General features: G+C 51.3%; 93 protein-coding genes, 1 rRNA gene and 1 riboswitch. Of the genes, 46 read left to right on the forward strand and 48 right to left on the reverse strand.

The genetic code is table 11. The features are described 5' to 3' along the window. Positions 1–14: 14 nt before the first annotated feature. The 3 genes from WC5_RS16060 to btuB form a co-directional block, all read right to left on the reverse strand. A 16S ribosomal RNA gene (locus tag WC5_RS16060) occupies positions 15–1,556 on the reverse strand. A gap of 372 nt (positions 1,557–1,928) precedes the next feature. Next, positions 1,929–2,786 carry a glutamate racemase gene (murI, locus tag WC5_RS16055; RefSeq protein WP_016231501.1) on the reverse strand — a complete coding sequence of 286 codons (858 nt, stop codon included), beginning with the start codon at positions 2,784–2,786 and terminating at the stop codon, positions 1,929–1,931. Next, positions 2,731–4,575, reverse strand: coding sequence for a TonB-dependent vitamin B12 receptor BtuB (gene btuB / locus WC5_RS16050; protein WP_010349038.1), 1,845 nt, complete (start codon positions 4,573–4,575; stop codon positions 2,731–2,733). Before btuB ends, murI begins: the two co-directional genes overlap by 56 nt. A gap of 65 nt (positions 4,576–4,640) precedes the next feature. Next, positions 4,641–4,831, reverse strand: a riboswitch (cobalamin riboswitch). Positions 4,832–4,944: 113 nt separating this feature from the next. Here btuB and trmA point away from each other — a divergent pair. Beyond that, positions 4,945–6,045 (forward strand): tRNA (uridine(54)-C5)-methyltransferase TrmA, encoded by a 1,101-nt coding sequence (trmA, locus tag WC5_RS16045; protein ID WP_000187031.1) that lies wholly within the window; start codon positions 4,945–4,947, stop codon positions 6,043–6,045. Positions 6,046–6,084: 39 nt separating this feature from the next. Here trmA and WC5_RS16040 read toward each other — a convergent pair whose 3' ends face one another. The 4 genes from WC5_RS16040 to WC5_RS16025 form a co-directional block, all read right to left on the reverse strand. Further along, complete coding sequence (locus WC5_RS16040; protein ID WP_000806411.1) at positions 6,085–6,444, reverse strand: YijD family membrane protein; 360 nt, start codon at positions 6,442–6,444, stop codon at positions 6,085–6,087. After that, entirely contained in the window at positions 6,444–7,094 is a 651-nt protein-coding gene (fabR, locus tag WC5_RS16035) for an HTH-type transcriptional repressor FabR (protein ID WP_001309117.1), read from the reverse strand. Before fabR ends, WC5_RS16040 begins: the two co-directional genes overlap by 1 nt. Before the next feature lie 103 nt (positions 7,095–7,197). Beyond that, positions 7,198–8,514: a citrate-proton symporter gene (locus WC5_RS16030; RefSeq protein ID WP_000125447.1), complete on the reverse strand. Its 1,317-nt coding sequence runs from the start codon at positions 8,512–8,514 to the stop codon at positions 7,198–7,200. Positions 8,515–8,556: 42 nt separating this feature from the next. Continuing rightward, a complete protein-coding gene (locus WC5_RS16025; protein WP_000569589.1) occupies positions 8,557–9,723 on the reverse strand; it encodes a M20 aminoacylase family protein in 1,167 nt (388 codons plus the stop codon). Positions 9,724–10,052: 329 nt separating this feature from the next. Here WC5_RS16025 and sthA point away from each other — a divergent pair, with 329 nt between their 5' ends. Next, positions 10,053–11,453 carry a Si-specific NAD(P)(+) transhydrogenase gene (gene sthA / locus WC5_RS16020; protein WP_001120821.1) on the forward strand — a complete coding sequence of 467 codons (1,401 nt, stop codon included), beginning with the start codon at positions 10,053–10,055 and terminating at the stop codon, positions 11,451–11,453. Here the strand turns inward: sthA and oxyR are convergent. The 6 genes from oxyR to argC all read right to left on the reverse strand — a co-directional run bounded on the left by oxyR (position 11,436) and on the right by argC (position 18,874). Next, positions 11,436–12,353, reverse strand: a complete 918-nt coding sequence (oxyR, locus tag WC5_RS16015; protein WP_001025945.1) for a DNA-binding transcriptional regulator OxyR — start codon at positions 12,351–12,353, stop codon at positions 11,436–11,438. The two genes, sthA and oxyR, sit on opposite strands and share 18 nt — an antisense overlap. 251 nt (positions 12,354–12,604) lie before the next feature. Next, entirely contained in the window at positions 12,605–13,888 is a 1,284-nt protein-coding gene (locus tag WC5_RS16010) for an MFS transporter (RefSeq protein WP_000382175.1), read from the reverse strand. 66 nt (positions 13,889–13,954) lie between these two features. Beyond that, positions 13,955–15,169: a D-mannonate dehydratase ManD gene (manD, locus tag WC5_RS16005; RefSeq protein WP_000690942.1), complete on the reverse strand. Its 1,215-nt coding sequence runs from the start codon at positions 15,167–15,169 to the stop codon at positions 13,955–13,957. 482 nt (positions 15,170–15,651) lie between these two features. Further along, complete coding sequence (gene argH / locus WC5_RS16000) at positions 15,652–17,025, reverse strand: argininosuccinate lyase (RefSeq protein ID WP_001230104.1); 1,374 nt, start codon at positions 17,023–17,025, stop codon at positions 15,652–15,654. A 60-nt stretch (positions 17,026–17,085) separates the two neighbouring features. Next, on the reverse strand, positions 17,086–17,862 hold the full coding sequence (gene argB / locus WC5_RS15995; RefSeq protein ID WP_001362445.1) for an acetylglutamate kinase: 777 nt from the start codon (positions 17,860–17,862) through the stop codon (positions 17,086–17,088). A 7-nt stretch (positions 17,863–17,869) separates the two neighbouring features. Then, entirely contained in the window at positions 17,870–18,874 is a 1,005-nt protein-coding gene (gene argC, locus WC5_RS15990; RefSeq protein ID WP_000935381.1) for an N-acetyl-gamma-glutamyl-phosphate reductase, read from the reverse strand. Positions 18,875–19,027: 153 nt separating this feature from the next. Here argC and argE point away from each other — a divergent pair, with 153 nt between their 5' ends. The 4 genes from argE to WC5_RS15970 all read left to right on the forward strand — a co-directional run bounded on the left by argE (position 19,028) and on the right by WC5_RS15970 (position 26,161). After that, on the forward strand, positions 19,028–20,179 hold the full coding sequence (gene argE, locus WC5_RS15985) for an acetylornithine deacetylase (RefSeq protein ID WP_010349050.1): 1,152 nt from the start codon (positions 19,028–19,030) through the stop codon (positions 20,177–20,179). A 350-nt stretch (positions 20,180–20,529) separates the two neighbouring features. Further along, positions 20,530–23,181 carry a phosphoenolpyruvate carboxylase gene (ppc, locus tag WC5_RS15980; RefSeq protein WP_001005563.1) on the forward strand — a complete coding sequence of 884 codons (2,652 nt, stop codon included), beginning with the start codon at positions 20,530–20,532 and terminating at the stop codon, positions 23,179–23,181. Positions 23,182–23,361: 180 nt separating this feature from the next. Continuing rightward, on the forward strand, positions 23,362–25,095 hold the full coding sequence (locus WC5_RS15975; protein WP_000556330.1) for a phosphoethanolamine transferase CptA: 1,734 nt from the start codon (positions 23,362–23,364) through the stop codon (positions 25,093–25,095). A gap of 214 nt (positions 25,096–25,309) precedes the next feature. Continuing rightward, a complete protein-coding gene (locus WC5_RS15970; protein WP_000274606.1) occupies positions 25,310–26,161 on the forward strand; it encodes an AraC family transcriptional regulator in 852 nt (283 codons plus the stop codon). On the opposite strand, the gene WC5_RS15965 is transcribed toward WC5_RS15970, so the two are convergent. From WC5_RS15965 to WC5_RS15945, 5 genes are read right to left on the reverse strand one after another with little or no spacing between them, the layout of a single operon-like run. Continuing rightward, positions 26,148–26,489, reverse strand: a complete 342-nt coding sequence (locus WC5_RS15965; protein WP_000323855.1) for a PTS fructose-like transporter subunit IIB — start codon at positions 26,487–26,489, stop codon at positions 26,148–26,150. The genes WC5_RS15970 and WC5_RS15965 overlap by 14 nt on opposite strands. 1 nt (position 26,490) lies before the next feature. Further along, the gene (locus WC5_RS15960) at positions 26,491–27,369 is read right to left on the reverse strand and encodes a [formate-C-acetyltransferase]-activating enzyme (protein ID WP_000204110.1); all 879 of its coding nucleotides are present in this window, start codon (positions 27,367–27,369) and stop codon (positions 26,491–26,493) included. Further along, entirely contained in the window at positions 27,335–29,632 is a 2,298-nt protein-coding gene (locus WC5_RS15955; protein ID WP_000184790.1) for a formate C-acetyltransferase, read from the reverse strand. Before WC5_RS15955 ends, WC5_RS15960 begins: the two co-directional genes overlap by 35 nt. Positions 29,633–29,682: 50 nt before the next feature. After that, positions 29,683–30,003 (reverse strand): PTS fructose-like transporter subunit IIB, encoded by a 321-nt coding sequence (locus WC5_RS15950; RefSeq protein ID WP_000161265.1) that lies wholly within the window; start codon positions 30,001–30,003, stop codon positions 29,683–29,685. A 14-nt stretch (positions 30,004–30,017) separates the two neighbouring features. Further along, positions 30,018–31,097 (reverse strand): PTS fructose transporter subunit EIIC, encoded by a 1,080-nt coding sequence (locus WC5_RS15945; RefSeq protein ID WP_001004466.1) that lies wholly within the window; start codon positions 31,095–31,097, stop codon positions 30,018–30,020. A gap of 308 nt (positions 31,098–31,405) precedes the next feature. On the opposite strand from WC5_RS15945, the gene ptsP reads away from it, so the two are divergent. From ptsP to WC5_RS15925, 4 genes are all read left to right on the forward strand, one after another. Then, on the forward strand, positions 31,406–33,907 hold the full coding sequence (gene ptsP, locus WC5_RS15940) for a phosphoenolpyruvate--protein phosphotransferase (RefSeq protein ID WP_016231502.1): 2,502 nt from the start codon (positions 31,406–31,408) through the stop codon (positions 33,905–33,907). An 11-nt stretch (positions 33,908–33,918) separates the two neighbouring features. Continuing rightward, entirely contained in the window at positions 33,919–34,581 is a 663-nt protein-coding gene (gene fsa / locus WC5_RS15935; protein WP_000424831.1) for a fructose-6-phosphate aldolase, read from the forward strand. A gap of 10 nt (positions 34,582–34,591) precedes the next feature. After that, the gene (gene gldA, locus WC5_RS15930; RefSeq protein WP_000373988.1) at positions 34,592–35,695 is read left to right on the forward strand and encodes a bifunctional L-1,2-propanediol dehydrogenase/glycerol dehydrogenase; all 1,104 of its coding nucleotides are present in this window, start codon (positions 34,592–34,594) and stop codon (positions 35,693–35,695) included. A 274-nt stretch (positions 35,696–35,969) separates the two neighbouring features. Continuing rightward, positions 35,970–36,587 carry a DUF1287 domain-containing protein gene (locus tag WC5_RS15925; protein WP_000647903.1) on the forward strand — a complete coding sequence of 206 codons (618 nt, stop codon included), beginning with the start codon at positions 35,970–35,972 and terminating at the stop codon, positions 36,585–36,587. A 26-nt stretch (positions 36,588–36,613) separates the two neighbouring features. Here WC5_RS15925 and yijE read toward each other — a convergent pair whose 3' ends face one another. The 5 genes from yijE to metB all read right to left on the reverse strand — a co-directional run bounded on the left by yijE (position 36,614) and on the right by metB (position 44,917). Then, a complete protein-coding gene (gene yijE / locus WC5_RS15920; protein WP_001143321.1) occupies positions 36,614–37,519 on the reverse strand; it encodes a cystine transporter YijE in 906 nt (301 codons plus the stop codon). A gap of 96 nt (positions 37,520–37,615) precedes the next feature. Next, positions 37,616–39,796 (reverse strand): catalase/peroxidase HPI, encoded by a 2,181-nt coding sequence (gene katG / locus WC5_RS15915; RefSeq protein WP_010350185.1) that lies wholly within the window; start codon positions 39,794–39,796, stop codon positions 37,616–37,618. A gap of 327 nt (positions 39,797–40,123) precedes the next feature. Beyond that, positions 40,124–41,014, reverse strand: a complete 891-nt coding sequence (gene metF, locus WC5_RS15910) for a methylenetetrahydrofolate reductase (RefSeq protein WP_000007526.1) — start codon at positions 41,012–41,014, stop codon at positions 40,124–40,126. A gap of 307 nt (positions 41,015–41,321) precedes the next feature. Next, positions 41,322–43,754, reverse strand: coding sequence for a bifunctional aspartate kinase/homoserine dehydrogenase II (gene metL / locus WC5_RS15905; protein WP_000110772.1), 2,433 nt, complete (start codon positions 43,752–43,754; stop codon positions 41,322–41,324). 2 nt (positions 43,755–43,756) lie between these two features. After that, positions 43,757–44,917 carry a cystathionine gamma-synthase gene (gene metB, locus WC5_RS15900; protein WP_010350181.1) on the reverse strand — a complete coding sequence of 387 codons (1,161 nt, stop codon included), beginning with the start codon at positions 44,915–44,917 and terminating at the stop codon, positions 43,757–43,759. A 276-nt stretch (positions 44,918–45,193) separates the two neighbouring features. Here metB and metJ point away from each other — a divergent pair, with 276 nt between their 5' ends. Together metJ and WC5_RS15890 are read left to right on the forward strand one after the other, a co-directional pair. Further along, the gene (metJ, locus tag WC5_RS15895; protein WP_000852812.1) at positions 45,194–45,511 is read left to right on the forward strand and encodes a met regulon transcriptional regulator MetJ; all 318 of its coding nucleotides are present in this window, start codon (positions 45,194–45,196) and stop codon (positions 45,509–45,511) included. A 59-nt stretch (positions 45,512–45,570) separates the two neighbouring features. Next, positions 45,571–46,179 (forward strand): YiiX family permuted papain-like enzyme, encoded by a 609-nt coding sequence (locus WC5_RS15890; protein ID WP_000702313.1) that lies wholly within the window; start codon positions 45,571–45,573, stop codon positions 46,177–46,179. Positions 46,180–46,213: 34 nt separating this feature from the next. Here WC5_RS15890 and pgtP read toward each other — a convergent pair whose 3' ends face one another. Beyond that, positions 46,214–47,599: a phosphoglycerate transporter PgtP gene (gene pgtP / locus WC5_RS15885; RefSeq protein ID WP_000949935.1), complete on the reverse strand. Its 1,386-nt coding sequence runs from the start codon at positions 47,597–47,599 to the stop codon at positions 46,214–46,216. 371 nt (positions 47,600–47,970) lie between these two features. Here pgtP and WC5_RS15880 point away from each other — a divergent pair, with 371 nt between their 5' ends. The 4 genes from WC5_RS15880 to pgtA all read left to right on the forward strand — a co-directional run bounded on the left by WC5_RS15880 (position 47,971) and on the right by pgtA (position 52,860). Next, entirely contained in the window at positions 47,971–48,225 is a 255-nt protein-coding gene (locus WC5_RS15880; RefSeq protein ID WP_016231503.1) for a hypothetical protein, read from the forward strand. Positions 48,226–48,380: 155 nt separating this feature from the next. Further along, a complete protein-coding gene (locus WC5_RS15875) occupies positions 48,381–49,613 on the forward strand; it encodes an ABC transporter substrate-binding protein (RefSeq protein WP_000619302.1) in 1,233 nt (410 codons plus the stop codon). After that, positions 49,610–51,577 carry a sensor histidine kinase gene (locus tag WC5_RS15870; protein WP_016231504.1) on the forward strand — a complete coding sequence of 656 codons (1,968 nt, stop codon included), beginning with the start codon at positions 49,610–49,612 and terminating at the stop codon, positions 51,575–51,577. The genes WC5_RS15875 and WC5_RS15870 overlap by 4 nt, the downstream gene beginning before the upstream one ends. Positions 51,578–51,579: 2 nt before the next feature. Beyond that, positions 51,580–52,860, forward strand: coding sequence for a two-component system response regulator PgtA (pgtA, locus tag WC5_RS15865; protein ID WP_000132858.1), 1,281 nt, complete (start codon positions 51,580–51,582; stop codon positions 52,858–52,860). A gap of 70 nt (positions 52,861–52,930) precedes the next feature. Here pgtA and rpmE read toward each other — a convergent pair whose 3' ends face one another. Beyond that, a complete protein-coding gene (gene rpmE, locus WC5_RS15860) occupies positions 52,931–53,143 on the reverse strand; it encodes a 50S ribosomal protein L31 (protein WP_000710770.1) in 213 nt (70 codons plus the stop codon). A gap of 203 nt (positions 53,144–53,346) precedes the next feature. Between rpmE and priA the strand changes: the two genes are divergently transcribed. From priA to WC5_RS24740, 9 genes are all read left to right on the forward strand, one after another. Then, entirely contained in the window at positions 53,347–55,545 is a 2,199-nt protein-coding gene (gene priA, locus WC5_RS15855) for a primosomal protein N' (RefSeq protein ID WP_010349504.1), read from the forward strand. Positions 55,546–55,700: 155 nt separating this feature from the next. Next, positions 55,701–56,726, forward strand: coding sequence for a DNA-binding transcriptional regulator CytR (gene cytR / locus WC5_RS15850; protein WP_000644887.1), 1,026 nt, complete (start codon positions 55,701–55,703; stop codon positions 56,724–56,726). Positions 56,727–56,817: 91 nt separating this feature from the next. Then, a complete protein-coding gene (gene ftsN, locus WC5_RS15845; protein WP_000068842.1) occupies positions 56,818–57,777 on the forward strand; it encodes a cell division protein FtsN in 960 nt (319 codons plus the stop codon). Between the two features lie 92 nt (positions 57,778–57,869). Further along, entirely contained in the window at positions 57,870–58,400 is a 531-nt protein-coding gene (gene hslV / locus WC5_RS15840) for an ATP-dependent protease subunit HslV (protein WP_000208242.1), read from the forward strand. Positions 58,401–58,409: 9 nt separating this feature from the next. Then, positions 58,410–59,741, forward strand: coding sequence for an ATP-dependent protease ATPase subunit HslU (gene hslU / locus WC5_RS15835; protein WP_001293348.1), 1,332 nt, complete (start codon positions 58,410–58,412; stop codon positions 59,739–59,741). A 66-nt stretch (positions 59,742–59,807) separates the two neighbouring features. Next, positions 59,808–60,734, forward strand: coding sequence for a 1,4-dihydroxy-2-naphthoate polyprenyltransferase (gene menA / locus WC5_RS15830; protein ID WP_010349503.1), 927 nt, complete (start codon positions 59,808–59,810; stop codon positions 60,732–60,734). A gap of 92 nt (positions 60,735–60,826) precedes the next feature. Then, entirely contained in the window at positions 60,827–61,312 is a 486-nt protein-coding gene (gene rraA / locus WC5_RS15825; protein WP_000872908.1) for a ribonuclease E activity regulator RraA, read from the forward strand. Positions 61,313–61,371: 59 nt separating this feature from the next. Continuing rightward, on the forward strand, positions 61,372–62,046 hold the full coding sequence (locus WC5_RS15820; RefSeq protein ID WP_016231505.1) for a hypothetical protein: 675 nt from the start codon (positions 61,372–61,374) through the stop codon (positions 62,044–62,046). Positions 62,047–62,168: 122 nt separating this feature from the next. Next, complete coding sequence (locus tag WC5_RS24740; RefSeq protein WP_016231506.1) at positions 62,169–62,795, forward strand: hypothetical protein; 627 nt, start codon at positions 62,169–62,171, stop codon at positions 62,793–62,795. 38 nt (positions 62,796–62,833) lie between these two features. Here WC5_RS24740 and zapB read toward each other — a convergent pair whose 3' ends face one another. Further along, a complete protein-coding gene (gene zapB, locus WC5_RS15815; protein ID WP_001296623.1) occupies positions 62,834–63,079 on the reverse strand; it encodes a septal ring assembly protein ZapB in 246 nt (81 codons plus the stop codon). A 424-nt stretch (positions 63,080–63,503) separates the two neighbouring features. On the opposite strand from zapB, the gene glpF reads away from it, so the two are divergent. The 4 genes from glpF (at position 63,504) to fpr (ending at position 67,930) form a co-directional block, all read left to right on the forward strand. Then, the gene (gene glpF / locus WC5_RS15810) at positions 63,504–64,349 is read left to right on the forward strand and encodes a glycerol uptake facilitator protein GlpF (protein WP_000084275.1); all 846 of its coding nucleotides are present in this window, start codon (positions 63,504–63,506) and stop codon (positions 64,347–64,349) included. Between the two features lie 22 nt (positions 64,350–64,371). Next, positions 64,372–65,880: a glycerol kinase GlpK gene (glpK, locus tag WC5_RS15805; protein ID WP_000136801.1), complete on the forward strand. Its 1,509-nt coding sequence runs from the start codon at positions 64,372–64,374 to the stop codon at positions 65,878–65,880. 196 nt (positions 65,881–66,076) lie between these two features. Continuing rightward, positions 66,077–67,087 carry a class II fructose-bisphosphatase gene (gene glpX, locus WC5_RS15800; RefSeq protein ID WP_001250644.1) on the forward strand — a complete coding sequence of 337 codons (1,011 nt, stop codon included), beginning with the start codon at positions 66,077–66,079 and terminating at the stop codon, positions 67,085–67,087. Between the two features lie 96 nt (positions 67,088–67,183). Next, a complete protein-coding gene (fpr, locus tag WC5_RS15795; protein WP_000796312.1) occupies positions 67,184–67,930 on the forward strand; it encodes a ferredoxin--NADP(+) reductase in 747 nt (248 codons plus the stop codon). A 4-nt stretch (positions 67,931–67,934) separates the two neighbouring features. On the opposite strand, the gene uspD is transcribed toward fpr, so the two are convergent. The 3 genes from uspD to WC5_RS15780 form a co-directional block, all read right to left on the reverse strand. Then, on the reverse strand, positions 67,935–68,363 hold the full coding sequence (uspD, locus tag WC5_RS15790) for a universal stress protein UspD (RefSeq protein ID WP_000323549.1): 429 nt from the start codon (positions 68,361–68,363) through the stop codon (positions 67,935–67,937). An 11-nt stretch (positions 68,364–68,374) separates the two neighbouring features. Beyond that, on the reverse strand, positions 68,375–68,674 hold the full coding sequence (locus WC5_RS15785) for a DUF406 domain-containing protein (RefSeq protein WP_000655994.1): 300 nt from the start codon (positions 68,672–68,674) through the stop codon (positions 68,375–68,377). 211 nt (positions 68,675–68,885) lie between these two features. Continuing rightward, positions 68,886–69,326, reverse strand: a complete 441-nt coding sequence (locus tag WC5_RS15780; protein WP_000155270.1) for a DUF805 domain-containing protein — start codon at positions 69,324–69,326, stop codon at positions 68,886–68,888. Between the two features lie 100 nt (positions 69,327–69,426). Here WC5_RS15780 and WC5_RS15775 point away from each other — a divergent pair, with 100 nt between their 5' ends. After that, positions 69,427–70,026 (forward strand): YiiQ family protein, encoded by a 600-nt coding sequence (locus tag WC5_RS15775; RefSeq protein ID WP_000834908.1) that lies wholly within the window; start codon positions 69,427–69,429, stop codon positions 70,024–70,026. A gap of 107 nt (positions 70,027–70,133) precedes the next feature. Continuing rightward, entirely contained in the window at positions 70,134–70,901 is a 768-nt protein-coding gene (gene tpiA, locus WC5_RS15770) for a triose-phosphate isomerase (RefSeq protein ID WP_001216323.1), read from the forward strand. A gap of 55 nt (positions 70,902–70,956) precedes the next feature. On the opposite strand, the gene cdh is transcribed toward tpiA, so the two are convergent. The 5 genes from cdh to cpxP form a co-directional block, all read right to left on the reverse strand. Then, positions 70,957–71,706 carry a CDP-diacylglycerol diphosphatase gene (cdh, locus tag WC5_RS15765; RefSeq protein ID WP_010349502.1) on the reverse strand — a complete coding sequence of 250 codons (750 nt, stop codon included), beginning with the start codon at positions 71,704–71,706 and terminating at the stop codon, positions 70,957–70,959. A gap of 104 nt (positions 71,707–71,810) precedes the next feature. Further along, on the reverse strand, positions 71,811–72,800 hold the full coding sequence (gene sbp, locus WC5_RS15760) for a sulfate/thiosulfate ABC transporter substrate-binding protein Sbp (protein ID WP_001045693.1): 990 nt from the start codon (positions 72,798–72,800) through the stop codon (positions 71,811–71,813). A 312-nt stretch (positions 72,801–73,112) separates the two neighbouring features. Then, the gene (gene pfkA, locus WC5_RS15755; RefSeq protein ID WP_001355350.1) at positions 73,113–74,075 is read right to left on the reverse strand and encodes a 6-phosphofructokinase; all 963 of its coding nucleotides are present in this window, start codon (positions 74,073–74,075) and stop codon (positions 73,113–73,115) included. A gap of 180 nt (positions 74,076–74,255) precedes the next feature. Then, positions 74,256–75,158 (reverse strand): CDF family cation-efflux transporter FieF, encoded by a 903-nt coding sequence (gene fieF / locus WC5_RS15750; RefSeq protein WP_001076752.1) that lies wholly within the window; start codon positions 75,156–75,158, stop codon positions 74,256–74,258. 148 nt (positions 75,159–75,306) lie between these two features. Then, positions 75,307–75,807: a cell-envelope stress modulator CpxP gene (gene cpxP, locus WC5_RS15745; protein WP_016158830.1), complete on the reverse strand. Its 501-nt coding sequence runs from the start codon at positions 75,805–75,807 to the stop codon at positions 75,307–75,309. A 149-nt stretch (positions 75,808–75,956) separates the two neighbouring features. Here cpxP and cpxR point away from each other — a divergent pair, with 149 nt between their 5' ends. Both cpxR and cpxA read left to right on the forward strand, forming a co-directional pair. Then, positions 75,957–76,655 (forward strand): envelope stress response regulator transcription factor CpxR, encoded by a 699-nt coding sequence (gene cpxR / locus WC5_RS15740; protein WP_001033722.1) that lies wholly within the window; start codon positions 75,957–75,959, stop codon positions 76,653–76,655. Continuing rightward, positions 76,652–78,025, forward strand: a complete 1,374-nt coding sequence (gene cpxA / locus WC5_RS15735) for an envelope stress sensor histidine kinase CpxA (protein WP_000580416.1) — start codon at positions 76,652–76,654, stop codon at positions 78,023–78,025. The genes cpxR and cpxA overlap by 4 nt, the downstream gene beginning before the upstream one ends. A 101-nt stretch (positions 78,026–78,126) precedes the next feature. Here cpxA and yiiM read toward each other — a convergent pair whose 3' ends face one another. Beyond that, entirely contained in the window at positions 78,127–78,801 is a 675-nt protein-coding gene (gene yiiM / locus WC5_RS15730) for a 6-hydroxyaminopurine reductase (RefSeq protein ID WP_001270282.1), read from the reverse strand. Positions 78,802–78,953: 152 nt separating this feature from the next. On the opposite strand from yiiM, the gene WC5_RS15725 reads away from it, so the two are divergent. Then, entirely contained in the window at positions 78,954–79,844 is an 891-nt protein-coding gene (locus WC5_RS15725; protein WP_000139748.1) for a dihydrodipicolinate synthase family protein, read from the forward strand. A gap of 56 nt (positions 79,845–79,900) precedes the next feature. Here the strand turns inward: WC5_RS15725 and kdgT are convergent, their stop codons facing one another. Beyond that, on the reverse strand, positions 79,901–80,884 hold the full coding sequence (gene kdgT, locus WC5_RS15720) for a 2-keto-3-deoxygluconate transporter (RefSeq protein ID WP_024192191.1): 984 nt from the start codon (positions 80,882–80,884) through the stop codon (positions 79,901–79,903). A gap of 259 nt (positions 80,885–81,143) precedes the next feature. Beyond that, positions 81,144–81,764, reverse strand: a complete 621-nt coding sequence (sodA, locus tag WC5_RS15715; protein ID WP_010350891.1) for a superoxide dismutase [Mn] — start codon at positions 81,762–81,764, stop codon at positions 81,144–81,146. A 284-nt stretch (positions 81,765–82,048) separates the two neighbouring features. Between sodA and rhaT the strand changes: the two genes are divergently transcribed. Beyond that, positions 82,049–83,083, forward strand: a complete 1,035-nt coding sequence (gene rhaT / locus WC5_RS15710) for an L-rhamnose/proton symporter RhaT (protein WP_000063528.1) — start codon at positions 82,049–82,051, stop codon at positions 83,081–83,083. On the opposite strand, the gene rhaR is transcribed toward rhaT, so the two are convergent. Next, complete coding sequence (gene rhaR / locus WC5_RS15705) at positions 83,080–83,928, reverse strand: HTH-type transcriptional activator RhaR (RefSeq protein ID WP_000233565.1); 849 nt, start codon at positions 83,926–83,928, stop codon at positions 83,080–83,082. The two genes, rhaT and rhaR, sit on opposite strands and share 4 nt — an antisense overlap. A gap of 72 nt (positions 83,929–84,000) precedes the next feature. Beyond that, positions 84,001–84,837, reverse strand: a complete 837-nt coding sequence (rhaS, locus tag WC5_RS15700) for an HTH-type transcriptional activator RhaS (protein WP_000382765.1) — start codon at positions 84,835–84,837, stop codon at positions 84,001–84,003. A 287-nt stretch (positions 84,838–85,124) separates the two neighbouring features. On the opposite strand from rhaS, the gene rhaB reads away from it, so the two are divergent. The 5 genes from rhaB to rhaM all read left to right on the forward strand — a co-directional run bounded on the left by rhaB (position 85,125) and on the right by rhaM (position 90,446). After that, entirely contained in the window at positions 85,125–86,594 is a 1,470-nt protein-coding gene (rhaB, locus tag WC5_RS15695) for a rhamnulokinase (RefSeq protein ID WP_000144221.1), read from the forward strand. Beyond that, positions 86,591–87,850: an L-rhamnose isomerase gene (gene rhaA / locus WC5_RS15690; protein WP_010350883.1), complete on the forward strand. Its 1,260-nt coding sequence runs from the start codon at positions 86,591–86,593 to the stop codon at positions 87,848–87,850. The genes rhaB and rhaA overlap by 4 nt, the downstream gene beginning before the upstream one ends. 240 nt (positions 87,851–88,090) lie before the next feature. After that, positions 88,091–88,915: a rhamnulose-1-phosphate aldolase gene (rhaD, locus tag WC5_RS15685; protein WP_001179772.1), complete on the forward strand. Its 825-nt coding sequence runs from the start codon at positions 88,091–88,093 to the stop codon at positions 88,913–88,915. A gap of 71 nt (positions 88,916–88,986) precedes the next feature. Then, positions 88,987–90,135: a lactaldehyde reductase gene (gene fucO / locus WC5_RS15680; RefSeq protein ID WP_000009275.1), complete on the forward strand. Its 1,149-nt coding sequence runs from the start codon at positions 88,987–88,989 to the stop codon at positions 90,133–90,135. Then, entirely contained in the window at positions 90,132–90,446 is a 315-nt protein-coding gene (gene rhaM / locus WC5_RS15675; RefSeq protein WP_000619484.1) for an L-rhamnose mutarotase, read from the forward strand. Before fucO ends, rhaM begins: the two co-directional genes overlap by 4 nt. A gap of 41 nt (positions 90,447–90,487) precedes the next feature. On the opposite strand, the gene WC5_RS15670 is transcribed toward rhaM, so the two are convergent. From WC5_RS15670 to WC5_RS15635, 8 genes are all read right to left on the reverse strand, one after another. After that, the gene (locus WC5_RS15670; protein ID WP_000749924.1) at positions 90,488–91,882 is read right to left on the reverse strand and encodes a carbohydrate porin; all 1,395 of its coding nucleotides are present in this window, start codon (positions 91,880–91,882) and stop codon (positions 90,488–90,490) included. Between the two features lie 649 nt (positions 91,883–92,531). Beyond that, positions 92,532–94,070, reverse strand: coding sequence for an aldehyde dehydrogenase AldB (gene aldB, locus WC5_RS15665; RefSeq protein ID WP_000183976.1), 1,539 nt, complete (start codon positions 94,068–94,070; stop codon positions 92,532–92,534). A gap of 164 nt (positions 94,071–94,234) precedes the next feature. Then, complete coding sequence (gene yiaY / locus WC5_RS15660; protein WP_000741518.1) at positions 94,235–95,386, reverse strand: L-threonine dehydrogenase; 1,152 nt, start codon at positions 95,384–95,386, stop codon at positions 94,235–94,237. Positions 95,387–95,574: 188 nt separating this feature from the next. After that, entirely contained in the window at positions 95,575–97,419 is a 1,845-nt protein-coding gene (gene selB / locus WC5_RS15655) for a selenocysteine-specific translation elongation factor (protein WP_000582502.1), read from the reverse strand. Then, entirely contained in the window at positions 97,416–98,807 is a 1,392-nt protein-coding gene (gene selA / locus WC5_RS15650) for an L-seryl-tRNA(Sec) selenium transferase (protein ID WP_000206250.1), read from the reverse strand. The genes selB and selA overlap by 4 nt, the downstream gene beginning before the upstream one ends. A 97-nt stretch (positions 98,808–98,904) precedes the next feature. Beyond that, positions 98,905–99,513, reverse strand: a complete 609-nt coding sequence (locus tag WC5_RS15645; RefSeq protein WP_000779795.1) for a glutathione S-transferase — start codon at positions 99,511–99,513, stop codon at positions 98,905–98,907. A 70-nt stretch (positions 99,514–99,583) separates the two neighbouring features. Then, complete coding sequence (locus WC5_RS15640) at positions 99,584–100,720, reverse strand: HlyD family secretion protein (protein WP_000364948.1); 1,137 nt, start codon at positions 100,718–100,720, stop codon at positions 99,584–99,586. 2 nt (positions 100,721–100,722) lie between these two features. Continuing rightward, positions 100,723–101,085 (reverse strand): DUF3302 domain-containing protein, encoded by a 363-nt coding sequence (locus WC5_RS15635; RefSeq protein WP_000479617.1) that lies wholly within the window; start codon positions 101,083–101,085, stop codon positions 100,723–100,725. A 536-nt stretch (positions 101,086–101,621) separates the two neighbouring features. On the opposite strand from WC5_RS15635, the gene mtlA reads away from it, so the two are divergent. The 3 genes from mtlA to mtlR all read left to right on the forward strand — a co-directional run bounded on the left by mtlA (position 101,622) and on the right by mtlR (position 105,499). Then, complete coding sequence (mtlA, locus tag WC5_RS15630; RefSeq protein WP_000093246.1) at positions 101,622–103,535, forward strand: PTS mannitol transporter subunit IICBA; 1,914 nt, start codon at positions 101,622–101,624, stop codon at positions 103,533–103,535. 228 nt (positions 103,536–103,763) lie between these two features. Continuing rightward, positions 103,764–104,912, forward strand: a complete 1,149-nt coding sequence (mtlD, locus tag WC5_RS15625) for a mannitol-1-phosphate 5-dehydrogenase (protein WP_000645428.1) — start codon at positions 103,764–103,766, stop codon at positions 104,910–104,912. After that, positions 104,912–105,499, forward strand: coding sequence for a mannitol operon repressor MtlR (gene mtlR, locus WC5_RS15620; RefSeq protein ID WP_000247990.1), 588 nt, complete (start codon positions 104,912–104,914; stop codon positions 105,497–105,499). Before mtlD ends, mtlR begins: the two co-directional genes overlap by 1 nt. 10 nt (positions 105,500–105,509) lie before the next feature. On the opposite strand, the gene yibT is transcribed toward mtlR, so the two are convergent. After that, on the reverse strand, positions 105,510–105,719 hold the full coding sequence (gene yibT / locus WC5_RS15615; RefSeq protein ID WP_000517102.1) for a protein YibT: 210 nt from the start codon (positions 105,717–105,719) through the stop codon (positions 105,510–105,512). A 269-nt stretch (positions 105,720–105,988) separates the two neighbouring features. Between yibT and WC5_RS15610 the strand changes: the two genes are divergently transcribed. The 3 genes from WC5_RS15610 to WC5_RS15600 form a co-directional block, all read left to right on the forward strand. Then, complete coding sequence (locus WC5_RS15610) at positions 105,989–106,351, forward strand: YibL family ribosome-associated protein (protein ID WP_000665684.1); 363 nt, start codon at positions 105,989–105,991, stop codon at positions 106,349–106,351. A gap of 493 nt (positions 106,352–106,844) precedes the next feature. Then, the gene (locus WC5_RS15605) at positions 106,845–107,528 is read left to right on the forward strand and encodes a DUF3251 domain-containing protein (RefSeq protein ID WP_001102139.1); all 684 of its coding nucleotides are present in this window, start codon (positions 106,845–106,847) and stop codon (positions 107,526–107,528) included. Between the two features lie 43 nt (positions 107,529–107,571). Beyond that, a partial coding sequence (locus WC5_RS15600) for an ESPR-type extended signal peptide-containing protein (protein WP_016231508.1) occupies positions 107,572–109,214 on the forward strand: 1,643 nt, incomplete at its 3' end.

Consider the following 109,214-nt stretch of genomic DNA (forward strand, 5'->3'; position numbering starts at 1 on the left):
ACGCTTCTTTAAGGTAAGGAGGTGATCCAACCGCAGGTTCCCCTACGGTTACCTTGTTACGACTTCACCCCAGTCATGAATCACAAAGTGGTAAGCGCCCTCCCGAAGGTTAAGCTACCTACTTCTTTTGCAACCCACTCCCATGGTGTGACGGGCGGTGTGTACAAGGCCCGGGAACGTATTCACCGTGGCATTCTGATCCACGATTACTAGCGATTCCGACTTCATGGAGTCGAGTTGCAGACTCCAATCCGGACTACGACGCACTTTATGAGGTCCGCTTGCTCTCGCGAGGTCGCTTCTCTTTGTATGCGCCATTGTAGCACGTGTGTAGCCCTGGTCGTAAGGGCCATGATGACTTGACGTCATCCCCACCTTCCTCCAGTTTATCACTGGCAGTCTCCTTTGAGTTCCCGGCCGGACCGCTGGCAACAAAGGATAAGGGTTGCGCTCGTTGCGGGACTTAACCCAACATTTCACAACACGAGCTGACGACAGCCATGCAGCACCTGTCTCACAGTTCCCGAAGGCACATTCTCATCTCTGAAAACTTCTGTGGATGTCAAGACCAGGTAAGGTTCTTCGCGTTGCATCGAATTAAACCACATGCTCCACCGCTTGTGCGGGCCCCCGTCAATTCATTTGAGTTTTAACCTTGCGGCCGTACTCCCCAGGCGGTCGACTTAACGCGTTAGCTCCGGAAGCCACGCCTCAAGGGCACAACCTCCAAGTCGACATCGTTTACGGCGTGGACTACCAGGGTATCTAATCCTGTTTGCTCCCCACGCTTTCGCACCTGAGCGTCAGTCTTCGTCCAGGGGGCCGCCTTCGCCACCGGTATTCCTCCAGATCTCTACGCATTTCACCGCTACACCTGGAATTCTACCCCCCTCTACGAGACTCAAGCCTGCCAGTATCAGATGCAGTTCCCAGGTTGAGCCCGGGGATTTCACATCTGACTTAACAGACCGCCTGCGTGCGCTTTACGCCCAGTAATTCCGATTAACGCTTGCACCCTCCGTATTACCGCGGCTGCTGGCACGGAGTTAGCCGGTGCTTCTTCTGCGGGTAACGTCAATGAGCAAAGGTATTAACTTTACTCCCTTCCTCCCCGCTGAAAGTACTTTACAACCCGAAGGCCTTCTTCATACACGCGGCATGGCTGCATCAGGCTTGCGCCCATTGTGCAATATTCCCCACTGCTGCCTCCCGTAGGAGTCTGGACCGTGTCTCAGTTCCAGTGTGGCTGGTCATCCTCTCAGACCAGCTAGGGATCGTCGCCTAGGTGAGCCGTTACCCCACCTACTAGCTAATCCCATCTGGGCACATCCGATGGCAAGAGGCCCGAAGGTCCCCCTCTTTGGTCTTGCGACGTTATGCGGTATTAGCTACCGTTTCCAATAGTTATCCCCCTCCATCGGGCAGTTTCCCAGACATTACTCCCCCGTCCGCCACTCGTCAGCGAATCAGCAAGCTGATCCCTGTTACCGTTCGACTTGCATGTGTTAGGCCTGCCGCCAGCGTTCAATCTGAGCCATGATCAAACTCTTCAATTTAAAAGTTTGATGCTCAAAGAATTAAACTTCGTAATGAATTACGTGTTCACTCTTGAGACTTGGTATTCATTTATCGTCCGAGGACGTTAAGAATCCGTATCTTCGAGTGCCCACACAGATTGTCTGATAAATTGTTAAAGAGCAGTGCCGCTTCGCTTTTTCTCAGCGGCGCGGGGTGTGCATAATACGCTTTCCCGCTACAGAGTCAAGCATTTTTTTGCTTTTCTCTGCCGGAATTCTCAGGAGAATCCCGCTGACCCGGCGGCTTGTCTGCCGTTGTTCCGTGTCAGTGGTGGCGCATTATAGGGAGTTATTCCGGCCTGACAAGAGGAAATTTAAAATAAATTTCCAACCGCGCAAGTTTCAACCAAATCAGTCTAAAACTGCCAATTTTTCGAGCGTTTTGAAGCCATAACGCTGTAAAACGGGCAATAATTGTTCTGCTTCTGGCGTCATTGCCATACAAAAGGCAACATTCGCATCGGCAGATTTTGCTTCCGGGGCTTCATGTTCTAACAACCAGGCCGTTCGGCGCGCAATTGCTGCGCCAGAATCTACCAGCCGGGTTCCCTCTGGCAGCACCTGTAACAGTTCATCTTGTAATAGAGGGAAATGAGTACAACCCAGAACCACGGTATCTGGTGGCTCTTTCATTCTTAACCATGGGCGCAAGATACGCTTTAGCGCATCCAGAGAAATTTCTTCGCCATGCAGCTTCGCTTCAGCCAGTTCAACCATTTCTGCCGAGCCCAGCATCTCTATCTGGCATTCATTAGCGAAACGCGCAATCAGCTCATGGGTATAAGAACGTTTCACCGTACCGCGTGTTGCCAGCAATCCAACAATACCATTAGCGGTCAAACGCGCTGCGGGTTTAATCGCCGGCACGACGCCGACAACCGGGAAAGCGAACTTTTCGCGCAAAGCAGGAAGTGAAACGGTGCTGGCGGTGTTGCAGGCCACCACAGCCAGCGCAAGGGGATAACGCTCTTGCACCGCAGTGACAATTTCCACTACGCGCTCAACAATAAACTCTTCGCTTTTTTCGCCATATGGGAAAGCGACATTATCGAAAGCATAAATGTAATGGAGATCCGGTAAGAGACGCCGGATCTCGTCATAGACCGACAGCCCACCGACGCCGGAGTCAAACACCAGCACGGTGGGACGTGGTTCAGAAGGTGTAGCTGCCAGACAAGGTGTATTCCCGTCCTGCAGTTTGGTAGCCATAGACTGTCTCGTAATCTTTGTCGAACAAGTTGGCTATTTTACCACGAACAGTCAGATGAGAGGTGACCGGATACGCAACCGCAAGATCCCACAAGCTCACACCGCCCATTTTAACGGTTTGATAAGGATAAGATGAGTAATCCTTATCATAGCGAGTGCCTAAATACTGATAAGTAATACCCCAGTCGAAGTCATACAGTTGCCAGTCGAGCTGATATTTCACCTGCTGTTTAGCGCGACGTAGCAACGGCGTGTCGGTAATCGCGTTACGCGCATCGACATAATCATAACTCACCGTATGCGTCAGCGGTCCGGTATCAAAATTGGCGGTCGCCTCGACGCCCTTAATCCGCGCTTTCCCTTCGTTGTAGTATTTCAGGGTGTGATCATCATAATCGATCAAGTCACTAACATCGTTACGATATCCGGAAATACGCCAGTTCACTCCAGCAGTTAAGCCTTCAAACGCCCCTTCCCACTGTTTGCTTTTCTCAGGATTTAGATCCGGATTACCGTAGAAGCCGTAGAGTTGCCCAAGATTAGGTGCCTTGTACGACGTGCCATAAGAAGCGATAAAACGATAACCTTCGATGAATTCCCAACCGGCACTCGTTTGCCAGGTTCCATGACGACCAAACTGTGAGTTATCGTCGCTGCGTGCAGCACCTTCAAAGGTAAAATCGCCGACTTGTTGCAATCCGGTCAGATAGAGACCGGTGTTACGTTGATCATACCCATCCTCAACATAACCAGTACCTGGCGTCGTAGTCTGTTTCTGCCAGTCAACGCCCGCGCCAATATTACCGTGGCCAACGGTAACGTTATTTGCCCACTGGACGGTATATTGCTTCATTTCATCAAGCGTTGCGGACGAATCATAACGACCATAATGCGGATCGTAGTTGTAATCTTTGCTGTGGCTGTAACTGGTAATCAGTTGTGATTTAATCAGCTCGCCGTTATAGCGCAGCCCGGCATCCCAGCTTTGGCTATAGAGTTTGCGAGTATCGAGCAGCGGCGAGCCTGGAGAATAATACGCGTCATAATTAGTACGATTATCATAGCCATAGCCGCGCACAAAGCCGCTCCACACATCGGTAAAGTTATGCTCCAGCGTTCCATAAAGCGTTTTACTTAAGAAACCATCGTTATCTGGCTGCGCTTGCGTTCCGGTATTGCCATAGGCAACAACATCATAACCGTGGGTATGGGCATAATCACCTAATAGCGTTACCCGTGTCTTATCCCCCAACTGCTGTTGCGTAGAGACATCGTAGTTCTGATAACTATTGCTTCCCCATCCTGCTGAAATTTCCGTTCCGGGTTCATCGCGTGTCGTGATGATATTCACCACTCCGCCTATTGCATCGGAACCATAAACGGCGGATCGCGGCCCACGGATATATTCAACACGCTGGACAAGCGCAATAGGGAACTGGCTAAGGTCAGCAGAACCACTCACCCCTGCCAGATTCAGGCGTACACCATCAATTAACACCAACACATGACTGGCGTTAGTGCCGCGAATAAAAATAGATGAGAGCTGACCTGAACCGCCGTTTTGGGTGATATCCACGCCCGGGAGACGGCGCAGCACATCATTGACTGAGGTCGATTGCCAGCGGTCGATATCCTGACGCGTCACAACGGTAGTGGGAGCAAGCACAGTGCTGCGCGGCTGTTCAAAACGGTTAGCAGTAACGACGAGAGTATCCGGGCTGGTATCCTGTGCCCAAGCGGAAAAGGCTGTGACAGAACACGCCGTCAGCAGCGAAGCTTTTTTAATCATTGTAAAGCATCCACAATAGAAGAAGGATGCCGCAGGTTTCATCAATATTACGCGATGATGAGAACCAGATGCGACGTTAGCCGGCAGGTCTTCGGGCTTGGAGGGGTATCTGAAGATACAAAGAGATGATGACTTCCCACCGGATGGCAGTGTCCGCATTACGCAATCATCGCACCTTTCCTTACCGCTGCGCGTCAGCTCCAGATTCGCACTGGATTCCCTATTAACTCACAGGACCGGCGAGAGGATGCTACAGGTTGTAACAAGTTGCTGTCCAGACGTAGCTCACAAATAGGAATACATCAAGATCTGGACATCTGATGAGCAATCCCTACAATCGCCGCGTACATTTCATTTTCAGGATACATCATGACCCCCGAACACCTTCCAACAGAACAGTATGAAGCGCAGTTAGCCGAAAAAGTGGTACGTTTGCAAAGTATGATGGCGCCGTTTTCTGACCTGGTTCCGGAAGTGTTTCGCTCGCCGGTCAGCCATTACCGGATGCGTGCAGAGTTCCGCATCTGGCACGATGGCGATGACCTGTACCACATCATTTTCGATCAGCAAACCAAAAGCCGCATCCGCGTGGATAGCTTCCCCGCCGCCAGTGAGCTTATCAACCAGTTGATGACGGCAATGATTGCGGGTGTGCGCAATAATCCTGTTCTACGCCATAAGCTGTTCCAGATTGATTATCTCACCACGATGAGTAATCAGGCGGTGGTTTCCCTGCTGTACCATAAAAAGCTGGATGACGAATGGCGCCAGCAGGCAGAAGCCCTGCGCGATGCACTGCGAGCGCAGAACCTGAATGTGCATCTGATTGGTCGGGCAACGAAAACCAAAATCGAGCTGGATCAAGATTACATCGACGAACGTCTGCCGGTCGCAGGGAAAGAGATGATCTACCGTCAGGTGGAGAACAGTTTCACTCAGCCGAACGCGGCGATGAACATTCAGATGCTGGAATGGGCGCTGGACGTAACCAAAGGCTCAAAAGGCGATTTACTGGAACTGTACTGCGGCAACGGTAATTTTTCATTAGCTCTGGCGCGCAATTTTGATCGAGTATTAGCCACCGAAATCGCTAAGCCGTCGGTCGCTGCTGCGCAATACAACATTGCCGCTAACCATATTGATAACGTACAAATTATTCGTATGGCAGCGGAAGAATTTACCCAGGCAATGAATGGTGTGCGCGAATTTAACCGTTTACAGGGTATCGATTTAAAGAGTTATCAGTGCGAAACCATTTTTGTCGACCCGCCGCGCAGCGGTCTGGACAGTGAAACCGAGAAAATGGTGCAGACGTATCCGCGTATTTTGTACATTTCCTGCAACCCGGAAACGTTATGTAAGAATCTGGAAACATTAAGCCAGACGCACAAAGTTGAACGTCTGGCTCTGTTTGATCAGTTCCCCTACACGCACCATATGGAGTGCGGCGTGTTACTGACGGCGAAGTAAAACCCATGCCGGATGCGCCAGCATCCGGCATCTTACCGATTACTCAGCAACTTCCTGCTTACGGTTACGCATCTTCGCGCCAATCCAGAACACCATAATGACCGACAACACTGCCGGGAAGAAGTTAGAACCGATATCCGGATATTCCGCACGAACCACGGTGCTGTACAGCAGAACGCCGAGAATAAAACAGGCGGCAGCCAGCCCCGGCAAGCCTACTGGCATAGTACGATTAAGATAACGTTGATGCAGGCAGTAAACTGTCAGCACCAGGGAAATAATCGGGAATACAGAAAATGGCACAATGGAGCTAAACAGCGCCGCAAAAGTACCATTGATCGATAAGCCTGCAACCAGCGCCAGCAGCAGCGTACCTCTATCTTGATTTGCTTGTTTCATTACTCGTCCTTCACATTTCCCGGAATAATTGCGGTTTTTTCTTGTTCACGGCGATACCAGTAATAAGCCCCTTTCGAAATCATTCGCAGTTGCAGTACCAGTCGCTCTTCTAATTGCCGACGTTGTTCGACGCCGACGTCCAACGCCTCAGCACCCGCACTGAAGACAATCGTCACCATTGCTTCGGCTTGCGCTTCAGTAAACGCACGAGGCATATGGTTTTCGAGTTCCAGATAGTCCGCAAGTTCCGCAATGAAGTGCTGAATTTCACGCGCAACAGCGGCACGAAACGCAGCAGAAGTGCCGGAGCGTTCCCGCAATAATAACCGGAAGGCGTTAGGATTATTACCGATGAACTCCATAAATGTGGAGACCGAGGTGCGGATCACACTCCCGCCTTTGGCAATACGCTGACGCGCCTGGCGCATGAGTTGGCGCAGCATCAAACCGCTCTCATCAACCATGGTCAGACCAAGTTCGTCTACGTCGCGGAAATGCCGGTAAAAAGAGGTGGGAGCAATGCCCGCTTCTCGCGCCACTTCACGCAAACTCAGGCTGGCGAAGCTGCGTTCAGCACTTAATTGGCTAAATGCGGCTTCCACCAGCGAACGGCGGGTTTTTTCTTTTTGTTGCGCTCTTACGCCCATCACAATGTCTGAATCCTTGCCAAAAGTACTGCTGGCACTATACCAGAGAATGAACATACTGGATTGCTCCAGTGTTGTGAATGAACGGTAAGGCAATAAAACATATTTACTGAAGCTCTTTGGCTGGTTCTTTCACAAACAACAACGCCAGCATCGACAGCAACGTGCCTCCGCCCAGATACCACGCCGGAGCCGTCAGGCTATCCAGTAACACGATAGATTGCGTGGCGAAATATTGTGCAAAACCACCGAAAATTGCCACACCAATGCTATAAACCAGCGCGAAGCCCAATGCCCGAATCCGTTTCGGCAATAGTTCGGAAATCAACAACATTACCGGCACACCACCAAGCGTGGTAAAGCTGACCATCACGAAAACCACCGTCAGCAACATGCCAGGGCTTGGGTAATTCACCAACAGCCAGAACGAAGGCCAGCTACAGAGAAGCACCATCACACGGGAGATTAAAATCAGCTTTTTACGCCCGACCGAATCACACAGCATCCCCACCAGCAGCGCACCCACAAACGTAATAACGCCCGCCAGTAACATCGCTGCATGAGAATAATGTTGAGGCATCGCCAGATACTTCGCCGCCCAGGTGCCGTAATAAAAGAGGGAGATATAGGTTGCGACCGTGCTACCAATAGCGAGTAAAACGCCGTTAACGATAGTCGCCTTATGTTGCAGGAGCAGAGAGAACGCGCTTTCGCTGGTAGCAGCTTTTTTATTGCGCACTGGCTCAGGTACGTCATTTTCCAGGTTCAGACGCAACCAGCAACCGATAGGTGCTAATAACACGCCAATAAAAAACGGCACTCGCCAGCCCCACTCCGCCATTACGGTCTCTGAACCTGTGGCAAACGGCAACCATGCACTCAAACCTAAAGCGACGATACCACCAAAGGTCGTTGCCAGCCCCTGAGTCGCCAGCGACCAGCTACTGTAAAAGCCGCGACGATTTGCCGGCGCAGACTCAACCAGCAAAGACATTGAGGCGCCGACTTCACCACCTGCCGCAACGCCCTGGATCAGACGCGCCAGCACCAGCGTTGCCGTTCCCCAATAGCCCGCCGTCGCATATGTCGGCGCGATGCCGATCATCAACGTACCGAGGCTCATCAGGGCAATAGTGAACACCATCGCCGGTTTACGCCCGAAACGATCGGCCCAGGCGCCAACGATAATCCCACCGAGCGGGCGCATAAAAAAGCTCACGCCAAAAGTCGCAAATGCCAGTAACAGCGCGACGTTATGATCGGCACTGGGAGGAAAGAAAAGTGTACTGATATAGACCACAAAAAAGTTGTAAACGCCAAAATCAAAAAATTCGAGCGCATTGCCAAACGCCGAAGCAAAAATCACCCGCTTACCGCTGGGCTTTTTCTTTACGCCCACCGATTCATTTACGATCGCCGTCATTCCATGTTCCTTGCCAGAATGTGTTGTTGTGTGTTGTTTTATTTATTGCAACCAGGCTTCCACCAGCGCGCCCCAGTAGCTACTTGCCGGCACCAGACTTGCATCGTTGAAGTCGTATCCGGGGTTATGCACCATGCAGGAACCTTCCCCGACATCACCATTACCGAACAACAGGAAAGCGCCTTTTGGCTGGGCTTCCAGCATGAAAGAGAAGTCTTCACTGCCCATCAGAGGCTTGATGCCAAACTCCGCCCTGTCTTCACCAAACGTTTCGCAGGCCACCTGGCAGGCAAATCTCGCCATCGCCTCATCATTCACTAACACCGGAGTGCCGTTAACATGCATCACATCAGCCGTAGCGCCAAAGCTAACGGCCTGGGCTTGTGCCAGAGCAGGAATACGGGTCAGAAGAAGTTGCCGGGTTTCACGGCTAAGCGAGCGGACGCTGATTTTCATCTCAGCACTATCTGGAATGACGTTAGCAGCCTCACCCGCAACAATGCTGCCAACGGTAATGACTGCTGCTTCCAGCGGATCGACATTGCGCGACACAATACTTTGTAATGCGGTGGTGATATGTGCCGCGACCAGCACCGGGTCGATGGCTTTGTGGGGGATCGCACCGTGTCCACCACAACCACGAACCGTAATGTGGAACTGATCCATTGACGCCATCAGCGCCCCGGGCTGGAAGTAAAACTTGCCAACCGGCAGACCCGGCATGTTGTGCATACCGAAAATCACATCGCAGGGGAAACGGTCAAAAAGACCTTCTTTAACCATAATCTCACCGCCGTTGATCATCTCTTCGGCTGGCTGGAAGATGAGACGTAACGTGCCGTTAAAACGGCGGGTTTCGGTAAAATAACGCGCGGCCCCCAGCAGTATGGTGGTATGCCCGTCATGCCCGCAGGCGTGCATTAAACCAGGTTGTTTGCTGGACCAGGGCTTGCCGCTATTTTCATAAATCGGTAACGCATCCATATCCGCCCGCAAACCAATACTTTTCTCTCCGTCGCCCACTTTTAAGGTGGCAACCACGCCGGTCGTCGCCAGCCCTTGCTCTACCTCATAGCCCCACTGTCGCAGCTTTTCTGCTACCAACGCGCTGGTTTGAAACTCCTGTAACCCCAGCTCCGGGTTTTCATGGATCCGATGGCGAATCTCGCGCAGTTCTTCCTCAAACCCACGAATATAGTGTTCGATCATCTGCTATTCCCTTATTTATAGATAAACAGGCTAATTGACGGATTTTATTGATGGTATAAATACAAATGCGCCATCAATATAAAATATTTATATATTTGTTTTATAAGAAAATTTCACAAAGACAATAACAAAAAAGAACACTTCATCAAGATAAAACTGCCAGTCACAAGAAAAAGCGATTAATAGTGAATAAATAAAATAAGAAGGAGGAAGACAAAGCAAAGGCCGCTCACGATATAGCCAGATAAATGACGGGGATCAATTGGCTTACCCGCGATAAAATGTTACCATTCTGTTGCTTTTATGTATAAGAACAGGTAAGCCCTACCATGCCACATTCCTACGATTACGATGCCATAGTAATAGGTTCCGGCCCCGGCGGCGAAGGCGCTGCAATGGGTCTGGTTAAGCAAGGTGCGCGCGTCGCAGTTATCGAGCGTTATCAAAATGTTGGCGGCGGTTGCACCCACTGGGGCACCATCCCGTCGAAAGCTCTCCGTCACGCCGTCAGCCGCATTATAGAATTCAATCAAAACCCACTTTACAGCGACCATTCGCGACTGCTCCGCTCTTCTTTTGCCGATATCCTTAACCATGCCGATAACGTGATTAATCAACAAACACGTATGCGTCAGGGATTTTACGAACGTAATCACTGCGAAATATTGCAGGGGAACGCCCGCTTTGTTGACGAGCACACGCTGGCGCTGGATTGCCCGGACGGCACGGTCGAAACGCTGACCGCAGAAAAATTTGTTATTGCCTGCGGTTCTCGCCCATATCATCCAGCAGACGTTGATTTTACCCATCCGCGCATTTACGACAGCGACTCAATTCTTAGCATGCATCACGAACCGCGCCACGTGCTTATTTACGGTGCTGGAGTGATCGGCTGTGAATACGCATCGATCTTCCGTGGAATGGATGTGAAAGTGGATCTGATCAACACCCGCGATCGTTTGTTGGCTTTTCTTGATCAAGAGATGTCAGATTCTCTCTCGTACCACTTCTGGAACAGCGGTGTGGTCATTCGTCACAACGAAGAGTACGAGAAGATTGAAGGTTGCGACGACGGCGTAATCATGCACCTGAAGTCAGGCAAGAAACTGAAAGCAGACTGTCTGCTCTATGCCAACGGCCGCACCGGTAATACCGATTCGCTGGCACTGCATAATATTGGTCTGGAAACTGACAGTCGCGGACAGCTTAAGGTCAACAGCATGTATCAAACCGCGCAGCCGCATGTTTACGCGGTGGGCGACGTGATTGGTTATCCAAGCCTGGCTTCGGCGGCCTACGACCAGGGGCGCATCGCCGCACAGGCGCTGGTAAAAGGTGAAGCCACCGCGCATCTGATTGAAGATATCCCTACCGGCATCTACACCATCCCGGAAATCAGCTCAGTCGGTAAAACCGAACAGCAGCTGACCGCGATGAAAGTGCCGTATGAAGTGGGTCGCGCCCAGTTCAAACATCTGGCGCGAGCGCAAATCGTTGGTATGAACGTGGGTACGCTGAAAATCTTGTTCCATCGGGAAACAAAAGAGATTCTGGGGATCCATTGCTTTGGCGAGCGCGCTGCCGAAATTATTCATATCGGTCAGGCGATTATGGAACAGAAAGGTGGCGGCAACACCATTGAGTACTTCGTTAACACCACCTTTAACTACCCGACGATGGCGGAAGCCTATCGGGTAGCGGCACTAAACGGCTTAAACCGCCTGTTTTAACGCTTTATCGAAATGGCCATCCATTTTTGCGCGGATGGCCTCTGCCAGCTGTTCATAACGACTACGCAGCGGTGAGCCAGGACGATAAACCAGACCAATAGTGCGACGCGGTTCAGGTTTAATGCACGGCAGATAGACAATGCCGTCGCGTTTACGCTCCGGCGGCACTGCCAGCGCAGGCAGCAAGGTGATGCCGCTACCTGCCGCCACCATATTACGCAGCGTTTCCAGGCTGGTCGCACGGAAATGTGTATCTTCATCCGCCCCCGCTTCAAAGCAGAAGCCCATCGCCTGATCGCGCAGACAGTGACCATCTTCCAGCATCAGCAGTTTTTCCCCTGCCAGATCGGCCATTGGTACACATTCGCGGTTGGCCCACGGATGATCTTCGTAGATTGCCAGCAGCATTGGCTCATCAAACAACGGCACTTCAATGAATGCTTCGCTCTCTTTTACCAGCGCGAGGATCACGCAGTCGAGTTTGCCACTGTCCAGCTGCGTCAGTAACTGGTGGGTCTGCGCTTCATGCAGATACATTTCCAGCTTCGGGAAAGTCTGGTGCAGCATCGGGATAATATGCGGTAGCAGGTAAGGCCCGACCGTAGGAATCAAACCAATGTGCAGCGGCCCGGACATGGTCTCGCCCTGCTGGCTTGCCATCTCTTTAAGGACTTTCACCTCGCGCAGCACGGTACGCGCCTGATCCACCAGCAGCATTCCCGCCTGGGTGAATAACACTTTACGGCTGGTCCGCTCCAGCAACATCACACCCAGCTCATCTTCCAGCTTACGAATTTGCCCGCTAAGCGTCGGTTGGCTAACGTGGCAGGAATCTGCCGCTCGCCGAAAATGGCGGTGTTCGGCCAGTGCCACCAGGTACTCAAGATCACGAATATTCATTATCCATCCTCCATCGCCACGATAGTTCATGGCGATAGGTAGCATAGCAACGAACGATTATCCCTATCAAGCATTCTGACTGATAATTGCTCACAGAAACGGAGCGGCACCTCTTTAACCCTTGAAGTCACTGCCCGTTTCGAGAGTTTCTCAACTCGAATAACTAAAGCCAACGTGAACTTTTGCGGATCTCCAGGATCCGCTTTTTTTTATTTATTCCGACCCTCCAGCGGAGGGCCAGGCTGCCAGACTTACTCAATGCGATCTTTGACGATAAAGAAGTAACACAGCGCGCCGGTGAAGGTCACACAGGCTGCGATAACCAGCGCCAGATTAAATGAGTGCGTGGTATCCACCACCCAGCCGGTCACTATCGGGGCAAAGGAAGCAAAGACAAAACTACCAAAGTTTTGAATCCCTGCGATGGAAGCCACTTTTGTTTCTGACACCATTACCTGCACCAGTCCCCATGCGGATGTTCCCGCGAAATGCACACAGAACAGCGCCATTGAGATAAACGCCACCGCTTGTGCAGGCGAGGAAGATTGCACTACCAGCAACGTTCCTAATGCCGACATAATTAAACCGCAAACAATAGCCGTTTTACGCGTCTTCGCCAGGTCGTAGCCTTTTTTCGCCAGTCGATCGACAACAATACCGTTAACCCACATCCCGACCGCCGCCGCGAGGAAAGGAATCGCCGCTACCCAGCCCGTTTTCGCCAGACTGAAACCTTGCTCAGCCTGCAAATAGCCGGGTAACCACGCGATGTAGAGCCAACCGGTATAGTTAACGCCAGAGAAACCTAAAATCATCCCCCAGGTTGTCCGGTGCTTAAACAGCGCCAGCCACTCGCTAAATTGCAGCTGTGGACGCGGTTTAACCGGTGCGGAGAGATACGTCCGTTCTTCGTCGGTCAGGACAAACTGCGCCCGATTGCGATACCACGCGTACCAGCAGATCCCAACCAGAATTCCCGCTACGCCGATGATAACGAACATCGCCCGCCAGCCCCATGCCAGTTGCATCAATACAAGAGCAGGAGGCGCGATGGCCTGGCCGATAACGGTCGATGAGTTAAAAATCCCCAGCGCCGTGCCGCGTTCTTTTTGCGCATACCAGTCGGTAATAGATTTCACTCCCGCAGGCATAAACGGCGCTTCGCCAATACCCAATCCAATACGCATTAAAATAAAGTGGCTAAAAGAATTAACCATTCCTGTTAATGCCTGCATTAATGACCAGAATATTAAGCCTGCGCCCAAGACTATTCGTGGACCAAAGCGGTCTAGCAAAATACCGGAAGGAAGTTGTGAAAAACCATAAGACAGAGAAAATGCAGAAAGCAAAACGCCAAATTCTGTCGCCGATAATCCTAACTCGCCACGAATTGCTTCTCCTGCCACACTCAACGACGAACGGTCGAGAAAATTAACGATCCCCGCCATAAATAATAAAACCAACGTCACTGTCTGAATACGACGAATCCGTTGCGGTTTATTACCCGCAACACTGGTTGACACATCAACGTCCATTTTTAGCTCCTTGAGCGGAATTAATCGATTTGATGATTATTCAGAAAATAATTAAGCGAACCGTTATTACCAGTTCCACAATGTGCCATCTTCCAGTCGTGCGACGGGGAGATACGCCGGGTCATACGGATATTTCGCCGCCAGTTTCTCATCGAAAGAAATACCCAGCCCAGGCGCGTCGCCCGGGTGCATATACCCCTCCTCGAAGCGCCAGCTATGCGGGAAGACTTCAAGCATTTGTTCGGAATAGCCCATGTACTCCTGAACGCCGAAGTTTGGCACCCAGAGGTCAAAATGCAGCGCCGCCGCATGGCAAATGGGCGATAAATCAGAAGGACCGTGCGAACCGGTACGTACCTGATAAAGCGATGCGAAATCAGCAATCCGCCGCATTCCGGTAATGCCGCCTGCATGGGTAATCGTCGTGCGAATATAGTCAATTAACTGCTCTTCGATTAACTGCTTGCAGTCCCAGATACTGTTAAACACTTCACCGACCGCAATCGGCGTCACGGTATGCTGGCGAATCAAACGGAAACATTCCTGATTCTCGGCAGGCGTTGGATCTTCCATCCAGAACAGGCGGTAATCCTCAATGCTCTTTCCAAAACGCGCCGCTTCGATGGGGGTAAGGCGATGGTGCATGTCATGCAACAGATGTTCGTTAAAACCGAACTTATTGCGCACCGCCTCGAATAACTTCGGCGTGAAATCGAGATATTTTTCCGTCGACCACAACTGCTCTTCCGGCCACTGACCTTTGGTTGCCGGTTCGTACGCCAGCCCTTTGCCCTTCGCCAGGCCATAGGTGGTTTGCATCCCAGGCACACCGCACTGCACACGAATCGCCTTAAAGCCCATCTGCTGATGCTTCGCATAGTCCTCAAGGACTTCATCAATCGTGCGCCCGGTGGTATGGCAATAAACCATCACGCCCTCACGAGAAGCACCGCCAAGCAATTGATACAGCGGCATATTGGCTGCTTTCGCTTTGATATCCCACAACGCCATATCAATGGCAGAAATGGCCGACATCGTGACGGGGCCACGTCGCCAGTAAGCGCCTTTATAAAAGAATTGCCAGATATCTTCGATACGGCTGGCATCGCGGCCAATTAATTGTGGGCAAAGATGATCTTTCAGATAAGAAGCGACCGACAATTCGCGACCATTTAACGTGGCATCTCCCAGCCCACAAAGTCCGCTTTCAGTGGTTATTTTAAGCGTAACGAAATTACGCCCAGGGCAAGTAACAAAAACGTCCGCAGCAATAATTTTCATTATTGCAATCTCCTGTGTTGTAAATAGACGCTTCAAACTTAATTTTGCGCCTACTACCATACAAGAAAGAAAGGGTGATTATTCAACCGTGATCACATTAAAAATAAAAATTTCCGCCGAGGAGCAAAAATATCCTCAAATTTGACCTACACTATTAATCATCATCGTTAAAACAACGTGTTAAATAATCACATAATAAATACCATCAATCTTAAAAACAAACACAACAATAGAAATTAATTATATTCAATTAATTAAACTGTGTATCGTCTGGTATATTTAAAAATGATTTTTATAGGGAGAGTAAAGCAAGAATAAAAAGGCATGTAACAAATAATGGTTCTGGTTGGGCGTTAAATTTAAGGTCAACAGAATACTGCCTGATGCGACGCTGTCGCGTCTTATCATGCCTACAAAGTGCAACACTACGTAGACATGATAAACAAAGCGCATCAGGCAAACGCCCCATTCTCAGGGGAGCGTTACCCTAACCGAGCCTTTGCAAAAGCAATCGCCTGTGCCACCTGCTGCGGTGAAACACCGCCTTTTGCCGCACGCTTGTCGAGGCACGATTGCAGCGACAGAATCGGATAGACATCTTCACCAATCACCTGGCTGAATTTCTGCAACTCGGCGAGCGGCAGATCTTCCAGCGGTTTGCCCTGACGAATGGCTTCCACCACCGCCTCACCCACGATATGGTGCGCCTCGCGGAACGGCACGCCTTTCGCCACCAGGTAATCCGCCAGTTCAGTGGCGTTCGCGTAACCCTGCTGCGCCGCTTCCTGGCAACGCGGGCGTTTCACCTGAATACCGTCCAGCACCAGCGCCGCCATATGCAGGCAGTCCAGCCAGGTGTCGAGCGCGTCGAACAGACCTTCTTTGTCTTCCTGCATATCTTTGTTGTAAGCCAGCGGCAAACCTTTCAGCGTCATCATCATGCCGGTTAACGCGCCCTGCACCCGACCGCATTTACCGCGAATCAGCTCCAGCGCATCCGGATTTTTCTTCTGCGGCATTAATGATGAACCGGAAGTCACGCGGTCAGAAAGCTCCACAAATCCCGCTTCGCCGGTGTTAAAGAAAATCAGATCTTCGGCAAAACGCGACAGATGCACCATGCCGATGGCGGCAGCAGAAAGCAGCTCCAGCACATGATCACGGTCAGAAACGCTGTCCAGACTGTTACGTGTCGCCGAGGCAAAGCCCAGCCAGCCTGCTAACTGTTCACGATCGATTTCATAGGCCGTTCCCGCCAGTGCGCCACAGCCTAACGGGCTGACATCCAGACGCTTAAGCGCATCCTGCAAACGACTTTCATCACGCGCCAGCATCTCAACATAGGCCAGGCACCAGTGCGCGAAAGTTACCGGCTGGGCGCGTTGCAGGTGCGTGTAACCCGGCATTACCGCATCCTGATTGTTTTGCGCGGTTTCCACCAGCGCCGATTGCAGCTGCCGGTTAGCCGTCAGCAACTCGCCAACGGTATCTTTGCACCACAACTTCAGATCGGTTGCTACCTGATCATTACGGCTACGCCCGGTATGCAGTTTTTTGCCTAACTGACCCACTTTGTCGATCAGTTTACCTTCCACCCAGCTATGGATATCTTCGGCGTCGCTTTCAAGGATTTGTTGTGGCCTGGCGCGAACCTCTTCCAGCAGCACGTTCAGCGCCTCTTCCAGTTGCGCCTGCTCTTCTGCGGTCAACACGCCTACCGTTACCAGGGCTTTGGACCAGGCCACAGAGCCAACAATATCCTGCTCCGCCAGACGGTAATCAAAGCGCAGTGAGTCGTTGAATTGTTTGAACCGTTGATCTGCTGCCTGGGTAAAACGCCCGCCCCAAAGTGCCATAACTCTGTTTCCTTATTTTGAAATTCAATGCCGGAAAGCTACGCCTCCGGCTAACAAAACTTAAGCTAAAATCCGCGTACCCATCGGCATACCGTTAAACAGTGCCGGAAGCTGTTCCGCATGACGCCAGGAGGCGATATCTACCGGACGGCCGAGCGTGCGCGCAGCATCCAGCGCCGCGTTCACTTTCACTATCATGCCGTCAGTAATAATGCCTTGCTCAATCAATTGTTCTGCTTTCGCGGCGGTCATTTCGGCAATACGTTGCCCTTTGCCGTCGAGAATGCCGCTGACGTCGGAAAGCAAAATCAGATCCGCGCCCAGCGTTGCCGCCAGCGCCGTCGCCGCCTGGTCAGCATTGACGTTCATCAGTTGCCCTTCGTCCGTTACGCCAATGGAGCTAACCACCGGGAGATAACCGTTTTCCAGCAACGTATTGATAAGCTTAGGCGAACCTGGCTGCGCCAGTCCAACATGACCTAACTCTTCATCAAGCTGGGTCACTTTGACGCTGTCGCCGTCACCAAGAAACAAACCTACGGCAGCAATCTGATGTTTCTTCGCCCACGCCAGCAGGGTTTTATTTGCCGTTCCCGCCAGCGCCCCGGTGATAATGTCTATCTGATCCGCAGGCGTCACCCGCAGGCCGTTTTTCTTTTTCACCGGCAGATTCAGCCCTTTCATCAGCTCATCCACCACGCAGCCGCCGCCGTGGACAATCACCAGCGGACGCTGATGTGACTCACGATAATTCACCAGTGCGCTAAACAGACGTTCCAGCGCCTCTTCACTATCCAGCAATACGCCGCCCAGTTTTATAATTAATGGATTCATGATTGCACCCTTAAATAAGAGACTGCGTTTGGGCATAGCCAAAACGAATATTGGCGCACTGTACCGCTTGTGCCGCCGCACCTTTCAATAAATTGTCTTCGGTCGCCACAATAATCAGATGCTCGCCCTGAACGGCAAACCCGATATCGCAGAACGGCAGCCCGACGACGTTTTTTAGCGCCGGAACGCCTTTGTCATACAGACGCACCAGCGGTTGATGGGCATACGCCCGCTGTAACGCTTGCGCCACTTGCGCCTGGTGCACGCCAGGCTTCAGGCGGCAAGTAATGGTTTCGAGAATGCCGCGCGGGAAATTGCCCAGATGCGGGGTGAAGATAACGTCAGCACCGAGATGCGTGGCGATCTCCGGCTGGTGGCGATGGGTAAAGACACCATACGGTTGCAGGCTAACTTCACAAAAGCTATTTGAAATCGCTGCCTTACGTCCCGCTCCGCTCACACCGCTGGTGGCGTTAATCACCGGCCACTGACTGAGGTCGAGAAGATCGGCATCAATCAACGGTTTCAGCGCCAGTTGTGCCGCCGTCGGATAACAGCCCGGCACCGCAATCAAGTTCGCTTCTTTTAATTTATTGCCGCACCACTCCGCCAGACCATAAGCGGCCTGTTCCAGCAGTTCCGGGTATTGATGGGTAAAGCCGTAATATTTTTCATAGAAGGCGACGTCGTTAACACGAAACGCGCCGGAAAGGTCGAACACCACGCAGCCCGCTTCAAGAAATTGCGGTGCTAAATCGTGGCTGACTTCATGGGCGGTGGCGAGAAACACCACGTCCACCCCTGGGCTAAACTCGCTGATATCCGACATCGGCTGCAACGGCAGATCAACGATGCCTTTTAGCTGCGGATGCAAATCGGAGATTAACTTTCCCGCATCATTGCTTTGCGCTGAAACAGTCAAAGCGGTTATGTTCATATGCGGATGGCGATTTACATAGGTCACTAGCTCTGCGCCAGCGTAGCCGCTGGCACCCACAATCAGCGTATTCAACATCGGGGCTATTCACCTTCTTATGTCTGGTTGCCAGGTTAAACGTAAAACATTCACCTTACGGCTGGTGGGTTTTATTACGCTCAACGTTAGTGTATTTTTATTCACAATTACTGCATGAATATTGATACTATCATGACCAGAGGTGTGTCAACAATGAAAAACAAATTACCGCCATTTATCGAGATTTACCGTGCTCTGATTGCCACACCTTCAATAAGCGCCACGGAAGAGGCGCTCGATCAAAGCAATGCAGATTTAATCACTCTGCTGGCGGGCTGGTTTAAAGATTTGGGCTTCAATGTGGAAGTGCAGCCTGTGCCAGGAACTCGCAACAAATTTAATATGCTGGCCAGTTGCGGACAGGGTGTTGGCGGCTTGCTGCTGGCGGGTCATACCGATACGGTGCCGTTTGATGATGGTCGCTGGACGCGCGATCCGTTTACGCTGACAGAGCATGACGGCAAGCTTTACGGCTTAGGCACCGCCGACATGAAAGGCTTCTTTGCGTTTATCCTCGATGCGCTACGCGATGTCGACGTCACGAAGCTGGCAAAACCGCTCTACATTCTGGCGACTGCCGATGAAGAAACCAGTATGGCAGGTGCGCGTTATTTTGCCGAAACCACCGCCCTGCGCCCGGATTGCGCCATCATTGGCGAACCGACGTCGCTACAACCGGTACGCGCGCATAAAGGCCACATCTCTAACGCCATTCGCATTCTGGGTCAGTCGGGGCATTCCAGCGATCCGTCGCGCGGAGTTAACGCTATCGAACTAATGCACGACGCCATCGGTCATATTTTGCAATTGCGCGATAACCTGAAAGAACGTTATCACTACGAAGCGTTTACCGTGCCATATCCCACGCTCAACCTTGGGCATATTCACGGCGGCGACGCCTCTAACCGTATTTGCGCTTGCTGCGAGTTGCATATGGATATTCGTCCGTTGCCTGGCATGACGCTCAATGAACTTAATGGTTTACTCAACGACGCGCTGGCTCCGGTGAGCGAACGCTGGCCGGGTCGTCTGACGGTCGAAGAGCTGCATCCGCCGATCCCTGGTTACGAGTGCCCGCCGAATCATCAACTGGTTGAAGTGGTTGAGAAATTACTCGGTGCAAAGACCGAAGTGGTGAACTACTGTACCGAAGCACCGTTTATTCAGACGTTATGCCCGACGCTGGTGTTGGGTCCAGGCTCAATTAATCAGGCCCATCAGCCTGATGAATATCTGGAGACACGGTTTATCAAGCCCACCCGCAAACTGATCACCCAGGTCATTCACCATTTCTGCTGGCATTAAAACGTAGTCCGGATAAGGCGCTCGCGCCGCATCCGGCACTGTTACCAAACTCCAGTGCCACAATAATGTCGGATGCGATGCTTGCGCATCTTATCCGACCTACACCTTTGGTGTTATGTATGGTGATTTTTTAACATTCCCATAAGTTACGCTTATTTAAATCATCGTGAATTTAATGGCGTAAATTCCTGCTAGTTATTCGTTTGCTGAAGCGATTTCGCAGCATTTGACGTCACCGCTTTTACGTGGCTTTATAAAAGACGACGAAAAGCAAAGCCCGAGCATATTCGCGCCAATGCGACGTGAAGGATACCGGGCTTCAAACAATAAGATGGGGTGTCTGGGGTTATATGAACGAACAATATTCCGCATTGCGTAGTAATGTCAGTATGCTCGGCAAAGTGCTGGGAGAAACCATCAAGGATGCGTTAGGAGAACACATTCTTGAACGCGTAGAAACTATCCGTAAGTTGTCCAAATCTTCACGCGCTGGCAATGATGCTAACCGCCAGGAGTTGCTCACCACCTTACAAAATTTGTCGAACGACGAGCTGCTGCCCGTTGCGCGTGCGTTTAGTCAGTTCCTGAACCTGGCCAACACCGCCGAGCAATACCACAGCATTTCACCGAAAGGCGAGGCAGCCAGCAACCCGGAAGTGATCGCCCGCACCCTGCGTAAACTGAAAAACCAGCCGGAACTGAGCGAAGACACCATCAAAAAAGCGGTGGAATCACTGTCGCTGGAACTGGTTCTCACTGCGCACCCAACCGAAATTACCCGCCGTACACTGATCCACAAAATGGTGGAAGTGAACGCGTGCTTAAAACAGCTCGACAACAAAGATATCGCTGACTACGAACACAACCAACTGATGCGCCGCCTGCGCCAGTTGATCGCCCAGTCATGGCATACCGATGAAATCCGTAAGCTGCGCCCAAGCCCGATAGATGAAGCCAAATGGGGCTTTGCCGTAGTAGAAAACAGCCTGTGGCAAGGCGTACCAAATTACCTGCGCGAACTAAACGAACAACTGGAAGAGAATCTCGGCTACAAACTGCCCGTCGAATTTGTTCCGGTGCGTTTTACCTCGTGGATGGGCGGCGACCGCGACGGCAACCCGAACGTCACCGCAGACATTACCCGTCACGTACTTCTGCTCAGCCGCTGGAAAGCCACCGACCTGTTCCTGAAAGATATTCAGGTGCTGGTTTCTGAACTGTCGATGGTTGAAGCAACCCCTGAACTGCTGGCGCTGGTCGGCGAAGAAGGTGCCGCAGAACCGTATCGCTATCTGATGAAAAACCTGCGTTCCCGCCTGATGGCAACCCAGGCATGGCTGGAAGCGCGCCTGAAAGGTGAAGAACTACCGAAGCCGGAAGGTCTGCTGACGCAGAACGAAGAACTGTGGGAGCCGCTCTACGCTTGCTACCAGTCCCTGCAAGCGTGTGGTATGGGCATTATCGCCAACGGCGATCTGCTCGATACTCTGCGCCGCGTGAAATGTTTCGGTGTACCACTGGTGCGTATTGATATCCGTCAGGAGAGCACCCGTCATACTGAAGCACTGGGTGAATTGACCCGCTACCTCGGCATCGGCGACTACGAAAGCTGGTCAGAGGCCGACAAACAGGCGTTCCTGATCCGCGAACTGAACTCCAAACGTCCGCTTCTGCCACGCAACTGGCAACCGAGCGCCGAAACGCGCGAAGTGCTTGATACCTGTCAGGTGATTGCCGAAGCACCGCAAGGTTCAATTGCCGCCTACGTGATCTCAATGGCGAAAACGCCGTCTGACGTACTGGCTGTCCACCTGCTGTTGAAAGAAGCGGGTATCGGGTTTGCAATGCCGGTGGCTCCGTTGTTTGAAACTCTCGATGACCTGAACAACGCTAACGATGTCATGACCCAGTTGCTGAATATCGACTGGTATCGCGGCCTGATTCAGGGCAAACAGATGGTGATGATTGGCTATTCCGACTCGGCAAAAGATGCGGGCGTGATGGCGGCTTCCTGGGCGCAATATCAGGCACAGGATGCGTTAATCAAAACCTGCGAAAAAGCAGGTATTGAACTGACGCTGTTCCACGGTCGCGGTGGTTCTATTGGTCGCGGCGGCGCACCGGCTCATGCGGCGCTGCTATCGCAACCGCCAGGAAGCCTGAAAGGCGGCCTGCGCGTGACCGAACAGGGCGAGATGATCCGCTTTAAGTACGGTCTGCCGGAAATCACGGTCAGCAGCCTGTCGCTGTACACCGGGGCGATTCTGGAAGCCAACCTGCTGCCACCGCCAGAGCCGAAAGAGAGCTGGCGTCACATTATGGATGAACTGTCAGTCATCTCCTGCGATCTCTACCGTGGTTATGTGCGTGAAAACAAAGACTTTGTTCCATACTTCCGCTCCGCCACGCCAGAACAGGAACTGGGCAAACTGCCGTTGGGTTCACGTCCGGCAAAACGTCGCCCGACCGGCGGCGTCGAGTCACTGCGCGCCATTCCGTGGATCTTCGCCTGGACGCAAAACCGCCTGATGCTCCCAGCCTGGCTGGGCGCGGGTACTGCGCTGCAAAAAGTGGTCGAAGATGGCAAACAGAGCGAGCTGGAAGCCATGTGCCGCGACTGGCCGTTCTTCTCAACGCGTCTGGGAATGCTGGAAATGGTCTTCGCCAAAGCAGACCTGTGGCTGGCGGAATACTATGACCAACGCCTGGTCGACAAAGAGCTGTGGCCGTTAGGTAAAGAATTACGCAATCTGCAAGAAGAAGACATCAAAGTGGTGCTGGCAATTGCCAACGATTCCCATCTGATGGCCGATCTACCGTGGATTGCCGAGTCTATTCAGCTACGAAATATATACACTGACCCGCTGAACGTACTGCAGGCAGAGTTGCTGCACCGCTCCCGCCAGGCAGAAAAAGAAGGCCAGGAGCCGGATCCCCGTGTCGAACAAGCGTTGATGGTCACTATTGCCGGAATTGCAGCAGGTATGCGTAATACCGGCTAACCCCCATCCTCTATCAACCCTCGTGCAATAGCGCGAGGGTTTTCTGAAATACTTCTGTTCTAACACCTTCGTTTTCAATATATTTCTGTCTGCATTTCACCCAGATTCTGGATATCCCTTCAGATATCCTTAAGGTTTTGTCCTTACATTCGGCGCTATTATCCAAAACGGGTTCTTACTATGCATTCCACTGAAGTCCAGACTAACCCCCTTTTTAGCTGGAAAGCCCTGGGTTGGGCACTGCTCTACTTTTGGTTTTTCTCTACCCTGTTACAGGCCATTATTTACATCAGCGGCTACAGCGGCACCAACGGCATTCGCGACTCACTGCTGTTCAGTTCGCTGTGGTTGATCCCGGTATTCCTCTTTCCGAAGCGGATTAAAATTATTGCCGCAGTGATCGGCGTGGTGCTGTGGGCGGCCTCTCTGGCGGCGCTGTGCTACTACGTCATCTACGGTCAGGAGTTCTCGCAGAGCGTTCTGTTTGTGATGTTTGAAACCAACACCAACGAAGCCAGCGAGTATTTAAGCCAGTATTTCAGCCTGAAGATTGTGCTTATCGCGCTGGCCTATACGGCGGTGGCTGTTCTGCTGTGGACACGCCTGCGCCCGGTCTATATTCCGAAGCCGTGGCGTTATATCGTCTCTTTTGCCCTGCTTTACGGTTTGATTCTGCATCCGATCGCCATGAATACGTTTATCAAAAACAAGCCGTTTGAGAAAACGTTGGATAACCTGGCATCACGCATGGAACCTGCCGCACCGTGGCAATTTCTGACCGGTTATTATCAGTATCGCCAGCAACTTAACTCGCTGACGAAGCTGCTGAATGAAAATAATGCATTACCGCCACTGGCTAATTTCAAAGATGAATCGGGCAACGAACCACGCACCCTGGTACTGGTGATTGGCGAGTCAACCCAGCGTGGACGCATGAGTCTGTACGGTTATCCGCGTGAAACCACGCCGGAGCTGGATGCGCTGCATAAAACCGATCCGAATCTGACCGTATTTAATAACGTGGTTACGTCTCGTCCGTACACCATTGAAATCCTGCAACAGGCGCTGACTTTCGCCAACGAAAAGAACCCGGATCTGTATCTGACGCAGCCGTCGCTGATGAACATGATGAAACAGGCGGGTTATAAAACTTTCTGGATCACCAACCAGCAGACGATGACCGCCCGCAATACCATGCTGACGGTATTTTCGCGCCAGACCGACAAGCAGTACTACATGAACCAGCAACGTACGCAGAGTGCGCGTGAATACGACACTAACGTGCTGAAGCCGTTCCAGGAAGTGCTGAAGGACCCCGCGCCGAAGAAACTGATCATCGTTCATCTGCTGGGTACACATATCAAATACAAGTACCGTTACCCGGAAGATCAGGGCAAGTTTGATGGCAATACCGATCATGTCCCACCAGGATTAAGCGCAGAAGAGCTGGAGTCGTATAACGATTACGACAACGCTAACCTGTATAACGATCACGTGGTGGCAAGCCTGATTAAAGACTTTAAAGCGACCGATCCGAACGGTTTCCTGGTTTATTTCTCTGACCACGGTGAAGAGGTTTACGACACGCCGCCACACAAAACCCAGGGGCGTAACGAAGATAACCCGACGCGCCACATGTACACCATTCCGTTCCTGCTGTGGACGTCGGAAAAATGGCAGGCGACTCATCCGCGTGATTTCTCGCAGGATGTCAATCGTAAATACAGCCTGGCAGAACTGATCCACACCTGGTCGGATTTGGCGGGCTTATCTTACGACGGTTACGATCCAACCCGTTCGGTGGTGAACCCGCAGTTCAAAGAAACCACTCGCTGGATTGGCAACCCGTACAAGAAAAACGCGCTGATCGATTACGACACTCTGCCGTATGGCGATCAGGTGGGTAATCAGTAATTATCAGTCAGGTGCTATTTGCCGGATGCGACGCTTGACGCGTCTTATCCGGCCTACAGATTGCGGCGGTAGGTCAGATAAGGCGTTTACGCCGCATCCGGCAATACAACTGCCGCAATGTTTACATCGAACTCTCATCAGGCCACACTTTTCAGGTGGCCTTTTTTCATAATGCCAGTTACTGTTTTCCCGTCTACATACCTAAGGGAATAACATGTATCACGACGTCAGCTATCTGCTCTCCCGCCTGATAAACGGCCCGCTGTCGCTGCGCCAGATTTACTTTGCCTGCACCAACGGTCCGGCTCCCGATCTCGCATATCGGGTCGATTTTCCACGGCTGGAAATTGTGCTGGAAGGTGAGTTTGTTGATACCGGTGCTGGCGCAACGTTAGTTCCCGGCGATGTACTATACGTTCCCGCTGGCGGCTGGAACTTCCCGCAATGGCAAACACCCGCCACCACCTTCAGCGTGCTGTTTGGCAAACAGCAGCTCGGATTCAGCGTCGTGCAATGGGATGGAAAGCAATACCAAAATCTGGCAAAGCAGCACGTCGCCCGACGCGGCCCGCGCATTGGTTCATTCTTGTTGCAAACGCTCAATGAAATGCAAATGCAGCCACAGGAGCAGCAAACGGCAAGGCTTATCGTCGCGAGTCTGCTTAGCCACTGCCGCGACTTGCTCGGCAGCCAAATCCAGACCGCCTCACGCAGCCAGGCACTATTTGAAGCGATTCGTGATTATATCGATGAACGCTATGCCTCCGCGCTAACCCGTGAATCTGTCGCGCAGGCATTCTATATTTCGCCCAATTACCTCTCCCACCTGTTTCAAAAAACGGGTGCGACGGGCTTTAACGAATACCTGAATCATACACGGCTGGAACATGCAAAAACGTTGTTGAAAGGCTATGACCTGAAGGTAAAAGAAGTGGCGCACGCCTGCGGCTTCGTCGACAGCAACTACTTCTGCCGTCTGTTTCGTAAAAACACCGAACGCTCGCCGTCGGAGTATCGTCGGCAGTATCACAGTCAACTGACAGAAAAACCGACTACTCCAGAATAAGATGGGTTTGCTGCGGCGCAGAGAGCACTTTTCGTACCGCGCTCATTACCCGCTGCGGCTCTCGCAGGAACGCGTAGATACCGCACTGAACATAGCGACAATGCTCAAATCGCTCGGCACCGGCAAGCTCGATATCCGTAATCAACAGCGCGACATCTGCCCGACGGATATCCTCGTCCGCTAAACGATTCTCCGTTCCCAGCGCCCCCTGGGTTTCAATGCTGACGCCCCACTTCTCTTGCTGGCATAATTTTTCCAGCCGTTCTGCCGCCATATAAGTATGCGCCACGCCGCTGACGCAGGCGGTTACTGCCACCAGGTATGCCATTTTACCCCCCCACGGTAACCTCAAATCCGGCTCGTTCTGCCATTTCGCGCATCGTTGCCACATCGGCTGACGAGGGCGCAGAAACCTCTTTCATCGACCATGTTTTCCCCAGCAGGCGGTATTTCGGTTCGCCGTACTGATGAAATGGCAACAGATGGATCTGCCTGATATTCAGCGGGATCAGCACGTCCAGCGCCTGCTGCATATTCTCCCGGCTGAGCGTGAAACCGGGGATCAGCGGCAAACGCGGGATCACGTTGACCCCCTCACTCACCAGTAAACGCAGATTCTCCAGCACGCGTGGCAGGTTCATCTTCACCACATCCCACGCCTGAGTCGCGTCCATAATTTTTAAATCAAACAACACTTCATCGCACAATTTCGCCAGCGGTAACAGCTTGCTTGCTGGCGCGTCTCCGGCAGTTTCAATGGCGCATGACACACCCCACAGCCGCAGTCGCTGTAAAAAGCGGGTAGCAAACTCCGCCTGCATTAACACTTCGCCGCCAGAAAGCGTGACGCCGCCGCCGGACGTGCGAAAGAAAATGTCATCTTTCATCACTTCCCGTTCCAGAGCGTCAAGGCTGATATCGCGACCAATCCGTTCAAACGCCCCAGACGGGCATTCATCTGCATCACGCAAACATTTCGCACAGTGCAGACATTTCGCCTCTCTGCGTACCGTCTGGATTTTGCCGGAGATCGACTCCGGATTAGCACACCACGGACAAAGATGTGGACAGCCTTTAAAAAAGACCACCGTACGAATGCCCTCGCCGTCATTCAGTGAATAACGCTGAATGTTGAAAATGCGCGCCACATCATCGCGGCGCGTTTCCACAACGTTACAGCTGATGCGCTGTCCGGCGGATGATGTCATCCTGGATCTCCTTCGACAGTTCGACAAAGAAGGCGCTGTATCCGGCAACGCGCACCACCAGCCCGGCATAGTCCTGTGGGCGCTGTTGCGCTTCCCGCAACGTGTCGGCGTTCACCACGTTAAACTGAATATGCTGCAACTTAAGCTGGGTAAATGCCCGTAAGAAGTCGGCCAGTTTGCGTAATCCCGCTTCACCTTCCAGGGTCGCCGGAGTGAATTTCACGTTCAGCAATGTACCGTTAGAAAGCAGTGTGTTATCGAGCTTACTGACTGATTTCAGTACCGCCGTTGGCCCTTGTGCGTCCTGACCCAGCATGGGTGACAAGCCACCGTCTGCCAGTTGTTCCCCGGCAAAACGACCGTCTGGCGTCGCGCCAACCACCGATCCCAACGGGACATGAGCAGAAACGGTATACGACCCCGGCGTGAAGTAGCCACCGCGCGAGTTCTGGTATTTTTCCACTTCTTTGCAGTAATGGCGCAGCAGTTCGGCGCTGATGTTATCCACCTCGTCAATATCGTTGCCGTATTTCTCAAAGCGGTTAATTAAGCGAGCGCGGATTTTTTCGCCTTCGGGTGTTGCGAAGTTGGCTTTTAATACCGACAACAATTCGTCAAAACTTAAACGCTGTTGATCAAAAATCATCCCTTTCAACGCATGGAGAGAATCGCTCAGGTTAGCGATACCTATCCCCTGTACGCCGGAGAAGTTATAACGCGCGCCGCCATCGGTAATATCGCGGCCTTTTTCCAGACAATCGCTGATAAACGACGAAAGCAGCGGCACTGGCGCCCAGTCACGGTGACCGATATCGCAAATATTGCTGCCTTCAACCATCAGAGTGATGTAGTGGCTGATCTTGGCGCGGATCTGTTCCAGCAAACCTTCATAGCTCAGTGCGGCATTACCTTCATTTTCATGCAGGCAGATTTCCATCACTTTCAGCAGGTTAAACATTGCGATGTCATGCAAGCCGTAGGTTCTGCCAGGAATAGACAACTCTACGCAGCCCACGACGGAATAGTCGCGCGCATCTTCCAGCGAAACGCCTCGGTTGAGGAACGCTGGCACCACCACTTCATCATTGAAGATTTGTGGAATACCAGTGCCGAGGCGGATGGTTTCTGCGGTTTTCATCAGGAACGGTGTGTCGATCAAGGCGTTAGTGCGCACACCAAGGTTCGGTTGCGGTAATTGTACGCTTTGATAAGCATCGAGGCATAGGAACGAAAGCACGTTCACCGCGCTACGTCCGTTCTCGGTTAAACCGCCGAGCAGTGCGGTATAGCCGGTCGGGAAACCTGCGAAATAGCGCGCGCTGCTGGTGGAGCGTAACAGCACGATGTCGTTGCATTTCACCCATAAAGATTCGAGCAGTTCTTTCAGGAACGCCGGATCTTCGCCCTGGGTTAATGATGCCTGATAGAACGGCAACATATACTGGTCGAAGCGCCCCAACGATAGCGAACTGGCGTTGGATTCGTATTGCAGAATGATGTTCATGTACCAGAATAACTGGCACGCCTGCCAGAACGTCTGCGGCTTATTTTCGGCGTTATGGCGGGAGATCTCCGCAATAGTCAGTAACTCTTCGCGACGCTGGGCATCAATGCAGTTTGCCGCCATCGTTTCCGCCAGTTCGGCATAACGCAAAATGTGTTTTTGTGAAGCTTCCAGCAGTAACAGCGCGGCCTGATAAAAGTGATTATCCGGCTGTTGCTGGCAATGTTGCTGCATCTGCGCCACCAGTTCACCCAGCCCGTGATTCAGCAGGCGCGGGTAATCAATAATGATGTGCCCCTGGCCTTTATCCGTCTGGTTGATGCTGAAAATCTGCGTGCTGGTTGCGACTTTTACTTCATCCGTCATCTGCCCGTTGATGAAATCTTTCATCGAACGTTTTTCCCAGTACGGGAACAACTCTTCGCGGTAGATACGTTTATCTTCTTCGCTGATGGCGAAGCGATCCTGCGGTCGCGTCGGGAATTGATCCAGCTCTTTCAGCAGCCAGTAAGGGTCCATTTCCGGCGACATAATCCCGGCGCGCGGTTTTACGGTGCGGTTACCGGCAATCAGTTCTTCATCACGAATCGAAATTTCAACGTGTTCCAGGATATACGCTGTGGCTTTTGCCCGACGAATAATCACCGGTTCGCCTTCGGTTTGCTTATGGCTGGCGGTATAAAGCAGCGCACGCTCCAGCGAGATTTCACGGGTATTGGCAAACAGTGCAGTTTTAAGGCGAGAGATACGATTCGTCATGAGGAACTCCTGTAGGAAAGCGAACCCGCCCTTGCGGGCGGGATAAGAACTTAAGCGGTTTGCGCCAGGTGAGCTTCAATTTTGCTCATGATGGCATCAGCGCGTTTTACTGCATCGCTGATGTTGACGCGCACGATGGTCTTGCCAGCAAAACGCTCTTCAAACTTGATGCCGATATCTTTGGTCAGAATCACCATATCGGCGCTCGCCACGTCTTCAGCAGTCAGTTCATTTTCCAGACCGATCGAGCCCTGGGTTTCTACTTTCACTTCCCAGCCTTTCGCTTTCGCGGCACTTTCCAGCGCCTCTGCAGCCATATAGGTATGGGCAACACCTGAAGGACATGCGGTTACTGCAATAATTTTCGTCATGGCTCGTTCCTCAATTAATTAATTTCAAAATCCAGATCCAGGTCGTCTTCCTTCTCATCAGTCGAAGACCCATTTTTACGCGCCAGACTTTTCAGTACGTTCACGCAGACTGCCGTCACAACCGCCCCGACAGCCACTGCCGCGATATAACCCAACTTACCTTCAACCACCGGCAGCACAATCAGACCACCCCAGCCTGCATAGCACTGCGCGCCGACCATTGCTGCGGTCACCGTGCCACAAACTGAACCGACCATGATGGAAGGGATCACGCGTAACGGATCGGCAGCAGCGAAAGGAATCGCCCCTTCGGTGACGCCAACGCACCCCATCACCAGCGCCGCTTTGCCGGTTTCGCGCTCTTCAGCGGAGAAATTTTTACGACCAATCAGCGTCGCCAGCCCCATACCCAGCGGCGGGATACAAATACCCACAGCGGCAATGGCCACCACGGTATAAACCCCCTGAGCAACGCAAATCAGCATGAACGCATAGGCCACTTTGTTAACCGGACCGCCCATATCGAACGCCAGCATCAGTCCCATGATCACCGCCAGCATAACAATGCTGCCCTGCTGCATCCCCTGAAGCCACTGGGTCAGACTATTGGTCAATGCACCCACTGGCTCGCCCAGCCCCCACATCATGACGCCAGCGGTAATCAGTGTGCCGACGATCGGGATGATGAAGATTGGCATGACGGAACGCAGAACTTTATGCACCGGAATTTTCTTCAGGTAATGCACCACGATGCCGCCGATAATCCCGGCGATCAGCGCACCAAAGAAGCCCGCGCCAAAACTGTTGCCGACCCAGGCACCGATAGCACACGGAGCCAGCGCAGAGCGTTCAGCAATGGAGTAACCGATGTACGCCGCGAGGAAAGGCACCATCAGCGTCAAACCCGCGACGCCGATATCAAACAGTTTTTTCAGATTCGGATCGGCTACGGCATCCGGCACTGCGCCTTTGCCATACAACATGACGGAAACCGCCAGCAAAATACCGCCCGATACCACGAAGGGAATCATGTGTGAAACGCCCGTCATTAAGTGCTGACGGGTATTTTTCAGGATCTGCACCAACTCATTCATAAGTCGCTCCCGGGCTTAGTAAAGCCCATGTCCATATTTTTGATGGCAGAAACAATAGGCAATCGCAGGCAGGGCAAACAGTGGATAAAAAGGCCATTTACTGGATTTTTGTAATGTCTGTACAAAAATGCGATCCGCCTCATAACTTGCGTTAACTCGGAATCATGCCGGAGTGGCGCGTCTTGTGAGACGCGTCGCAAATTAGCGGTTACATTACATTTGTCCAGCTTTTGGCAGATTTGTCACATGGCAGGCCGTTGCCATGCGCTCTTATCCTGTAAACAGAAAACCGTACCGGGAGAAAGGCAATGGCCCTGATTGTAGAATTTATTTGTGAGCTACCTAACGGCGTACATGCACGTCCGGCAAGCCGCGTTGAAACGCTGTGTAATACTTTTTCATCACAAATTGAGTGGCATAACCTGCGCACTGACCGCAAGGGCAACGCCAAAAGCGCCCTGGCGCTAATTGGCACCGATACGCTGGTGGGCGATAACTGCCAGTTACTGATTTCCGGAGCAGACGAACAGGAAGCGCACCAGCGTTTAAGCCAATGGCTGCGCGATGAATTCCCCCACTGTGACGCGCCACTGGCGGAAGTTAAATCTGACGAACTGGAGCCGCTGCCGGTTTCACTGACCAACCTGAATCCGCGAATTATCCGCGCCCGCACCGTATGCAGCGGTAGCGCAGGTGGCATTCTGACGCCGATCTCTTCTTTAGATCTCAACGCGCTGGGTAATCTTCCCGCAGCCAAAGACGTTGACGCCGAGCAATCCGCGCTGGAAAACGGCCTGACGCTGGTGATGAAAAACATTGAGTTTCGTCTGCTTGATAGCGACGGCGCCACCAGCGCGATTCTGGAGGCACACCGCTCACTGGCAGGTGACACTTCGCTGCGTCAACACCTACTGGCGGGCGTCAGCGAGGGATTAAGCTGCGCCGAAGCGATTGTTGCCAGTGCGAATCACTTTTGCGAAGAGTTCGCGCGTTCCAGCAGCAGCTACCTGCAAGAGCGAGCCCTGGATGTGCGCGACGTCTGCTTCCAGTTACTCCAGCAAATTTACGGTGAACAACGCTTCCCGGCACCGGGCAAGCTGACGCAGCCCGCCATTTGTATGGCGGATGAACTGACCCCCAGCCAGTTCCTCGAACTGGATAAAAATCACCTCAAAGGTTTGTTACTCAAAAGCGGCGGCACCACGTCACATACGGTAATTCTTGCCCGTTCGTTCAACATTCCGACGCTGGTTGGCGTGGACATCGACACGCTTACTCCGTGGCAGCATCAAACGATTTATATCGACGGCAACGCCGGGGCGATTGTGGTCGAACTGACAGACGCGGTAGCGCGTTATTATCAACAAGAAGCCCGCGTACAGGACGCCCTGCGTGAGCAGCAACGTGTCTGGCTGACCCAGCAAGCCCGCACCGCTGACGGTATCCGCATTGAAATTGCCGCTAACATCGCCCACTCCGTGGAAGCGCAGGCCGCATTTGGCAATGGCGCGGAAGGTGTTGGCCTGTTCCGCACTGAAATGCTCTATATGGACCGCACCAGCGCACCGGGCGAAAGCGAGCTGTACAACATTTTTTGTCAGGCGCTGGAGTCCGCCAACGGACGCAGCATTATTGTGCGTACCATGGACATTGGCGGCGACAAACCCGTTGATTATCTGAACATTCCCGCAGAAGCTAACCCGTTCCTCGGTTATCGCGCCGTGCGTATTTATGAAGAGTACGCCTCGCTGTTTACCACGCAGCTACGGTCGATCCTGCGCGCCTCTGCTCACGGCAGCCTGAAAATCATGATCCCGATGATCTCCTCAATGGAAGAGATCTTATGGGTGAAAGAAAAACTGGCAGAAGCTAAACAGCAACTGCGTAACGAACACATTCCGTTTGATGAGAAGATCCAGCTCGGCATCATGCTGGAAGTACCGTCGGTGATGTTCATCATCGATCAGTGCTGCGAAGAGATTGATTTCTTTAGTATTGGTAGTAATGACCTGACGCAATATCTGCTGGCAGTGGATCGCGATAACGCCAAAGTCACCCGTCACTACAACAGCCTGAATCCGGCATTCTTGCGGGCGCTCGATTACGCCGTGCAGGCGGTGCATCGCCAGGGCAAATGGATCGGTCTGTGCGGTGAACTGGGGGCGAAAGGTTCCGTGCTGCCGCTGCTGGTCGGTTTAGGGCTGGATGAACTCAGCATGAGCGCGCCGTCAATTCCGGCGGCGAAAGCGCGAATGGCGCAACTTGATAGCCGTGAGTGCCGCCAGTTGCTCAACCAGGCGATGGCCTGCCGTACTTCGCTGGAAGTGGAACACCTGCTGGCACAATTCCGCATGACACAACAGGACGCACCACTGGTCACCGCTGAGTGCATCACGCTGGAAAGCGACTGGCGCAGCAAAGAAGAAGTGCTGAAAGGCATGACCGATAACCTGCTGCTGGCAGGCCGCTGCCGCTATCCGCGTAAACTGGAAGCCGACTTGTGGGCGCGCGAGGCCGTTTTCTCTACCGGTCTGGGCTTTAGTTTCGCTATTCCGCACAGCAAATCGGAACATATTGAGCAGTCCACCATCAGCGTGGCGCGTCTGGCAGCACCGGTACGCTGGGGCGATGATGAAGCGCAATTCATCATTATGTTAACCCTGAACAAACACGCTGCGGGCGATCAGCACATGCGCATTTTCTCGCGCCTCGCTCGCCGCATCATGCACGAAGAATTCCGTAACGCGCTGGTTAACGCCGCCTCTGCCGACGCTATCGCCAGCCTGCTGCAACATGAACTGGAACTTTAAAAGGAAACATCATGGAACTGTATCTGGACACCGCTAACGTCGCAGAAGTTGAACGTCTGGCACGCATATTCCCGATTGCCGGGGTGACAACTAACCCGAGCATTATCGCAGCCAGCAAGGAGTCCATCTGGGAAGTGCTGCCGCGTCTGCAAAAAGCGATTGGTGATGAGGGCATTCTGTTTGCTCAGACCATAAGCCGTGACGCGCAGGGTATGGTGGAAGAAGCGAAGCGTCTGCGCGACGCCATTCCGGGCATTGTGGTGAAAATCCCGGTGACCGCCGAAGGTCTGGCAGCAATTAAAATACTGAAAAAAGAAGGTATTACTACGCTTGGCACCGCTGTATATAGCGCCGCACAAGGGTTATTAGCCGCGCTGGCAGGCGCCAAATACGTTGCTCCGTATGTTAACCGCGTAGACGCCCAGGGCGGTGACGGTATTCGCACGGTTCAGGAGTTGCAAGCATTGCTGGAAATGCACGCGCCAGAAAGCATGGTGCTGGCTGCCAGCTTTAAAACACCGCGTCAGGCGCTGGATTGTTTGCTGGCAGGATGTGAATCCATCACCCTGCCCTTAGATGTAGCGCAACAAATGCTCAACACGCCTGCGGTAGAGTCAGCTATAGAGAAGTTCGAACACGACTGGAATGCCGCATTTGGCACTACTCATCTCTAAAGGAGCAATTATGGACCGCATTATTCAATCACCGGGTAAATACATCCAGGGCGCAGATGTCATTAATCGTCTGGGCGAATACCTGAAGCCGCTGGCGGAACGCTGGTTAGTGGTGGGTGACAAATTTGTTTTAGGCTTTGCTCAATCCACTGTCGAGAAAAGCTTTAAAGATGCTGGACTGGTAGTAGAAATTGCGCCGTTTGGCGGTGAATGTTCGCAAAATGAGATCGACCGTCTGCGCGGCATTGCGGAAACCGCTCAGTGTGGCGCAATTCTCGGTATCGGCGGCGGCAAAACCCTCGATACCGCCAAAGCACTGGCGCACTTTATGGGTGTTCCGGTAGCAATCGCGCCGACCATAGCCTCTACCGACGCACCGTGTAGCGCACTGTCTGTTATCTACACTGATGATGGTGAGTTTGACCGCTATCTGCTGCTGCCGAACAACCCGGAACGCGTCATTGTCGACACCAAAATCGTTGCTGGCGCACCTGCACGCCTGTTAGCGGCGGGTATCGGTGATGCGCTGGCAACCTGGTTTGAAGCACGTGCCTGCTCTCGCAGTGGCGCGACCACCATGGCGGGCGGCAAGTGCACCCAGGCGGCGCTGGCGCTGGCTGAACTGTGCTACAACACCCTGCTGGAAGAAGGCGAAAAAGCGATGCTCGCCGCCGAACAGCATGTGGTAACTCCGGCGCTGGAGCGCGTGATTGAAGCGAACACCTATTTGAGCGGCGTGGGCTTTGAAAGCGGTGGTCTGGCGGCGGCACACGCTGTGCATAACGGCCTGACCGCTATCCCGGACGCGCATCACTATTATCACGGCGAAAAAGTGGCGTTTGGTACGCTGACACAGCTGGTGCTGGAAAACGCGCCGGTTGAGGAAATCGAAACCGTCGCGGCGCTGTGTCATGCCGTTGGTCTGCCAATTACCCTGGCGCAACTGGATATTAAAGAAGATATCCCTGCGAAAATGCGGATTGTCGCAGAAGCATCTTGTGCAGAAGGTGAAACTATTCACAACATGCCAGGCGGCGCAACGCCAGATCAGGTTTACGCCGCACTGCTGGTAGCCGACCAGTACGGTCAGCGTTTCCTGCAAGAGTGGGAATAACCTATGCCAAACTCCCGGCTTGTCCGGGAGTTTGAACGCAAAATTGCCTGATGCGCTACGCTTATCAGGCCTACGCAATCTCTGCAATATATTGAATTTGCGTGCTTTTGCAGGCCGGGTAAGGCGTTCACGCCGCATCCGGCACTCTGTGCCAGTAATCTGAAACTCCCACGTTGTTCGGGAGTTTTTTATCCGCTTCTGGACACTTTCTCCACAGAACAATCGTCAGCCCGGAAGGTCGAATCTGTGACTCTTATTTTCACGGACGAAACAGATGAAAGCTTCACTGGCGCTGGTCAGCCTTCTGACAGCCTTTACCAGCCACTCCTTAAAATCTCCCGCTGTTCCACCAACCGTGGTACAAATTCAGGCCAACACCAACCTTGCCATCGCGGATGGCGCCCGACAGCAAATTGGCAGTACGCTGTTTTACGATCCGGCATATGTGCAGCTTACCTATCCTGGCGGCGATGTCCCGCAGGAGCGCGGCGTATGCTCCGATGTAGTGATCCGCGCCCTGCGCAGCCAGAAGGTCGATTTGCAGAAGCTGGTGCACGAAGATATGGCGAAGAATTTTGCCGATTATCCACAAAAGTGGCAGTTAAAACGCCCTGACAGCAACATCGATCACCGTCGGGTGCCGAACCTGGAAACCTGGTTTACCCGCCATGATAAAACACGCCCCACCAGCAAAAACGCCAGTGACTATCAAGCGGGCGATATTGTCTCCTGGCGATTAGATAACGGGCTGGCACATATCGGTGTGGTTTCAGATGGTTTTGCCCGCGACGGTACGCCGCTGGTGATTCATAACATCGGCGCAGGTGCGCAGGAAGAAGACGTGCTGTTTAGCTGGCGGATGGTGGGGCACTATCGTTATTTTGTTCAATAAGCGATCGCCCCACGTGAAGAAAAAATTCAGACCCTATTTACGCTGACGGCTTCTTTTTTCTTACGGCTCACCAGCGCCAGTGCCAGCACAATCAGCACAATACCGCTACCTTCAACCGCGCCGGGATTCTCACCGAGCAGCCACCAGGAAAAGAGTACCCCGCAAACGGGAACCGCCAGTGTGCTTAAGCTGGCGATACTGGCGGGTAAGTTTTTCAGCACGAACAACCATAAGCTCCAGGCCAGCGCCGTCGCCAGAATCGCACTGTATACCAGCGCCCAGAACACGGTGGGTTGCCAGTCAATTTCACGTTGCGGCACCAGTAAAGCGACCACACTCATCACCAGCGCCGCATAAAGCATCTGCCAGGACGTTAATGACAATAAATCCACGCGCGGATGGCGGGCATAAAGGCGTTTAGCAACAATCGCGCTCGCCCCCCAACTGACGCCGGAGAGGATTGCCAGGATGGCGCTTTTCATCGACGAGAAATCGAGTTGCCACGGCTGCAACACCAGCAATAAACCAACGGCAGCAATCAGAATCGCGAAATATTGCCCGCGTCGCAGTCGTTCACCGAGAAACAACGCCGCGAGAATCACCACCCAGAACGGCATGGTATAACTCAGGATAGCCACTTTTCCCGCACCGCCGCTGACCAGTGCCCATTGCGCCAGCCCTACCATCCCGCAGGTTTGTAACAGGGCAATGGCTAAAGTGTATTTAAACGGCGTCGGGCGCATCCCACGACCACGTAATAAAAGGACGATGAACAGAACGAGAGCGCCGAAAATGCAGCGTAAGGCGGTAAAGTCGAAGGCACCGATGTAGCTGGTAACTTGCTTCATGAAAATCCAGCTATAACTCCAGATAAGTGTGAGCACAACCAGGCCACTGATTGCCAGTGGGTTGCTCTTTCCCGTAGTAGGCATGAGAGATCCAGCGTGTAGTAGTTTTGTTAGCGACACTATACGCCGGTAAAGAAACTTCAGCGACTGCCTGAAAGGCAGTCGCTGAAGGAGGTCAGATTACAGCAGGTCGAAACGGTCGAGGTTCATGACTTTCACCCATGCCGCCACGAAGTCTTTAACAAACTTCTCGTGGGCATCGCTGCTGGCGTAAACTTCTGCCACCGCGCGCAGGACAGAGTTAGAACCAAATACCAGATCCGCACGGCTGGCAGTGTATTTCACTTCGCCGGTTTCACGGTCACGGCCTTCGAAAAGTTCTTTCGATTCGTCGGTCGCTTTCCACTCGTAACGCATATCCAGCAAGTTCACAAAGAAGTCATTGCTCAATACGCCCACGCGGTCAGTAAAGACGCCGTTTTTGCTGCCATCAAAGTTGGCACCCAGTACGCGCATCCCACCCACCAGCGCAGTCATTTCCGGCGCGGTCAGCGTCAGTTGCTGTGCTTTATCAATCAGCAGTGACTCGGTGGTGGAAACATCCAGACGAGCGCGGTAGTTACGGAAGCCGTCAGCAATCGGCTCCAACAGCTCGAACATCTCAATGTCGGTCTGATCCTGACGCGCATCGACGCGACCCGGCGCAAATGGTACATGAATGCTCAGCCCAGCGGCGCTTGCGGCTTTCTCTACGCCAACCACACCTGCCAGCACGATGATATCCGCCAGCGAAGCTTTGCCAGACTCTTTCTGGATTTTCTCCAGAACTGGCAGAGCACGAACGGCTGCAGCGTTCACATCCCAGTCGCGCTGTGGTGCTAATGCCAGACGCGCACCGTTGGCGCCACCGCGTTTGTCGCCACCACGGAAAGTAGAAGCAGACGCCCAGGCCACCGATACCAGCTCACTGACAGACAGACCAGAATCCGCAATCGCAAATTTCAGACTGATAATGTCTTGTTCGGTCGGGTTGTAGATCGGCTGCGGCAGCGGATCTTGCCAGATCAGATCTTCTTTCGGTACTTCCGGTCCGATGTAGCGTGATTTCGGCCCCATATCCCTGTGCGTCAGTTTGAACCAGGCACGGGCAAAGGCTTCGTTAAACGCCTGCGGATCGTTGAGGAAGCGACGAGAAATCTTCTCGAACTCAGGATCAAAACGCAGCGTCAGGTCGGTCACCAGCATTGTCGGTTTACGTTTCTTCGACGGATCGAACGGATCCGGGATAATTTCCGGTGCGTCTACCGCTTCGAACTGGATTGCGCCAGCCGGGCTGCGGGTCTGTACCCACTCATATTTGAACAGGTTTTCGAAGAAATAGTTGCTCCACTGGGTCGGCGTCTGCGTCCAGACCACTTCCAGACCAGAGGTGATGGCATCTGCGCCAACGCCGCTGCCATAAGTGCTCGACCAGCCTAAACCTTGTTCTTCAATCGGTGCAGCTTCCGGGTCAGGGCCAACGTTAGATGTCGGACCGGCACCGTGGGTTTTACCCAGCGTGTGTCCACCCGCGATCAGCGCCACGGTTTCTTCGTCGTTCATCCCCATGTTGCCAAAGGTCGCGCGGATAGCTGCCGCCGCAGAAAGCGGTTCGCCGCTGTGATCCGGGCCTTCCGGGTTAACGTAAATCAGCCCCATCTCGGTTGCGCCCAGCGGTGCTTTCGCCAGTGCTTCCGGATGACGGTGGGTCAGCCAGGCTTTTTCATCACCCCAGTTAACGTCGAGATCCGGTTCCCAGACGTCTTCACGACCGGCACCAAAACCGAAGGTACGGAAGCCGGAATTTTCCAGCGCCACGTTACCCGCGAGGATAAACAGGTCTGCCCAGGAGATTTTCTGACCATATTTCTGTTTGATTGGCCACAACAGGCGACGCGCTTTATCGAGGCTAACGTTATCCGGCCAGGAGTTCAGCGGTGCAAAACGTTGCTGACCACGACCTGCGCCGCCGCGTCCGTCGATGGAACGGTAAGTCCCCGCGCCGTGCCAGGCCATACGAATAAATAAGCCCGCATAGCTGCCCCAGTCGGCAGGCCACCACGGCTGAGATTCTGTCAGCAGGGCTTTCAGATCTTTTTTCAGGCCGTAGTAATCTAATTTGCTGAATTCTTTGCGGTAGTCAAAGTCCTCACCCAGTGGGTTAGAACGATTAGAATGTTGGTTTAACAGGTCAACACGGAGTTGATTTGGCCACCAGTCGCGAGTGGTTGTGCCCCCACCTGCGCTCTGGTCATGACCGCCCTGATGGAACGGGCATTTGCCGGTGGCTGTCGTGTTATGGATATCGTCTGACGTGCTCATCAATGTGCTCCCCTCTACAGTGTTACCGTTACGATACACAGCGTTAGAGAGAAGTTATAATTGAATTAATCCACGGATGCGATAGTTGAGATCTTACATATTGTTGGTTAAAGAGATGTAGATCAAATTGATCGTAATTAAGCCTTTTTGATTATGTCCGATTTAGGACAAATACTTTATAAAAAAGGGTTTTAGCTTCGCATCCTTCAAGGGAGGAGGGAGAAAACAAGGCTGACTACCTTATTTCCCTCTCTCATTTCGAGGCAGCATTTTGTGCTCTGTTTAAAATTTGTGATCACTGTGTGATTTTCACAAAAGCCACAATATTTATAAACCAGGTCGAACACCCAGCGTATGACAAATCGCGTAACTCATTTCAGCGCGGTTAAGCGTATAGAAGTGGAAATCTTTAACCCCTTCCCGGCTTAAAATCTTCACCATGTCCATGGCGATATTCGCACCCACCAGCTTGCGGGTTTCAGCATCGTCATCCAGACCGTCAAACATTTGCGCCATCCACGCCGGAATACGCACGTTAGTCATGTCGGCAAATTTCTTCGCCTGTTTAAAGTTAGAGACCGGCAAAATGCCCGGAATAATTTCCACATCGATACCCGCCGAGACGCAGCGATCGCGAAAACGCAGGTAGCTTTCGACATCGAAGAAGAACTGAGTAATCGCACGGTTGGCACCGGCATCGACTTTACGTCTCAGGTTAAGCAAATCTGCCTGGGCACTTTTCGCTTCCGGGTGAACTTCCGGATACGCCGCCACGGAGATATCGAAATCAGCGACTTCTTTTAACAGCGTCACCAGGTCAGAGGCATACATTTCCGGCTTACCGCTTCCCGGCGGCAGGTCGCCACGCAGCGCCACAATATGGCGAATGCCGTTATTCCAGTAGTCACGAGCGATGGTGCGCAGCTCATCGGGAGTCGCATCAATGCAGGTGAGATGCGGCGCAGCTTCGAGACCAGTGCGATCTTTAATGCCTTTAATAATGCTGTGTGTACGGTCGCGCTCGCCAGAGTTCGCGCCATAGGTCACCGAGACAAACTTCGGTTTCAGGCTGCTAAGGCGATCAATGGAGTTCCACAGGGTCTGCTCCATTTCACTGGTACGCGGCGGGAAAAACTCGAACGAAACGTTAATCTGCCCCTGGACTTCTGCCAGGCTCTGATTCAGGGCATCCCGCTGGCTGGCGTGAAAAAAGCTCATACCTTACCTCATCAATCGCTTATCGTTATATGTTGTGTTGTGAACATCTATCCATTTAGACGTCCAGATGTAAAGATGAAGGAAAAGCCGAAGGGCGTCAACCGAAAAATGACCAATGATGGTGAGGAAAAATCAGGGAAGATGAAAAAGATTCAGGTTGGGAATTACAAGAAACCTGGCAGACGGATTTATTGTTTCTTGCCGGATGCAGCGTGAACGCCTTATCCGGCTTACAACGCAAGGATAATTAGGTAAATTATGTTAAGCCCAATAAGCATGTGCATTATGCCTTATTGGGCTCCTGAAATTACAACAACTGCGCCAGCCGATTAATATCCGACTGAATCGCCCCAGCGGTGACATCGCGCCCTGCGCCTGGCCCACGGATCACCAGCGGGTTATCGCGATACCAGCGGCTTTCGATGGCAAAGACGTTATCGCACGGTAGCAGTGATGCCAGCGGATGATCTTCACGCACCGCTTCCACGCCCACACGCGCTTTGCCGTTGGCATCGAAACGCGCCACGTAGCGCAGCACCAGCCCCATTTCGCGGGCAGCTTCCAGCCGTTGTACCATCTGCTCGTTCAGCTCATCGCCATTTTCAAAGAAATGGTCGATGCTGCCGCCTTCGCAATGAGCAGGCACCAGCGACTCCACACGCACCTGATCCGGTTCGATGTTGTAACCTGCTTCACGCGCCAGAATCACCAGCTTGCGCATCACGTCTTTGCCGGAAAGGTCATCACGCGGGTCAGGTTCAGTTAACCCTTGCTGCCATGCCTGATCCACCAGCTCGGTAAACGGCACGCTACCGTCGAATTGCAGGAACAGCCAGGAGAGCGTGCCGGAGAAGATCCCGCTGATCGACAAAATAGTATCGCCGCTGTCGATCAGATCGCGCACGGTATGGTTGATCGGCAAGCCTGCGCCGACGGTAGCGTTGTACAGCCAGTGACGCCCGGTTTTTTCGAAGGCGTCGTGGATCTGGCGATATTTATTGCTGTCGCTGGCTCCCGCCAGTTTGTTGGCACTGATGACGTGGAAACCGTGGCTGGCGAAATCGAGATATTGATCGGCAAGCTGCTGGCTGGCGGTAACGTCCAGCACCACTAAATCATCATACGGATGGGCGCGCATCCACAGGAACAGCGACTCTTCATCCTGCTCGACCGCTTCATCGTTGAAGAACGCTAACGCGCGGCTGGCGTCCAGCCCGTCATAACTCAACAGGCTGCGGCGGCTGTCCACCACGCCTGCCAACACAAATTCAAATCCGGTACGCGCCGAGAGCGTACTCTGCTCACGAGCGAACAGTTCCAGCCAGCGGGAACCGATATTGCCCTTGCCGAACAGGACCAGGCCAATGCGTTTTTCCGCGCGGAAGACGGACTGATGCAGCCCCTGGATCAGGCTTTCGGTCGGGCCGGTACGCAGTACTGCCACCAGGCTGATGCCGTCATCGGACTGCCAGGTAAATTCGACCGGCTGGCCTTTCAGTTGCTGCCAGAAACGGTGGCAATGCAGCGGGTTACGGGTGACGCCCGCCCCGACCATCGCCACCAGCGCCAGCCCCTGACGCAGACGCAGCTCGCCAGGTAATCCCGCTTCGTCGAGAATTTTCAGGGCACTGTCCGCCACTTCCGAGGTGTAGCAAAATTGCAGCAACTGGCGATCGTTATGCACGCCAACCGCCAGTGGACGCACCTGCGCGCGTTTCAGGATCTGGTCGATTTCTTTATGCGCCAGTTTGAAGTCCTGGCTGGCGGGCACCTGAAACTCAATCAAACAGACATCATCGTGACTGGTGACAATACGCGCTCCTGTACCGGAAGCCAGCACGCGTTCAATGCGTGTAGAGCCTTGATCCGGCGTGTAGCTACAGCGCAGTTGCAAGTCGATTTCACTACCGGATACAGGCTGTAAAGTACGGGCGTGGAGGACAGGTGCCGCCAGACGCGCCAGTTCGCTGGCTTCATCCAGACGCAGCAATGGCAGCAGGCAGGCATCTTTCACTTTACGCGGATCGGCGCTATATACCCCGGCGACGTCGCTCCAGATAGTTACGCGGGAAACGCCTGCCAGCGCACCGATTTGGGTGGCGGAATAGTCGGAACCGTTACGCCCCAGCAGCACCGTTTCACCGGCGTTGTTGCGGCTGATAAATCCGGTCACTACCAGACGTTTGCCCGGATGCTGCACCAGCAGTTGTTGCAGCAGCGGGTACGAAAGGCCTTCATCAACCTGCGGTTGCGCAGCGCGTTCAGCACGTAAAAACTCGCGGGCATCAAGCCAGGCCGCAGGCAGTCCTTGTTGGTTAAGCACCGCAGACATCAGGCGCGCCGACCACACTTCACCGTGACCCACCACTTCCGCATACACCGCGTCGTTAATACCGCTGTCGAGCAGCGCCGCCAGGCGTTCAAGATCGCTGACAAAGGCGCTAATGAGGCTATCGGCTTCTTCGGCAGGTAACAGGCCGCTAATCAGATCGCATTGATAACGACGTAGCGTTTGTTGAACCTGATGCGCAGAGAGACGATCGGTCTGGCTTAGTTTCAACCAGTTAATCAACTGGTTAGTGGTGCTACCGGCGGCGGAAACCACCATCATATCGTCGGGCTGAGAGTACTCCGCCATAATGCCCGCGACACGCAAATAACACTTCACATCAGCCAGACTACTGCCACCAAATTTATGCAGTTGACGACCTTTCGCCCCTGCCTGCGCAATCACACTCATTTTTACCCCTTGTTTGCAGCCCGGAAGCCATTTTCCAGGTCGGCAATTAAATCTTCGCCATCTTCAATACCGGTGGAGATACGCAACAGCGTCTCGGAGATCCCGGCGGCAGCACGCGCTTCTGGCGCCATGCCTGCATGTGTCATGGTTGCGGCGTGAGAGATTAAACTTTCCACTCCCCCTAACGATTCCGCCAGCGTAAACAACGACAGCCCGCCCAGGAAACGACGCAGCGTCTGCTCATCGCCATCCAGTTCAAAACTCAACATTGCGCCAAAGCCTTTTTGCTGGCGCACGGCAATTTCATGCCCCTGATTTTCCGGCAGCGATGGGTGATAAAGTTTTTTCACCAACGGCTGGGTTTGCAGATATTTCACAATCGCCTGCGCGTTGCGCTGAGCCAGCTCCATACGCGGCACCAGAGTACGCAGACCGCGCAGCAGCAGATAGCTGTCAAACGCGCCGCCCGTTACGCCAATATTGTTTGCCCACCAGGCCAGTTCGGTAACCACGTCTGGATCTTTAGCAATCACCACGCCCGCCACCACGTCAGAGTGACCGTTCAGATATTTCGTACATGAATGCAACACCAGATCGGCACCTAATGCCAGTGGATTTTGTAATGCCGGGCTTAAGAAGGTGTTATCCACCACGCTCACCGCCCCGACTTCCCTTGCCAGATGGCAGATTTTCGCAATATCCACGACGCGTAACAATGGATTACTTGGGCTTTCTACCAGCACCAGTTTAGGTTTTTCTGCCAGTGCCGCCCGTAATGCCTGCTCATCGCCCTGATCAACAAACAGCACGCGATAGCAACCGCGTTTTGCCAGGCTATCGAACAGGCGATAGCTGCCGCCGTAGCAGTCGTGCGGCGCAACCAGCAGATCGCCGGGTTTCAAAAAGACGGTCGTGACCAGGTGAATAGCTGACATGCCGGTATTGGTTAGCACCGCACCTGCACCGCCTTCCAGTTCTGCCAGCGCACGCTGGACCACATCGCGCGTTGGGTTGCCGCGACGCGAGTAATCATGCGCGCGTGGTTCGTTAAATCCGGTAAAGTTATAGGTGCTGGAAAGATGGATAGGCGGGACAACGCAACCATACTGTTCGTCGTCATTTAACCCGCTACGCACTGCGATGGTGGCCTGTTTACGCGTCATGTGATGAAGTTTCCTGGGCTTTGTTGGTGAAATGTCAGGCACCAGAGTAAACATTGTGTTAATGGACGTCAATACATCTGGACATCTAAACTTCTTTGCGTATAGATTGAGCAAATCCGAAATTGCCGTTAAAATTATATGCATTATCACACTGGCAGGCGCATTACACGATGTCACGGTAGCGCCTGTGCGGTAAACTATGCGGGTTTATGACCAGTGCCCTTATAAACTGTGTGGTCTGGTCTCAATTTATTGACGAAGAGGATTAAGTATCTCATGGCTGAATGGAGCGGCGAATATATCAGCCCATACGCTGAGCACGGTAAGAAGAGTGAACAAGTCAAAAAGATTACGGTTTCCATTCCTCTTAAAGTGTTAAAAATCCTCACCGATGAACGTACGCGTCGTCAGGTGAACAACCTGCGTCACGCTACTAACAGCGAGCTGCTGTGCGAAGCGTTTCTGCATGCCTTTACCGGGCAACCTCTGCCGGATGATGCCGATCTGCGTAAAGAGCGCAGCGACGAAATCCCGGAAGCGGCAAAAGAGATCATGCGTGAGATGGGGATTAACCCGGAGACGTGGGAATACTAAAGCGGAAAAGAGCGGCGCGGAGTTAACCAGCCGCTTTTTTCATACATGGACGTTTAACGATGAAAATCAGGCTACTGATCCTCAGCCTGCTGGTTTCTGTGCCTGCTCTTGCCTGGCAACCGCAAACCGGCGACATCATCTTTCAAATTTCTCACTCATCGCAAAGTAAAGCAATCCAACTGGCGACCCATTCCGATTACAGCCACACCGGTATGCTGGTTATACGCAATAAAAAACCCTACGTCTTTGAAGCGGTCGGCCCGGTGAAATACACCCCGCTCAAGCAGTGGATCGCCCACGGTGAAGATAGCAAATATATTGTTCGCCGCGTTGAAGGTGGGTTAACAACCGAACAACAGCAAAAACTGGCGCAAACGGCAAAACGTTATCTGGGTAAACCGTATGACTTCAGTTTTTCGTGGAGCGACGATCGCCAGTACTGTTCAGAAGTGGTGTGGAAGGTTTATCAGAACGCGCTGGGAATACGCGTGGGTGAGCAGCAAAAACTAAAAGAGTTCGATCTTAGTAACCCGCTGGTTCAGGCAAAGCTCAAAGAACGCTACGGCAAAAATATCCCGCTTGAAGAAACAGTAGTCTCACCGCAAGCCGTTTTCGATGCGCCGCAACTCACTACCGTTGCTAAAGAATGGTCGCTGTTTTCATGGTAATGGGCCAATCGCATCATAACTGGCCCCCTAAAACCTAACTTTTGTCGGTCTGAAGCTCTTGCGAAAACGCAGCAACGTCATTTTGACGCTGTCGTTCCATGGCGATCGCGCCAAAGTGCGTTAACGTACAGAAAATAATGCAGCAGATAACACCAGCAAGCAGAAGATAAAAACCGCCATCCCAACCAACCTGATCGACCATAACACCAAACAGACTTGTTCCAAGCGTTGCGCCAAGAATATAGCTCATAAAACCACGCAAACCGACTGCAGAACCCACGGCAAAACTGGGGACAATTTCCATTGTCTGAACAGAAGCCAGGAACTGCGGAACATAAATAAGGCAGCCTACGCAGGCAGCAAAAATGGTAATAGAGAGCAGAGAGTCGCTTTTCCAGTAGCCCAGCAGGCAGAAGAAAATCAATACCATACTGATAATAGCGGGTGGCATACGGCGACCATGAAATAATTTATCACTCAACCAGCCAGCAAATAACGTAGTTGGAATCGCCGCCCATTCGAAGATTAAAAATGCCGTGCTCATTTCAGTCTTCGTAAAATGTTTCACACTTAACAGGTAAATAGGCAACCAACTGATAATTCCGAAACGCACCATATAGACAAAAACATCAACGAAAGAGACGAACCATGCATTCTTGTTTTTTAGCACATAGGTACAAAAAATTTGCCAGGCAGTCATATCTTCCGGCGCACGATCATCTTTTGCTTTAATGCTGACGTCGTCCGGGACGATTTCGCTTAATGGCGGCAAACCTTCACTTACGGGCGAACCTTTACCTGACATGAGTACCACAATAGCAATAACAACAGAGACAATCGCTGGAACAACATATGTTGCTATTTTCCAGTGTTCAGTACCCAGCACAGCAAATGCACCACCAACAATCGGAGCAACAATACCGCCCCCAACATTGTGCGAAATATTCCAGACCGCACCGACGATGCCCCGTTCTTTACGAGGGAACCAGTTGGCTATTGTAATAAACGAAGGACCAACCCCCATCCCTTGAAAGAGACCATTTAAAATAACAAGTCCCGCAAACATCCAGAAAGCAAAACTAAAACCAAGCGCCACGTTAACGAGAGCACAAAGAACCAACCCCACAGCCATATAAACTTTAGGGTTCGCTTTATCTGCCAGACTACTCATTACCCCTTTACTAATACCGTAGGCGATCAGCATACAACTGCTAAGTAGACCTATTTGAGTCGCAGACAGATTAAGATCTTGCTTTAAATAAGGTGTGGAGAGAACAAAGTTATTCCTGACAATATAATACGAAAGATAACCGATAAACACGCTAAATAGCGCCTGCATACGATAACGATTATAGGTATTCTTTATTTCACTTTCAGGAACCTGATGTGTTGCCACTTTAGGTTTCAATAGAGAAAGCATATATCACCTTCCAGTTCATAGAGTTATTTAAAACAGCAATACCAGTTGCTACTCTCTGATGAGTATTGCAAAAGCCCTTGCTTCATTGGTTTTGAAGATAGTGAAGCAAGTGAGTTTAAGTTACAATACAGGGCATATGAGTCAAAACTGACTCAAAAATACAAATATCATGTTCCATTTCTTTCCCATTTTTATATCTCAAAATAGAACGAAGCCATTATTCAGGCATTAACGGGTTACAACAGCCCCAATAAAAAATAATTACTTTTATTAATTTTTTCAGTTTTTGAGGTCAGTCACATATTTTGTATCCATATACGTGATCATTGAAGAGGCTCGATTTTACCCTGTTGGAGATCATGCTACACAACATGAAAATTTCCATCACCGTTCAACAACAAGCAGGGCTTAAACATTTTCATGTTATCCCTCGTGACAAGCACATTTGCGCTCGAATTAAAGCCATTCTTCCGGCTTCTGAAGGCTGGCGCAAAGAAACAATAGAATCCGGTCAGGGCCTGAATCCGATAGCACAAATGTCGAAATTAATTACCGGGAATAGCCGTAACAATCGCTATTTCCGTAAGATACACATGTTCAGAGGTGCAATATTGATCTTTTTTTGATAACCGCTTCCAGATATAGTGACGCTAGTTACATCTGAATTAATGAAATTTCCGATACTGACATCAGCGTCTTACAGTCATTGTGTATATTAGCTAACGGATAATGATATGAATTACAGCGTAAGAGTTTTTCTCTCGTTAATAGGATTTTTGACATGATTCGTATTATACAGCGAGCATTAATCTGTTGGGTTTTATGCGTCAATGTCACCTCAGCGCAAGAGCTGGTGATTGCTACAACGCTTTCTTCGGAAGCGACGGAGCACATTATCAGTCAATGGCAAAAACAACCACTGGCAACCAAAATCCGAACGCTTAACCGAACCAGTGCATCCATTGAGCGCCTGCTAGAAAATCCATTGGGTGAAAATATTGATCTGGTACTGAGTTCATCTCCCATGTTGCTACAGCGGTTGCAAAGTAAAAATCTGCTCCAGCCATTTAATAATCAAATAGAAACAAGCAGAAAGTTAGTACCCGAATCTATTCGTTCAACCACCGTTGCGGTTGCAGTATCGGGCTATGGCATCCTGATTAATGTGGCGCATCTGGAAGATAAAAATGAGCCAGTACCTACTTCATGGAAGGAATTGAGCAGGTCACGTTATCAAGGAACACTATTAATGAGCAGCCCTTCACGTTCAGATACCACACATCTGATGATTGAAGATCTCCTGCAACAACAAGGATGGAGTAATGGTTGGGGTACTCTACTGAAAATAGGCGGTAATCTCGCTACCATTTCATCACGCAGCTTTGGCGTAGCAAATAAGATCAGTACAGGGCTGGGAGACGCTGGTCCAGTCATCGACAATTACGCTAACGTACTGCTTAATAATTCAACTTTACGTTTCAGTTATTTCCCCAACTCTCGCGCAGCACCAATGTTTATTGCCATCGCAAACGGTAGTAAACATCCACAGGAGGCGGGGCGTTTTATTAATTTTTTGTTGAGCCAGGAAGGACAACAGGCATTAAGCGATTCTGATTCAGGAAAGTATCCGGTATATCCGCTACCCTCCGGTACTCCACTCGCGGATCAACAACTGCGATTATTTGCCTCCCCTTCCCTTGATTATCCGTTGATTATGCAGCGTCAAAAGCTTGTGCAACTGTTATTTGATAATGCGATTACTTTTCGCCTTACCGAGCTTCAAAACAGTTGGAAATCATTATATGCCGCAGAACATCGGCTTAAGCGTAAATTGCCAGATGTGCGTGCATTATTAACAGCAGTTCCTGTTACCCCGGAGCAGTCCGTTAATGCCATGTACCTGCAGCAATTCGAACTGCAATCAGGCTTTCGTGAAGCTCAGCTCATGGCATGGCAGCAGTTTTTCCTGCATCAGCAGCAATTGGTGAACACACAACTTGAGTCGTTAAAGTGAAACAACTACATACTATAGGGACGAGCTTACGGCTCGCCTTTGTTTTTAGCGCCGTTCTTACGCTATTCGTTAGCGTAGTCAGCCTCTATTCCTGGTATGAACAAAATTCTCAGGTTCGCTACGCGCTTGATGATTATTTCCCGAGGATTCAGGCTTCATTTCTTTTTGAAGAAAACCTCACCGCATTGGTAAACGAATTTAATGAGCTACAACAGACAACCAATACCGCTAGTCGTCTTCAGGTAAGGGAGCAGATTGAACAACGGCTACAAAAAATTAAGGCTATTAACCCTCATCTTGATTCAGTACATCAACGTGCGCTTAACCAACAGGTCGCCAGTAGTGCCAGACTGCTTAACAAGCTCGATAACGCATTGAACAACAACAATCAGGAAAAAGGGAAACTCGACGTTATATCCTCAAGAGTTAACTGGCTGCATGATGACTTTAATAATGAACTCAACTCACTTACTCAGGATTTAAGTTGGCAACAATCGTCGTTGCTAAATCAACTCAGCCAACGAAAAGATCTACCCGAAAAACAGAGTTTGCAAAATGCTCAGCAAACCATTCAAAAAGAATTGCAGCTCGTTTTCGAACTTTCACATATAGAAACCCAAATCGTCAGTACGCTAAAGGAGATGCTTAACACGCATAGCGGAGATATAGGCGCGTTAAAACAACATATTCAGTATTTGAATTTTTTGAAACACAGCATTGACGAAAATGTGCGGTCGTTATCTTCTTATTCCAGTACCATTACATTACACCAGACAGTTTATTCCTTGTGGGAGTTGGGTACTCAGCAAAATTATCTACCCGGAACCCTGGCCGCCTGGCAACAAGCTCAACAAACACTCATGAGTACTATCGGGGATAAAGAGCGTGTATTTACGCAAATACGCGCTCAATTAGAAGCGCAATTAGGTAATAGCCATCAACAATTGCAAACATTCAATCTCCGATTGGAAAAAATAATGCAAATCAGCGGGCTATTGATTTTGGCGGCTATGGTTACCGCCTTACTGTTCGTCATTCTGGTAAATTACCTCTACATTCGTCCCAGAATGATCCGCCGATTTCAGTTATTGAATGATGCCGTTGTCAAGTTAAGCAATGGTGAACTCGATGCTGATATCCCGGTCTCCGGCAACGATGAACTTGGGAGAATTGCCAACCTGCTCCGCCAGACCATTGAAAAAATTAATCAACAGCAACGTCAACTGGGACAGGAAATATGCGAGCGTATTGCGACAGAAAAAAACCTTCGTACAACACAAAGTGAATTGATCCAAACTGCAAAACTGGCCGTGGTTGGGCAGACAATGACAACACTGGCACATGAAATTAATCAACCACTTAATGCATTATCTATGTATCTTTTCAGCGCCAACCGCGCGCTGGAACAACAAGATGTTGGTTTGGTGAAAAATTATATTGTCACAATGCGATCGTTGGTCGAGCGCATGGATAACATCGTTAAAAGATTGCGCAACTTTGCCCGCCGTCGAGATAGTGAACTGGCTGGCGGTGCAATCAATTTACAGCAGGTAATTTATTCATCCTGGGAACTTCTGGCGTTGAAACATCGACCGCTGAAGGCCTCTCTTCACTACCCTGATAATTTCCCTGCCGTTTATGGCGATGATGTTTTGATTCAACAAGTTTTAGTTAATTTGTTTACGAATGCCCTGGAAGCCACTCTGGAGCAATCACCCACAATAACCATCAGCTTTGAAGAAGAAGCCTCCACTGTAACGCTATATATTGCTGATAATGGAAAAGGCTGGCCAGTGCATCTGGCTGATCGACTATTAACGCCTTTTACCACGGACAAAGCTGTAGGTTTGGGTATTGGCCTTTCGATTAGTCATTCTATTATGCGCCAGTGCCAGGGAGAGTTATATATCGCGTCAACTCTCGACCGCCATGCGCTGGTTATTCTACGTTTCAGGAAACTTTAAGCATGACAGACACCACCCCAACAATTCTGTTAATTGATGACGACAATGATGTTCTGCAAGCCTACAGCACTCTCTTACAACAAGAGGGTTATGTCGTATGTACCTGTAGCACCCCTTCTGAGGCTCTACAATTACTGCAAAACACGTGGGAAGGCATCGTGGTGTGCGACGTTTGTATGCCGGATATTTCAGGCATTACGCTACTGGAAAAAATAATGCTGATTGACCCTAATCTTCCCATTCTGATGATCACCGGGCATGGCGATGTCCCCATGGCAGTTGAAGCAGTAAAAAAGGGAGCGTGGGATTTCCTGCAAAAGCCGATCAATCCGGAACAATTTCTCTCACTTATCGAAAAAGCACTGGCTGAACGTGAGGCTTATCTGGAACAAAAAAAATGGCGACACGCTCAGTTTAATCGGCACTTAATCGGTAACAGTGGTTGGATTCGCCAGACACGTCAACAGCTTGAAACGCTGGCAGAAACCGATCTTCCCGTCTGCTTTTACGGCGAACCTGGCACAGGAAGAACATTAGCCGCCCACTATCTTCATCAATTTAGTTCTCGCAAGGAAAGGCCTTTAATTGAACGCACACTCAGCGCCAATAGCCCGCAGCCCCTGGAAGAATGGGTGAAAGAAGCAAAAGGTGGCACGCTGTTATTAAAAGAACTTGAGCATTTAACGCCAGAAAATCAGCGCGCCTTGATCCAGTACCAGGAAAGACCCCAGGATCGGTCATTTCGTCTGATTGTTGTTAATCAAAGCCCTCTGGCTGAACTGGCTGCCGCACAAAAAATTATTCCTGCATTGTATTTTCTTTTTTCACTCACCCACATTGAATGCCCACCACTCAGCCAGCGACCGGGGGATATTGAACCTATTTTTCACCATTATCTGACCCTCACCTGTAAACGATTAAATCGCCAGCAGCCGCTGTTGGGAAAAGCTTTTTATAAGCGACTGATGGCGCGTACCTGGCCTGGTAATATTATTGAATTGGTGAATGCGGCAGAACTGGTGGCAGTCGGCGTTTTAATGCTGGACGATTCGGTCAGTTTGCAGATGATGGAGACGGATCCAGCACCGCTGGATGAACTCGTAGAATCTTATGAAAGACAAATAATTATTGATGCACTCAACTTCCATCAGGGTCGTATCAACGACGTTGCCGATTACTTTCAGATACCCAGAAAAAAGCTGTATTTGCGCATGAAAAAATACGGTATTGATAAAATGGATTTTCGCTATGAGAAGAAAGATAAAAAGACACAAACTCAATGAGTTATGTTGCTAATGTAGGTTTTCAGGCACAAAAAAAGCGCCGTGCGGCGCTTTTTTCGGAAATCCGGTCTTATTTGCTGCCCGGGATGCTGAAACGCTTGTTGAAGCGGTCAACACGGCCACCGGTAGCAACATCACGCTGTTTGCCAGTGAAGAACGGGTGGCACTTGCTGCACACGTCGAGGTTCAGGTCATGACCAACGGTGGAGCGGATTTTCATTACGTTACCGCAAGAGCAGCTAGCAGTAATTTCTTCGTATTTCGGGTGAATATCTTTTTTCATGGGAAAACCTCGGTTTAAGGCCGCGTCGCTCTTCCAGCCCTAACGCCAGACACCACGCGATGTTTAAAGTATAGTTTCAATACGATCATTTCGTATCAAAGGCGCCGAATCATACAGAAATTAACCAGCGTATGCAAACTGATCCGCACTCCTCTACGGCAATGTGTATACTGTTCCACCGAATTTCAAGTCAGGATGATGCTATGCCCGTTGCTCACGTTGCCTTGCCCGTTCCGATTCCCCGAACCTTTGACTATCTGCTGCCTGAAGGCATGACGGTTAAAGCCGGGTGTCGCGTGCGCGTGCCGTTTGGTAAACAGCAAGAACGCATCGGGATTGTGGTGTCAGTTAGCGATGTCAGCGAGCTGCCGCTCAACGAGCTAAAAGCGGTAGTTGAAGTGCTGGACGTTGAGCCGGTGTTTACTCACTCCGTCTGGCGATTACTGCTATGGGCGGCGGATTACTATCATCATCCAATTGGCGATGTGTTGTTTCATGCCTTGCCGATTTTACTACGCCAGGGGCGGCCTGCGGCGAACACGCCGATGTGGTACTGGTTTGCCACTGAACAAGGCCAGGCGGTGGATCTTAACAGCCTGAAACGTTCACCCAAGCAACAACAGGCGCTGGCGGCGTTACGGCAAGGGAAAATCTGGCGCGACCAGGTCGCCACGCTCGAATTTAATGATGCCGCGTTGCAGGCGCTGCGCAAAAAAGGTCTGTGTGATTTAGCAAGTGAAACACCTGATTTTAGCGACTGGCGAACGAACTACGCCGTTTCTGGCGAGCGGTTGCGACTAAATACTGAACAAGCCACCGCCGTTGGTGCCATCCATAGCGCGGCGGATACCTTCTCTGCCTGGCTGCTGGCGGGCGTTACTGGTTCCGGTAAAACGGAGGTTTATCTCAGTGTACTGGAAAACGTGCTTGCTCAGGGCAAACAGGCGCTGGTAATGGTGCCGGAAATCGGCCTGACACCACAAACTATCGCCCGTTTTCGTGAACGCTTTAATGCGCCCGTAGAAGTTCTGCATTCTGGCCTGAACGATAGCGAACGTCTTTCTGCGTGGCTGAAAGCAAAAAATGGCGAGGCGGCGATTGTGATCGGCACCCGCTCCGCGCTGTTTACGCCGTTTAAAAATCTCGGCGTGATTGTCATTGACGAAGAGCACGACAGTTCCTACAAGCAGCAGGAAGGCTGGCGCTATCATGCCCGCGACCTGGCGGTGTATCGTGCGCACAGCGAGCAAATCCCGATTATTCTTGGCTCCGCAACGCCCGCGCTGGAAACGTTGTGCAACGTCCAGCAGAAAAAATACCGCCTGCTGCGCCTGACGCGCCGGGCGGGGAATGCGCGTCCGGCAATTCAACATGTGCTGGATTTAAAAGGTCAGAAGGTGCAGGCGGGGCTGGCTCCGGCGTTAATCACCCGTATGCGCCAGCATTTACAAGCCAATAACCAGGTCATTCTCTTTCTTAACCGCCGTGGCTTTGCGCCTGCGCTACTGTGCCACGACTGTGGCTGGATAGCCGAATGCCCACGTTGCGATCACTACTACACGCTGCATCAGGCGCAGCAGCATCTGCGCTGTCATCACTGCGACAGCCAGCGCCCAGTGCCGCGCCAGTGCCCTTCCTGCGGCTCCACGCACCTGGTGCCCGTGGGCCTGGGCACCGAGCAGCTTGAGCAGACGCTTGCCCCGATGTTCCCTGGTGTACCCATTTCACGTATTGATCGTGACACTACCAGTCGCAAAGGCGCGCTGGAGCAGCAACTGGCGGAAGTACATCGCGGCGGCGCGCGGATTTTGATTGGCACGCAAATGCTGGCGAAAGGCCACCACTTTCCGGATGTCACACTTGTGGCGTTACTGGACGTGGACGGCGCGCTGTTTTCTGCCGATTTTCGTTCCGCAGAACGTTTCGCCCAGCTTTACACCCAGGTCGCCGGTCGTGCGGGGCGCGCGGGTAAACAGGGCGAAGTGGTGCTGCAAACACATCATCCGGAACATCCTCTCTTGCAAACGTTGCTCTATAAAGGCTACGACGCCTTTGCGGAACAGGCGCTGGCCGAACGACGAATGATGCAACTACCACCGTGGACCAGCCACGTGATTGTGCGCGCGGAGGATCATAACAATCAGCACGCGCCGCTGTTCCTGCAACAGTTGCGAAATCTCATCCTCTCCAGTCCGCTAGCGGATGACAAACTGTGGGTTCTCGGCCCGGTTCCGGCACTGGCACCTAAACGCGGCGGTCGCTGGCGCTGGCAGATCCTGCTGCAACATCCTTCCCGCGTGCGCTTACAGCACATCATTAACGGTACGCTGGCGCTTATTAATACAATACCGGATTCACGGAAAGTGAAATGGGTGCTGGATGTCGATCCTATTGAGGGTTAAACCGCTAACGATGCGAGGCGGATCGAAAAATTAAATATTCATCACACTTTTCATGAAAATTCTGTAACCGTTTTCACGCGCTATCTGCTAAAAATGTTGCCGATGTGAAGTAAACACGGATGTAGTACGCCTGACGTGCCAGGCGAGGAGTGAGTGTGAAAGCGAAGAAGCAGGAAACTGCCGCAACCATGAAAGACGTCGCCCTGAAAGCAAAAGTCTCTACGGCGACCGTCTCCCGAGCGTTAATGAATCCAGATAAGGTCTCCCTGGCGACTCGTAACCGGGTTGAAAAAGCCGCCCGGGAAGTGGGTTATTTACCGCAGCCGATGGGGCGTAACGTCAAGCGTAATGAATCCCGCACCATTCTGGTGATTGTCCCGGATATCTGCGATCCCTTCTTTAGCGAAATTATTCGCGGTATCGAAATTACGGCAGCAAGTCATGGATATCTGGTACTGATTGGCGACTGTGCACATCAAAACCAGCAGGAAAAAACCTTTATCGATTTGATAATCACTAAGCAAATTGATGGCATGTTGCTGCTTGGTTCAAGGCTGCCGTTTGATGCCAGCATTGAGGAACAGCGTAATCTGCCGCCGATGGTGATGGCGAACGAATTTGCACCGGAGCTGGAACTGCCTACAGTTCATATCGACAACCTGACTGCTGCATTTGATGCGGTAAATTACCTGTATGAACAGGGGCATAAATTGATCGGCTGTATTGCTGGTCCGGAAGAAATGCCGCTGTGTCACTATCGCCTGCAAGGTTACGTTCAGGCTCTGCGTCGCTGCGGAATTATGGTTGATCCACAATATATCGCCCGTGGCGACTTCACCTTCGACGCCGGAAGTAAAGCCATGCAGCAGTTGCTTGACCTTCCGCAACCGCCAACTGCTGTTTTCTGTCATAGCGATGTGATGGCACTTGGCGCACTTTCGCAGGCGAAACGTCAGGGGCTGAAAGTTCCTGATGACCTTTCCATAATCGGTTTTGATAACATCGACCTGACGCAATTTTGTGATCCGCCACTGACAACCATCGCACAGCCGCGCTATGAAATTGGTCGGGAGGCAATGTTGTTATTGCTTGACCAAATGCAGGGGCAAACGGTCGGCAGCGGCTCACGTTTAATGGACTGCGAGCTTATTATCCGGGGATCGACACGCACATTGACTTAAAGTAAACCTTTAAGGCTTCCGTGACTGGTCAAAGGCCCGCCGCTTAAGTAACATGGCGGGCTGACGAACGAATAAATACAGCGAAACGATAGTGGCACAACGAGATTATGTACGCCGCAGCCAACCGGCACCTTCGCGGCGAAAAAAGAGTACCTCACGGAAAAAGCAACGAAATCTGCCTGCGGTTTCTCCCGCAATGGTCGCTATTGCTGCCGCCGTTCTTGTGACCTTTATCGGTGGTCTGTACTTCATTACGCATCACAAGAAAGAAGAGTCCGAGACGCTGCAAAGCCAGAAAGTGACCGGAAACGGACTACCTCCGAAACCGGAAGAACGCTGGCGCTACATTAAAGAGCTGGAAAGTCGCCAGCCGGGTGTGCGTGCGCCAACAGAACCTTCTGCCGGTGGTGAAGTAAAAACGCCGGAGCAACTGACACCAGAACAGCGCCAGCTTCTTGAACAAATGCAGGCCGATATGCGCCAGCAGCCAACGCAGTTAGTTGAAGTTCCGTGGAATGAGCAAACGCCAGAACAGCGCCAGCAAACGCTACAACGCCAGCGTCAGGCGCAGCAGTTAGCGGAACAGCAACGCCTGGCTCAGCAGTCGCGTACGACCGAACAAAGCTGGCAACAACAGACGCGTACGTCGCAAGCCGCGCCGGTTCAGTCGCAGCCGCGCCAGTCAAAACCGGCTTCTACTCAGCAGCCGTACCAGGATCTGCTGCAAACCCCTGCGCACACTACCGCGCAGTCGAAGCCGCAGCAAGCTGCGCCAGTTGCTCGTGCAGCTGACGCGCCAAAACCGACAGCAGAGAAAAAAGATGAACGCCGCTGGATGGTACAGTGCGGTTCGTTCAGAGGCGCAGAACAGGCAGAGACGGTACGTGCTCAGCTGGCGTTCGAAGGTTTTGACTCGAAAATTACCACCAACAATGGCTGGAATCGTGTGGTCATTGGCCCGGTGAAAGGCAAAGAGAACGCAGACAGCACCCTCAATCGCCTGAAGATGGCGGGTCATACAAACTGCATTCGGCTCGCCGCCGGGGGTTGAAACCCTCAAAATCCCCCCCATCTATAATTGCATTATGCCCCGTACTTTTGTACGGGGTTTGTACTCTGTATTCGTAACCAAGGGGTCAGCTCGTGACAACTATAGTAAGCGTACGCCGTAACGGCCATGTGGTCATCGCTGGTGATGGTCAGGCCACGTTGGGCAATACCGTAATGAAAGGCAACGTGAAAAAGGTCCGCCGTCTGTACAACGACAAAGTCATCGCGGGCTTTGCAGGCGGTACTGCGGATGCTTTTACGCTGTTCGAACTGTTTGAACGTAAACTGGAAATGCATCAGGGCCATCTGGTCAAAGCCGCCGTTGAGCTGGCAAAAGACTGGCGTACCGATCGCATGTTGCGCAAACTTGAAGCACTGCTGGCAGTCGCGGATGAAACTGCATCGCTTATCATCACCGGTAACGGTGACGTGGTGCAGCCAGAAAACGATCTTATTGCTATCGGCTCCGGCGGCCCTTACGCCCAGGCTGCGGCGCGCGCGCTGTTAGAAAACACTGAACTTAGCGCCCGTGAAATTGCTGAAAAGGCGTTGGATATTGCAGGCGACATTTGCATCTATACCAACCATTTCCACACCATCGAAGAATTAAGCTACAAAGCGTAAGGATCTCCCATGTCTGAAATGACCCCACGCGAAATCGTCAGCGAACTTGATAAGCACATCATTGGCCAGGATAACGCCAAGCGTTCCGTGGCGATTGCACTGCGTAACCGCTGGCGTCGTATGCAGCTCAACGAAGAGCTGCGCCATGAAGTGACTCCGAAAAATATCCTGATGATCGGCCCGACTGGCGTCGGTAAAACTGAAATCGCCCGTCGCCTGGCAAAACTGGCAAACGCGCCGTTCATCAAAGTTGAAGCGACCAAATTCACCGAAGTCGGTTATGTGGGTAAAGAAGTCGATTCTATCATCCGCGATCTGACCGATGCCGCCGTGAAAATGGTGCGTGTACAAGCTATCGAGAAAAACCGCTATCGCGCTGAAGAACTGGCAGAAGAGCGCATTCTCGACGTGCTGATCCCACCAGCTAAAAACAACTGGGGACAGACCGAACAGCAGCAGGAGCCGTCCGCTGCCCGTCAGGCATTCCGCAAAAAACTGCGTGAAGGCCAGCTCGATGACAAAGAAATCGAGATCGATCTTGCCGCAGCACCGATGGGCGTTGAAATTATGGCGCCTCCGGGAATGGAAGAGATGACCAGCCAGTTGCAGTCCATGTTCCAGAACCTGGGCGGTCAGAAGCAAAAAGCACGTAAGCTGAAAATCAAAGACGCCATGAAGCTGCTGATTGAAGAAGAAGCGGCGAAACTGGTTAACCCGGAAGAACTGAAGCAAGACGCTATCGACGCCGTTGAACAGCACGGGATCGTGTTTATCGACGAAATCGACAAAATCTGTAAGCGCGGCGAGTCTTCTGGTCCGGATGTTTCTCGTGAAGGCGTTCAGCGTGACCTGCTGCCGCTGGTAGAAGGTTGCACCGTTTCTACCAAACACGGGATGGTCAAAACTGACCACATTCTGTTTATCGCTTCTGGTGCATTCCAGGTAGCGAAACCGTCTGACCTGATCCCGGAACTGCAAGGTCGTCTGCCGATCCGCGTCGAACTCCAGGCGCTGACCACCAGCGACTTCGAGCGCATTCTGACCGAGCCGAATGCCTCTATCACCGTGCAATACAAAGCACTGATGGCGACTGAAGGCGTGAATATCGAATTTACGGATTCCGGTATTAAGCGTATCGCGGAAGCGGCATGGCAGGTGAACGAATCTACCGAAAACATCGGTGCACGTCGTTTACATACCGTTCTGGAGCGTTTGATGGAAGAGATTTCCTACGACGCCAGCGATTTAAGCGGTCAAACTATCACCATTGACGCAGATTATGTGAGCAAACATCTGGATGCGTTGGTGGCAGATGAAGATCTGAGCCGTTTTATCCTATAATCGCGTTCAATCATTTTCATCATTGTTTGATGGGGCAGAAAGGCCCCATTTTTATTGGCGCGTATTATGACTGAACAACAAATTAGCCGAACTCAGGCGTGGCTGGAAAGTTTACGACCTAAAACCCTCCCCCTCGCCTTTGCTGCAATTATCGTCGGGACAGCACTGGCATGGTGGCAAGGTCACTTCGATCCACTGGTCGCCCTGCTGGCACTGATTACCGCCGGGCTATTACAGATCCTTTCTAACCTCGCCAATGATTACGGCGATGCCGTCAAAGGCAGCGACAAACCTGACCGTATCGGGCCGCTACGTGGTATGCAAAAAGGGGTTATTACCCAGCAAGAGATGAAACGGGCGCTCATCATTACCGTCGTGCTCATCTGTCTCTCCGGACTGGCGCTGGTCGCAGTGGCGTGCCATACGCTGACCGATTTTGTCGGCTTCCTGATTCTGGGCGGTTTGTCGATCATCGCCGCTATCACCTACACCGTGGGCAATCGCCCTTATGGTTATATCGGTCTGGGTGATATTTCCGTACTGGTTTTCTTTGGCTGGTTGAGCGTGATGGGGAGCTGGTATTTGCAGGCGCATACGTTGATTCCGGCATTGATCCTTCCGGCGACCGCCTGTGGCCTGCTGGCAACAGCGGTTCTAAACATTAATAACCTGCGTGATATTAATAGCGACCGCGAGAATGGCAAAAACACGCTGGTGGTGCGCTTAGGTGCAGTAAACGCACGTCGTTACCATGCCTGCCTGCTGATGGGCTCACTGGTGTGCCTGGCGCTGTTTAATCTCTTTTCGCTGCACAGCCTGTGGGGCTGGTTGTTCCTGCTGGCAACGCCGTTATTGGTGAAACAGGCTCGTTATGTGATGCGTGAAATGGATCCGGTAGCGATGCGACCAATGCTGGAACGCACTGTCAAGGGCGCATTACTGACTAACTTGCTGTTTGTTTTAGGGATATTCCTAAGCCAGTGGGCAGCATAACTGACAAATATCAATTAACAATTGATGATTTTGCCAACAACCCACATAGCGCGATATACTGAAAATTCTCGCAGCAACTGAATGTTAAGCCTATGAAATACGATACTTCCGAGCTTTGTGACATCTATCAAGAAGATGTCAACGTCGTGGAACCGCTGTTCTCCAACTTTGGTGGACGGGCGTCGTTTGGCGGACAAATCATCACGGTAAAATGTTTCGAGGACAACGGGTTGCTGTATGATCTGCTCGAACAGAATGGTCGTGGTCGTGTTCTTGTCGTCGATGGCGGTGGTTCTGTTCGTCGCGCACTGGTCGATGCTGAACTGGCGCGTCTGGCAGTACAAAATGAATGGGAAGGGCTGGTCATTTACGGCGCGGTGCGTCAGGTAGATGATCTGGAAGAGCTGGATATCGGCATCCAGGCGATGGCGGCAATTCCGGTCGGTGCTGCTGGCGAAGGCATTGGCGAAAGCGACGTCCGCGTCAACTTTGGCGGCGTCACCTTCTTCTCCGGCGACCATCTCTACGCCGACAATACCGGGATTATTCTTTCTGAAGATCCGCTGGATATTGAATAAGTATCTGCCATGCGTTAAAAGGGGAATTAAATTCCCCTTTTTTATACATGGACGTATTCATGCAGAATATTATTCTTTTATTTATATATTTATTACTTATAGTCGTTAACCATTTCCGCTACAAATTCCTTTTATCTGGCAACACGGGTGAAATGATTTTATATTTTGCTAACGTATTTTTTAACCCACTTGCCTTATCATTTATTATCGCCACAATCATCTGTATAACGATAAAAAAAAGAAGCAGCCGCAGCTTTATTCGCGGCACTTGTTGGTTAATGGGGTTATTTCTTATCTATAGCAGCTATACGGTGTGGGAACGACATAGCACATGGGAATATACTTTCCCGGGGCCAGGTATCACCGTCATAGTTCCGAGCAAACAGTGGGTTGCCAATATAGTAAAACAAGGACCAACCCTGGTGACTCGGGATGCCCATGCTATTTTAGCTATTGTTGCCTTCTCACAAAATGAACTCGGTGTACATTCAATCGAGGAACTTACCGCGACTCAAAACGGAACTGCAGAAATGCATGTTTGTGATGTTCAGGGATTTACCTGCGCTTATCAGGAAGGAGTGCAAACAATGAGTGATGGCAAAGTAAGACATGCTATTTTCATGACTCTACTGGATAACACTAATTTGATACAACTGGTCGCAGCCATCGACCCAGATTATTTGGACGAATATCAAGAAGAAGTAATGAAAATGATGCTTTCTGCCCGTCAATGATCTGATGTGCATGTTAATAATAAGGGATTGATATGAGATACGTTATCTTATTAATACTATGGATAATAACTGCTTTTCTTAGTCACCTTCAGCACAGCAACCTACTGTCTGGAGATCCTGGCATGGTTGGCGAGTATATCGGTTCAGTACTTCTGGGGCCGCTGTTACTTCCCGTGCTTGTGTCAGGTATTCTGTGCGCATTCGCTAAAAAAACGCGTAACTTCGCCAGTTTTACTCGCGGGTGCTGTTGGGTATTGGGGGTACTACTTTTATCCAATATCAGCAATACGTTTCGCATAATCACCCCATGGCAATATACGTTTGAGAATGCCGCTATTTCCGTGACTGTCCCTAACAGACACTGGAAAACGATTTCCATTCGTACAGATAAAACCATTGATATAAGAAGTGAAGATAATAGCATCTTTATTTCTGCTTTCCGCCTACCCGCAGGACGTAGCGCCGATGACTCGCTGGAAGAGTTAAAGAAGATGCAGCGAGACAATCTCAAGGATCAATACAATGAAGAAACCTTCCAATTTAATGACTGTAATGCCAAACATTTCACCTGTAAGTATCAGGATGTGTTGATAAATTTCGATGGTCAGCAGAAGAGAACCATCAGTGTTTATCTTGAGGACACCCCCAGGGCTGTGGGGATCATTGCATTGATGGAGCCAGATACGGCAGATAAATATCGCCAACAGGCGATGGGGATTATGCTTTCTGCTAAAAATGCAGTGAAGTAAAAAATAAGGCGCCTTGCGGCGCCTCTGAGTGGAAAAGATTAAACCTCTTCCATGCGACCCAGCAGAGCCTGCAGACGTTCCTGCCAGCCGTTCTGCTGTTCTTTCAGATGGTTGTTCTCACGCTCCAGCTCTTCACGCTGATGCTGGGCATTCTGAACTTCCTGCGACAGTGAGTTGTTTTTTTCTTTCAGCTCTTCGATTTCCATCTGCAACAAAGTGATGGTATCAATCGCCTGCTGTACTTTTGCTTCCAGTTTCTCAAACACTTCTAATGACATTGTCATACCTCTCCTGAATTGCAAGGCGTTGATGGATATAAATCCTCGTCCCGATTATCGGTGACGCCTTAATAAATACGTGCGCGTTTTCGTTAGCTCCGATTGTATGAAGCCGCGCCATCTCTGTCCAGCAGCACGCCTTGCAGATTCCAGTTTGCCACACTTTTCATCCTTCTCCTGGTGACATAATCCACACGAATCGAAAATGTTAAAAAATTTGTTGCAAGAATGATTTAACAAACGTGCATCATGTAAGAAAATATGAAAGAAATGGCGCGATAACGCTCATTTTATGACGCGGCACACACATTTTGATTTCGATATTTCTCGTTTTTGCTCGTTAACGATAAATTCACAGGATGCCTACAAGCATCGTGAACGTCAGTGACTTTCACGCTTACAACAAACATTAACTCTTCAGGATCCGATTATGAGTCAAACATCAACCTTGAAAGGCCAGTGCATTGCTGAATTCCTAGGGACCGGGTTGTTGATTTTTTTCGGTGTGGGTTGCGTTGCAGCACTTAAAGTCGCTGGTGCGTCTTTTGGTCAGTGGGAAATCAGTGTCATTTGGGGACTAGGGGTGGCAATGGCCATCTACCTGACCGCAGGGGTTTCCGGCGCGCATCTTAATCCCGCTGTCACTATTGCGTTGTGGCTGTTTGCCTGTTTCGACAAGCGAAAAGTTATTCCTTTTATCGTTTCACAAGTTGCCGGTGCTTTCTGCGCTGCGGCATTAGTTTACGGGCTTTACTACAATTTATTCCTCGACTTCGAACAGACCCATCATATTGTTCGCGGCAGCGTCGAAAGTGTTGATCTGGCGGGCACATTCTCTACTTACCCTAACCCTCATATCAATTTTGTGCAGGCTTTCGCAGTTGAAATGGTGATTACCGCTATTCTGATGGGGCTGATCCTGGCGCTCACGGACGATGGTAACGGTGTACCGCGTGGGCCATTGGCACCGTTGTTGATTGGTCTACTGATTGCGGTCATCGGCGCATCTATGGGTCCATTGACAGGCTTTGCCATGAACCCAGCGCGTGACTTCGGTCCGAAAATCTTTGCCTGGCTGGCGGGCTGGGGCAAGGTCGCCTTTACCGGCGGCAGAGACATTCCTTACTTCCTTGTGCCGCTTTTTGGCCCTATCGTTGGCGCGATTGTAGGTGCATTTGCCTACCGCAAACTGATTGGCCGCCATTTGCCTTGCGATATCTGTGTTGTGGAAGAAAAGGAGATCACAACTCCTTCAGAACAAAAAGCTTCACTGTAATGTGACTACGGGACAATTAAACATGACTGAAAAAAAATATATCGTTGCGCTCGACCAGGGCACCACCAGCTCCCGCGCAGTCGTGATGGATCACGATGCCAATATCATTAGCGTGTCACAGCGCGAATTTGAGCAAATCTACCCAAAACCAGGCTGGGTAGAACACGACCCAATGGAAATCTGGGCCACCCAAAGCTCTACGCTGGTAGAAGTGCTGGCGAAAGCCGATATCAGTTCCGATCAAATTGCAGCTATTGGGATTACTAACCAGCGAGAAACCACTATCGTCTGGGAAAAAGAAACCGGCAAGCCTATCTATAACGCCATTGTCTGGCAGTGCCGTCGTACCGCTGAGATCTGCGAGCATCTCAAACGCGATGGCATGGAAGAGTACATTCGTAATAACACCGGTCTGGTCATTGACCCGTACTTCTCTGGCACCAAAGTGAAGTGGATCCTCGACCATGTGGAAGGCTCCCGCGAGCGTGCGCGTCGTGGTGAACTGCTGTTTGGTACGGTTGATACCTGGCTTATCTGGAAAATGACTCAAGGTCGCGTTCACGTGACCGATTACACCAACGCGTCTCGCACCATGTTGTTCAACATCCATACTCTGGACTGGGACGACAAAATGCTCGACGCACTGGATATCCCGCGCGAGATGCTGCCAGAAGTGCGTCGCTCTTCGGAAGTATACGGTCAGACCAACATCGGCGGTAAAGGAGGCACGCGTATTCCGATCGCCGGGATCGCGGGTGATCAGCAGGCGGCGCTATTCGGTCAGTTGTGCGTTAAAGAAGGGATGGCGAAGAATACCTATGGTACAGGCTGCTTTATGTTGATGAATACCGGTGAGAAAGCGGTGACATCAGAAAACGGCCTGCTTACGACCATCGCCTGTGGCCCGACTGGCGAAGTGAACTATGCGCTGGAAGGCGCGGTATTTATGGCGGGCGCATCGATTCAGTGGTTACGCGATGAGATGAAGCTGATTAGCGACGCCGACGATTCCGAATACTTTGCCACCAAAGTGCAAAATACCAACGGCGTATATGTCGTTCCGGCCTTTACCGGTCTGGGCGCGCCGTACTGGGATCCGTATGCGCGCGGGGCGATTTTCGGTCTGACTCGTGGGGTGAATGCTAACCACATCATCCGCGCGACGCTGGAGTCTATTGCTTATCAGACGCGTGACGTACTGGAAGCGATGCAGGCCGACTCCGGTATTCGTCTGCACGCGCTGCGCGTGGACGGCGGTGCTGTGGCGAACAATTTCCTGATGCAGTTCCAGTCGGATATTCTCGGCACCCGCGTTGAGCGTCCGGAAGTTCGCGAAGTGACTGCGTTGGGTGCGGCCTATCTTGCTGGTCTGGCGGTCGGTTTCTGGCAGAACCTCGACGAGCTGCAAGAGAAAGCGGTGATTGAACGTGAGTTCCGCCCTGGCATCGAAACCACCGAGCGTAATTACCGTTACGCTGGCTGGAAAAAAGCGGTTAAACGCGCGATGGCGTGGGAAGAACACGAGGAGTGATGCCAGACATCTGAACGATTGTCTGATGCTGATCGCCTGATGCGACGCTGACGCGTCTTATCAGGCCTACGAGGCGGATACATATCCGGCATCATGCAGACTCTGAAACCGTGCGGGGGCAACCCCGCACACATCAATAATCCCGCCCTTCCCCTGTGCTACACTTCGCGCCATTCCTTACTGCTTAGAGTTTGCTATGAGACGAGAACTTGCCATCGAATTTTCCCGCGTCACCGAATCTGCGGCGCTGGCTGGCTACAAATGGTTAGGACGCGGCGATAAAAACACCGCTGACGGCGCGGCGGTAAACGCCATGCGTATTATGCTCAACCAGGTCAACATTGACGGCACCATCGTCATTGGTGAAGGCGAAATCGACGAAGCACCGATGCTCTACATTGGTGAAAAAGTCGGTACTGGTCGCGGCGATGCGGTAGATATTGCTGTTGACCCGATTGAAGGCACGCGCATGACGGCGATGGGTCAGGCTAACGCGCTGGCGGTGCTGGCTGTCGGCGATAAGGGTTGCTTCCTTAATGCGCCGGATATGTATATGGAAAAGCTGATCGTCGGACCGGGAGCTAAGGGCACCATTGACTTGAATCTGCCGCTGGCGGATAACCTACGCAATGTTGCAGCGGCACTCGGCAAACCGTTAAGCGAACTGACGGTCACTATTCTGGCGAAACCGCGCCACGACGCGGTTATCGCAGAAATGCAGCAACTCGGCGTGCGCGTGTTTGCCATTCCTGATGGCGATGTCGCAGCCTCGATTCTCACCTGTATGCCAGACAGTGAAGTTGACGTGCTGTACGGTATTGGCGGCGCGCCAGAAGGCGTGGTTTCAGCGGCGGTGATCCGCGCATTAGATGGCGATATGAATGGTCGTCTGCTGGCTCGTCATGACGTCAAAGGCGACAACGAAGAGAATCGTCGCATTGGCGAGCAGGAGCTGGCACGCTGCAAAGCGATGGGCATCGAAGCGGGTAAAGTGCTGCGTCTGGGCGATATGGCGCGTAGCGATAACGTCATCTTCTCTGCCACCGGTATCACCAAAGGCGATCTGCTGGAAGGGATTAGCCGCAAAGGCAATATCGCGACGACCGAAACGCTGCTAATCCGTGGCAAATCCCGCACTATTCGCCGTATTCAGTCCATCCATTATCTGGATCGTAAAGACCCGGAAATGCAGGTGCATATTCTCTGATTGATTTGATCGATTGAGCCTTCCAGTCCTTCGGGACTGGAATTTTTTTGGCCGGAGAACGAAGATAAGGCAAGTCAATCAAAACAGGAGAGAAACATGGCTGATTGGGTAACAGGTAAAGTCACTAAAGTGCAGAACTGGACCGACGCCCTGTTTAGTCTCACCGTTCACGCCCCTGTGCATCCATTTACCGCCGGGCAATTCACCAAACTTGGCCTTGAAATTGACGGCGAACGCGTCCAGCGCGCCTACTCTTACGTCAATTCGCCCGACAATCCCGACCTGGAGTTTTACCTGGTCACCGTCCCCGATGGTAAATTAAGCCCGCGACTGGCGGCACTAAAACCGGGTGACGAAGTGCAGGTGGTTAGCGAAGCGGCTGGCTTCTTTGTACTGGATGAAGTACCAGATTGTGAAACGCTATGGATGCTGGCAACCGGTACAGCGATTGGCCCTTATTTGTCGATTCTGCAATTAGGCAAGGATTTAGATCGCTTCAAAAATCTGGTACTGGTTCACGCCGCGCGTTATGCCGCCGACTTAAGCTATTTGCCACTGATGCAGGAACTGGAAAAACGCTACGAAGGAAAACTGCGCATTCAGACGGTTGTCAGTCGGGAAACGGCAGAGGGCTCACTCACCGGGAGAATACCGGCGTTAATTGAAAGCGGTGAACTGGAAAACGCGGTTGGACTGTCAATGAATAAAGAAACCAGCCATGTGATGCTGTGTGGTAATCCGCAGATGGTACGTGATACGCAACAACTGCTGAAAGAGACCCGGCAGATGACGAAGCATTTACGTCGCCGACCGGGTCACATGACAGCGGAGCATTACTGGTAAGCGGTTACTTGTCGATAAACGGCACGATCAAGAGATCCGCACTCAACTTATTGATCATCCCGCGATATGCCGGCATCAAACGGTTGATAAACGAGTGGTGATGACCACAGACAAGGAGGTCACACTGCTCTTTTTGCATAATTTCCAGCAGTGTTTCCGGCATTTCGCCGCGCTCAATGCGCAGTTTCGTTTTCGGCCACTGAATATTTTTCGTCAGCTTATACAGTTTGTTATCCGACTTATCTTTCAACAGTTGAAGAATATCTTCTGTTGCGGGGAAGTAGATACCCGGATACAACTCACTTAAGCCATCATCAATATGAATTAACGTCAGATGAGCGTCATTATGTCTGGCGAGATCCAGGGCTTTGTTCACCAGTAGGGCATCTTCTTCATTCCCGGAAATTGCCACGCCAATGTGTTTATAAGCCATGTTTAACTCCATTAACCAAGTGAACGCAGTGATATCTCAAAAATAATCATCTCGGCCTGGCATGAGAAGGTGAAAGCTGCATCAAGCTCGACTTGCCCCTCCAGATCTTTAATCTTATAGGCCACGCTGGCACCTTCATCCGCAGAGGATGCAGTGGCTGCAAGCTCTTTCAGTTTGGTCATAAAGGACTCTGCTTCTTCGCGAGTAGCAAAAAAGCGCGAAAGTTTGCTGGTACAGTTGTCGTTATCAATCACCGTACCGATATCAATCGCACATCCTTTAGTACTGCATTTATCTACGACATCTTTCATAGGGCACCTCTGTATATTCGCCTCTCTGTCGATTGCCACTTAAGAATAATGCGCCGTTAAGGGAAGAACAAACAAGTAATGATCTTATGGATTACCATTTTTTTTGATATTGATTAAGGTGAGGAAATGAGGGAGATTTTCCGGGTACCGTCATTTGCAATATGGAAATAACGATACCGGATAAAAATAGCAATAAGAGATATATTGCAGATTAATGGCTTGATTTATTCTCAGACTTATACTTTACGTCCAGGGTGTCTTTACCAAATTTATTTTCGCCCTGGGTGCCGACAAATGCGCCAAGATCGATAAGCATCATCACCAGAATCAACGTCGGAATAAACCGCCCCACCGCCCATTGCCAGACGCCCGGTAAAATCGCCCAGTTACCCGCCAGAAGCATCCACGCTACAATCATCAGAAATGCCCATGCGCCAGAACGCCCACGATCGTGCAGTCGTTTCACCGTCACTGCCGCTGTCGGCCATAACAGGCACACAAGGCAAAACGCGGCGGTCTGGATATCGAGTAGTTTTTTAGCCGCCAGTGAGAAAAGCACCAACATGCCAACGATCCAGAGGCCAATCCAAATCCAGAAATCGCGGCGTCCAATACGCCCTTTAAATGAGAATAACCATTGCTGTATGGTCATGTAAGTTCCTTGATGGTTGTCTTTTCCAGGATTCTACCCTTTTGACAAGGGCGACAGATATCGTTTTAATCGAACCCAGTCATAACAAAAGGTACTGCCGATGAAGTCAGGGTGTTCAGTGTTTTTTCTCTTATCTGCCGTGTTATCCGTTAGTGCAACGGTGCACGCACAATCGCCTGGCACGTCAACGACAGCGCCCTACCTGCTGGCTGGCGCCCCCACTTTCGATCTCTCCATCAGCCAGTTTCGAGAAGACTTTAACAGCCAGAACCCCAATCTGCCACTGAACGAATTTCGTGCCATCGACAGCAGCCCCGACAAAGCCAACCTGACTCGCGCCGCCAGTAAAATTAACGAGAACTTGTATGCTTCCACGGCGCTTGAGCGCGGCACCTTAAAAATCAAAAGCATTCAAATTACCTGGCTGCCAATCCAGGGGCCAGAGCAAAAAGCCGCTAAAGCGAAAGCCCAGGAATACATGGCAGCAATGATCCGCACACTCACCCCGCTGATGACCAAAACACAAAGTCAGAAAAAGCTGCAGTCACTCCTTACGGCGGGGAAAAACAAACGTTACTACACTGAGACAGAAGGCGCGTTGCGCTATGTTGTCGCGGACAACGGCGAAAAGGGACTGACCTTCGCTGTTGAACCGATTAAGCTGGCGCTATCTGAAACGCTGGAAGGGTTGAATAAATGACAAAAAGCAAAGCCTTTGCGCCGATGAATCTCTATACTGTTTCACAGACCTGCTGCCCTGCGGGGCGGCCATCTTCCTTTATTCGCTTATAAGCGTGGAGAATTAAAATGCGACATCCTTTAGTGATGGGTAACTGGAAACTGAACGGCAGCCGCCACATGGTTCACGAGCTGGTTTCTAACCTGCGTAAAGAGCTGGCAGGTGTTGCTGGCTGTGCGGTTGCAATCGCACCACCGGAAATGTACATCGATATGGCGAAGCGTGAAGCTGAAGGCAGCCACATCATGTTGGGTGCGCAGAACGTGGATCTGAACCTGTCCGGCGCATTCACCGGTGAAACCTCTGCCGCTATGCTGAAAGACATCGGCGCACAGTACATCATCATCGGTCACTCTGAACGTCGTACTTACCACAAAGAGTCTGACGAACTGATCGCGAAAAAATTCGCTGTGCTGAAAGAGCAAGGTCTGACTCCGGTTCTGTGCATTGGTGAAACTGAAGCTGAGAACGAAGCGGGCAAAACTGAAGAAGTTTGCGCACGTCAGATCGACGCAGTGCTGAAAACTCAAGGTGCGGCAGCATTCGAAGGTGCGGTTATCGCTTACGAACCAGTATGGGCAATCGGTACTGGCAAATCTGCAACTCCGGCGCAGGCACAGGCTGTTCACAAATTCATCCGTGATCACATTGCTAAAGTTGACGCTGACATCGCTGAACAAGTGATCATCCAGTACGGCGGTTCTGTAAACGCGTCTAACGCTGCAGAACTGTTCGCTCAGCCGGACATCGACGGCGCGCTGGTTGGCGGTGCTTCTCTGAAAGCTGACGCCTTTGCGGTGATCGTTAAAGCTGCAGAAGCGGCTAAACAGGCTTAAGTCTGACAGGTGCCGGATTTCACATCCGGCACTTAACTTTCCTTAACTGCTCGCCTTAACGCAAAATCTCACACTGATGATCCTGAATCTCCTCGGCTGAAGCACGGTTTAGCATCAGCAGATTTCTTTGCGTCGCCAGTAATACAAACGAGTTATCACTCTGTCGTACCATCGCCAGCCCGTAACTTCCCATATGTTCCCGCGCTCCTGGCACTTCTTCCGCCAGCATCATAAACGGACTACGTTGAACCAGTTCGCTTTCCGTTACCCGGCGCGCCAGATATTCATGCCCCTGTAATCCGCCCGGCAGCGGCAACCAGCGACTGCTGATGTTCGCCAGGTTATTATCCAGTTGTTCGCGCACATCAGGACGGATGCAAGAGATATGAATATGAAAATGGTTTTGCGTGCGTCCCGTGCGGGAGTTTATCGCCAACGAGACCGCGCGATCGGGAACCGGCTTACCGTATTTTTTACTCATAAAATCACGCGCCTGCCAGGCCAGCCAAAAGAAGTTCGGCGTTGAAGGATCGGTCAACAAAGGGCTTTCAGTACCGTTAATACGATATGTTGGCATCAACAGATATTGCAGTGGACCGTTAATGTCTTTTAAAACCACATATCCGGCATTGGGTTTTACTTCCACACATGGCGAAGGATTTTGGTTTTGCTGCTGGTTGGGCAAACATTGCTCAAGGACAATCTTACGTAACACATCCGAATCACCGGTAAATTTCCAGTAGCCGATACCCGCAGCAACGGCGATAACTATCATCACCAAAATGAGAATAACCGTTTTTTTCATCGTTTTTTCCCTGTACCTCAAAGAGATGCAAGGGTAACGCAAAATCGCGACAAATAAAAAACCCGGTCGCGAGATGCCACCGGGTCTGGTTATCGTCAACAAAATTAACGTTTGCTGATTTGGTCAAACGTACCACCGTTAGAGAAATGCTCTTTTTGCGCTTTCGTCCAGCCGCCGAACTCTTCATCAATGGTGAATAACTTCAGCTTCGGAAAAGCATTTTCATACTTTTTCGCCACGTCAGGATCGCGTGGACGGTAATAGTTTTTGGCTGCAATCTCCTGACCTTCTGGCGAGTAGAGATATTTCAGATAGGCTTCTGCCACCTCTTTGGTGCCTTTTTTCTCCACCACTTTATCGACAACCGACACCGTCGGCTCAGCGAGAATAGACTCACTCGGCGTGACGATTTCGAACTTATCTTTCCCCAGTTCATTCGCTGCCAGCAGTGCTTCGTTTTCCCAGGCTATCAGCACGTCACCAATCCCGCGCTCGACGAAAGTATTTGTTGAACCACGCGCACCGGAGTCCAGCACTTCAACGTTTTTATACAACGATTGCACAAAATCCTGTGCTTTTGCCTGATCGTTATTGTTGTGGTGCAGGGCATATCCCCACGCTGCCAGATAGTTCCAGCGTGCACCGCCGGAGCTTTTCGGGTTAGGCGTGATCACCGAAACACCCGGTTTAACCAGGTCGTTCCAGTCATGGATTTGCTTCGGGTTGCCCTTACGTACCAGGAAGACAATGGTGGAGGTATACGGCGCGGAGTTATCCGGCAGACGTTTGATCCACTCTTTATCAATTCGACCACGTTCAGCAATCGCATCTACGTCGTAAGCCAGCGCCAGCGTAACAACATCAGCTTCTATCCCGTTGATTACCGATGTTGCCTGTTTCCCTGAACCACCGTGCGACTGACGAATCACCACGTTATCGCCGGTTTGCTGTTTCCAGTGGGCGCTGAAGGCTTTGTTGTATTGTTCGTATAACTCGCGCGTTGGATCATACGAAACGTTAAGTAACTGAATATCCTTTGCCATCACGCTGGTCGCTGCCAGCAAAAATGTTAATCCTACGCCCCACTTGTTCATCGCCCGGCTCTCTTATGTTGTGTTGTGATAAGCAAAGCGTGCCAGAAGGTGAACCAAACATTAAAGAATAAAAAAAGATTGGCTATAACTTGCGGGTATATGTTGGGGAGTTAAAAAGGCGGAAGAAATCCGCCTCATATTGCTGACACAGTGCGCTTTGTTCATGCCGGATGCGGCGTGAACGCCTTATCGGCCTACAAAAACTTGCAAACTCAATAGATTGCAGAATTCATGTAGGCCTGATAAGCGAAGCGCATCAGGCATTTTTGCTTCTGTCATCGGTTTCAGGCGAAAGAAATCTGCCCGAAATCATTAATACAGTTTTTTCGCGCAGTCCAGCCAGTCACCTTTGAACGGACGCTTCATGTTTTCGATAGCGTCGATGATGTCATGGTGAACCAGTTGTTCGTTCTGAATACCTACGCAACGACCGCCGTAACCTGCCAGTAGCAGTTCAATAGCGTAAGCGCCCATACGGGAAGCCAGAATACGGTCGTAAGGCACCGGAGAACCACCACGCTGGATGTGGCCCAGCACAGTTGCGCGGGTTTCACGACCGGTTTCTTTCTCGATGAAATGCGCCAGTTCGTCAACATCACACATGTGTTCGGTTATCGCCACAATTGCGTGTTTTTTACCTTTCGCGATACCCGCTTTGATTTCATTTACCAGGTCATCGCGGCTGAATTCAACTTCCGGAACCACAACAAATTCACAACCACCGGCAATGGCCGCAGCCAGCGTCAGATCGCCACAGTAACGACCCATCACTTCCACCACGGAAATACGCTGGTGAGAAGAAGAAGTGTCACGCAAACGGTCGATGGCTTCTACAACGGTGCTCAGCGCAGTGAAGAAACCGATAGTGTAGTCAGTGCCTTTGATGTCGTTGTCGATAGTGCCCGGCAGGCCGATGCACGGGAAGCCCATTTCGGTCAGACGCATTGCACCCATGTAGGAACCGTCACCGCCGATAACCACCAGCGCGTCGATACCACGTTTTTTCAGGTTTTCGATAGCCACGGCGCGGATGTTCTCGTCGCGGAATTCCGGGAAGCGCGCAGAACCGAGGAACGTACCACCACGGTTGATCATGTCAGACACGCTGTAACGGTCTAGCTGTACCATACGGTCTTCATACAGACCCAGATAGCCGTCATAAATGCCCATTACTTCCAGACCTTCTGTCAGCGCAGAACGAACAACCCCGCGAATTGCGGCGTTCATGCCTGGCGCATCACCGCCGCTTGTCAACACACCGATTTTCTTAATCATGACTACCTCTGAACTTTGGAATGCAAAATGAAATCTGTTGCCGGAAGTCTTCTTGCACATCGAAGTGATCCAACGAATGTGCAAATAGTATAACAATCACTTCCTGCTGAATTGATTCAGGTCAGGCCAAATGGCGGTATTTTATACACAAAATGCGGGTCTGGCTCTCTTTTATACTGATTATGAAAGCATAGACCGTTTACCCTCCCTGGGTACGACGGAACAGGGGTCCTGATGAATAATCACATCCGATCCCGGAAAACGCCGTAAAATAGCCTGCTCTACCTGATCCGCCACCATATGCGCCTGAACCAAAGGCAGAGAGTCTTCCATTTCCAAATGAATCTGAATAAAGCGGGTCGGCCCTGACTGCCGCGTACGAAGATCGTGAGCGCCGCTAACTCCCGGCCAGGAAGTCACGATATCAATAATTTCTTGCCGTTCCTCATCGGGCAGCGCGCGATCCAGTAATGACTGTACCGCCTCATACCCCATGCGTAACGCGCTATATAAAATATAGATGCCGATTCCCAATGCAAACAGTGCATCAGCACGATGCCAGCCATACCAGGACAACCCCAGCGCCAGCAGAATCGCACCGTTCATCATAACATCGGACTGATAATGTAGCATATCTGCCCGCACCGCCTGGCTCTGCGTCCTGCGCACGACCCAACGCTGAAACGAAACAAGGATAATCGTACAAATTAGCGCCACAATAGTCACGAGAACCCCGACGCCTGGGTCTGTCATTGGCGTCGGAGAAACCAAATGCTGAATACCAGTCAAAAACAGGAACAGCGCCGAACCGGAGATAAACATACTTTGCGCCAGCGCCGCGAGGGACTCGGCTTTACCGTGACCAAACGAGTGATTGTCGTCGGCAGGTTGCAGCGAGTAACGCACCACCAGTAAATTCGTCAACGACGCGCCAATATCCACCAACGAATCCACCAGCGCGGCAAGAATACTCACCGAACCGGTATACCACCATGCAAAAATTTTAATCAGCAATAGCAGCGAAGCCATCGCCGTCGCAGCAATCGCCGCCCGGCTGACCAGCCGTCCATAAGATTGATTCATAAATACTCCCGCTATCAACTGACGGTAGTATAACGGAAGCAAATCATCTGCAATGCATCAAGCAACAGGCAAATTGAAGATAAAAAAAACCCCCACATCATGTGGGGGAAGACAGGGATGGTGTCTATGGCAAGGAAAACAGGGTTTACTACTGGGAACGTGAGTTGCTACTACTCAATAGCTTCAACGATGAACTTTTTTGCCATTGCGTCACGTCGCGCAACTGCTCCATTCGTTGTTGATGTTTCTCGTTTAAAACCGCTTGCTGCTCTGGCGTTAACAGGTGATACATTTGGTTGCGGACTTTAGCCATCTCAACCTGGCGAGCGATCTGTTCTTTCGCCATTTTTTCTGCCTGAGCACGCACAGCGTTTTCATCAAAATTTTCTGCGGTGACAAGGCGATGCATTGTCTCCACTTCGCTAACATTAACAGGAGGCTGTTCATGCCGGGCCTGTTGCATAAGATCTCGCATCTGCTGACGCTGATGTTCGGTTAAACTTATGCCGTCGAACATATGGCTCTGCGTACTGCGCTGCGCAAGTTCTTCGCCCGGATGCCAGTTATCGCCTGAACCGACTTCAGCAGCGTGGCTTAATGAACTGACTGCCAGCGTTGAGGCCATGACGGCAGCGGTAACTATGCGCATCATTTGCTCCCAAAATCTTTCTGTCGCGATTCAACGATAGAGAGTTTACGATTCAGGCTGCAAACATGCGTCAGGGGGTGTAAAACAACGTAAAGTCATGGATTAGCGACGTCTGATGACGTAATTTCTGCCTCGGAGGTATTTAAACAATGAATAAAATCCTGTTAGTTGATGATGACCGAGAGCTGACTTCCCTGTTAAAGGAGCTGCTCGAGATGGAAGGCTTCAACGTAATTGTTGCCCACGATGGGGAACAGGCGCTTGATCTTCTGGACGACAGCATTGATTTACTTTTGCTTGATGTAATGATGCCAAAGAAAAATGGTATCGACACATTAAAAGCACTTCGCCAGACACACCAGACGCCTGTCATTATGTTAACGGCACGCGGCAGTGAACTTGATCGCGTTCTCGGCCTTGAGCTGGGCGCAGATGACTATCTCCCGAAACCGTTTAATGATCGTGAGCTGGTGGCACGTATTCGCGCGATCCTGCGCCGTTCGCACTGGAGCGAGCAACAGCAAAACAACGACAACGGTTCACCGACGCTTGAAGTTGATGCCTTAGTGCTGAATCCAGGCCGTCAGGAAGCCAGCTTCGATGGGCAAACGCTGGAGTTAACCGGCACTGAGTTTACCCTGCTCTATTTGCTGGCACAGCATCTGGGTCAGGTGGTTTCCCGTGAACATTTAAGCCAGGAAGTGCTGGGCAAACGCCTGACGCCTTTCGACCGCGCTATCGATATGCACATTTCCAACCTGCGTCGTAAGCTGCCGGATCGTAAAGATGGTCACCCGTGGTTTAAAACCTTGCGTGGTCGCGGCTATCTGATGGTTTCCGCTTCATGATAGGCAGCTTAACCGCGCGCATCTTCGCCATCTTCTGGCTGACGCTGGCGCTGGTATTGATGTTGGTTTTGATGTTACCCAAGCTCGATTCACGCCAGATGACCGAGCTTCTGGATAGCGAACAGCGTCAGGGGCTGATGATTGAGCAGCATGTCGAAGCGGAACTGGCGAACGATCCACCCAACGATTTAATGTGGTGGCGCCGTCTGTTCCGTGCCATTGATAAGTGGGCACCACCGGGGCAGCGTTTGTTACTGGTGACCACCGAAGGCCGCGTGATTGGCGCAGAACGCAGCGAAATGCAGATCATTCGCAACTTTATTGGCCAGGCCGATAACGCCGATCATCCGCAGAAGAAAAAGTATGGTCGCGTGGAACTGGTCGGCCCGTTCTCTGTGCGTGATGGCGAAGATAATTACCAACTGTATCTGATTCGTCCAGCCAGCAGTTCTCAATCCGATTTCATTAACTTACTGTTTGACCGTCCGCTATTACTGCTGATTGTCACCATGTTGGTCAGTACGCCGCTGCTGTTGTGGTTAGCCTGGAGTCTGGCAAAACCGGCGCGTAAGCTGAAAAACGCTGCCGATGAAGTCGCCCAGGGAAACTTACGCCAGCATCCGGAACTGGAAGCGGGGCCACAGGAATTTCTTGCCGCAGGTGCCAGTTTTAACCAGATGGTCACCGCGCTGGAGCGCATGATGACCTCTCAGCAGCGCCTGCTTTCTGATATCTCTCACGAGCTGCGCACGCCGCTGACGCGTCTGCAACTGGGTACGGCGTTACTGCGCCGTCGTAGTGGTGAAAGTAAGGAACTGGAGCGAATTGAAACCGAAGCACAACGTCTGGACAGCATGATCAACGACCTGTTGGTGATGTCACGTAATCAGCAGAAAAACGCGCTGGTGAGCGAGACCATCAAAGCCAACCAGTTGTGGAGCGAAGTGCTGGATAACGCAGCGTTCGAAGCGGAGCAGATGGGCAAGTCGTTTACCGTTAACTTCCCGCCTGGGCCATGGCCGCTGTACGGCAACCCGAACGCCCTGGAAAGTGCGCTGGAAAACATTGTTCGTAATGCCCTGCGTTATTCCCATACGAAGATTGAAGTGGGCTTTGCGGTAGATAAAGACGGTATCACCATTACGGTGGACGACGATGGTCCTGGCGTTAGCCCGGAAGATCGCGAACAGATTTTCCGTCCGTTCTATCGGACCGATGAAGCACGCGATCGTGAATCTGGCGGTACAGGATTGGGGCTGGCGATTGTCGAAACTGCCATTCAGCAGCACCGTGGTTGGGTTAAAGCTGAAGACAGCCCGCTGGGCGGTTTACGGCTGGTGATTTGGCTGCCGCTGTATAAGCGGAGTTAAACTCCGCGCAGGCCGGATAAGGCGTTTACGCCGCATCCGGCATTTGAGCAGGATGCCTGATGCGACGCTGATCGCGTCTTATCAGGCCTACTCTTCGGGGGTTATTTCCCCCACAAACGCCGCGAATTATCTTCAATCTTGCCGCTAAGTCGGCGCTTCTGCATCGTCCGCGTCCAGCTTTTCGACAGCCCGGCAGCGGAGAGTAAACGGTGATACTGCTCGTCATCAAACGGCATATGCCATGCGATAGCTATTGCCTCCTGCACGGTGACATCGCTGACGCGAGAAACCAGCTCCAGCGGCGCATCCGCAGATACCAACCCCGGCGCAATCACGCTATACAGCCAGCCAACTTTACCGGCGTTTTGCATCAACTGTGCCATATCGCTGATGTCAAAATGATAATTGAGTTTGTAGCACGGAGAGCGCGGCTGGGTGACCTGAATTAATGCCTCACCCCAGCGGAAAATATCGCCAATATAAACATTGCTTTCCGTCAGGCCGTCGGTTGAGAGGTTTTCACCAAACGCAGGCGCAACAAACAAATCTGCCTGTTCAGGAAATTCCCGCGCCCAGTAGAGATAATGCTCACGAGGATAGTGACACAGCGCCCTGTCCGGCCCACCGTGAACTATTTTCTCTGCCTGCTCGTCACCTTCCAGCCCCAGCTCTGTCAACATCAACTCGCCATCGACCTGGATTTTCGCAATCGCGCTGGGTTTGCTTTCGGGATAAGCCTGTATTTTGCCTGTGTATACATCAACCGGATATCGCATCTGTTCCCTCTCCACCGAGAAATTTCCCCATTAGACCATATTTATTTTACGTCAGGCGCGCAAAATGAGAGCACGGTTCACATGACGACGTCTTAGAAATGTTATCAATGAGATGAATTTGAAACGCCATTTCATTATCAGGAGTGTACAACGTGACCGAGCAAACACAGTTTTCTGGCGTCTGGTGCCCTTCCATTACGCCAATGGATAAAGACGGTAATGTGGATCTTAACGGACTGAAGAAGCATCTGCAGCGGCTAACAGAAGCCAATATTGATGTGATATTGCTGATGGGTAGCATTGGTGAATTTGCCTCTTTCACCCTCGAAGAGAGGCTCATGCTTATCCGCGAAGCGCGTTCCATGAGCACATTAAAAATGGTCGCTAACGTTTCTTCCACCTGCACACACGATGTACTGGTGATGGCGCAAGAAGCGTATCGCACAGGCTATGATGCAGTGATGATCCTCCCGCCTTACTACTACGGTCAGACGGCAAAGCAATTATTAAGCTATTTCCGCCATCTGGGGCGCGAATTACAGGGCAAATGGTTCGCATATAACTTCCCGGCAAGAACCGGTTGTGATTTAACCCCTGACCTGGTCGCCACGCTGGCGAGTGAATTTCCTGACTTTGCCGGAATTAAAGATACCGTCGATTGCCAGTCACACACCCGCAGCATGATTCAGGCAACCCAGGCAGTTCGTTCTGATTTTGCAGTGCTTTCGGGCTATGACGAGTATTACATTCCTAATCTGCTGGCCGGCGGCGCGGGAATAATATCCGGCCTGAACAACGTTATGCCGGAGCTGTTTGTCGAAGCCCGTGAAGCCTTCAAACGCGGCGACCTGGCGGCTTTACAAGAGATTCAGCAACAGATTGGCACTTATATGTCCATCTACGCCATCGGTGAGGATTTTGTCACTACCATCAAGACGGTGGTATCGCGTAAGTTTGGCTATTGCACTGGCGTATCACGCAATGCGGGTGGTGAGTTAAACGAAAGTGAATGTCGAACGATTGATGAAGTCTTTGTCAGATAACGCAAAAGGCCGGATGACTACAAATCATCCGGCCTCTTGATTTATATGGATGGAGATTACTTCACCGTACCCAATATTTCGATTTTCGCCGCTCTGGCTTTAACTTTGCGCGACCAGACAGAAGTCAAAATTGGCACCAGAATCGAGGTCACAATCACTGACGTCGCCACCAGCGAAGTTGCCGCTGGCGCCATTGGTTTAAAGGCGGGGATCATTTCAGCAATCAGTACCGGCGTCGCCACCGCAGCACCGGCAGAACTGGAAGCCGCGATTCCGGCTGTACCATCGCCACTACCAATCAATTTATCGGCAATAATCAACGGAATACCGGTCACGACGATCACCGCCACACCCAGCAAAATCCCCAGCAAACCGGTCTGAGCAATCACGGTTAAATCAATGGTATTGCCCAGCGCAAAGGCAAAGAACGGGATCAACGTCTGTACGGCTTTGCTGAAAAATTCTCTCAGCTCAGGGTCAAGGTTCCCTAACGCAAAGCCGACGAGGAACGGTAATACCGCACCGACGAAAACATGCGGTTCAAACGATGCAATCCCGGCAGTCCCCAGAATAATCATCGTCATAAGCGGCCCGGATTCCAGCGACATTAATACAAACGCTCCGGCCTCTTCTTTAGTGCCATACTGCTGCATGATCGAAGCGTAAAGTCCGCCGTTGGTCATATCCATCGCCGCCACCAGCGCAAGCGTTGAAAGTCCGGCAAAGAATCCAACTTCAACACCATGTTCAGGAATAATGCGTGAAGCAATTGCCGCAACCACCCACGCCACAGCAATTTTGGTTACCACCAGCGTACCGGATTTACGCAATACCGTTCCCGTCGCACTTAATTTTATCGATGCCCCCATGCAGAAAAACCACACCGCCAGAATCGGCACCGTGCCGGTAATCATTCCATTTGTGAATGAACCAAAGTATTTTCCCGCCCCTGGCGAGAAAGTGTGACACAGTGCGCCAAGGAACAGCGGGACGAGCATCATCCCTCCTGGGATTTTCTCTATCGTGTGTTTTATCTGCATTTTCATCACCTATCGGCATATTTTTATAGGCTGATGCATAAGTCCTTCACGATGCATCAGTGTTGATGGAAATGAAGATAGACATTCAACAGAGCAATAAAAGTGATCAAAACCACATCAATTGAAACGTTGTTTTATTTTTATAGGATCATTGTTTTTATTTTGAAATTGATCACAAAAAAACCACCGCTATGGGCGATGGTTTGTTTTTTATGCTGAAAAACGGCGTAAACGCCTCATTGCAGCAGGCAATATGCGATTATTTTTTCGCCGCAAAACGTGCCGCAGCTTCGTCCCAGTTCACCACGTTCCAGAACTCTTTGATGTAGTCCGGACGGCGGTTCTGGAATTTCAGGTAGTAAGCGTGTTCCCACACATCCAGACCCAGAACAGGGAAGCCGGAAGCGCCAGAAATGGCTTCGCCCATCAGCGGGGAGTCCTGATTAGCAGTAGAAACCACCGCCAGTTTATCGCCTTTCAGCACCAGCCATGCCCAGCCGGAACCAAAGCGGGAAGCTGCCGCTTTCTCAAATTCTGCTTTGAAATTATCAACGGAACCGAAATCACGTTCGATAGCCGCTTTCAGGTCGCCCTGCAAAGTCGTGCCTTTTTTCAGGCCTTTCCAGAACAGGCTGTGGTTGGCGTGACCACCAGCGTTGTTGCGCAGCACGGTTTTCTTGTCTGCTGGCAGCTGGTCCAGTTTAGTGATCAGCTCTTCAACCGGCAGGTTGGCGAATTCTGGCAGGCTTTCCAGCGCCGCATTGGCGTTGTTGACGTAGGCCTGATGGTGTTTGGTGTGGTGGATTTCCATGGTCTGCTTATCGAAGTGCGGTTCCAGGGCATCGTAAGCATACGGCAGGGATGGCAGGGTATAGCTCATATTCATCTCCAGTATTGTCGGGCGGCCGATTGTTAATGCCGCGTAAGCAGTTGGTTCATTATAGTTAATTAAATGATATTGAAAATGATTATCAATGCCGTACTTTTCATAGGGGAATGGTTTTGCAGGGAAATGTCCGAGATGTGAACCAAATCACCCACTTAATGCCGTGATTGCCAGTAAATCGGCAACGGCGGCAACAGGCGAAAGGTTAATCGACAGCACGATTTTTACACTCATCTCGTCGGAGATGTGACGCGACGAAAAATGATGAGGATAAGAAGATGAGTAACGCGATTACGATGGGGATATTTTGGCATTTGATCGGCGCGGCCAGTGCAGCCTGTTTTTACGCTCCGTTCAAAAAAGTAAAAAAATGGTCATGGGAAACCATGTGGTCAGTCGGTGGGATTGTTTCGTGGATTATTCTGCCGTGGGCCATCAGCGCCATGCTACTACCTGATTTCTGGGCATATTACAGCTCGTTCAGCCTCTCTACCCTGCTGCCTGTTTTTCTGTTCGGCGCTATGTGGGGGATTGGTAATATCAACTACGGCCTGACCATGCGTTATCTCGGCATGTCGATGGGGATAGGTATCGCCATTGGCATTACGTTGATCGTCGGTACGCTGATGACGCCAATTATCAACGGCAATTTCGATGTGCTGATTAACACCGACGGTGGGCGCATGACGTTGCTCGGCGTACTGGTGGCGCTGATTGGCGTGGGGATTGTGACTCGCGCCGGGCAGTTGAAAGAGCGCAAAATGGGCATTAAAGCCGAAGAGTTCAACCTGAAAAAAGGGCTGGTGCTGGCGGTAATGTGCGGCATTTTCTCTGCCGGGATGTCTTTTGCGATGAACGCCGCAAAACCGATGCATGAAGCAGCTGCCGCGCTGGGCGTTGATCCACTGTATGTCGCTCTGCCAAGCTATGTTGTCATCATGGGTGGCGGCGCGATCATCAACCTCGGTTTCTGTTTTATTCGTCTGGCAAAAGTGAAAGATTTGTCGCTAAAAGCCGACTTCTCGCTGGCAAAACCGCTGATCATTCACAACGTGTTACTCTCGGCACTGGGCGGTTTGATGTGGTATCTGCAATTCTTTTTCTATGCCTGGGGCCACGCCCGCATTCCGGCGCAGTATGACTACATCAGTTGGATGCTGCATATGAGCTTCTATGTATTGTGCGGCGGTATCGTCGGGCTGGTGCTGAAAGAGTGGAACAATGCGGGACGCCGTCCGGTTACCGTGTTGAGCCTCGGTTGTGTGGTGATTATTGTCGCTGCCAACATCGTCGGCATGGGCATGGCGAGTTAATCTTTCCGGGAATTGCGATGACGCCACTGACTGGGCGTCATCCCGGTTTCCCGGGTAAACACCACCGAAAAATAGTTACTGTCTTCAAAGCCACATTCTGTCGAAATATCACTGATTAACAGGCGGCTATGCTGGAGAAGATATTGCGCATGACACACTCTGACCTGCCGCAGATATTGATTGATGGTCATGCCGGTCTGCTGGCGAAATTGCTGACGCAAGACGCGTTCACTGCAAGACGCCTCATCACAAAATTTATCCAGCGCAAAGGGACTTTTCAGGCTAGCCGCCAGTCGGGTAATCAGCTTATCCAGCAACGTTTCACTGGATGTTGGCGGTAATGAATCACTGGTGTAGCGATGGCGCTGCAAAAGCATCACCAACTGCCCGAACAGTAACTCCGCCATTTCGTTGGCAAACGGCGCGGGCTGACTGCTTTCGTGCTCAAGCTGCCCGATAACCTGCCGCACCTGCGCCATGCCCGCACTACCTAAACGCCAGTGTGGTTGTTCTGCGCTGGCGTTAAACCCCGGAATCGTCCCCTGCCAGTCGAGATTAAGTGTCAGCCGCTCCGGGCAATAAATAACGTTCTGCAAAACCAGATCGTTAACGGAAGCGTAGGAGTGTTTATCGTCTGCGTGGATATAAAAGAGATCGCCACGGGTAATACGATGAGGACGGTCGTTGAGCACGTGCAAACCGTTACCGCGCCAGACGATCACCAGTTCACAAAAATCATGTGTATGCTCGGCAAAGACATCCTGCGGATAACGATCAGCAACCGCGACCGCCTGCTGTTCGCTGGCAAAAAAATCTTTTTTACGAAGGACAAACTGATGAACCACCGTGCCACCTCAGCCGGAAGACGCGTTTGATTATTCATAAACTGGCGTGGAAATACGTTGAGAAGATTCGCGTTATTGCAGAAAGCCATCCCGCCGCTGGCGAATATCGCGTGGTGACCAGTTAAACTCACGGCGAAACAGCGTCGAAAAGTGGTTACTGTCGCTGAATCCGCAGCGATATGCGATTTCGGTCACGCTGTCCTCGCTATGACGTAACAGATGACGCGCCTTCACCAACCGTAAACGGTTAAGGTAACGCTGGGGCGTCAAACCGGTTTGCTGTTTTAGCTGACGATGCAACGTGCGTAGTGACAGAGAAAATTGATCCGCCATCATTTCCCAATTCACCTCGTCGGCAAAATGTTCTTCCAGCCAGGCCAACAACAAGTTCAGGCGCGATTCGCGACTTTCCATGCTCTCCTGCAAACTGTTTTTACGCAGCAAGAGCAGTAATTGCATAAACAAAATCTCACCGCTGGCTTTCGAGGGTAAATCATTCGTTCTGTCCTGCTGTTCCAGTTGCGAAACCAGCTGCCGTACCTGCTGCAATATGCTGTGGCTCACGCGCCAATGGGACGGATATTGCCCGTCTTGCTCTTGCGGCAGAAGCTGATGCAGCCCGGCAAGAAACTGAAATCTATCCGGGGAGCGATACAGCACATTGGTCAAATACAGATTGTCCGTATGTTCGTATAAATGCCGATCATGATCGCGCACGAAACAGATTGTTCCACCGGAGATGGTATAAGGCTGCCCATTGAAAATATGGATACCCGTGCCATGTTCGACAATCACAATCTCATGGAAATCATGGTGATGTTCAGGAAAATCCACCTGTGGAAGCCGGGGTTCTATTGCCACAGACACGTTACCAGACGGAAAAAAATCCACGCAATGTAATACGTCCATATAAGCCTCCTGATGCCGTCAACATGGCGGAATAGTAATCAAGCGGTTTGGTTCTTACCTTAAATTTTCGACAGCAAAACACGTAAAAAATGTCGATTTTTCAAGATAAAGCGTGATTTTTCAGAAAATGCGGCAAACATCACATCACCACATTTCTGAAAATTGTGAACGCCATCACGTTCATCTTTCCCTGGTTGCCAGCGGTGTATTTTCCTGTCAGTAACGAGAAGGTAGCGAAGTCGGGCGCTTCTTAGACTGGGCGTAATGAAACCTAGAAGGATCTCATTATGACCTTTCGCTACTGCGTCGCCGTTGATCTTGGCGCATCCAGTGGGCGCGTAATGTTGGCGCGTTACCACCGTGAATGTCGCAGCCTGACGCTGCGTGAAATCCATCGTTTTACCAATGGGCTGTATTACCAGAGCGGTTATGCCACCTGGGATGTCGATAGTCTGGAAAACGCCATTCGCCTTGGGTTAAACAAGGTGTGCGAGGAAGGGATTCATATCGATAGCATCGGCATTGATACCTGGGGCGTGGACTATGTGCTGCTGGATCAACACGGTCAGCGCGTCGGTTTACCGATTTCCTATCGTGATAGCCGCACTAACGGACTGATGACATTGGCACAGCAGCAAATTGGCAAACACGATATTTATCAGCGTAGCGGCATCCAGTTCCTGCCCTTCAATACAATCTATCAGCTACGTGCGCTGACGGAGCAACAACCTGAACTTATCCCGCACATTGCTCACGCTCTGCTGATGCCGGATTACTTTAGTTATCGTCTGACCGGCAAGCTGAACTGGGAATACACCAACGCCACCACCACGCAACTGGTCAATATCAATAGCGACGACTGGGACGAGTCCCTGCTGGCGTGGAGCGGTGCCAACAAAGCCTGGTTTGGTCGCCCGACGCATCCGGGTAATGTCATAGGTCACTGGATTTGCCCGCAGGGTAATGAAATTCCGGTGGTCGCCGTTGCCAGCCATGATACCGCCAGCGCGGTTATCGCCTCGCCGTTAAACGGTTCCCGCGCCGCTTATCTCTCCTCCGGCACCTGGTCATTGATGGGCTTCGAAAGCCAGACGCCATACACCAATGACGCGGCGCTGGCAGCCAACATCACCAATGAAGGCGGTGCGGAAGGTCGCTATCGGGTGCTGAAAAATATCATGGGTTTATGGCTGCTCCAGCGGGTACTTCAGGAGCGACAAATCAACGATCTCCCGACGCTTATCGCCGCGACACAGGCACTCCCGGCCTGTCGCTTCATCATCAACCCCAATGACGATCGCTTTATTAATCCTGACGAGATGTGCAGCGAAATTCAGGCAGCGTGTCGGGAAACGGCGCAACCAATCCCAGAAAATGATGCTGAACTGGCACGCTGTATTTTCGACAGTCTGGCGCTGCTGTATGCCGACGTACTGCACGAACTGGCGCAGCTACGCGGTGAAGATTTCTCGCAACTGCATATTGTCGGCGGCGGCAGCCAGAACGCGCTGCTCAACCAGTTGTGTGCCGATGCCTGCGGTATTCGGGTGATCGCCGGGCCAGTTGAAGCCTCAACACTCGGCAATATCGGCATCCAGTTAATGACGCTGGATGAACTCAACAATGTGGATGATTTCCGTCAGGTCGTAGGCGCCACCGCGAATCTGACCACCTTTACCCCTAATCCTGACAGTGAAATTGCCCACTATGTGGCGCGGATTCACTCTACACGACAGACAAAGGAGCTTTGCGCATGACCACACAACTGGAACAGGCCTGGGAACTGGCGAAACAGCGTTTCGCGGCGGTAGGGATTGATGTCGAGGAGGCGCTGCGCCAACTTGATCGCTTACCCGTTTCAATGCACTGCTGGCAGGGCGATGATGTTTCTGGTTTTGAAAACCCGGAAGGTTCGTTGACTGGTGGGATTCAGGCCACAGGTAATTATCCGGGCAAAGCGCGCAATGCCGAAGAGCTACGTGCCGATCTGGAACAGGCTATGCGGCTGATTCCGGGGCCGAAACGGCTTAATTTACATGCGATTTATCTGGAATCAGACACGCCCGTCTCGCGCGACCAAATCAAACCAGAGCACTTCAAAAACTGGGTTGAATGGGCGAAAGCCAATCAGCTCGGTCTGGATTTTAACCCCTCCTGTTTTTCGCATCCGCTAAGTGCCGATGGCTTTACGCTCTCCCATGCCGACGACCGCATTCGCCAGTTCTGGATTGACCACTGCAAGGCCAGCCGTCGCGTTTCGGCCTATTTTGGCGAGCAACTTGGCACGCCATCGGTGATGAACATCTGGATCCCGGATGGTATGAAAGATATCACCGTTGACCGTCTCGCCCCGCGCCAGCGTTTGCTGGCAGCACTGGATGAAGTGATCAGCGAAAAGCTGAACCCTGCGCACCATATCGACGCCGTAGAGAGCAAATTGTTTGGCATTGGCGCGGAGAGTTACACGGTTGGCTCCAATGAGTTTTACATGGGGTATGCCACCAGCCGCCAGACCGCTTTGTGTCTGGACGCCGGACATTTCCACCCGACTGAAGTGATTTCCGACAAGATTTCCGCCGCCATGCTGTATGTGCCGCAGTTGCTGCTGCACGTCAGCCGCCCGGTTCGCTGGGACAGCGATCACGTGGTGCTGCTGGATGATGAAACCCAGGCAATCGCCAGTGAGATTGTCCGTCATGACCTGTTTGACCGGGTACACATTGGTCTGGATTTCTTCGATGCCTCCATCAATCGTATTGCCGCGTGGGTCATTGGCACGCGCAATATGAAAAAAGCCCTGCTGCGTGCGTTGTTAGAACCGACAGTCGAACTGCGCAAGCAGGAAGCGGCAGGCGATTACACCGCGCGACTGGCGCTACTGGAAGAGCAGAAATCGTTGCCGTGGCAGGCGGTGTGGGAAATGTATTGCCAGCGTCACGATACGCCAGCGGGTAGCGAATGGCTGGAAAGCGTGCGGGCTTATGAGAATACGATTTTGCGTCAGCGTGGGTAAACACCGCCGGATGCGGCGCGAGCGCCTTATCCGGCCTACAGGTCGAATGACCGTGCTGGCTGTCACCCTCACCCCGGCCCTCTCCCTGAAAGGGAGAGGGGGAAAAACATAGCCCCCTCCGGCAACGGAGATAAACACAGCGCCGGACAGTCCCCTCGCCCCTTTGGGGAGAGGGTTAGGGTGAGGGGAACAAGCCGCACCATGTATCAACAAGGCACCGAATTTACAGGAACACAGAACATGCAAAACATTACCCAGTCCTGGTTTGTCCAGGGAATGATCAAAGCCACCACCGACGCCTGGCTGAAAGGCTGGGACGAGCGCAACGGCGGCAACCTGACGCTGCGCCTGGATGACGCTGACATCGCGCCGTATAACGACAATTTCCACCAACAACCGCGCTATATTCCGCTCAGCCAGCCAATGCCTTTACTGGCAAACACACCGTTTATCGTCACCGGCTCCGGCAAATTCTTCCGCAACGTCCAGCTCGATCCCGCTGCAAATTTAGGCGTCGTGAAGGTCGACAGCGACGGTGCGGGCTACCATATTCTCTGGGGGCTAACCCACGAAGCCGTCCCAACCTCTGAACTTCCGGCGCACTTTCTCTCCCATTGCGAACGTATTAAAGCCACCAACGGTAAAGATCGGGTGATCATGCACTGCCATGCCACCAACCTGATCGCCCTCACCTATGTACTGGAAAACGACACGGCGGTCTTCACTCGCCAACTGTGGGAAGGCAGCACCGAGTGCCTGGTGGTATTCCCGGATGGCGTTGGCATTTTGCCGTGGATGGTGCCCGGCACGGACGAAATCGGCCTGGCCACCGCGCAGGAAATGCAAAAACATTCACTGGTTCTCTGGCCTTTCCACGGCGTCTTCGGCAGTGGTCCGACGCTGGACGAAGCGTTTGGCCTGATCGATACCGCAGAAAAATCGGCGGAAGTGTTGGTGAAAGTGTATTCGATGGGCGGCATGAAACAGACCATCAGCCGTGAAGAGTTGATAGCCCTGGGCAAACGTTTCGGCGTCACCCCACTGGCAAACGCACTGGCGCTTTAACACCCCGTTTCGCATCTGGCGGCGCGGGTTATGCCGCCGGACAGAAGGATTTGATCTTAAGGAGAATAATCATGAGTTTTATGTTGGCATTACCGAAAATCAGCCTGCATGGCGCTGGGGCAATTGGCGATATGGTAAACCTGGTTGCGAATAAGCAGTGGGGAAAAGCACTGATCGTTACCGATGGGCAACTGGTTAAGTTGGGATTGCTGGACAGTCTGTTCACCGCGCTGGATCAACACGAAATGTCTTACCACCTATTCGATGAAGTCTTTCCAAATCCCACCGAAGAACTGGTGCAAAAAGGCTACGCTGCATTTCAGGACGCCGCATGTAACTACATTATTGCTTTCGGTGGCGGTAGCCCGATTGATACCGCAAAAGCCGTGAAAATCCTTACCGCTAATCCAGGCCCTTCTACTGCTTACTCTGGCATTGGCAAAGTAAGAAACCCAGGCGTGCCGCTGGTGGCGATCAATACTACTGCCGGAACTGCCGCTGAGATGACCAGCAATGCGGTGATCATCGACACTGCGCGGCAGGTGAAAGAAGTCATCATCGATTCGAATATTATTCCTGATATCGCCGTGGATGATGCCAGTGTAATGCTGGAGATCCCTGCCTCCGTTACCGCTGCCACCGGTATGGACGCACTAACCCATGCCATAGAAGCCTTTGTTTCCGTTGGCGCCCATCCGCTAACTGATGCCAACGCGCTGGAGGCTATCCGCTTGATTTCTCTGTGGCTGCCGAAAGCGGTAGAAGATGGTCATAATCTGGAAGCTCGCGAACAGATGGCTTTCGGGCAATATCTGGCGGGTATGGCTTTTAACAGCGCGGGACTGGGGCTGGTTCACGCACTGGCGCATCAGCCCGGTGCTACCCACAACCTGCCACACGGGGTGTGTAATGCCATCTTGTTGCCAGTAATCGAAAACTTTAACCGCCCGAATGCCATCGCACGCTTTGCCCGTATCGCCCAGGCGATGGGGGTCGATACGCGCGGGATGAGTGATGAAGCGGCAAGTCTGGAAGCAATTAATGCCATTCGAGCCTTGAGCCATCGCGTAGGCATACCTGCGGGATTTAGTCAGCTTGGCATCAGCAAAGAGGATATCGAAGGCTGGTTAGATAAAGCCCTGGCCGACCCATGCGCACCATGTAACCCACGTACCGCCAGCCGCGACGAAGTGCGTGAGCTTTATCTGGAGGCGTTATGATCCGCAAAGCCTTTGTTATGCAAGTCAACCCGGACGCCCACGACGAGTATCAGCGTCGGCATAACCCGATCTGGCCGGAACTGGAAGCGGTGTTGAAGTCACACGGCGCGCATAACTACGCCATCTATCTCGATAAAGCGCGAAATTTGCTGTTTGCCACAGTAGAAATTGAATCTGAAGAACGCTGGAATGCGGTTGCCAGCACTGACGTTTGCCAACGTTGGTGGAAATATATGACCGACGTTATGCCCGCTAATCCGGATAACAGCCCGGTCAGCAGCGAGCTACAAGAAGTGTTTTACCTGCCTTAATGAGTTGCGGTGCCGGATATTTTTCCGGCGCCGCACTTTCATCAGAAGAAGTATTTAAAACGAACGCGTGCGCCGTAACGATCATCATTATCGTCGCCGTGTTTTTTATCGCCGTCGCTATCCAGAATGGAGTAATAAGTACCAAGGTAAATATTAAAGTTCTCCATATCCATCACGTTAGCGAACTGATAAGACGCATGAATGGTGTGAATGGTGTACGTCCCTTCATCATCAATCCAGCAGTCGTTATCACAAACTACCCCACTGAATTCATCAATCTTATTGTGCGCGTAGATATAACCCAGCTCGAAACGTTTCCACAGCGCGTTAATCCCGGCAGTGAAATCTTTCTCATTATTGGCATCTAAATAGGCGGTATTAAGATTAACCACGATACCATTTTCCGGATCGGTTTTCAGGCCGTTCCAGGTCATGCTCATACCATAACCGGTACGATCGGACTGATCGACAAAATTACCCTTGCTATCGGTATAACCGTAAGCATTATTTACCACGTTCGCTTCCATCGCTGCGGAAACGGTTAATTCTTCCGTCGGCGACCAGGCTATCACCGGGCGCAGGTAAGCAACATTTTTCTGCTGCTTCATATCGCGACCATGATAATTACCGTCGTTATATAAAGATGTTCCGTCTTCCAGTAACGTGTTTAATTCAAAATACCAGTTATCGAGTTGTTTGCTGACAAGGAAATTACCACCAGCGTTAGAACGCCCGCGCCCCTCTTTCATCATATAGATATAACCGCTGCCATCATCATAAAGATCGTTCGCAGTATTACCTGAATGCTCAACAAAGGTATCCTGATTTAGCGGGAACATATCGTAGGCTTCAAAACGCCCTACTTTGACTTTCCAGTCATTTTCTTTGCCAAAGAAGAAAACCGCGTCATCGATATTCACAGAACCGTGCATATCCCCCAGCGGTTGTGCGGAGAACCCGGCGAAATAACCGTTGTCCAGCTTTCTTACACCATCAAAGCCTAACAGAATACGGCCATTGAGATTCCACTGTTCATTGGTAGGATCGCTATTCACATCAGCGTTGGTCATTGCCAGCAGGCCATGATTACTTTCCGCATCCATATTAAATTCTACGTCGCCGTAGATTTTTAAATCGCCATAACCTGAAAGCAAAAGATTAGGTGAGGTGGCATTTTTCTTTGCAGATTCCGCCGTTGCCTGTCCATTTACCGGCGTATTGCCCTGGGCAGCCTTAATTTCGCGGATCTCAGCGGCTTGTTGTGTCTGCAGCTGTTTTACCTGCCCCTCTGCTTTTGCTGCCCGCATTTCTGCCGCTTCCAGGCGTTCTTCCAGCAATGCCATGCGTTGTTCCAGCGTTAAATGCTGTGTTTTTGCCATACCGGTACTACATGCCAATAATAAACCTATGGCTAAAGATAACGTCGATTTTTTCATTATTTACGTTCCCTGAAATAAAGGATGCCCTACGCTTTCAAGAATGAGTGCGTATATAGAAAAATATAAAAGTTGTTTTAATAGGATGTGCACTTTCGATTTTAATGCAACATCAGCAAGCCAGCGAATAGTATCCCGCCACATAATACGAGTAAATCAGCTGATTTCCTGGAACGTGAGGAATATAACAATAGTGCCGTTTTTAACCAAATATCATAAAAAATATTAGATATGACTCCTGCCAATTCATAAACCATAAAAATAAATAGCTTTGCACAGAAACATTCGAGATATTTAAATATTCATCAAATCATTAAAAAGTATTTTTTTATTCGCGATGTTTATTTTAGCCACCAATATGTGTCCTGCTCCGCAAAAGGTGCCTTTCTCTCTTCCTTACATTGTCACAGCTTCACGGCATATCGCCGCTTATCACTCTCATTACAATCAACGAAAATAAGTTTAAAGGGGGGGCTAATAGGGATATTCGTAAGAAGAATAACGGTGTGCAGTAATTTGTAGAAAAGATGCTCTTAATTTAGTTCAGTGAATGCTAATGCTCAGCCCCAGGAGACGTAAACATTTGAACCGATAAGACACGCAAGCGTCGCATCAGGCAATGAATGCCCGATGCGACCAGCTTCTTATATCAGAACAGCCCCAACGGTTTATCCGAGTAGCTCACCAGCAGGCACTTGGTTTGCTGGTAATGCTCCAGCATCATCTTATGGGTTTCGCGTCCGATGCCCGACTGTTTGTAGCCGCCAAACGCCGCATGTGCCGGGTAAGCGTGATAACAGTTGGTCCATACGCGCCCTGCCTGAATGCCACGCCCCATCTTATAGGCCAGATTACCGTTGCGGCTCCAGACACCCGCGCCCAGGCCATATTGCGTGTCGTTCGCCAGCTCCAGCGCCTCGTCCATCGTTTTGAAGGTGGTCACCGCCAGCACCGGACCAAATATCTCTTCCTGGAACACACGCATATTGTTCTGACCAAACAGAATCGTCGGTTCGAGGTAATAACCGTCTTTCAGTTCCCCTTCCAGCAGCTTACGCCGCCCGCCGGTGAGTACATCTGCCCCCTCTTTTTTACCGATATCAATGTAATTGAGGATGGTTTCCAGTTGCCCATGAGAAACCTGTGCGCCCATTTGCGTCACGCTGTCGAGCGGGTTACCGCTACGAATGCTTTCAACTCGGCGGATAGCACGTTCCATAAAGCGTTCGTAGATAGACTCCTGCACTAAAGCACGGCTCGGACAGGTACAGACTTCGCCCTGGTTGAAGGCGAACAATGCAAAGCCCTCCAGCGCCTTATCGAAGAAAGCATCTTCTTCATCCATCACATCAGCAAAGAAGATATTTGGCGACTTACCGCCCAGCTCCAGCGTCACCGGAATAATATTTTGCGTGGCGTACTGCATAATCTGCTGACCGACTTCCGTTGAGCCGGTAAACGCAACTTTGGCGATGCGTTTTGAGGTCGCCAGATATTCGCCAATTTCCCCACCCGCGCCGTTGACCACGTTCACCACGCCTGGCGGCAGTAAATCACCGACGATCTCCATCAAAAGCAACACTGAAAGCGGGGTAAGTCGTGCGGGTTTTAGCACCACACAGTTGCCCGCCGCCAGCGCGGGAGCCATTTTCCAGCTCGCCATCAGCAGCGGGAAGTTCCACGGGATAATTTGCCCCACCACGCCTAACGGTTCGTGGAAGTGATAAGCCACGGTTTCGCTATCGACTTCACTAATACCACCTTCCTGCGCCCGAATACACGAAGCGAAATAGCGGAAATGGTCAATCGCCAGCGGCACATCGGCAGCACTGGTTTCGCGGATGGGCTTGCCGTTATCCCAGGTTTCTGCCGTCGCTAACAGTTCTAGGTTTTGTTCCATTCGATCCGCAATCTTAAACAGAATCGCCGCGCGATCCTGCACCGAGGTATGCGCCCATTTGTCTTTCACTTTATGCGCGGCATCCAGCGCCAGATCGATGTCGCGTTTGCCCGAAGACGCCACTTCGCACAGTAGCTGCCCGGTCACCGGCGTCAGGTTCTGGTAATACTCGCCGTCGGCGGGTGCTACCCATTCGCCGCCGATAAAGTTGTCATAGCGAGCTTTTAACTTGAGGGGGAAACCATACTCGCCGGGCTTAATCTGTGCTGAAGGGGGATTGTTGGTCATGATCGTCTCCTTGCGGTGTGAGGTATAACAAGGGTAGACGTGACTGGCGAAATCTTCGCCAGCCGGTGACAGCTTTACGACGGCAATCACGAATTTACGGGCAAGGATTACAGAGATAATTGAAAAATCGGCTGACAATTTGCCAGCCGTTGTGGGAATGATGATTACATCGCAGCGCGATAAATCGCCACAATTTCTTCGTGAGTTGCCTGAATCGGGTTAGTAAATCCGCAGGCATCTTTCAGAGCATTGGTCGCCAGTACCGCGAAATCTTCTTCTTTCACGTTCAGATCGCGCAGACCTGCCGGAATATCGACTTTCTTCGCCAGTTCACGGATAGCGTTAATGCAGGCTTCTGCACCTTCCGCGTCGTTTTTACCTGTCACGTTCACGCCCATTGCAGCAGCGCAGTCACGCAGACGTGCGGCAGCTACTTTGCTGTTGAATACCTGAACGTGCGGCAGCAGAACGGCGTTACATACACCGTGCGGCAGATTGTAGAAACCGCCTAACTGGTGCGCCATCGCATGAACATAACCCAAAGACGCATTGTTGAACGCCATACCGGCGAGGAACTGGGCATAAGCCATCGCTTCACGCGCTTTCGCATTGCTGCCATCTTCTACGGCTAACGGCAGGTTTTCGGCAATCATGGTCACGGCTTTCAGTGCGCAAGCGTCGGTGATCGGCGTGGCGGCAATAGACACATACGCTTCGATAGCGTGTGTTAAGGCATCCATACCCGTTGCGGCGGTCAGTGACTTCGGCATACCGATCATCAGAGAGGAGTCATTGACAGAAAGCAGCGGAGTCACGTGTTTATCCACAATCGCCATTTTGATATGGCGCGCTTCGTCAGTGATAATGCAGAAACGGGTCATTTCAGACGCAGTACCCGCCGTGGTATTGATAGCGATCATCGGCAACTGTGGTTTTGCAGAGCGGTCAACGCCTTCGTAATCGCGAATATCACCACCGTTGGCTGCTACCAGCGCAATGCCTTTCGCACAGTCGTGCGGAGAACCACCACCTAAGGAAATTACGCTATCACAATTATTTTCTTTCAGCAGTTTGAGGCCTGCGGCGACGTTTTCCGTGGTTGGGTTAGGTTGGGTGCCATCATAAATAACGCTAAAAATATTGCGTTCTTCCAGTGCTTTTTGCACATCGCCCGCCATACCTAATTTCGTTAACATATTGTCAGTGACAATTAAGGTACGGGTAAATCCATAATCTGCCATCATATTCATTGCATCAGTCAATGAATCAGCGCCGATGACATTCACTGAAGGAATAAAAAAGGTTGAAGCTGCCATAAAACACTCCTGGAAGAGTAAAAAGGGCAGGCAGATTACAAAGTATTTTCATTCGGAAATATGATCGACATTACCGTTTATTAAAATATTTTTAATAAAAAGCACGTTACATTCATCAAATAACGTGCTTCCTTAATATTAATAAGAATTTTGTATTAATTCATATTTATTATGAATTAATCATTTCCTTATCTTTCGGGAAATAATAATGCATCGCGCAATAAATGATCATTTCCACGACGCCGCGTAAAGCCAATGCGGTCAAAATATTCCAGAATTTGAATTGCCAGCTTTCGGCCTACACCTAAGCGATCGCGGAAATCCGCCGCGCAGGTTGAACCACATTCCTGATCGAGATCGCGGATCATATTGGCAAATTCGACAATCCGATCATTACGGTAATAACGATCTTTGACGATCGCCGTAATTATCCCCTGCTGCGCCGCCTGGCGTAGCGTCAGGCGCATTGCCTGCTCGTCGGTTCCCGTCTCTTTTGCCAGGTCACGCACCCACCACGGCTCGTCGCCAAATAGCGGCTCTGCTTTTTGCCAGATGGCCTGCTGCTCTTCGCTGAAGCCCGCTTTGTGATCCGGCAGATGCAGCCAGCCGTGGTGGCTGTGGATATCGCCGCTTTCGCGCATCTTTTCAATCAGCAACAGAACCAGAGCTTCATCTTCCATCGGCAACGCCATGCGCCGCAGGCGCTCGCGCCCCGGTCCAGGTTCATCGCGATGTTGCTCATGATAAGCCGCTAATGTGTCGAGGATTTTCCGCTGCCAGCGGGCGGCAACCGGCGCATTCAACAAGCTATAACCAGCCTGAATATAGCCTGGCTGTTGCAGCAGTTCGCGCATCCCTTCGCCGTTGAGCTGTCTCGCCCAGGCGAAATCGGCAAGATTCACCGCTCCGCGTTCCAGATGAACCGTCAGTGCGTCGGCATCGCTTTGTGTGCGTGCAAGAGACGCCAGCCATTGCAGATATTCCGGCTTACGCTTACCGCGACGTGGCGGGTTGAGCATCACCACGCGCGCCCCCGCCAGCGTGTTGCGAGCCGAGATATCGCGCAGCACTATGCGATCGTTATCCGCCAGCCACAGCGGCGTGTCGAACACCAGCTCGGCAAGGTTATCTTCGAGCAGCGAAACGCGCCCCGTAACGTGGCTGGCAGCGTGGTGAATATGTAGCGGCTGCCACTGGGTCAACGGTACGTGAGTTTGTAGCTCGACAATCACCCGCGTGAACGGCTCCGGCGGCGCATCGGCAAGCAGCCAGTCGCCACGGTTAATCTGTTCTTTTTCCACATCACCGGCGATATTAAGCGCAATACGTTGCCCGGCATGGGCGGTTTCTGTTGGCTGATTTTGCGCATGGAGCGCACGCACGCGCATCGGCTTATTTACACCTGTCAGCCATAGTGAATCACCAACCTTCACTTCGCCGCTTAACGCCGTACCGGTCACTACCAGCCCGGCACCTTTTACGGTAAAAGCGCGGTCGATAGCGAGGCGGAAAGTATGTTGGCTGGCGTGTTCACGTTCAGGCAACTGAAGCAGATGTTCGCGCAAGGCATCAATTCCCCGACCTTCGGTTGCTGCGGTGACAAACAGTTTTGCTTCAGCAAAACCGTATTCCCGCAGCACCTGCTTTACCTGGCGTTCAACCTCATCAACACGCGCTTCGTCCACGCGATCGGCTTTGGTCAGTGCCACTGTCAGCATCGGGTTACCGGTAAGTTGCAAAATCGCCAGATGCTCACGGGTCTGCGCCATCACACCGTCATCGCAAGCCACCACCAGCAGCGCATGATCGATACCCCCCACGCCCGCCAGCATGTTGGAAAGAAACTTTTCATGACCGGGAACGTCGATAAAACCAGGCACGCGACCATCCGGCTGCGGCCAGTAGGCATAGCCGAGATCGATGGTCATACCGCGCTTTCTTTCTTCCGGCAGACGGTCGGCATTTACGCCAGTAATCGCCTGCAATAAGGTTGTTTTGCCGTGGTCAACGTGTCCGGCAGTCGCAATAATCATTTCAACAACATCTCCATAAACCGTTGCTCATCTTCAAGGCAGCGTAGATCCAGCCACAATCGCCCGTCGTAGATACGTCCAATCACCGGAACCGGCAATTCACGCCAGCGGGCGGCTAATGCTTCAAGGTGGCTGCCGCGTCCGTCATGGGGTGTAAACGTTAATGCCGCGCTCGGCAGGCGATCAACCGGCAGCGAACCACTGCCAATCTGCGAAAGACACGGCATAACCTGTACCGCAAACTCCGCGCCGTAATGTGCGGCAAGGGGAGCCTGTAAACGTTGTGCCTGGATTTGAATAACCTCTGCGCTGCGGGTAAGCAGACGCAGGGTCGGTAATTTTTCGCTCAGTGCTTCGGGGTGCAAATAAAGGCGCAGCGTCGCTTCCAGCGCCGCGAGGGTCATTTTATCTGCGCGTAATGCACGTTTCAGCGGATGGCTTTGCAGGCGGGAAATCATCTCTTTCTTACCAACGATGATCCCTGCCTGCGGCCCGCCTAACAACTTGTCGCCAGAGAAGCTCACCAGACTGACGCCCGCCGCAATCAACTCCTGCGGCATCGGCTCTTTCGGCAAACCGTACTGGCTAAGATCGACCAGCGAACCACTGCCTAAATCAGTCACCACGGGAACATCCAGCTCTTTGCCGAGCGCCACCAGTTCCGCTTCGTCTATCGCTTTGGTAAATCCCTGAATGCTGTAGTTACTGGTATGTACTTTCATCAACAGCGCGGTATTTTCATTTACTGCCTGACGATAATCACTGGCGTGGGTACGGTTGGTCGTCCCCACTTCGTGCAGGGTGCAGCCTGCCTGACGCATTACGTCAGGAATACGAAACGCGCCGCCAATCTCCACCAGTTCGCCACGAGACACCACCACCTCTTTACCGCTGGCAGTGGCTGCCAACATCAGCAGCACCGCCGCCGCATTGTTATTGACGATACAGGCATCTTCCGCGCCGGTAATGCGGCACAGCAGTTGCGCCAGTGCGCGATCGCGATGCCCGCGTCCGGCGTCGTCCAGATCGTACTCCAGCGTCACCGGCGAACGCATAGCCTGCGCAACGGCTTCCACCGCTGCTTCCGCCTGTAAAGCTCGCCCAAGGTTGGTATGCAGCACGGTTCCCGTCAGGTTGATCACCGGACGCAGCGCGCTCTGCGCCTCTTTCGTCAGCCGGGCATCGACTTCTTGCGCCCAGTTCTCACACCACGCGGGCAGCGTCTGGCTGTCACGAATCACTTCTCGCGCTTCATCAAGCATCTGACGCAGCAATTCCACCACGCGGGTGTGACCATAAGTATCACGCAAAGAAAGGAAGGAGCTATCGCGCAATAAGCGATCAATAGCCGGAAGTTGACTATAGAGGGAACGCGTTTCGGTTGTCATAGGAAACCTGGCTGATCAAGGCCCTCTCACACGGAGAAGGGCGTTTAACATAACCACGGATTGTAACGTGAGATGGGTCAGGAGGACATATCGCGCATCAAGCCTTTGGTGGTTCGGTGCGGGCAAAACTTTCGCGGCTAAACAAGTTTTCGACCAGTTTGACTAAGTGTGGGCGGTCGACACACCAGCCCGGCGCAACGCGGCGGAAATTGAGATATCCAACGGCACAGGCAATGGCGATAGTCGCCAGATTGACCGTATCGACTTTGAGCGTGCCATCGACCAGATATCCTTCCAGCACATCCAGGCTACGGTTGATTTTCTCTCGCTGGCGTAACAATTCATCTTCAGACTGCTGCGCCGCAGGACGCGCCTGTTCGCGCACCGACACCAGCCCAGCATCCATAATACCGTCGGCCAGCGCCTCAATTTTACGCACTCGCAACGACTCCAGCGGATCGCGCGGCAACATCGCCGGAGCGACATTCATTAATTCAATATATTCGGCGATGATCGGTGAATCAAACCAGCATTCGCCCTCTTCGGTCACCAACACCGGCACTTTCCCTAACGGGTTAAATTGCGCCACGCCGTTGTCCGCGTTATAGGGCAGTTCATTAATAAATTCGAAAGTTATGCCCTTTTCTAACAACAGAATAGAAAGTTTGCGTACAAACGGGCTGGTGTAGCTACCGACGAGTTTCATGCCATGTCCTTTGTGCGAGGAAAAATATCAGTATGGCTCAGGCTCGCGCAAAACACAGGTGATACAAGTCTCAATGATCCAAATAAAGATAATGCATCCAACTGGTCATTCTTAGCAGTACTTTCCGCATCACCGAAACATGGCTGAAATGGTCGGAGTAAACCGCCACCTGGGCGTAGATGCCGTCGGGTAAGGCATCGATATCAGCGTTAGGGTCGAGTTCAATGGTTCCCAGCACACCATCCGTTCCGGGCACGACCGTTAACGATTGCAGCACCCCCTGCGCCTGATACGAACCGCCTGGCACCACTGGCAAGATGCTGGTCAGTTTGCCGTGGAATACCTGCCCCGGCAGCGCGTTAAATACGACTTCCGCATCATCACCGGGTTTCAGACGTAACAGCGAGTTTTGCCGGAACTGGGCGACGATTTGCCGTTTTTGCTCAGGGATGAAGACCATTACCGGACGTAACGGCAAAGCTGCCGCGTAAGTGCCTGGGCGGATCAGTACCTGAGTAACGTAGCCGTTGCTCGGCGCGCGAATAATAGTTTGCTCAAGGTTATATTTCGCTTCGGTCAGTTGCGCCCTTAAGCTTACAATCTGTGATTGCTCGCCGTTAACCATGCTGTCGAGCTGGCTCTGGATCTGCGCCTGCTCCGCCACCGAACCTTTCACCAGCGCATCCTGCGCGAGAAAATTTTGCCGCGCGTCGTCGATGTCACGTTCCGAGAACGGATTGACCGTCGCCCGACTACCTTTCAGGTAACGTTGATAATTTTTAAACAGACGGTCGCGCTCCGCTGAAACTTGAGTGGTGTTGGCCTGCGCTTCAGTGAGCTGCGCGCGCAGCGTTTTGATATTATGCGTCGCCGTCATCAAATCAGCCTGAAGTCTGTCTACTCGCGCCTGATAACGTACCGGGTCGAGCTTAAAAAGCACCTCGCCCTTTTGAATAAGCTGATTATTTTTGTCGGTGACTTCAGTCACGATCCCCGTCACCTGTGGCGTGATGGGGATCGCTATCACTGCCTTTTGCGCAGTAAAAGTGTAAGGATGGTTGTAGTTCATCAATAAAATCAAACCACTCACCAGAAATACGCCACCCAGCGCCGCCGTCGCCAGCGTCCACTGATTCACCGGAATGCGGAAGATTTTAAAGACCGCCCATGCCAGCGCCACGTAAGTTAAAACAATTAACAGATCCATAATCAGATCTCCGGGAACGTGGAATAGTCAGTCTTTTTTTCGGCTGCAAGTTGGTGCTCCAGCCGGGAAACACGGTCAGAAAGCGCGGCAATTTCCGGGTCAGTCGCTTTCTCTTGCGACGCAGTATGTGACTGCATTCCCCAGCCGCGCTCTGGCTGGTAAAGCGTTGCCCAGATCCACAAGAACGGCCAGATTACATGCAGGGTAAACAGACTTACCCAACCCGCCGTATGAATGGCGTCGGCGTGGGGATGGTTGCGCTTTTTGGCAATCAGATAGGGGATGTCATGTATCGCGATGATTCCATAAAAAATCACCAGAAAGACGAAGATCAGCACTCCCAACGCGAAGTAGTTTAGAAACATATCTGCCTCGGATTCACGCTTATCAGTGTTGTTTTTTGGCTGGCAGCCGTAAGGGAGTCAGGCTGATACTTTGACATTAATCCGCGTTTGCCAATCTCGCCATCACACCGAAGGATAATTTTAAAAGGCGATAAGTTGCTCAGTTACAAAACGGTCTTAAGGCAAAGTCAGAACATGCTGCAGATCACACCAGGTGAATTACCGAAGAAAATATCTTGTGACTCAGATCACAATAATTCAACAAACAACCAAAACAAAAATGTGATGTTATTCACATTTTAATGCCATTTTTAGCGAAAATCGCCGCCTTGTTGCTTTTTTACACAAGCGTTTTGTGATGAGCATCACGTCAATTACCTCTCTACCCCCTATATTTATGTGACTAATATCACACAAAAGGCCGTCGACTGGACAGTTAACCGATTCAGTGCCAGATTTCGCAGTATCTACAAGGTCCGGCTACCTCTGCCGCCACATTAACAAAAAACCTCGGGCTTCCAGCCTGCGCGACAGCAAACATAAGAAGGGGTGTTTTTATGTCATCCGATATTAAGATCAAAGTGCAAAGCTTTGGTCGTTTCCTCAGCAACATGGTGATGCCAAATATCGGCGCGTTTATCGCGTGGGGTATCATCACCGCGTTATTTATTCCAACAGGGTGGTTACCGAACGAAACGCTGGCGAAGCTGGTCGGGCCGATGATCACTTATCTCCTGCCGCTGCTGATCGGTTATACCGGTGGTAAGCTGGTAGGTGGCGAACGTGGCGGCGTGGTTGGTGCTATCACTACCATGGGCGTTATCGTCGGCGCAGACATGCCGATGTTCCTCGGTTCTATGATTGCAGGTCCGCTGGGTGGCTGGTGCATTAAGCACTTCGACCGCTGGGTAGACGGTAAGATCAAATCCGGTTTTGAGATGCTGGTGAATAACTTCTCCGCTGGCATCATCGGGATGATCCTCGCCATTCTGGCATTCCTCGGCATTGGTCCAATTGTTGAAGCCCTGTCCAAAATGCTGGCTGCGGGCGTTAACTTCATGGTTGTCCATGACATGCTGCCGCTGGCGTCTATCTTTGTTGAACCGGCGAAAATCCTGTTCCTCAACAACGCCATTAACCACGGTATCTTCTCGCCGTTGGGTATTCAGCAGTCCCATGAACTTGGCAAATCCATCTTCTTCCTGATTGAAGCGAACCCGGGTCCGGGTATGGGTGTTCTGCTGGCGTACATGTTCTTTGGTCGCGGTAGTGCGAAACAGTCTGCGGGCGGTGCGGCAATCATCCACTTCCTGGGTGGTATCCACGAAATCTACTTCCCGTATGTGCTGATGAATCCGCGTCTGATCCTGGCCGTTATCCTCGGCGGTATGACTGGCGTGTTCACGCTAACTATCCTGGGCGGTGGTCTGGTTTCTCCGGCATCTCCGGGTTCTATCCTCGCGGTACTGGCGATGACGCCAAAAGGTGCTTACTTCGCTAACATCGCAGGTGTGTGTGCGGCGATGGCAGTCTCCTTCGTTGTCTCTGCTATTTTGCTGAAAACCAGCAAAGTGAAAGAAGAAGACGATATTGAAGCGGCTGCGCGTCGTGTCCAGGAGATGAAAGCTGAATCAAAAGGCGCTACTCCACTGTCTGCTGGCGATGTGACTAACGACCTGAGCCACGTGCGTAAAATCATCGTTGCCTGTGACGCCGGTATGGGTTCCAGTGCGATGGGTGCGGGCGTGCTGCGTAAGAAAATTCAGGATGCAGGTCTGTCGCAGATTTCTGTTACTAACAGCGCGATCAACAACCTGCCGCCGGATGTGGACCTGGTCATCACTCACCGTGACCTGACCGAACGTGCTATGCGTCAGGTTCCGCAGGCACAGCATATTTCGCTGACCAACTTCCTCGACAGCGGCCTGTACACCAGCCTGACCGAACGTCTGGTTGCTGCCCAGCGCCATACTGAAAACGAAGTGAAAGTGAAAGACAGCCTGAAAGACAGCTTTGACGATTCTAACGCCAACCTGTTTAAGCTCGGCGCGGAGAACATCTTCCTCGGTCGCAAAGCGGCAACCAAAGAAGAAGCGATTCGCTTTGCCGGTGAACAACTGGTGAAAGGCGGCTATGTTGAACCGGAATACGTACAGGCGATGCTGGATCGTGAAAAACTGACCCCGACCTATCTGGGTGAGTCTATCGCGGTGCCCCACGGTACGGTTGAAGCGAAAGATCGCGTACTGAAAACAGGCGTCGTGTTCTGTCAGTACCCGGAAGGCGTGCGCTTCGGTGAAGAAGAAGATGACATCGCCCGTCTGGTGATTGGTATTGCTGCCCGTAATAACGAGCACATTCAGGTTATCACCAGCCTGACCAACGCACTGGATGATGAGTCCGTCATCGAGCGTCTGGCACACACCACTAGCGTGGATGAAGTGCTAGAGCTGCTGGCAGGTCGTAAGTAATCCAGGCCCACCCTCTCCACATGGAGAAGGTGGGCTAATTGCCTGATGCGCTTTGCTTATCAGGCCTACAAAACAAAGCGCAGTTTGTTAAATTTGCACGCTCTTGTAGGCCGGATAAGGCGTTTACGCCGCATCCGGCGCTGCCCCTCTCCTCACGGAGAGGGTTTGGGTGAGGGAAAAGCCTCACCCCAGCCCTCTCGGGTAAAAACATTGATGAAGGTTAATACTATGAAAGCATTACATTTTGGCGCAGGTAATATCGGTCGTGGCTTTATCGGTAAACTGCTGGCAGACGCGGGTATCCAACTGACGTTTGCCGATGTCAATCAGGTGGTACTTGATGCCCTGAATGCCCGTCATAGCTATCAGGTTCACGTTGTCGGCGAAACCGAGCAGGTGGATACCGTTTCCGGCGTTAATGCCGTCAGCAGCATTGGCGACGACGTGGTTGATTTAATCGCCCAGGTTGATTTAGTCACCACCGCCGTTGGCCCGGTCGTGCTGGAACGCATTGCTCCGGCAATCGCCAAAGGGCTGGTGAAACGTAAAGAGCAAGGTAATGAATCCCCGCTGAACATTATCGCCTGTGAAAACATGGTACGTGGCACAACACAACTGAAAGGTCATGTGATGAACGCCCTGCCGGAAGATGCCAAAGCGTGGGTAGAAGAACACGTTGGCTTTGTGGATTCCGCCGTTGACCGTATCGTGCCGCCCTCAGCGTCTGCAACGAATGATCCGCTGGAAGTCACTGTAGAAACCTTCAGCGAATGGATTGTCGATAAAACCCAGTTCAAAGGCACACTGCCAAATATTCCTGGTATGGAGTTAACCGACAACCTGATGGCGTTTGTCGAACGTAAGCTCTTCACCCTGAATACGGGTCATGCTATAACCGCGTACCTTGGAAAACTGGCGGGTCATCAGACCATTCGTGACGCGATTCTCGACGAGAAAATCCGTGCGGTGGTAAAAGGGGCGATGGAAGAAAGCGGCGCAGTACTGATTAAGCGTTACGGTTTTGACGCGGACAAGCACGCAGCGTACATCCAGAAAATCCTCGGTCGTTTTGAAAACCCGTATCTGAAAGATGATGTTGAGCGCGTAGGCCGTCAACCGCTGCGTAAACTGAGTGCTGGCGACCGTCTGATCAAGCCGCTGCTGGGTACGCTGGAATATGGCTTGCCGCACAAAAATCTGATTGAAGGTATTGCCGCTGCAATGCACTTCCGCAGTGAAGATGATCCGCAGGCACAAGAACTGGCGGCGCTGATTGCCGACAAAGGCCCGCAGGCTGCGCTGGCGCACATTTCCGGGCTTGATGCCAACAGCGAGGTTGTCACCGAGGCGGTAACCGCTTATAACGCAATGCAATAATGGTGAACCAGGCGCAGGACTCCCTGCGCCCGAATAACAGATTGTCAGATATGCAGGCAACAATGGAACAAACCCAGGCCTTTGAAAACCGTGTGCTTGAGCGTCTGAATGCTGGCAAAACCGTGCGAAGCTTTCTGATTACCGCCGTCGATCTCCTGACCGAGGCGGTGAATCTTCTGGTGCTTCAGGTATTCCGCAAAGACGATTACGCGGTGAAGTATGCTGTAGAACCATTACTCGACGGCGATGGTCCGCTGGGCGACTTGTCCGTGCGCTTAAAGCTGATTTATGGGCTTGGCGTAATTAGTCGCCATGAATACGAAGATGCGGAACTGTTGATGGCACTGCGGGAAGAGCTGAATCACGACGGCAACGAGTACGCATTTACCGATGATGAAATTCTTGGGCCATTTGGCGAACTGCATTGCGTGGCGGCACTGCCTCCGCCGCCACAGTTTGAACCAATAGACTCCAGTTTGTATGCGATGCAAGTTCAACGCTATCAACAGGCTGTGCGATCAACAATGGTCCTTTCACTGACAGAGCTGATTTCCAAAATCAGCTTAAAAAAAGCCTTTCAAAAGTAAGTACTTTCGCTTACTTCTCCTCTACCGGATTCGGCCGATAAAGTCGGCGATAATATTCCAGACGTTGTAGATATAACGGCACGCTTTCCTCAGGTATACCGGATGGAATCGCGTTACGGGGGGGAAGTTTATTCAGATACTCCCGGAACGCCTGGCTTGATGCCATGAAATCTACGGCTTTATCAATAAGAAGCGGAACGTTTTCACCTAATTTGCCCATAATAATATCTCCGTATTACCCCGCGCCGGGAATGCGCGACCGCCGATTTTAGTTTAGATCCCGATAAAAATGACATTAAGGAAAACGTGCGAAATCCACAACGCTTGCCCTCACCTTCTGATTATATTATTTATTAATCAATGCATTATATGATTTTTGAACCCCAGATTTGTTACCCGACAAAACTATTACAATGCCATCAGTTGTGAACAAAGCACCTGGTCGCGCATACTAGGGGCTATAAATTTATCTTTATCAGAAGCCATCCCATGAAAGAAGTCGAAAAAAACGAAATTAAACGTCTTAGCGATCGCCTGGACGCCATCCGCCACCAGCAGGCCGAACTGTCGCTGGTTGAAGCCGCAGACAAGTATGCCGAGCTGGAAAAAGAGAAAGCTACGCTGGAAGCGGAAATTGCCCGCCTGCGTGAAGTTCATAGCCAGAAACTCAGCAAAGAAGCACAAAAGCTGATGAAGATGCCGTTTCAGCGTGCGATTACCAAAAAAGAACAAGCCGATATGGGTAAGCTGAAGAAGAGTGTCCGTGGGTTAGTCGTAGTGCATCCGATGACCGCACTGGGTCGTGAAATGGGTCTGCAAGAGATGACCGGGTTCTCAAAGACAGCGTTTTAACCCTCTTACCTGTCTATCTCCTTCACATCCCGCGTTGCAGATAAATGCGGGATGTAACAATTATCTTCCTCTTTTTCCTCTGTTTCCTCGTAGAGCCTGCTTTTTACCAGTGGCACTCAATCTGAAAATGCGTTCAGTAAAAGGTTTGGTTCGACACCTGAAAATGGACGATATCATTCATAAAATAAAACTTTTGCCCTTATTTTCTCCATCCGCATTCTAAAAATCCACCCCAAACATTGATTGTATGAATATTAAATTAAAGCTATTTTTCTGCTTTAAATGCAGTGTTTGACATCTGACAACCCTCCTCATTAAAATCCGCCTCCTTAATACAAATAAACAATTTTAAAATTTAATAAATAATTTTCAAAATGAATGTATAAGCAATAATTATAAAGCCAGCCATATAAATCACAAAAGCATCAACCACAAATGGACACATCCCTTAGTTCAAATTGCTAGCAGGGATGATATGTAAGGATAACTTTGTATGAATGTGAATAAATTTTTTACAGGCGTCATGGCGGCTTCGACAATGCTGGTATTGTCAGGTTGTGATTACGTCGAAAAAACGAAAGTAGTTGATGAGCTAACAAAACAACAGGAAGAACAAAAGGCCAGAATCGATCAACTCGAAAAACAATTAGAACAGCAAGACAAAAAAACAAGCACCATTGAAAAACAAAATATTAGCGTAATAAACAGTACAAAAACGCTGGCTCAGGTAGTGAAAGAGATTAAACGTCAGCAAGACTACTTTGTCTTTACTGAATTTAACCCAGCTCAAACAAAATATTTTATTTTGAATAATGGGTCTGTGGGTTTAGCGGGGCGCATATTATCAATAGAGGCCTCTGAAAATGGCAGTGTTATACATATGTCGCTGGTTAATTTATTAAGCGTACCTGTTTCTAACATTGGTTTTCATGCCACCTGGGGCGGTGAAAAACCTATTGATCAAAAAGAATATGCCAAATGGCAACAACTGCTTTTTAGCACCACCATGAACTCCACGCTGAAATTATTACCGGGTCAATGGCAAGACATTAACTTGACGTTAAAAGGGGTGTCTCCCAACAACCTGAAATACCTGAAGTTGGCTATTAATATGCAGAATATCAACTTCGACGACCTTCCACCTGCTGATAACCGGCAGAAAAAAAGCAAAAAATAAATGCAGTCATTGCACTTATATCAAGGAATAGAGAGCAACAACAATGAACAAAATTTTTAAAGTTATCTGGAACCCTGCAACGGGGAGTTACAGCGTCGCCAGCGAAACGGCAAAAAGCCGTGGAAAGAAGTCCGGGCGCAGCAAGCTGTTAATTTCTGCATTAGTTGCCGGTGGACTGATGTCGTCGTTCGGGGCGGGTGCTTCTGTCAGTCTTGATGGTGGTACGAGCATTGAAACTCCCGAAGAACACGATAGCTGGATTGCTATCGGAAAGAATGCAAAAGCTACATCAAAGACAGATGGAGGAGTCGCAATTGCAATAGGAATCGACGCGACAGCCAGTGGAATAGGAAGTACCGCATTCGGCTACAAGAGTCAGTCATTGGGTGAGCTATCCATAGCTATAGGGCACATGTCTAAAGCCTCGGGGAACAGATCCGTAGCATTCGGTAGCGGCGCAGAGTCAAAAGCAGAGTATTCCGTTGCATTGGGTTTGGTAGCTTATACCGGTGGTGCATCCTCCATTGCAATAGGTAGAAGTGCAAGAGTAGAAGATGGTGCTGATTATGCAGCTAGCCTTGGTTACCAGGCATTAGCCGCAGGAAAGTATAGTCTGGCACTCGGCTCAGATACAAAAGCCAATGCTATTGATAGCCTGGCATTTGGAAGACTGGCTTTAGCGAATGCCGATGGTGCCATTGCAATGGGTGCCGCAAGCGAAGCCAATGGATTATATAGTTTGGCATTGGGTTCAAGCAGCATAGCTAACGCGGACAATACCGTTGCGCTTGGATTTGGAGCCAATGCAACCAAAGCTGGAGCAATGGCTTTCGGTCAGGCAGGAAAAGCAGACGGTGTAAATTCTATTGCGTTGGGTAATAAAAGTCAGTCAAGCGGCGAAAACAGTATTGCGCTTGGACAAGAAAGCTATGCTGGTAGTGAAAAAAGTATTGCGATTGGTAGCCTGTCCAGTGTAACCGGTGTTAACTCCGTTGCTCTGGGCACAGAGTCTACTGCCGTGGAAGATAATACTGTTTCAGTAGGTAACGACACGCTGCAGCGTAAAATTGTTCATATGGCAAAAGGCGATATTAGCAGTACCAGTACTGATGCCATCAATGGTTCACAGCTTTATGATATCAGTAAGTCAGTTGCAGACCGTCTGGGCGGCGGTGCCTCCGTGAGTACTGCCGGGGTTGTTAACGCCCCTAACTACAAACTGCAAAGTGGTAGCTTTAATAATGTTGGCGACGCATTAAAGGGTCTTGATGATAATACGTTGCAATGGGACTCGCTTAAAAAAGTCTACAGTGCAAAACACGGTTCCGATGCCACCAGCAAAATCACCAACGTTACGGCGGGTGAGCTGAACGCATCCAGTACCGATGCCGTTAACGGTTCTCAGTTGAAAACCACTAACGACAATGTGCAAATTAACGCTGACAACATCGCCACCAACACCACCAATATCAGCACCCTGACCGGCGATGTGGCTAGCAACACCACTAACATCACTAATCTGACGAATGACGTTGCCGCCAATACCACCAGTATCACCAACCTGGCGGATACGGTAACTAACCTTGGAGAAGATGCGCTGGCATGGGATGACGCCTCAGGTGCATTCACCGCCAAACACGGCACCGATGCCACCAACAAAATCACTAACGTTAAAGACGGTGATTT

The organism is Escherichia sp. KTE114 (assembly GCF_000407765.1).
GTDB classification, from domain to species: Bacteria; Pseudomonadota; Gammaproteobacteria; order Enterobacterales; family Enterobacteriaceae; genus Escherichia; species Escherichia ruysiae.

Bases quoted from the DNA above. Each gene is read 5' to 3' on its own strand.
- priA (WP_010349504.1), top strand. From the start codon at position 53,347: ATGCCCGTTGCTCACGTTGCCTTGCCCGTTCCGATTCCCCGAACCTTT.
- argH (WP_001230104.1), bottom strand. From the start codon at position 17,025: ATGGCACTTTGGGGCGGGCGTTTTACCCAGGCAGCAGATCAACGGTTC.
- WC5_RS15820 (WP_016231505.1), top strand. From the start codon at position 61,372: ATGCAGAATATTATTCTTTTATTTATATATTTATTACTTATAGTCGTT.
- WC5_RS15670 (WP_000749924.1), bottom strand. From the start codon at position 91,882: ATGAAAAAATCGACGTTATCTTTAGCCATAGGTTTATTATTGGCATGT.
- murI (WP_016231501.1), bottom strand. From the start codon at position 2,786: ATGGCTACCAAACTGCAGGACGGGAATACACCTTGTCTGGCAGCTACA.
- selA (WP_000206250.1), bottom strand. From the start codon at position 98,807: ATGACAACCGAAACGCGTTCCCTCTATAGTCAACTTCCGGCTATTGAT.
- glpX (WP_001250644.1), top strand. From the start codon at position 66,077: ATGAGACGAGAACTTGCCATCGAATTTTCCCGCGTCACCGAATCTGCG.
- selB (WP_000582502.1), bottom strand. From the start codon at position 97,419: ATGATTATTGCGACTGCCGGACACGTTGACCACGGCAAAACAACCTTA.
- WC5_RS16040 (WP_000806411.1), bottom strand. From the start codon at position 6,444: ATGAAACAAGCAAATCAAGATAGAGGTACGCTGCTGCTGGCGCTGGTT.
- argC (WP_000935381.1), bottom strand. From the start codon at position 18,874: ATGTTGAATACGCTGATTGTGGGTGCCAGCGGCTACGCTGGCGCAGAG.
- WC5_RS15640 (WP_000364948.1), bottom strand. From the start codon at position 100,720: ATGGATCTGTTAATTGTTTTAACTTACGTGGCGCTGGCATGGGCGGTC.
- pgtP (WP_000949935.1), bottom strand. From the start codon at position 47,599: ATGCTTTCTCTATTGAAACCTAAAGTGGCAACACATCAGGTTCCTGAA.
- argE (WP_010349050.1), top strand. From the start codon at position 19,028: ATGAAAAACAAATTACCGCCATTTATCGAGATTTACCGTGCTCTGATT.
- WC5_RS16025 (WP_000569589.1), bottom strand. From the start codon at position 9,723: ATGATCGAACACTATATTCGTGGGTTTGAGGAAGAACTGCGCGAGATT.
- WC5_RS16010 (WP_000382175.1), bottom strand. From the start codon at position 13,888: ATGGACGTTGATGTGTCAACCAGTGTTGCGGGTAATAAACCGCAACGG.
- sthA (WP_001120821.1), top strand. From the start codon at position 10,053: ATGCCACATTCCTACGATTACGATGCCATAGTAATAGGTTCCGGCCCC.
- metF (WP_000007526.1), bottom strand. From the start codon at position 41,014: ATGAGCTTTTTTCACGCCAGCCAGCGGGATGCCCTGAATCAGAGCCTG.
- rhaS (WP_000382765.1), bottom strand. From the start codon at position 84,837: ATGGACGTATTACATTGCGTGGATTTTTTTCCGTCTGGTAACGTGTCT.
- rhaT (WP_000063528.1), top strand. From the start codon at position 82,049: ATGAGTAACGCGATTACGATGGGGATATTTTGGCATTTGATCGGCGCG.
- rhaA (WP_010350883.1), top strand. From the start codon at position 86,591: ATGACCACACAACTGGAACAGGCCTGGGAACTGGCGAAACAGCGTTTC.
- katG (WP_010350185.1), bottom strand. From the start codon at position 39,796: ATGAGCACGTCAGACGATATCCATAACACGACAGCCACCGGCAAATGC.
- sbp (WP_001045693.1), bottom strand. From the start codon at position 72,800: ATGAACAAGTGGGGCGTAGGATTAACATTTTTGCTGGCAGCGACCAGC.
- WC5_RS15925 (WP_000647903.1), top strand. From the start codon at position 35,970: ATGAAAGCTTCACTGGCGCTGGTCAGCCTTCTGACAGCCTTTACCAGC.
- pgtA (WP_000132858.1), top strand. From the start codon at position 51,580: ATGACAGACACCACCCCAACAATTCTGTTAATTGATGACGACAATGAT.
- zapB (WP_001296623.1), bottom strand. From the start codon at position 63,079: ATGACAATGTCATTAGAAGTGTTTGAGAAACTGGAAGCAAAAGTACAG.
- kdgT (WP_024192191.1), bottom strand. From the start codon at position 80,884: ATGCAGATAAAACACACGATAGAGAAAATCCCAGGAGGGATGATGCTC.
- WC5_RS15645 (WP_000779795.1), bottom strand. From the start codon at position 99,513: ATGAAACTCGTCGGTAGCTACACCAGCCCGTTTGTACGCAAACTTTCT.
- WC5_RS15780 (WP_000155270.1), bottom strand. From the start codon at position 69,326: ATGACCATACAGCAATGGTTATTCTCATTTAAAGGGCGTATTGGACGC.
- WC5_RS16030 (WP_000125447.1), bottom strand. From the start codon at position 8,514: ATGACGGCGATCGTAAATGAATCGGTGGGCGTAAAGAAAAAGCCCAGC.
- rhaB (WP_000144221.1), top strand. From the start codon at position 85,125: ATGACCTTTCGCTACTGCGTCGCCGTTGATCTTGGCGCATCCAGTGGG.
- rhaD (WP_001179772.1), top strand. From the start codon at position 88,091: ATGCAAAACATTACCCAGTCCTGGTTTGTCCAGGGAATGATCAAAGCC.
- WC5_RS15880 (WP_016231503.1), top strand. From the start codon at position 47,971: ATGAAAATTTCCATCACCGTTCAACAACAAGCAGGGCTTAAACATTTT.
- mtlR (WP_000247990.1), top strand. From the start codon at position 104,912: ATGGTGAACCAGGCGCAGGACTCCCTGCGCCCGAATAACAGATTGTCA.
- hslU (WP_001293348.1), top strand. From the start codon at position 58,410: ATGTCTGAAATGACCCCACGCGAAATCGTCAGCGAACTTGATAAGCAC.
- menA (WP_010349503.1), top strand. From the start codon at position 59,808: ATGACTGAACAACAAATTAGCCGAACTCAGGCGTGGCTGGAAAGTTTA.
- yiaY (WP_000741518.1), bottom strand. From the start codon at position 95,386: ATGGCAGCTTCAACCTTTTTTATTCCTTCAGTGAATGTCATCGGCGCT.
- oxyR (WP_001025945.1), bottom strand. From the start codon at position 12,353: ATGAATATTCGTGATCTTGAGTACCTGGTGGCACTGGCCGAACACCGC.
- cdh (WP_010349502.1), bottom strand. From the start codon at position 71,706: ATGAAAAAAACGGTTATTCTCATTTTGGTGATGATAGTTATCGCCGTT.
- ptsP (WP_016231502.1), top strand. From the start codon at position 31,406: ATGGCCCTGATTGTAGAATTTATTTGTGAGCTACCTAACGGCGTACAT.
- WC5_RS15970 (WP_000274606.1), top strand. From the start codon at position 25,310: ATGTATCACGACGTCAGCTATCTGCTCTCCCGCCTGATAAACGGCCCG.
- WC5_RS15945 (WP_001004466.1), bottom strand. From the start codon at position 31,097: ATGAATGAGTTGGTGCAGATCCTGAAAAATACCCGTCAGCACTTAATG.
- pfkA (WP_001355350.1), bottom strand. From the start codon at position 74,075: ATGATTAAGAAAATCGGTGTGTTGACAAGCGGCGGTGATGCGCCAGGC.
- gldA (WP_000373988.1), top strand. From the start codon at position 34,592: ATGGACCGCATTATTCAATCACCGGGTAAATACATCCAGGGCGCAGAT.
- manD (WP_000690942.1), bottom strand. From the start codon at position 15,169: ATGAAAATTATTGCTGCGGACGTTTTTGTTACTTGCCCTGGGCGTAAT.
- WC5_RS15785 (WP_000655994.1), bottom strand. From the start codon at position 68,674: ATGAAAGATGTCGTAGATAAATGCAGTACTAAAGGATGTGCGATTGAT.
- WC5_RS15610 (WP_000665684.1), top strand. From the start codon at position 105,989: ATGAAAGAAGTCGAAAAAAACGAAATTAAACGTCTTAGCGATCGCCTG.
- WC5_RS24740 (WP_016231506.1), top strand. From the start codon at position 62,169: ATGGTTGGCGAGTATATCGGTTCAGTACTTCTGGGGCCGCTGTTACTT.
- WC5_RS15775 (WP_000834908.1), top strand. From the start codon at position 69,427: ATGAAGTCAGGGTGTTCAGTGTTTTTTCTCTTATCTGCCGTGTTATCC.
- mtlA (WP_000093246.1), top strand. From the start codon at position 101,622: ATGTCATCCGATATTAAGATCAAAGTGCAAAGCTTTGGTCGTTTCCTC.
- rpmE (WP_000710770.1), bottom strand. From the start codon at position 53,143: ATGAAAAAAGATATTCACCCGAAATACGAAGAAATTACTGCTAGCTGC.
- yijE (WP_001143321.1), bottom strand. From the start codon at position 37,519: ATGCCTACTACGGGAAAGAGCAACCCACTGGCAATCAGTGGCCTGGTT.
- cpxR (WP_001033722.1), top strand. From the start codon at position 75,957: ATGAATAAAATCCTGTTAGTTGATGATGACCGAGAGCTGACTTCCCTG.
- WC5_RS15605 (WP_001102139.1), top strand. From the start codon at position 106,845: ATGAATGTGAATAAATTTTTTACAGGCGTCATGGCGGCTTCGACAATG.
- WC5_RS15975 (WP_000556330.1), top strand. From the start codon at position 23,362: ATGCATTCCACTGAAGTCCAGACTAACCCCCTTTTTAGCTGGAAAGCC.
- fpr (WP_000796312.1), top strand. From the start codon at position 67,184: ATGGCTGATTGGGTAACAGGTAAAGTCACTAAAGTGCAGAACTGGACC.
- sodA (WP_010350891.1), bottom strand. From the start codon at position 81,764: ATGAGCTATACCCTGCCATCCCTGCCGTATGCTTACGATGCCCTGGAA.
- metL (WP_000110772.1), bottom strand. From the start codon at position 43,754: ATGAGTGTGATTGCGCAGGCAGGGGCGAAAGGTCGTCAACTGCATAAA.
- uspD (WP_000323549.1), bottom strand. From the start codon at position 68,363: ATGGCTTATAAACACATTGGCGTGGCAATTTCCGGGAATGAAGAAGAT.
- fieF (WP_001076752.1), bottom strand. From the start codon at position 75,158: ATGAATCAATCTTATGGACGGCTGGTCAGCCGGGCGGCGATTGCTGCG.
- fsa (WP_000424831.1), top strand. From the start codon at position 33,919: ATGGAACTGTATCTGGACACCGCTAACGTCGCAGAAGTTGAACGTCTG.
- WC5_RS15965 (WP_000323855.1), bottom strand. From the start codon at position 26,489: ATGGCATACCTGGTGGCAGTAACCGCCTGCGTCAGCGGCGTGGCGCAT.
- WC5_RS15950 (WP_000161265.1), bottom strand. From the start codon at position 30,003: ATGACGAAAATTATTGCAGTAACCGCATGTCCTTCAGGTGTTGCCCAT.
- glpK (WP_000136801.1), top strand. From the start codon at position 64,372: ATGACTGAAAAAAAATATATCGTTGCGCTCGACCAGGGCACCACCAGC.
- cpxP (WP_016158830.1), bottom strand. From the start codon at position 75,807: ATGCGCATAGTTACCGCTGCCGTCATGGCCTCAACGCTGGCAGTCAGT.
- tpiA (WP_001216323.1), top strand. From the start codon at position 70,134: ATGCGACATCCTTTAGTGATGGGTAACTGGAAACTGAACGGCAGCCGC.
- WC5_RS15960 (WP_000204110.1), bottom strand. From the start codon at position 27,369: ATGACATCATCCGCCGGACAGCGCATCAGCTGTAACGTTGTGGAAACG.
- glpF (WP_000084275.1), top strand. From the start codon at position 63,504: ATGAGTCAAACATCAACCTTGAAAGGCCAGTGCATTGCTGAATTCCTA.
- ppc (WP_001005563.1), top strand. From the start codon at position 20,530: ATGAACGAACAATATTCCGCATTGCGTAGTAATGTCAGTATGCTCGGC.
- fucO (WP_000009275.1), top strand. From the start codon at position 88,987: ATGAGTTTTATGTTGGCATTACCGAAAATCAGCCTGCATGGCGCTGGG.
- WC5_RS15955 (WP_000184790.1), bottom strand. From the start codon at position 29,632: ATGACGAATCGTATCTCTCGCCTTAAAACTGCACTGTTTGCCAATACC.
- metB (WP_010350181.1), bottom strand. From the start codon at position 44,917: ATGACGCGTAAACAGGCCACCATCGCAGTGCGTAGCGGGTTAAATGAC.
- aldB (WP_000183976.1), bottom strand. From the start codon at position 94,070: ATGACCAACAATCCCCCTTCAGCACAGATTAAGCCCGGCGAGTATGGT.
- rraA (WP_000872908.1), top strand. From the start codon at position 60,827: ATGAAATACGATACTTCCGAGCTTTGTGACATCTATCAAGAAGATGTC.
- WC5_RS15635 (WP_000479617.1), bottom strand. From the start codon at position 101,085: ATGTTTCTAAACTACTTCGCGTTGGGAGTGCTGATCTTCGTCTTTCTG.
- rhaM (WP_000619484.1), top strand. From the start codon at position 90,132: ATGATCCGCAAAGCCTTTGTTATGCAAGTCAACCCGGACGCCCACGAC.
- btuB (WP_010349038.1), bottom strand. From the start codon at position 4,575: ATGATTAAAAAAGCTTCGCTGCTGACGGCGTGTTCTGTCACAGCCTTT.
- yiiM (WP_001270282.1), bottom strand. From the start codon at position 78,801: ATGCGATATCCGGTTGATGTATACACAGGCAAAATACAGGCTTATCCC.
- yibT (WP_000517102.1), bottom strand. From the start codon at position 105,719: ATGGGCAAATTAGGTGAAAACGTTCCGCTTCTTATTGATAAAGCCGTA.
- mtlD (WP_000645428.1), top strand. From the start codon at position 103,764: ATGAAAGCATTACATTTTGGCGCAGGTAATATCGGTCGTGGCTTTATC.
- WC5_RS15875 (WP_000619302.1), top strand. From the start codon at position 48,381: ATGATTCGTATTATACAGCGAGCATTAATCTGTTGGGTTTTATGCGTC.
- cpxA (WP_000580416.1), top strand. From the start codon at position 76,652: ATGATAGGCAGCTTAACCGCGCGCATCTTCGCCATCTTCTGGCTGACG.
- trmA (WP_000187031.1), top strand. From the start codon at position 4,945: ATGACCCCCGAACACCTTCCAACAGAACAGTATGAAGCGCAGTTAGCC.
- WC5_RS15890 (WP_000702313.1), top strand. From the start codon at position 45,571: ATGAAAATCAGGCTACTGATCCTCAGCCTGCTGGTTTCTGTGCCTGCT.
- metJ (WP_000852812.1), top strand. From the start codon at position 45,194: ATGGCTGAATGGAGCGGCGAATATATCAGCCCATACGCTGAGCACGGT.